This is a genomic window from Bradyrhizobium sp. USDA 4486, assembly GCF_054057995.1.
Genome location: NZ_JBSRZV010000001.1, coordinates 5,316,112 through 5,428,526, shown reverse-complemented (window position 1 = coordinate 5,428,526; position 112,415 = coordinate 5,316,112). Strand labels below are relative to the sequence as shown.

The following is a 112,415-nucleotide window of genomic DNA, read 5'->3' as shown; positions in this document are numbered from 1 at the left end:
GTTCCTTACTCACGGTTCGTTACATATGAATTTTCAAAAATGAAGCTGCGACAACGGATACTTATCGACAGAACGAATCGGTGATGTAGAGTTGCGCGTCCGGATCGAATCCTGAGGTTCAACCCTACCGAGGAGGTTTCGAATGACAATTCAGGCACATCTTGTTGAATTGGAGCGGAAGCACAAACTTCTCGAAAACGAATTGCACGAAGCTCTCGTGCACCTTTCAACAGACGACCTGCAAATTGTTGAGTTGAAGCGCCGGAAGTTGATGGTCAAGGACCAGATCGAGCGTCTGAAGCAAGGCGACACGCTCCACTAGTAACCCCCGTAACAGCGTAGAGTTGATAGCTCCCTTTCATGCAGGGATGAGCGCTGTTGCGCTCGTCCCTGCTGGAAGGTCTGCACCGCGCAAGCAGGGATGTTTGCGCGGCGCTTAGAGTCCTGCGAGCTCGGCGACGTGGTCGGCGATCGCGAGCGACGAGGTCAGTCCCGGCGATTCGATGCCGAACAGATTGATCAGGCCTTCGACGCCGTGATCGCGCGGACCCTGCATCAGGAAATCCTGCGTGGCCACCGCGGGCGGCACGATCTTCGGGCGAATGCCTGAATAGCTCGGCATCAGCGCGCCGTCGGGCAGCGTCGGCCAGTATTTGCGGATCGCCGGATAAAAGCGCTCGGCGCGTGACGGGTCGACCTCGTAGTTGATCGTCTCGATCCATTCGACATCGGGGCCGAAACGCGCTTGCCCTGCCATGTCCAGCGTCAGATGCACGCCTAGTCCGCCGGGTTCGGGCACCGGATAGATCAGGCGCGAGAACGGCGCCTTCGCGTTGCAGCTGAAATAGTTTCCCTTGGCGAGATAGGCCGGCGGAATCCGGTCGATAGGCATGCCGTCGATGTGGCGCGCCACGGCGGTTGCCGAGAGCCCCGCGGCATTGACGAGCAGGCTGCACTGCAAGGTCATCGGCGCTTCGCCGCCGGCGTCGATCGCGATCACGCCGCCGGCCGCCCTGGCGCGGATCAGCGGGGTGTGAAAGGCGAAGGCCGCGCCGGCTTCCTCCGCCTCGCCGCGCAGCGAGAGCATGTAGGCGTGGCTGTCGATGATGCCGGTCGAGGGAGAGAGCAGCGCGGCGTCGCAGGCCAAGGCCGGCTCCAGTGCGCGCGCGGCCTCGCCTGACAGCAGCTGCATGTCGAGCACGCCATTGGCCTCGGCATGCGCCTTGATCGATTGCAGCTTCTCGGTCTCTTTCGGACTGGTCGCGACGATCAGCTTGCCGCAGTTCTTGTGCGGGATGCCGCGCTCGATACAGTAGCGGTAGAGCGCGTGCTTGCCGCTGACGCACATGCGCGCCATCCAGCTGCCGGCGCGGTAGTAGATGCCGGCATGGATGACCTCGCTGTTGCGCGAGGAGGTGACGGTGCCGATCGCCTCGGCCGCCTCCAGCACGATGACCTCGCGCCCGGCCTGGGCGAGCTTTCGAGCCACCGCGAGCCCGACCACGCCGGCTCCGATGACGACACAGTCGACCCTATCCATGGTTGTGCAGCATATCCGCTGGAAGCGTTGGTGGCATCGAACCCGGCTGCAACGGCGCGGGGCCGTTTTCCGTTAAGGAAGCATTTATCATGTCAGGGCAATTGCCGTACTTCACGTCACATTTTTCTGTTGCGCGTACAGGCGTTTACCCGATCCAAACCCGCGAGGCCAGACAATCCGACGTTGAAATCGCGGGTGGCTGATGGCTGAGAAGAACTGGCATGTGGGCAGCACGCTTCCGATTGCTGTGCAGGCGGTGCTGTGCCTAGCCGGCGCGGTGGCGCCCGCGCGCGCCTCTGCCCTCTCGGACAGCTTCGCTCCTCCGAGCTATCTCGGCCAGCTCGATCCCAACGTGGTCTGGGAGGTCCTGATCGCGGGCATCGTGATCTGCGCGTTCCTCGCCGCCATTGTGCTGTGGATCCATTCCTCGCTGCGGCGGACCAGGCGCCTGCAGTTGCGGCGCAATGCCTTCGTCTCCTCCGCCATGAACAATCTCAACCAGGGCGTGGTGATGACCGATGCGCAGCGGCGCATCATCTTCTGCAACGACCGCTATCTCAAGATCTACGGCCTGACCCGGTCGGATCTCCGCGCCGGCATGACCGGCCACGACATCCTCGAGCTCAGGCGCAAGCGCGGGGTGCTCGGCGGCGTCTCCGACCAGGAGTTCTACGAAAAGGCGGCAAGCCCCAACGGCCTGGTCACCGAGCTGCCTGACGGCCGCGCCATCCTGGTCAAATATTTCGTCCTGCCGAACGGCGGGTCGGTGGCGACCCATCTCGACGTCAGCGAACAGCGCAAGCTGTCGCGGCAGCTCGCCTCGACCAAGCAGTTCCTGGAAACCGTGCTCGACAACGTGCCGGCCTGCGTCGCCGCCAAGAACATCGAGGACGGCCGCTACATCTTCGCCAACAGCGCCTATGAGCGATTCTGGGGCTTTTCGCGCGACCACGTCGTCGGCAAGAACGCGCGCGAGCTGTTCACGCCGGCCTCGGCCGCGCGCATCGAGGCGACCGACCGGACCGCGCTGCTGGCGCCGGACGGCCAGTATCGCAACGAGTTCGAGGTCGAGCGCGGCGGCGAGCGCCGCATGGTGGCCTCGATCCGGATCGTGGTCCGCAACGAGAGCAACAAGCCCGAATTCCTGATGCTGGTGTTCGAGGACATCACCGACCGCCGCTCGCTGTCGCAGGAGCTGGAGAGCACCAAGAAGTTCCTGGAGCTCGTGGTCGACAACATCCCGGTGGCGCTGATCGTCGAAGAGGTCAAGGACGGCCGCTATCTGCTCGCCAACCGCAGTGCGGAGACGATCCTCAACCGCAGGCGCGAGGAAGCTACCGGCCTGACCGCGTCCGACATCTTCAATGCCAAGGAAGCCAAGCTGATCATCGCGCGCGACGAGGCCGCGATCAAGAAGCGCGGCATGATCACCGAAGAGCATCCGATCTCCACCAAGGACGGCCTGCGGCTGTTCCTGACCCGCCGCGCCACCGTGCTCAGCGATGCCGGCGAGCCGCAATATCTGATCAAGACCCACGAAGACGTCACCGACCGCCGGCAGACCGAGTCGCGCATGGCGCACATGGCCTATCACGACGGCCTGACGGACCTGCCGAACCGCGCCGCCTTCCTCCAGGCGCTGACTCAGATGATCGAAGCCTGCGAAGGCACCGGCGAGGAGTTTGCCGTCCTCTGCGTCGATCTCGACGGCCTCAAGGAGGTCAACGACGTCTTCGGCCATGCGCTCGGCGACAAGCTCCTGATCGAGGTTGCCCGGCGGCTCCAGGACTCCGCGCGCGGCGGCGTGGTGGCACGCCTGTCCGGCGACGAGTTTGGCCTCATCATCGACGGCAAGCAGCCGGAAGCGGGTCTCGCGCTGGCGCGGCAGATCGGCGAGGCCGTCGCCCAGGAATTCCAGATCGACGGCCGGCCGGTCCGCGCCGGGGTCACCACGGGTATGTCGATCTTCCCGCACAATGGCGCTGACGCCGCTTCGCTGCTCGCCAACGCCGGTGCGGCGCTGTTCCGCGCCAAGCAGAAGTCGCGCGGCACGATCAGCCTCTACCAGCCGGAGATGGACCAGCAGATCCGTGACCGCCGCGTGCTGCACCAGGACCTGTCGATGGCGATCAAGAACGGCGAGCTCTCGCTCGCCTTCCAGCCGCAGGGTGTCGCGCGTCACAGCGTCGCCGAAAGCGACATCATCGGCTTCGAAGCGCTGGCGCGCTGGCAGCATCCGGTGCGTGGCCAGGTCTCACCGGGCGAATTCATCCCGATCGCGGAGGAGAGCGGCCTGATCGTCGAGATGGGCGAGTGGATCCTGCGCGAGGCCTGCCGCGAGGCGGCGTCCTGGCCGAATCCGCTCCAGGTCGCGGTCAATTTGTCGCCGGCGCAGTTCATGCATGGCGACGTGGTCGGCCTCGTCCATTCGATCCTGATCGAGACCGGCCTTGCGCCGGGCCGGCTCGAGCTCGAAATCACCGAGGGCGTGCTGATCGAGGACTTTGACCGCGGCCTGGCGCTGCTGCGCCGGCTGAAGGCGCTCGGCGTGCGCATCTCCATGGACGATTTCGGCAGCGGCTATTCCTCCCTGAGCTACCTCCAGGCGTTCCCGTTCGACAAGATCAAGATCGACCGCGCCTTCATCATCAATCTCGGCCGCAATCCGCAATCAGCCGCGATCGTGCGCGCCGTGATCGATCTCGGCCACGGCCTCGAAATGTCGATCATCGCCGAGGGCGTCGAAACTGTCGAGCAGCTCGCCTTCCTCGCCAAGGAAGGCTGCGACGGCGTGCAGGGCTATCTGCTCGGCAAGCCGCTGCCGATCGGGAAATATGCCGGCCTCGTCGGCCGCGCCGAGGCCATGGAGCTTGCGCTCAAGACAGGCTAGAGGGTTCGAGCGAAGTGGCCGCCGGTTCGCGTCAAGAAAACGCGTAAAAAGCAAAAATCTAGAGCCCCGTTCCGATTTCATCGGAACGGAAATGGCTCTACTGATGGTGAGCTTCGCTCCCACTCGACGGCTTCATGGCGGATTACGACCTTGCGATCATCGGCGGCGGCCTGAATGGTGTCAGCCTCGCCCGCGATGCGGCCGGGCGCGGCCTCCGGGTCATCCTGCTGGAGCAGGGCGATCTCGGTGGCGCGGCCTCGTCGGCGACGCCGCGGCTCATTCACGGCGATCTGTCGGTGCTGGAGCGCCGCGGGTTCTGGCGGGTGCGCCGGGCGCTCGCCGAGCGCCGGACCTGGCTTCGGATTGCGCCGCATCTGGTCCGGCCGATGCGTTTCGTCATTCCCGCCCATTCCGAGGAGCGGCCGCCCTGGCTGCTGCGCGCCGGCCTATATGTTTATGACGGCCTGACGAAGCGAGGCGGCCTGCCGCCGTCAGTGACCCTCGACATCACGCATCATCCGGTCGGCAACGCGCTGAAGCGCCCGTTCGGCATGGCGTTCGAATATTCGGACTGCGTCGTCGACGATTCCCGCCTGGTGGTGCTCACGGCGCTGGACGCAGCCGAACGCGGCGCTGCGGTCCGCACAGGCGCGCGCTGCGTGCGCGCCGACAGGACCGACAGCTGGCGGCTTGCGGTGGTCGATCGCGGCCATCGCCGCACCATCACGTCGCGTGCGCTCGCCAACACCACCGGCGCCTGGACCTCGCTGGTCGCGGACACCGTGCTGCGCCAGCCGCAGCCTGCGATGGCGGCGACGCAAATGAGCCAGATCATCGTGCCCCGGCTGTTCGAGTCCGACAACGTCTACGTCTTCCAGAACAGCGATGGACGGCTGATCTTCGCACAGCCGTTCGAGCGCGACTTCACGCTGATCGGCACGGTCACGCATGACTTCACCGGCGATCCCGCCATCGTTGCGATGCCGGGCGCCGATGTCAGCTATCTCTGCGAGGCGGCGAGCCGCTATTTCCGCGAGCGCGTCGGCCCGACCGACGTGGTCCGGACGGTCTCCGGCGTCAACCTGACGCTGGCGTCCGCACGAGGGCGCGACGGGACGACGCTGTTTCACGCACGTCGGCGCAAGGCGCCGCTGATCACCATGTTCGGCGGCGACGTCACCACCTCGCGCCTGCGCGCCGAGCGCGCGGTGACGCGGCTGACGCCGTTCTATCCGATGTCGCGGCCCTGGACGGCGGGTTCACCGCTGCCCGGCGGCGATTTCGCCTGGGATCGTTTCGACACCGAGGTCGATCTCGCGCGCGACCGCTGGCGGTTCCTTTCGGAGCCGGAGGCCCGGCGGTTGGTTGCGGCCTATGGCTCGCGGCTGCCGGCAGTACTCGGCGAAGCGAAGAACCGCGACGAACTCGGCCCCGCGTTCGGACCCGAGTTGACCGGCGCGGAGGTGCGCTATTTGATCGCCCACGAATGGGCGCGCTTTCCGGAGGACATCCTGTGGCGCCGTTCCAAGCTCGGCCTGACCATGCCTCAGGCGGACCGCGATGCGCTGGCGGCGTTCATGGCGAATGTGATGTGAGGGATCCGCCCCGAACCGGTTGAGCAAAGGCCAATCGGCCGCTAGCGTGCGCGGAATCGGGGTTGGCAGGGATCATGACGGACGAGTTACCCAGAACGAATGCCGCGGCGGCGGGCGGAGATGCGCTTCCAGCGGCGGGCCAGCCGTTGCTGCGCATCGAGGGCATCGTCAAGACCTTTGGAACGTTCCGGGCCGTGGACGGCGTCTCGCTGGAGATCAAAGCGGGCGAATTCTTCGCGCTGCTTGGACCGAGCGGCTGCGGCAAGACCACGCTGCTGCGCATGCTCGCCGGCTTCGAGGCGCCGGACGAGGGGCGCATTTTGCTCGGCGGCAAGGACATCGCGCAGGCGCTGCCGCATGAGCGTCCGATCAACATGATGTTCCAGAATTACGCGCTGTTCCCGCACCTCTCGGTGCGCGACAACATCGCCTTCGGCCTGAAACGCGCCGGCATGGCGCGCGCCGAGATAGCGAGGCGCGTGGGGGAAATGGTCGCGCTGGTGAAGCTCGAAGGCCTGGAGACGCGCAAGCCTGACCAGCTCTCGGGCGGCCAGCGCCAGCGTGTCGCGCTGGCGCGTGCGCTGGCGCGCCGACCGCAGCTCCTGCTGCTCGACGAGCCGCTCGCAGCGCTTGACAAGAAGCTGCGCGAGAGCACGCAAGGCGAGCTGATGGATTTGCAGCGCCGACTCGGCATGACCTTCATCATCGTCACCCACGACCAGGAAGAAGCCATGACGATGGCGAGCCGGATCGGCGTGATGAAATCCGGCAAGCTCGCCCAGGTCGCGCGTCCCCGCGAGCTCTACGAGGCGCCGCGCTCGCGCTGGATCGCGGAGTTCGTCGGCGACATCAATCTGTTCGACGGCGAGACAAAATTGCGCGACGGTCATCGTCTGGTGATCGGCACGCGCGACGCAGGTGCGCTGGTGGTGGCCGAGCCGCGCGAACCGGTCGGCGCGGGAAAATTCTCGGTCGCCGTCCGCCCTGAAAAGGTCAAGCTGTCGCGGCGTGCGCCCGTGAGCGAGGCCGGTCGCGAAACCGCGATCAATGCCCTCGACGGCGTGATCGCCGACGTCTGCTATCTCGGCGGCACCACCACATACAAGGTGAAGCTCGACACGGGCGGGACGATAGAGGCCTCTGTCGCCAACAGCGCGCGCCTCGATGTCGACGCCTTCAGCTTGAACCAGCATGTCATTGCCTGGTTCACGCCTGATGACTGCCTGGTGCTGCCGTCATGAGCACCCGCCGCATCTTCGCAAGGCCCGCGCGCTTCGCCGCCATCGCGCCCTATGTCTGGATGGTGCTGTTCTTCCTGGTGCCGTTCGCCTTCGTGCTGAAGATCGGCCTGTCGCAGACCGCGATCGCGCAGCCGCCTTACGAGCCGGTGTTCGACCTGACGGCGGGATGGGAGGCGCTGAAGGCGGGCCTTGCCGCGCTGTCGATCGACAATTTCAGGCTGATCGGCTCCGACGACATCTACGTCTTTGCCTATGTCCGCAGCCTCACCGTCGCCGTCACGGCGACCGCGCTGTTGCTGCTGATCGGCTATCCCATCGCCTACGGCATGGCGCGCTTGCCGAAGCGCTGGCAGGCGGTGGCGATGGTTCTGGTGATCGTGCCGTTCTGGACCTCGTTCCTGATCCGCATCTATGCCTGGATCAACATCCTCCAGCATGACGGCCTGCTCAACCAGATCCTGCTCGCGCTGCATCTGGTCAGCCAGCCCGTGGTCTGGCTCTCGACCGACAGCGCGATGTATATCGGCATCGTCTATTCCTACCTGCCATTCATGATCCTGCCGCTCTACGCCACGCTCGCCAAGATGGAGCCGGTGCTGGAGGAGGCGGCCTCCGATCTCGGCGCGCCGCCCTGGCAGGTGTTCTGGCTCGTCATCTTCCCGCTGTCGCTGCCCGGTATAGGCGCGGGCGTGCTGCTGTGCTTCATTCCGATCGTCGGCGAGTTCGTCATTCCTGATCTCCTGGCCGGCTCCAATTCGCTGATGATTGGCCAGACCCTGTGGCTCGAATTCTTCACCAACAAGGACTGGCCGGTCGCCTCCGCCGCGGCGATCGTGCTGCTCGTCGTGCTGCTGCTGCCGCTGCTGCTCTACGAACGGCTGCAGAAGCGGCAGCTGGAGCAGGGGCGCTGAGGCGATGCGCAAGGTCTCCCGCCTGTCCCGCTTCAACGTCGTCTCGCTCGCACTCGGGCTGGCGTTCCTTTATTTGCCCATCCTGATCCTCGTCATCTACTCCTTCAACGCCTCGCGGCTGGTGACGGTGTGGGGCGGCTGGTCGCTGCGCTGGTACCGCGAGTTCTTCAATGACCGCGCCATGATCGAGGCGGCCTGGATGAGCCTGCGGGTCGCGGTCGCCTCGGCCACCATCGCTACGCTGCTCGGCACGCTCGCCGCCGTCGCGCTGTCGCGCGGCGAGGGGTTTCGCGGCCGCACGCTGTTCTCCGGCATGCTCTATGCGCCGCTGGTGATGCCGGAGGTGATCACGGGACTGTCGCTGCTGCTGCTGTTCGTGGCGCTGAACGCTGAGCGCGGCTTCTGGACGGTGACGATCGCCCACACCACGCTGACGATGTGCTTCGTCGCGGTGGTGGTGCAGTCCCGCCTCGGCTCGCTCGACCGCTCGCTGGAGGAGGCGGCGATGGACCTCGGCTGCAACCCGGTCCGCGCCTTCGCGTCCGTCACCCTGCCGCTGATCGCGCCCGCGGTCGTCGCGGGCTGGATGCTGGCCTTCACGCTGTCGCTCGACGATCTCGTGATCGCGAGCTTTACCACCGGCCCGGGCTCGGCGACGCTGCCGATCCGGATCTATTCGGAGGTGCGGCTCGGCGTGAAGCCCGAGATCAATGCGATCTGCACGCTGGTGATCGCGTTGATTGCGCTCGTCATCGTGATCGCCTCGCTCGCTTCGAAACTGTCGAGCTCGCAGGGCGAGAGCGCGGCGCCGCTGTAGGAGAAAGCGTCATCCCGGGCGATGCGGAGCATCGAACCCGGAATCTCGAGATTCTCAGGTGCGCAATTGCGCACCATAGTTCGCGCTACGCGCGCCCCGGAATGACAGCCTGTTTACGATTTCACCGCACCTGCGGTAAGCCCGCCCACCATGTAGCGGCGGAAGGCGTAATAGACCGCGGCCGGCGGCAGCGCGTAGATGAAGCCGGTGGTCATCAGCAGCTCCCAGGGCGAGTCGTCGGCGGCGAGGAAGTTGCCGAGCGCCACGGGCAGCGTGATCTCGCGGTCGTTCGACAGCAGTAGGAACGCGTAGAGATATTCGTTCCAGGCCAGCAGCACTGCATAGGTGCCGATCGCGACCAGCGAGGGCATCATCAGCGGGAGGTACACCAGACGGAATATCTGCAGCGTGGTCGCGCCGTCCATCACTGCGGCTTCATCCAGCTCGACCGGCAGCTTGTCGGAGGCCTGCTTGAGCACCCAGATCGCATAGGGGCTGGCGATCGTCACCATGGCGAGGATCAGCGACCAGTGATTGTTGAGCAGGCCGTAATTGCCCATGGTGCGATACATCGGCACGGCGAGGAACGCGGCGGGGATGAAATAGGTGAACAGCGCGAGGTTCAGCACCATGCGCCCCCCCGGCACCTTCAGCCGCGAGATCGAGAACGCCGCGGCCGTTGCGATGAACAGCGTCAGCACGCCGACCGCCGCTGCAATCAGCGTCGAGTTCCAGAACTGCACGTAGAAGTCGCGCAGGAAGTAATGCTGCTGCTTGAACACGATCTCGAAGTTGTGCAGCGTCGGGTGATCCGGCCACAGCTTGCCCGAGAACGCGTCCTCCTTCGGCGAGATCGCGAACAGGAACATGTGATAGATCGGGATCATCGTCCACAGGAAGACGGGAATGCCGATCAGCAGCAGCCGCGCTTCCGTCGCGACGTCACGGAGAGAGGGAAGCTTCATCGCGACAACCGTTTCATCATGAAGTACACGAGCGGCAGGACGAACGGCATCGCGCAGACGATGGAGGCCATCGCGAGCGAGAGCTGGTCGAGCCGGAGATAGCGGATACCCAGGGTCGACAGCACATGCGTGAGGTCGGCCGGACCACCGCCGGTGAGCAGGTAGACGCTGTTGAAGTCGCCGAGCGTCCAGATCATCGAGAGCAGCGTGCAGGTGACGTAGAGCGTCTGCATCGACGGCCAGGTGATGTAGCGGAATTTTTGCCACCAACTCGCGCCGTCGACCTCGGCGGCCTCGAACAGGTCGTGCGAGATCGCAAGGCGTCCGGTGATCAGGATCAGCGTCCAGAACGGCAGCGACTTCCAGATGTGAACGCCGATCGCCATGCTGAGCGCCACGGTCGGATCGTTCAGCCAGTTCGGGCCGTCATCGCCGGTGAAGGCGAAGATGAGGTGGTTGACCATGCCCCATTCGGGATTGAGCATGAAGCGCACCGACAGAATGGTCGGGATCGACGGCACCGCCCAGGGCAGGATGAAGATCACCGAGAGCCATTTGATCCAGGTGCGCTGCATGGCAAAGAAGCCGGACAGGAACAGCGCGATCAGCATCTTGATGTTGATGCCGATGACCAGGAAGACCAGCGTGTTGACTGCGGCACGCGCGAAGATCGGATCGTTGTACAGCGCGACATAGTTCGCCGGAGCGCGCGCCAGCCAAAGCCCGTAGCAGACGGGATAAACGACAAAAGCGAGGAAAACCAGCAGATATGGCGCGAGCAGGATGATGCCCCAGACCTGCGCCGGGGTCAGCCGCGACGACAGGGGTGGGCCGGGGAGGGCCTGATCGCCAGAGAGCGTGATCGCCATTCTTTCGGACTCTTTAAGAGAAGCCGGCCGCAAAACGCGGCCGGTGTTGCTGTTGCACCTCTCCCCGCAAGAACGGGGAGAGGGAAGGATACATTAACCCGCGACCTGCTTGATGCGGGCGATCAGCTCGTCGACGGCCTTGTCGACCGGAACCTTCTCGCTGACGACCCGGTTCATCGCCTTGGCCCAGACGTTCTCGTTGTTCAGAATCGTGAACTTCCAATTCTTGGTGAAGTCGAACGCCGCGGTGCCGCCCTTGAACTGGGCGTAGACGGCCTTGCGGTGCTTGTCAGCCTGCCAGAACGGGCTTTCCTGGCTTTCCTTGGTGACCGGGAACCAGCGGCCGAGCGCGCCCTCGATGTAGGGACGGACGTTCTCTTCCTGGAGCAGGAAGCTGATGAACTGCTTGGCCTCAGGCTTGTTCTTGGCCGCAGTGAAGATCAGTCCGGTCTTGACGTCGGAGCGGTAGCGGATGGTCGAGCCATCCGGCGCCTTCGGGAAGGACGCCGTGATGATGTCCTGCTCATAGGCCTTCTTGCCGGCGTCGCGCTGCTCCTGGGTCAAGGCCTGGTTCTGCGAATCCTCGAACCACTTCGCCGCGATCGAGATCGTGAAGTTATGGGTCATCACGATGGTCTTGTTGTGGAAGGCGACGTTGTTGTCCGGGTCCTTCCAGGTGGTCGAGGAGGGCGGGGTGCAACCCTTGATGTAGGTGTCGGTGTAGTCCTTCATCGCCTTGATCAGGTTCTCGCGCACCTGGGGATCGTCGACGAGGAGCTTGCCGTCGTCATCGACCAGCTTGACGTGGTAGGCGTCCATGAAGGTGTAGAATGACTGGAAGGCGTCGGTCGATTCCACGCCCATCGGCTGGCCGACGGCGTAGATGCGCTGGCCCGTGGCCTTGCGGATCGCCGGCTGCACCTTGTCGCACCAGAACGTCCAATAGCCCGACCAGTCGTTCGGGATGTCCGAGAGCTTGAAGCCGGCCTTCTCCAGCATGTCGTTCCAGATCTGGACGTGCATGCTCTGCTGCTTCAGCGGGAAGCCGTAATAGGCCTTCTTCTTGGTAACGTCGTTGTAGAGGATCGAGGCGTCCAGCGTGTTCTGCACGAACCGGTCCTTGATCGGCTCCATGACGTCGGTGAGGTCCTCGAGCTTGCCCTCATAGGCCCACTTGCCCTGCGCCTGCACATCATAGGAATCGGAATAGGCGACATCGGGCACGGTGCCGGCATCGAGCGCGGCGACCGTCTTGGGAATCATGTCCTGGATCGCGTATTGCGACAATTCGACCTTGATGCCGGACTTGGCTTCGAATTTCTTGATCGTCTCGATCAGCGCGTCGTCTTCGGAGCGGTAGAAGCCCTTGCCCCACCAGACCGTAATCGTCTTCTGCTGCGCAAAGGCAGGTGCAGTGGCGGCAAACAGCCCAGCCGCAGCAACCGCCAGTGACACTGCGCCAATAACCTTGGATCTCACGTTTTTCTCCCTCAAACGGCCGGAGTTTTTAACCGGACGTATAAAACACTAGCGCATGGCGCTGAGCCGATCTAGCGGCATCTTGTCAGACCTAGGTCGTGGGGGCAGCGGGCTCGACGAGATGCTTAATGCGTGCATCGATCCAATCGCCGCATCAATTCGGCCGGATCAATTCGCAGCGGATCGGCCAATGCCGGCCGATCCGTGCTCAATTGGATTTCGCGTTCTCTTTCGTGTTCTCGGCCGTCGGCGAGTCCGACGGCGCGGGGCGCTTGACGCCGGTGATCTTCTCGATGACCGAGCGTACCGTGTCGCCGCTTTTGTCGTCCTTGCCCTTGAGCAGCGGTGCGGCAAACGGCGAGCGGCGGATCAGGACTTCCGAATCGGGGAGGATCAGAGGATCGTCCCAGGGGCCCTGCACCACGAAGGGCAATTGAAAGCCCGACGCCGTGTTGAGGCTCGCGACGCCCTTCATGTCGTATTCGCGCGCCGGCACCGACGCGGTGCCGGTCAGCGTGATCTTCGCCGAAGGTCCCTCGATGCGGATGTCCTCGGCGGTCGCAACACCGTCGGCGAATTTCAGCGCGATGGTGAGGTTGTCGTAAGGCGTCGAGCCGTTGCGGAAATTGCCGCCGCCCGACAGCGGCCGCCGCTCCAGCCGCTTCAGAAGCTGCTCGGCGTTGATGCCGGCGATTGCACCACCGTGCCCGGTCACGGTGGCGGTGCCGTCGAGCGACTGCACGAGGCCGAACGGGCTGGAGCCGGAGGCGACGAGGGAGACGTTGATGTTGCCGCGGCCGGACAGCTTGTTGAGTCCGAACAACTCGGAGGCACAGGCCTGGAGGTCGACATCGGTGAACTGGAATTGCGCCTTGACGTCGGCGACGGTGTCGGAGCGCGCGATCCCGAACGAGCCCTTGGCGATGCCGCCATAGACCTGGGCCTCGCCCACCGAAAGCGCCAACGTGCCGTTGCGCAAATTGGCTCCGATCGCGGTGCGGCCGAGCTTCGATGCGCCGACCGTCAGCCTGGCTGCCGACAGACGCATGTCGAGGTCGGTGGTCGAGAGGCCGTTGAGATCGAACAGCTGCCTGTTCCAGTCGCGCGCGCCGCTCGCGAGCAGGCGGAAGGTGGAGATATAGGGCGTGAAGTCAAGCGCGTCGGCGGCGAGCGTCGCCTGAAGCGTCTGCCGTCCGTTGTTGGCGTAGGTCATGACGCCCTCGGCGGTGTTGCCGTCGAGCTCGACATTGACGTTGGTGAGCGCGATCGATGCGCCGACGACATTGGCGCGCGCCTTCAGCGCGAAGCGGCCGAAGCCGCCGCTGCCGGGCTGCGGCTGGCCGGTCCAGCGCAGCGCATTACGCAAGGACGGGCTGTCGATGGTGAGCGTGCCCTCCATCATCGCGCTGGTGCGGTTGGCGACGCTGCCATCGAAGGCGAGCTTGAGCGGAGCGCTGGCGATCCGCGCCTTCAGGCCCGAGCGGTCGCCGGAGAGGGCGGCGACGAAATCGGAAAAGCTGATCGAGCCGTCGACGCGCTCGCCGCGCCAGTCGAACTGTCCGGTCGCGGCGAAGGAGCGCGAGATCGAGGGCCAAGCCAGCGACAGGTCGATGTCCTCGAGCTTCTCGGTGGCGTGCGTGGCGGCATCCTCGTAATTGAGCACGCCGTCCTGGATCCGGATCTCCGAGAACGAGATCTGGTTGTCGGCGCCCGGCTTCATGGTGCGCGCGATGGTCTGGATGAACGGCGTCCAGTTGCTCTCGCCGTCCGGCTTCAGGCTGACATGGATGCGCGGCCGCAGCAGCGCCAGGTCGGCGATCTCGAACCGCTGCAGCAGCAGCGGCAGCAGCCGCAGATTGGCGGTGAGCACGTCGACATGGAGCGCGGGATCGGTCGTGCCGCCGCCCTTCAGGCCGACGTCATGGAAGGAGATGTAGCTCGCCGGCAGCACCGAGATGTCGATATTGCCCGCGACATTGAGCTCGAGCCCAGTGACGTCGCGGATCTGCGCCTCCACGGCCTTGCGCAGCGCGTCGCGGTTGATCAGCCATGAGGTCGCGATCAGGGTGATCAGCGCGATGCCGAGCAGCGCCGCGATCGGCGTCCCGAGGCGCTTCATTCCTTGGGCCATGGTCAATGGCATGTCCTGGTCGGGTTGGTCGTTGGAGCCGGAAGGGCGGGTCGGGAAACCTGCGTGCCCACGCCCAACCCCCGCAACTTGATGGGTTTTCTTGTCGCTTTCAAGGCCGCGGGCGGGTCTGCCCACGGTGTGGGCAGCTTCTACCACCGGTGACCTGAACGGAGAACCCCGTATCATTGACGGCTTCGGAGGATTTCGCCTAATAATCGCCGCCAATAAGGCGCGACGCCTGCCAGCCCAAGGTTCAGTCGAAGGTTTTTGCATGAACAAGGTCTATCCCGACGCCAAGTCGGCTCTCTCTGGCATTCTCAAAGACAACATGATGATCATGTCGGGCGGCTTCGGCCTCTGCGGCATCGCCGAGGAGCTGTCGGACGCGATCCGCGAGTCCGGCGTCAAGGGCCTGACGGTGGTCTCCAACAATGCCGGCGTCGACGGCATCGGCCTTTCCCGCCTGCTCGAAACCCGCCAGATCAAGAAGATGATCTCGTCCTATGTCGGCGAGAACAAGCTGTTCGCCCAGCAATTCCTCGCCGGCGAGCTGGAACTCGAATTCAACCCGCAGGGCACGCTCGCCGAGCGCATCCGCGCCGGCGGCGCCGGCATCCCGGCCTTCTATACCAAGACCGGCGTCGGCACGCTGATCGCCGAAGGCAAGGAAGTGAAGGAGTTCGACGGCGAGAAATATCTGATGGAGCGCGGCCTGTTCGCCGACCTCGCCATCGTGCACGCCTGGAAGGGCGACACCGCCGGCAACCTCATTTACCGCAAGACCGCGCGCAACTTTAACCCGATGATGGCGACCGCCGCGAAGATCACCGTGGCCGAGGTCGAGCATCTGGTTCCGGCCGGTGAACTCAATCCCGACCACATCCACACGCCCGGTATCTTCGTGAAGCGCATCGTCGAGGTCGGCACGGCCAAGAAGCGCATCGAATTCCGCAACACCCGCCCGCGTACCGCCGCCTAAGCGCAGGAGACTCACATGGCCTGGACCCGTGAACAGATGGCTGCGCGCGCCGCGAAGGAGCTGCGTGACGGCTATTACGTCAATCTCGGTATCGGCATCCCGACGCTGGTCTCGAACTACATCCCCGACGGGATGGACGTCTCGTTGCAGAGTGAGAACGGCATGCTCGGCATGGGCCCGTTCCCCTATGAGGGTGAGGAAGACGCCGACCTCATCAATGCCGGCAAGCAGACCGTCAGCGAGCTGCCCTCGACCTCGTATTTCTCGAGTGCGGATTCCTTCGGCATGATCCGCGGCGGCCACATGGATCTGTCGATCCTCGGCGCCATGCAGGTGGCGCAGAACGGCGATCTCGCCAACTGGATGATCCCCGGCAAGATGGTCAAGGGCATGGGCGGCGCGATGGATCTCGTCGCCGGCGTCAAGCGCGTCGTCGTGGTGATGGAGCATTCCGCCAAGGACGGCCCGAAGCTGCTCAAGAAGTGCAATCTGCCGCTGACCGGGGAGCGCGTGGTCGACATGGTCGTCACCGATCTCGCCGTCTTCACCATCGACAAGCACGGCGACGGCGGTATGGCTCTGATCGAGCTCGCCGACGGCGTCTCGCTCGACGAGGTCAAGGCAAAGACCGAAGCCGAATTCCGCGTCGCGCTGAAGAATACGTAAGGCTGTCGCGAAGGGGCGCGCATGACGATACGGTCTGCGCGTCCCGACGACGCCGGTCTCATCGCATTGATCATCCTGCGATCGATGCGTGGCTACCGCCCGCGCGGCTGGTTCGACGTTGCGCTCGGCTGGCCCGAAGCGGAATGCCTCGATTTCGTCGCGCGCGGTGTCGATGTGGCACGTCTCGCAGTTCTGGATCGCAGAGGTCGATGGCAAGCAGGGCGCGGCGCTTTGCGCCGTGCCGGCGGCAGGCACTGGTCCTGCGGCCTGGCGCGCGATCGAGGAAGTCGCTTCAGCGACCGGGCTCCCCGCTTCCGAGCTCGATGCCATCCGCAGACGCGGTACCTACACGCGCCCCTTGCCCGCCTTCGCGGGCAAGGGCCGCAGCAAGAGTTCCGCTACGACCTCGCCGCCCATACCTTGCCCCAGCGCGCCGACACGCTCGCCACCCACGACTCCTCGCGCACCAGGCGGAAGCCGAGATTGGCGGGCGGCACGCCTTGCGCGCAGCCGCCGGCGCGGGCGTCGCGGATGAAGTCGGTGACGTAGGCGCGGTGCGCACCTTCGGCGACGCGCACGCCGCAGTTGACGGTCGGGCGGCCGGCCCTGCCGGCTTCGTCGATCCGCGCGCGCACGAAGCAGGTCGAGGTCCATTCCCAGACATTGCCGGCGATGTCCTCGATGCCATGCTCGTTCGCGCCAAACTTGCCGAACGGATAGGCGGTGGTGTCGGAGAGGTCGCGCTCGGATTCGCGCTCGTAGCGGCTGAGCCAGCGCTTTGAGGGATCCTCGGCGTCCACCGGCGCGCCGTCGTCCTTGAATCTGGAGCCCGCGGCAAAGGCCCATTCCGCATCGCTCGGCAGGCGATATTTGTGGCCGGTCTTGCGCGACAGCCAGGCGGCATAGGCTTCGGCATCGTGCCAGCTCACCTGCACGACGGGGCGATCGAACGCGATCGCGACGCCGCGATCGAGCGCGCGGCAGCCGCCGTCCTGCACACAAAGCTGATAGTCGGATGACGAGACCTGATTGCGCATGATGTGCAGTGGCCGGTTGAACCGCATCGCGCGCAGCGGCACTTCCGCCTGCTGCCCGCCGCGAGTGAAGTCGCCGGCCTCGCGATAGGCGATATTGCCCGGCGCCACCCTCACGATAGCGGTCTCTTTCGCCGTGCCATGTACGCCAGCCATGTCGGAGACCAGCGGCGCCATCGCGATCGGCCCAGCGAGTCCAGCGGCGCAGGCCAATGCCAACTTCAGCTTGAATGCGATCAACATGGTCATCCCCGAAAGGAACAAGGGGCCGGTGATGACCGGCCCCTCGTCGCCTCTAGTTGGTGTTGGGAGCCGGTATCTCCGTGGGCGCCTTCACCTGGGTCATCAGATCGTCGTTCCACTTGCCTTCGACCTTGAAGTGCGCGGTGGCACCGAGGTCCGCGGCCTCGATGAGGTTATGCGTGACGTAGGCATAGATGCCAGGCTGCAGGAACTTGTACATCGCCGCTCCCGCGGAGCCGCCGCGGATGAACCAGGTCTCGAGCCCGACTTCAGGCGCGTTGGAGAACTTGCCGGTCTCCCAGACATAGTCGCCATGGCCGCCGATCAGATGCGGACGGCTGTCGCGATTGGCCTGCGAATGCACGATCAGCACGTTCTCGCCGACCTTGGCCGTCAGTGCGTTCTTGCCGGTGAGCGCGCCGACCTTGCCGTTGAACACGACGTGGGAGGGGATCAGCTTCTTCATCACCTCCTCGGTCTCGGTGAAGGCCTCGCCCGGCGAGTCGTAGGACTTGAACTTGCCGTTCTCGTCGCGCGGCACATACATATCCTGCTCGCCGATATAGTAGAGTTTGTCGTACCTCAGCGCGTGGCCCTTGCCGTCGTTCAGCCCGTCGCGCGGCAGCACCATCACTGCGCCGTTCATGCCGGAGACGACGTGCCAGGGAATCATCGGACCGCCCGGCGCGCAGTGATAGACGAACACGCCGGTGCGCGTTGCTTTCCAGCGCAGCACGACCTGCTCGCCGGGATTGACCAGCGTGAGCTCGGCGCCGCCGAGCGCGCCGGTCGCGGAGTGGAAGTCGATGTTGTGCGGCATGGAGTTGGTCGGGGGGTTGACCAGCGTCAGCTCGACATAGTCGCCTTCATGCACGACCATCAACGGGCCCGGCATCGAGCCGTTGAAGGTCATGGCCTGGAAGGTCGTGCCCTTGTCGTCGATGACCACCTTCTTCTCCTCGATGGTCATCCTGAATTCCATGATCTTGGGACCCTGCGTCGTCGCCTGTTCGTGCGGGTGCACGAAGGGAGGGGCGACCAGCTCGACCTTCTGCCGCGGCAGCTTGAGATCGCTCGCAGCAAATGCGGGTGTCGCGAGCATCAGGGCGGTCGCGGCGGCGCTGATCAATGCGGCTCTGCGGGTGAACATCGGAAAGCATCCTTCATGTGAAAGGGTTTTGATGACGGATGCAGTGTGCGCCGATCTACGCAGGCGTGTTTGCGCTGCGACAAGCTTTTGCCGGATTCGGCTCCGGTGAATTTCTGCAGAGGTTTGCCGAAGCGACATCGGCGATAGGGGGAGCATGACAACGCATCGCGCGACATCAGCCGCGCCAGCGGCAAGTGGTTCGCATGTTCGGTCACGGTGATGGTGAATGGCTGGATGCGCCGGCTAGAGCAGATGGATCGCAATCCAGACCGTGCCCCAAATCGCAACGGAGAGTGCGGCGAACACCGCCGCCATGACGGCCAGCACGCGCACGAGATGATTTGCGCCGGCAGAGGGCGTGGCCGGCACGGGACGAAAATCGTCGAAGCGCGGAATATGGCCGCGAATGCCGATCAGCCAGAGAACGAGATCGAGGCGAACGACGCCATAGCCTATCTCCAGGAAGCGATCATTAAACGTCATCATCGGCCAAATCCGGCGCTCGGACTTTGAGCAAGCGCAAGGTGGCGCATCCGGAAACGGGTAATTCAATGCCGTCCGTGACCTGCCGCGCCATGGCGCGGCATCGATTTACGAATGGGTAAGACATGAGGACCGATCTCGCAGCGAGCTATGGCGAAGAACGTCTGCCGCGCTACACCAGCTATCCGACCGCGCCGCACTTCTCGGCGGCGATCGGCGCAGACACCTACGCCAGATGGCTGTCCGAGCTGCCTGCGGGCGCCAGCGCATCGCTCTATCTGCACGTGCCGTTCTGCCGCGAGATGTGCTGGTATTGCGGCTGCCATACCCAGATCGTCCGCCGCGACGGGCTGATCGCCGCCTATCAGCGGACGCTGCGCAGCGAGATCGCGGAGGTCGCGAAGACCATCGGCCGCCGCATCAGGGTCGAGCACATCCATTTCGGCGGCGGCACGCCCACGATCATGGCGCCGGACGCCTTTGCCGAACTGATGGCGGCGATGCGCCGTTGGTTCTTCGTGCTGCCCTCGGCCGAGATTGCGGTCGAGATCGATCCGCGCACGCTGACCGCCGAGATGGTCGAGGCGATGCGGCTCTCGGGCGTCAACCGCGCGAGCCTCGGCGTGCAGAGTTTTGATCCGGTCGTGCAACGCGCGATCAACCGCGTGCAGAGTTTTGAGCAGACGGCTGTTGTCGTCGGCATGCTCCAGCGCGCCGGCATCAAGGGGATCAATTTCGACCTGATCTATGGGCTGCCGCACCAGACCGTCGCCTCATGCCTCGATACAGTGCAGCGCTCGCTCGAGCTCGGGCCGGATCGTTTCTCGGTATTCGGCTATGCGCATGTGCCAAGCTTCAAGAAGCACCAGCGGATGATCGATGAGAACCATCTGCCTGACGGCCTTGCCCGTCACGACCAGGCCTGCGCGATCGCCGATGCGCTGAAGCAGACCGGCTATGTCCAGATCGGGCTCGATCATTTCGCGCGTCCCGACGACGCCATGGCGGTCGCCTTCGAGGACCGAACGCTGCGGCGCAACTTTCAGGGTTACACGACCGATCGCGGCGAGGTCCTGCTCGGATTCGGCGCCAGCGCGATCGGCCATCTGCCCCAGGGCTACGTTCAGAACGAGGTGCAGATCGGCGCCTATGCGCAGAGCATCACATCGGGCTGCCTCGCCACCGGCAAAGGCTACGGACTGACCGACGACGACCGGCTGCGCGCCGACATCATCGAGCGCATCATGTGCGAGTTCAGCGCCGATCTCGGCGAGATCTGCGCGCGCCATGGTGCCGAGCCCGAAGCCGTGCTGCAATCGGCTCCGCGCCTCGAGCCGCTGATCTCCGACGGCGTGGTGAGGCTCGACGGCGCCCGTCTCGCGGTCGCAAGCGACTCGCGCTTTCTGGTGCGCAGCGTCGCCGCCGCGTTCGACGCGCATCTCGATCCTGGGAAGCAGCTGCACAGCCGAGCGGTGTAGCCCGTCATTCCGGGGCGTGCGAAGCACGAGCCCGGAAATCCATCATGGAGCGCGTGACGTCGAGGAATGGATTCCGCGCTCGCGCCGAACGGCGCGCCCCGCAATGACGGCGGAGGAACTGGCATCAGCTTGCGCTCCAGCAAAGAAACCCACACCCGCTCCGCTATCGTCACTTCGGAACGGAGTTGTCCATGCCTTTCCGATCCGACGATCTGGTCGATGACATCATGCGCACGGCGCCGCACACGATCCGCGTGTTCCTCGCCTTCAGGATGGCATGTGTCGGCTGTCCGATCGCGACCTTCCACACCGTGGAAGATGCCTGCCGCGAGCACGGCATCGATCAGGACAAATTCCTCGCCGCGCTGTGCCAATGCGTGCCGGCGTGAGGCGGGTTGGAGTTCGCGCGGGTCGCGCGCGGATTCCCGCGTGAGGGCGGTCTTTCGCCGTAAGCGGAGCCGCCCTCACTCCTAATTTCAAGGTCGATGTGGCGTTCACCTCTCCCCGTAAGAACGGCAGGGATATCGCATATGCGGATAATGCTGCAGGTTCGATGTGCCTTGTGAACAGCCGATCGCGCCACAAACTCGTCATGCCCGGGCATAGCCGTCCGCAAGGACGGCGTCGCTTCGCTCGCCTATGTCCCGGCCATGACGATGTGGAAACGGTAGCGCCAAAAATCACACCGTTTTCATATGCGATTGCCCTGGTAAGAACGGGGAGAGGGTGAAGAAGAGTTATTTCACGCCGCACCGCTGTCCGCCGTCCGCTCCGCCAATACGACGATCCGGTGCGGATCGCGCAGGATGATGCGCTGGCGGCCGCTCTCGACGAGGCCCTGGCTCTCCCAGCCGCTCAGGATGCGGCTCACCGTATGCAGCGTCGTGCCGGTCATCTGCGCGATGTCCTGGCGGCTGATCGGGAAGTCGATCTCGATGCCGTGGCTGAGCTTCTTGCCGGATTGCTTGGCGAGCCGCAGCAGCGCATGCGCGACGCGCTGCTCGACCTGTTGGGTCGACATTTCCAGGATGCGGGTGTGGCTCTCCTGCAGCCGCGCCCCGACCGTCTGCAACGTGTTGGCGGCGAGCGAGGGAAATCGCTCGACCAATCGCGGCCAGGCCGAATTCGGCCAGATCAGCACCACGCTGTCGTCGACCGCCATCGCGGTCGCCGGATAGCGCACGGCGCCGATCGCCATCGCGAGCCCAAAAGTCTCGCCCGGCGCGACATAGCGCACCACGATCTGCTCGCCGGTCGGCGTAGTCTTGGCGGCGCGGACATGGCCGTGCAGCAGCAGGAAGAAGGATTGCGCGTCCGCGCCCTGCTCGAAAATGGCGGTATTCTTCGGATAGCGCGCCGAGCGCGCCTCGCGCAGGATCTCCTCGAGGTCCTCCGGCTTGACCCCGGCGAACAGCGGCAAATGCGCAACCAGCGATGTGTCGACCTTGGCCATTCTGCCTCCTTGGCATCAGGGAGTGTGATGGCACCTGCAATCGTTCTGCAGTTTGCGATAGCGCAAAAACGGGCCGGCCGGACGGCAGTATTTTTCCAGGCAAAGTTCCGAATTCACAGGAGTTGCCTCATGGCTGGCGCCCGATCCCGTAATTTTCAGGGCTGGCCGCTGTTTGCGAACAGTTTTCGGCCCTTTTTCCTGCTGGCCGCGATCGAGGCGGGCCTGTCGATCCTGGTCTGGCTGCCGATGTTCTACGGCGAGCTGTCCGTGAGCTCGGCCTTCGCGCCGCGCGACTGGCACGTCCACGAGATGCTCTACGGGTTCCTGCCGGCGGTGGTCACCGGCTTCCTGTTCACGGCGATCCCGAACTGGACCGGGCGGCTGCCGATTCAGGGCACGTCGCTTGGCGCGCTGCTGGTGGTGTGGCTTGCCGGGCGTGCTGCCGTGACCCTGTCTGCCGATATCGGCTGGGGCTTCGCACTCGTCGTCGATGCCGCCTTCCTGGCGCTGGTGGTCGCGGCCGCAACGCGCGAAATCATCGCGGGCGGCAATTGGCGCAACCTTCCGGTGGTGGCCCTGGTGCTCGTGCTGCTCGCGGGCAACGTCGCCTTCCATCTCGAAGCGCACTACGAGGGCGCGGCGGATGTCAGCATTCGAATCGGCATCACTGTGGTGTTGCTGCTGATCGCGCTGATCGGCGGCCGCATCATCCCGAGCTTCACCCGCAACTGGCTGGTCAAGTTCAATCCCGGCCGCCTGCCGGTGCCGTTCGGACGTTTTGACGGCGCTGTGATCGGATTGAGCGCGCTGGCCCTCATCGCGTGGATGGTGACGCCGCTCCACATGATCACTGGCGCCGTGATGGGGCTCGTCGGCGTGCTGCACCTTGTGCGACTTGCGCGCTGGGCCGGAGATCGCACCACGCGCGAGCGGTTGCTGCTGATCCTGCATGTCGGCTACCTCTTCGTGCCACTTGGCTTCATCCTGAATGGGCTGGCCGCCTTCGGCGAACTGCCGCCGAGTGCGGGCATTCATGCCTGGATGGCCGGTGCGGCCGGCACCATGACGCTCGCGGTGATGACGCGTGCGAGCCTCGGCCATACCGGTCAGGCGCTGACGGCCTCGCCCGCGACGCACGGCATCTATCTCGCGATCATCATCGCGGCGCTGGCACGGGTCGCTGCCGTGGTGTTGCCTGCGCACGGCGATGTGCTGCTGCACATTGCCGCGTGCGGCTGGATCGTCGCCTTCCTTGGCTTTGCGGTCGCATTCGGGCCGTTGCTCGCCGGCAGCCCCCGACGCGCACTCGCCATCATGGGCCTGCCGGCGCCTGCACGCTGAGCCAGGCTGCGTTCGCCGACAGCGGCCGCACGCCGCGCCGCCATTCCGTGATGCTGCAGCCGAAGCGACCGCGAAACCAGCGCGCCATCGCGCTCTGCGCGGAGAAGCCGAGCTGGGTGGCGATATCGGACAGCGGCCGGTCGGGATCGTCGATCAGCTGGATCGCGAGATCGGCGCGCTGCGCATCGAGGATGGCGGAGAAGCTGGTGCCGGCTTCGGCCAGATGCCGATGGATAGTGCGGCGGGTGCAGGCGAGGTGCTCGGCCACGCGCTCGACCGTGCAGTCGCCGCTGGGGAGCAGGCTGCGCACGACCTCGTCGACCTTCGCCTCCCAGCTTGCCGGCCGCGTTTCGATCGCCTCGATCCGCTTGCGCAAGTAGCTCGCGATCAGCGGGTGGGCGCTCGGGATCCGCCGCCGCATGTCGTGCGCCGACAGCAGGATCGCATCGTCGTCGGCATTGAAGAGTACACGGCAGCCGAAGAAATCACGGTAGCGCTTGCGGTCGTGCGGCGGCGGATAGTGCAGATGCACCTCCTGCGGGCGCCAGTCGCTGCCGAACAGCGACTGGATGATGCGGTGGATGCTGCCGAGCGCCATGTCGATCGATTGCCGTGGCGCAGTCGGCCGCCGGCCGCGCAGATGCAGGGTGACGGTCACCGTCTGCTTGTCCTTGATGACGTCGAGCTTCATGCCGTCATGATGGACATGAATGAAGCGCGAGAACGCTTCGATGGCCTCGCCGACGGTCGCCTGCTCGCGCACAATCAGGCCGACGGCGCCAAAGTTGGTGAGGCCGCCGCGCTCGGCGAGCCGCAAGCCGAAATCTTCGGCACCCGACGCCTCTGCCGACAATTCGAGCAGCCGGCGCAGGCTCGTCACGGCAATAGGCGTATCAGGCTTGTCCAGCACGGCCAGTGGCAGCCTGACCTTGCGCATCATCTGCTTCGGGTCGAGCCCGACTGACCGGGCGACCTCCGCGTAGTAGCTCAAGCCTGCGCTGCGAATGAGGTCGGTCATGTGAACCGCTCGTGCCAGCCATTCCCGTAGATGTCCCGAAATGTAAAGTTTCTGTCCCGATCCGTCAAATCCGGGAACACGATGGAACGTACATAAGGGAAACCGAAGCACCGGCGCGAATGCCGTGCTCACGACGGCGTGGCAGGGCGATGCGGCCCGCCTCCGGACCCATTTGACCAAGACATTGCTGGATCGGGATTATGCCTGGGAACATGCTTTCCAAGGGTGAGGTATTCGTCATCGACACTGACGCCGCCTCCCGCGAACAACTTGCCAATGCGCTCCAGCAGAGCGCGTATGACGTGATCTGCTTTGCCGATGGCGCATCGCTGCTGTCGGAAGCCAAGGCGCGGATGCCGGCCTGCGTGCTCCTGGAGATGCCGCCGGATCGCTCGGCACTCGATGTGCTCAAGCGGCTGCGCGAGGAAAACTGCATGGCGCCGGTGCTGGTGACTTCGGCCAACGGCAGCATTTCCATGGCGGTCGACGCCATCAAGAGCGGCGCGGCCGATTTCATCGAGAAGCCGTTCCGCACCCACGACATCGTCGGCCGGATCGATGCCGCTATCGACGAGTCCGGCCAGCCAACCTCGAACCGCCAGCGCTGGTTGCCCGGCTGCGAGCCGCTGACCGGGCGTGAAGGCGACGTACTCGAGCATCTCGCCGCCGGCCTCACCAACAAGGAGATCGCCCGGCGCATGCATCTGAGTGCGCGGACGATCGAGGGCTACCGCGCCAGCATCTTGAAGAAGGCCGGCGCCAGGAACGTGACCGATCTGCTTCGTCGCATCTTCGGCCAGGGCTCGCCCACTCAGGGCTAACGGCCTTCCGCTGCGGGACGATTCGTGCCGTGGCCATGGTGCCGCCGCAGCGGTGCCCCATGGAAACCTCAATCGAACCGGTTCCTCCGCTGCCGCGTCCAATCATGTTGGCGAGGCACTTGATCGCGCGTCCGGCTGGCGGCGCGGCGATACCGGCAGAGAGGAATTCATGCGCATCACCGTAAGATGTTTGGCAACGACGAGCCTGGTTCTGGTGACCACGGCGTTCGCGTCGCATTCATGGGCCGCCGATGTGGACGCCACATCGGCCATCGACGCCGTCACCGTTTACCCTGATGGTGCGACCGTCACCCGCGTCATCACGGTCGATTTGCCGTCCGGCGACTCCACGCTCGTGGCCAAGGACTTTCCGCTCGGCCTCGATACGTCCTCTCTCCGCGTCGAGGGTGAAGGCGGCGTCAAGCTCACCATCGGCACGATCGATGCGCGGCCGCCGCGCGCGGCGCCGGTTAACCTGCCTGAGCTCGAAAAACGCATCGAGGCCCTGAACGACCAGCGCGCCGATCTGCAGGGCGCGATCGACGCGGCCAATGCACGGCGCAAATTCGCGGAGCACTTTGCGGAAGCCGCTCCCGTCGGCATCGGCGAGAAGGGCGAGGCGCGGCCGATCGCCGAATGGCGTACGGCGTTCACCGCAGTCGGCGACGAAATTGCGAGCGCCGATACTGCCATCCGTGAGGCCACACGCAAGATGCGGGAGATCGACCGGCAGATCGCCCAGCTCGAGGTCGAGCGCAAGGCCAAGCCGCCGAGCAAGCTGGAGGTCCGCATGGACATCGCGTCGCCCGCGGCGACCAAGGCGACGTTGCGGATCACTTATAATATGCGCAATGCGCGCTGGCTGCCGCTCTATGATGCCCGGCTCGACACCGGCGCCAAGGATCGCAAGCCGCAGCTGGAGCTGGTCCGCCGCGCCGAGATCACGCAGTCGACCGGCGAGGACTGGTCCAATGTCGCGCTCGGTGTTTCCACCGTCCGCATCAGCCGCGGCGGCAGTGCCCCGGAGCTGGGCTCGCTGGTCGCACAATATCCGCAAATTCCCAAGCCGATGGCACTCGGCGCGGCCTCGGACTTGGCGCGGCCCGCCCCCGTGGCGCGGCAGATGCAAAGTCCATCCTTCGCAGCCAAGCTCGCGGAGTCGCCCGAGCCGCGTGAGCGGGCCGACGAACAGCAGGCGATTGCCGAGATCGGCGATTTCCAGGCGACGTTCAAAATTCCCGGCCGCGTCAGTCTCGGCGCCGCCGAGGGCGCCAAGAGCCTGCGCATCGCGTCGATGACGGTGCCTGCCGATCTCGCGGTGCGCGCCGCGCCGGTGGCGGATCCCACCGCCTTCCTCGAAGCCAGCTTCAAGCAGGCCGACGACACGGCGCTTTTGCCGGGCAAGGTCGCGATCTATCGCGACGGCGTCTTCGTCGGCCGCGGCAAGCTCGCGGCTTCGGCCAAGGACGACATCGTGCGGCTCGGCTTCGGTGCCGACGACAAGGTCAAGATCGAGCGCGCCGTGCTCAAGCGCAACGAAGGCTCGGCCGGCGTGCTCGTGACGACGTCGAAGACCGACGAGCGTTCGTTCAAGACGACGATCCGCAACGGTCACGACCTCCCAATTCGCGTGGCGATCGAGGATCAGCTGCCGGTCAGCGAGAACGAGGACATCGTCGTCGAGATGCTGCCCGCGACCACGCCGCCGACCGCCAGCAACATCCGCGACAAGCGCGGCGTGCTGGAATGGTCGTTCGATGCCAAGCCCGGCGAAGTCAAGGATATCAACTTTGTCTGGCGCGTCCGCTGGCCGAAGGATAAGGGCATGGTGATCGTGCCTGCGGGGTAGGGTGCTAGCCGAGAGCGCACCGCCTATGCGGAAACAGGATGGCTAAATTTCGGTCTGAATCGCCCGCATCGACTGCGGCAGCACATACGGCACGCCGTCATCACCCCTATGAACGATGGCGTCGATCTCGAAGATCTCGCGGATCCTCTCGCCCGTGACGATGTCCGCACGCGGGCCGTCGGCGGCAAGCCGGCCGCCGCTCAGGACGACCAGCCGGTCGGCAAAGCGGATCGCGAGGTTGAGGTCGTGCAGGATGGCGATCACGGCGGTGCCGCCAGCCGCGCGGCGGCGCGCCGCTTCGACGAGGTCGATCTGATGACGCAGGTCGAGGCTCGAGGTCGGCTCATCCAGCAGCAGCACGCCCGGCCCGTGCTCGGCCTCGCCGCCGGCGAGCTGCACCAGCACGCGGGCGAAATGGGCGCGCTGCTGCTCGCCGCCGGACAGCGTCGGCAATTGCCGGTCGCGGAAATGCGAAAGGCCCCACCTCGCCCAGCGCCGCGTCGACGAGCTTGCCTGCCTCGCGCGGGCTGCGCTCGCCCGCGCCCATCAGCACGATCTCCTCGACCGTGAAGGGAAAGGTGACGTTGATGTGCTGGGACAGCATCGCGCGGCGCCCGGCAAGCTCGCGCGGCGTGTAGCTGCTGATGTCGCGCTGCTTCAGCCGCACCTCGCCCTCGCTCGGGCGCAGATCGCCGGAGAGCAGCCGCAGCAGGGTCGATTTGCCGGCGCCGTTCGGGCCGATGATCGCGACCGTCTCGCCGGCCGCGACCGTCAGGCCGACGCCGTCGAGCAGCGTCGCGCGACCGGCGCGCTTGCTGAGGGCACGCGCCTCGATCACGGCGCTCATAGCGAGGCGAGCCCGCGCTGCCGCAGCAGGATGCCGAGGAAGACCGGCGCGCCGACCGCCGCGGTCAGGATGCCGATCGGCATCTCCGCGGGCGCCACGATGGTGCGCGCCAGCGTGTCGGCACCGACCGTCAGGATCGCGCCGAGCAGCACTGAAGTGGGCAGCAACAGGCGATGCGCCGGCCCGATCACGAGGCGGAGGAGATGCGGCACCACGATGCCGACGAAGCCGATCACGCCGCTGATCGACACCGCGACACCCGTCATCGCGGAGACCATCACGATCGAGATCTTCTTGAGACGCTCGACGTCGACGCCGCCGTGAAAGGCATCAGCTTCGCCGAGCACCAGCAGATCGAGGCCGCGCGCGATGAACGCGCAGGCGGCAAGCCCGATAACGAGGACCGGCTCAAGCACCGCGGCCTTGGTCCAGGTCGCGCCGCTCATCGAGCCCAGCATCCAGAAGGTGATGTCGCGGAGCTGGCGGTCGTCCGCGATGAATACCAAGAGCCCGATGCCGGCATTGGTGATCGCGGTGATGGCGACGCCGGCGAGCAGGAAGATCGCGATCGAGGTTCTGCCAGCGCGACTGGAGATGCCGTAAAGGATTGCGGTCGTCGCCAGAGATCCCGCGAAGGCCGCGAGCGGCAACAGCTCGGTCTGGAGAAAGCGCAGTGTCTCGCCGAAGCGCGAGTCGGTGAACACGATCGCGCTCGCGGCCGCCAGTGCCCCGCCGCTGGAGACGCCGACCAGCGCGGGATCAGCGAGGGGATTGCGGAACAGGCCCTGCATGATGGCGCCGGCCGCGGCGAGCAGGCCGCCGACCATGGCGGTCGCCGCGATTCGGGGGATGCGGATCGACCACAGCACGAGCTGGTCGCGCGCCGTCATGGCATCGGCGGGCGTGCTGCTTGTAAAGCCGAGCGCCGCAGGCAGACGGGAGAGAGGAATGCCGGCTGCGCCGACCGTCAGCGCAACGATGGCGGTGACCACCAGCACCGCGACAAGGAGAGGGATCGCCACCGATGTGAACCGACGGCCCGCACCAGCTCGTCGCGGGCTCCGCGCCTCGACTCCGACCGCCACGCTCATTGCCGGCAATTAGCCGCCGACAGGGCCGACGTGAACGCGCCGCTCTCGGCCAATGCCGGATAGAGTTTGACGGCGAGATCACGCGCCGCCGCCGCCGTGCGCGGCCCGAAGCCGAGCAGGTAGAGCCCGTCCATGGTGATAAAGCTCTTGTTGGCGGCGACCGGCGTCAGGGCGAAGCCGGGATGGGCATAGACCGCATCGGCCTGCAGCGAATCCTTGCCGCGCTCGATCGAGAGGACAACATCAGGCTTGGCGGCCACGATCGCCTCGTCGCCGATGATCTTGTAGCCGTCGTAATCGTCGACCGCGTTCGCCGCGCCCGCGAGCTGGATGATCTCGTCGGCCGCGGTCTTGTGGCCGGCAACCATGGCGCGCCCGTTCTGGAGCGACATCACGAACATCACGCGCACCGGCTTGGTGACCTTGGCGCGCAGCGTGCGAAGCTGGGCGAGATCGGCGCTGACCGCGGCGCTGAGGCACTCGGCGCGCGCATCGACGCCCATGGCATGGCCGACCAGCTTGATCTTTTTGAGCAGGCCTTCCTCGGAGAAAGTCTCGGGGACCAGCACCAGCGGCACCTTCGCCGTCTCCAGAATGTCCATGGTCTCGCGCGGGCCCGAGCCCTGGATCGCCAGGATCAGGGTAGGATTGAGGCCGAGCACGCCCTCGGCCGAGATCTGGCGCATGTAGCCGACATTGGGTTTGTCGTTCAGCGCTGCCGCCGGATAGAGGCTCGTGGTGTCGACGCCGACCAGCCGGCTCTCGAGCCCGAGCGCATAGAGGATCTCGGTGATGGCGCCGCCGATCGAGACCGTACGCGCGAAGTCGGCAATAGTGACGTCGCGATTGCGGGCGTCATGCACAATGATATCGGTGGCGTGCGCTGCGGAGGCGAGCGCGATCGTGCCTGATAGCAGGAGATTTGCGAGGGTGCGACACAATGTCATTGCGATCTACTTCGTCAGGATCAGCTTGTTCTGCGAGGTCAGGCGCAGGCGATAGCTGTCCTCGCCATGCGCGATGATGATCTCGCGCTCCGCCGCAAACAGCTCGCGGCTGTCGATCCGGCTCCCTCGCATGATGAGGGTTCTCGTTGTTGCAGAAGGGCTTTGCGCCGGCCCTGCCGCATCGCCGCTATGGTCTCCGGACGCTGCCGACATGGTCGTGTGATGCGCTTTCGAGTTCTTGAGTGCTGCCTGTTTGTATAAGCGGCGCGAAGCGCATTCCAACGGCTGCAATTTACAATCGATATAAACTGCAACCCGATGTCATTGACCGCCTGGGTGTTGCCGCGTAACCAATTGTGACAGCGGACAGCAGGTCCGCGACTCGAGAAAATCAGCCAGCCAGTCGTTCGCATGCGAACGCGCGCCAGCCAGACGACTCCAAAAATTGAAGTGAAGTGCAGGCTGGGGCTGATATGGCTGACGGGGCTAGGTATTCGCGCGCCCTGATTTTGGGCGCGTCGGTGGTTTCAATGGCGGCAGTGGTGACGGAGAGCAGCCTTGCGCAGGCCGCTCCGCCGCAAGCCGAAAACGCGTCGTCGGAACGGCCGAAGCAGGTCAGGCGCAAGCCGCCCAAGCCGCAAGTCGCGCAGCAGACAACGCCCGAAGCCTTGAACGCGCGTGCCCAGGCTGGCGGCAGCGCGCCGGTTCAGGTGCTTGATACAATTACGGTCGCCGCAACGAAGACCAAGGAGCGCGCGATCGAGGCGCTCGCGCCGGTCAGCTCGATCTCGCTCGATCAGATCCAGGGGCTTCAGCCGAACCGGCTGTCGAACATCTTCTACGCGGTGCCCGGCGTGTCGTTCCAGGAGCGCGGCGACGATCCGGCGACAGTCATCAACATCCGCGGCTTGCAGGATTTCGGCCGCGTCGCCATCGTCGTCGACGGCGCGCGGCAGAACTTCCAGCGCACCGGCCACAACGCCAACGGCTCGTTCTTCCTCGATCCTGAATTGATCGGCGGAGTCGACGTCGTGCGCGGGCCGACGGCCAACATCTACGGTTCGGGCGCGATCGGCGGCCTGGTCTCGTTCCGCACCAAGGACGTCAACGACGTGCTGCGTCCCGGCGAGCGCTGGGGCATCGATCTCTCCGGATCCTACGGCACGAACAATGCGCGCGGCCTCGGCTCGGTATTCGGCGGCGTGCGCGCCACGCCCGGCGTCGACATCTTCGGCGGCGCAGTCTACCGCACGCAGGGCAATTACAAGGACGGCAACGGCACCGAGATCGGCAACACCGGCAACCAGGTCGAAGCCGGATTGCTGAAGCTCACGGTGCGCCCGGCGCTCGGCCACGAGGTCAAGTTCGGCGCCACTTTCCAGGACTATCAATACAATATCGGCCAGTTCAACACCGGCCCGGTGGCGACCGCGGCCCAGCGCGCGCTCTATCAGGGCTCGTCGGTCTATGCGTCCGACGTCAAGAACTACACCGGCACGTTGACCTGGAACTATTCGCTGCCGAGCGACAATCTGTTCGACACGCACGTGTCGGTCTACGGCAACCGCACCGACCAGGATCAGACCAAGACCTATCACTATTCGACCTCGGGCGCGGCCTATTGCGGCGCCGGCAATTTCGGCAACAACATCTCCGGCTGCATCGGCGATAAGCGCGGCTACACGCTGAACACGGTGGGCTTCGACGCCAACAACACCACGCGCTTCAATGTCGGCGACTGGCGCAACGCCGTGACCTACGGGGTCGATGCGTTCCAGGACGACGTGATCACGACCGACAGCCGCGGCAATTCCAACGTCACGACGCCGAGCGGCATCCGCACTGTGTCGGGCGGCTTCCTGCAGCTCAAGCAGAACTACGGCACGTGGTTCGAGGCCATCAGTGCGATCCGTTACGACCGTTACAATCTGCAGTCGGGCACGACCAATACCGGCGGCGACCGCTTCTCGCCGAAGATCACGCTCGGCGTCACGCCGGTCGCGGGCTTCCAGCCCTATGTCAGCTATGCCGAAGGCTATCGTGCGCCGTCGATCACCGAGACGGTGATCTCCGGCGCACATGCGACCGGCGGCGGACCGGCCTTCTTCGTCTGTCCGAACGGAACCGTCGGTCTGTTCTGCTTCCTGCCTAATGCGAATCTTCGCCCTGAAGTCGGCAAGAACAAGGAAATCGGCATCAACCTGAAATACGACAACATCTTCAGCGCGAACGACTCGTTCCGCGGCAAGATCAACCTGTTCCGCAACGACGTGTCCGACTACATCGATCTCGTCGCCTCGGCGCCGGTCGCGGTGCCGCCGTTCGGCTCGTTCAGCCAGTTCTACCAGTACCAGAACATCGCCAATGCTCGCATCGAGGGCTTCGAGGCGGAGACGATGTACGATGCCGGCGACTGGTTCGTCGGCGTTGCCGGTCACTACATCAAAGGCAAGAACGTCCAGACCAATATCGGGCTCGCCACCATCACCCCGACCAAGGTCGTCACCACAGGCGGCGTCCGCCTGCTCGATCGCAGCCTGGTCCTGTCGGCGCAGTGGGCGTCCTACGGTCCGAACAACGACATCCCTGCCGGCTATGTGCCTTCGACCGGCTACGACCTGATCAACCTCTACATGACGTATGCCGCGACCAAGGACGTCGTGTTCTCGGCCTCGATCGACAATCTCCTGAACCAGTACTACCGGCCCTACGCCATCCCCGGCAGCTCGACCGACGGCACCACGCAGAACGACGTGCTGTGGACGAGCCCGGGGCCGGGCAGAGTCTACAAGGCCGGCCTGAAGATCCACTTTGGAGGTGCGTGAGCCCTGGGGGCCGCAACACCACAAACTTCCGCCGGGCCGCGCTGATGCTCCAGCGCGGCTTCGGCGCGTTTTCGTCTTGAGAAGAAGGAGAGACTCTTATGTTCATCGCCATGAATCGCTTTCAGGTGAAGAAGGGCGCGGAGACTGCGTTCGAGACTGTCTGGGCTACCCGCGAATCCTATCTCGCCAACATGCCGGGCTTCGTCGAGTTTCATCTGCTGAAGGGACCAGAGGCCGAGGACCACACGCTGTATTCGTCGCACACGAGCTAGGGTCGACAAGGCGGCCTTCGAGGCCTGGACGCGCTCGGAGGAATTCCGCCGCGCCCACGCGCGCGCCGACAACAGGACCGGCGAGAGCCTTTACCTCGGCCATCCCAAGTTCGAGGGCTTTGAGGTGATCCAGAGCGAGCGCAAGGCCGCGGCCGCTTAGATGGTGCAGGAGAGGAGCCGCACATGCTGAGCACCGATCTCGCCGAGCTCAAGGCGTATATGGCCGACAACCCCGGCGCGGTGATCGAGGACGTCGCGCGCGAGCGCAAGGTCACGCCGCGTGCGGTGATCGAGGCGCTGCCGTTCACCATGGTCCGCATCGGCAGTGGCGAGCATTTTGCCGCCGCCATGCAGGACATCGCGGAGTGGGGCGAGGTCATGCTGATCGTCCACACCGACGATGCGATCTTCGAGTTCACAGGCAGCGTTCCCGCGGGCGAGATTGGCCGCGGCTACTTCAACCTGATGCAGCCGAAGGGACTACACGGCCATCTCCGCCACGAGCGTTGCGCGGGCGTCGCCTTCGTCGAGCGTCCGTTCATGGGCAAGACCTCTGCCTTCGTCGCCTTCGTCAATGCCGACGGCGGCATCATGTTCAAGGTGTTCGTCGGCCGCGACGAGACCCGGGCGCTGCGCAGCGACCAGCACGCGCGATTCCGGCAGCTTGCAGACCGCATCGCCGCCCGCCACTTTCTATCATCGGAGGATCAGGATGCAGGGCATCTCCAGGCTGCGGCAAATGATCGTCACTATCGCGCTGGCGCTTGCGCCGGCGTCGGCCTACGCGATCGACGAGGCGCTATTGCCGCGCAATCTGTCGCCCTGGGGCATGTTCCTCGGTGCCGACATCGTCGTGAAGACGGTGATGGTGGGCCTCGCCGTCGCTTCGCTGGTGACGTGGACGGTGTGGCTCGCCAAGAGTATCGAGCTGCGCCGCAAGGGCGCGCTGGCCCTGCGGCGCACGCGCGCGCTCGAAGGCAATATCAGGCTGGCGGAGGCGGCAGAGAAGGCCGGCGATGCGCACGATCCGGTGGCCCAGCTCATCCAGTCCTGCGCCAGAGAGGCGGAGCTTTCCGGCGGCGTCCTGGACGACGGTCTTGAGGAGCGCGTGGCCCTGCGGCTGGAGCGGGTCGAGGCGGCGATGTCGAGGCAAATCGCGCGCGGCACCGGCGTGCTCGCGACCATCGGCGCCACCGCGCCGTTCGTTGGGCTGTTCGGTACGGTCTGGGGCATCATGAACTCCTTCATCGGCATCTCCGAGAGCCACACCACCAGCCTTGCGGTGGTTGCGCCCGGCATCGCGGAGGCGCTGCTCGCCACCGCGCTCGGCCTTGTCGCCGCGATCCCGGCGGTCGTGATCTACAATCACCTCGTCCGCTGCATCGCGAACTACCGCGCGTTGCTCGGCGATGCTTCGGCTCAGCTGATGCTGCTGGTCAGCCGCCAGCGCGATCACAGGGACTTCCGTTTGGCGCGGGCGGCGGAGTAGGGCCATGGCTGCGAAGCTCGGCGCCCGCACCGGATCGCCGCTGAGGCGCGGCGACCCCGGCGATCTCGACGTCACCCACGAGATCAACGTCACGCCGTTCATCGACGTGATGCTGGTGCTCTTGATCATCTTCATGGTGGCCGCCCCGCTCGCCACCGTCGACATCGGCGTCGAGCTCCCGGCAACCGCCGCCGAGCCTTCGCCGCGGCCGGACAAGCCGACCTTCGTGACGGTGAAGCCGGATCTCACCGTCGCCGTTGGCGAAGACACCATGGCTCGCGATGGTCTCGCTGCGGCACTCGATGCCGCCACCAAGGGCCGCAAGGATGAGCGCATTTATCTCCGCGCCGACAAGGCGGTGAGCTATGGCGATCTGATGGAGGTGATGAACACCTTGCGCAATGCCGGCTATCTCAAGGTCGCGCTCGTCGGCCTTGACGGACGCAGCTGATGGCTGCCGCGAACGCCTTTGCCCTACACGAGCCGCTTGGCGAGCGCGAAACCGCGCGGTGGGGCGTCGCGGCCGCGGTGATCGTGGCGTTGCATGTCGCCGCTGCGCTGATTGCAATGAACTGGATCAGGTCGCAGCCGGAGCAGGGCGTCGGCCTGCCGGCGATCATGATCGACATGTCGCCGGTCACCACGGCGCCGCAGCCGACACTGGACAACGTCGCGCCAGGTCCGCTGATGCAGGAAGCCGACGCTTCGCCGCCCGAGCCGGTGCAACAGCAGGCTGTCGAGGAGACCATCGCGCCGACCCCGCCGCAGGAAAAGCCTGACGTGGTGGCGCCACCGGAACAGAAGCTTGAGCCGACATCGGCGAGGCCCGCGCCGGCGAGGATCGTGCCGGTCGGAAAGCCGGCGCCCGAGAAGCCCAAGGTGGTTCGCCGCGAGGCGAAGAAACCGTCGGACGCAACACCCGCGCCGCGCACCAGCGCCCCGCCGCGCGCCGAGCGCGAGGCGCCGATGGCATCGGCCATGAGTGCCGGCTCAGTCGCTTCAGCGATCGCGTCCTACAATCAGCGCGTCCGCGCGCATCTGATGCGCTTCCACGCCTATCCGTCCGGCGGCAATGGCCAGCGCGGCGTCGCAAGGCTGAGCTTCACCGTCAGCCGCAGCGGGCAGGTGACATCGAGCCGTCTCGTCGGCTTGTCAGGCGTCGCCGCATTCGATGCCCAGGCGATGTCGATGGTCCGCCAGGCCTCGCCGTTTCCGCCGATCCCCGACGAGATCAAGAACGGCTCGATGAGCTTTTCGATTCCGGTGGAGTTTACGGTGAGGTAGCCCCCGCTGTCATGCCCCGGCTTGACCGGGGCATCCAGTACGCCGAGGCCTCGCGATCTAATCGCTGGCGCCGCGGCGTACTGGATCGCCCGGTCAAGCCGGGCGATGACAGTTGGAAGGAGGCGGGCCTTACCTCGCCTTCAGGAAATCGGCGACTTCGAGCAGCATGAACTCGTCGTCGTCGGCCTTGTTGGGATCGCGGCTGGAGGAGAACGGCAAATTGTTGTCGTTGCCGACAATAATGTGGGTGTCGTCGACGCGATCGACGTTCTCGATGGTGAAGAACGGAAAGGTGTAGACGCCGTCGTTGAGCGGCTTCCTGGCCTTCTTGTCGGGGTCCTGGATCTTCAACAAATCGATATAGCCGATCTTGCGCACGGGCTTGCCGACATTGGCATCCGAGAGCTCGATCTTGTAGATGCGCTTGAACTTGGCGATGTCAGGGAAGCAGTTCTCGCCGCGCTGGCCTTGCGGGCAGGCCTTGTCGGCGGTGCCTTCGCCATTGTCGCGCTCGATGATCAGGCCGGCGGTCGGGTCGATCATGTTGAAATCGCCGATGGCGTTGCCGTTCTGCTCGAACACATACTGCCAGTAACGCCCGGTGAATTTCTCCGCGGCGACGTCGAATTCGAGGATGCGGGAAGCTTCCTTGCCGTCGACCTTCTCCCAATCCTTCTTCTCGGCATCCCACAGCGGGCCCTCGAGCAGGCCGTAGAGGAACTTGCCGTCCTTCGAGGAGGCAAAGCCTTCATAGCCCTTGGAGCGGCGTAGGTTGACGTTGGTGTAGGTCTGGCCCGGCGCGCCCGGCGTTGCCACTGCCCAATTGTCGGGCGAGCGCACCGGCTTGCCGTCGGCAACCGTCTCGAACACGGCGAGGATCTTGCCCGATTTGTCGGCTTTCAGGATGTACGGGCCGAACTCGTCGCCGATCCAGAAGACATCGCCGATGATCTGAAAACCTTCGGTGTCAAAGTCGGAGCCAGTCAGGTAACGCTTCTGGGTGTCCTCGTGCACGATGCGGAAGGGGACCTTCTTGTCGGGATCGTGCAGGAAGACGGTCTCCTGGCGCTCGATCTTGCCGCTGGCCCAATCCATCTTGTAGCGGTTCAGGTACAGCATGGAATCCGGCGAGTTGGCGCGGGCGCCCATGCCGTTGTCGGTGATCACCCAGAAAGTGCCGTCGGGCATGGTCTTGATGCCGGAATGGCCCTGCAGCGGCTGTCCCTTGAACGGCAGCGAGACGCCGGTCGGACGCTCATAGGACTTCCCCATCACGGTGCCCAGCGCGTCGACACGCTTGCCGGTGGTGTACTTGCCCGACGTCTTGAGATCGGCGGGTGCGTCGCTCGGCGCGTCGATGAAGGTGGCGGCCGGCATCACCACGTGGCCGGCGAGCTTGGCCGGGAACTCGCTCTCGTTTTGGGCGAGCGCGGTGCTCGCGGTGAGAATGATCGTTGCGACGGAGGCAAGAAAGGTCGCGCGCATGTGCGTCTCCTGTTGGCGGACGACGCCTTATGCGGATCGCATATTGCAGTTTTGTGAAGCCGGACCAAACGCCGCAGCGCTCTTCGCCTCTCCGCGCTCGCGGGGAGAGGCCGGAATTTGCGCCAGCAAATTCCGGGTGAGGGGCTGCTTCCGCGAGTCCGTCTCTCATTGTATTCGCGGAAACAGCCGCTCACCCCAATCCTCTCCCCGTAGGAACGGGGAGAGGAACGAGAGAACGAGTCTACTCCTTGACCGCACCGGTCAGCGAGGACACGTAATAGTCCACGAACAGCGAATAAAAGATCGCGACCGGTAGCGACCCGAGCAGCGAGCCGGCCATCAGCGCGCCCCATTGGTAGACGTCGCCGGTGACGAGCTCGGTCAGGATCGCGACCGGCACGGTCTTGTTGGCGCCGCTCTGGATGAAGGCGAGCGCGTAGATGAACTCGTTCCAGGACAGCGTGAAGGAAAAGATGCCCGCCGAGATCAGACCGGGCACCGCCAGCGGCAGCGTGATCCGGCGCAGGATCTGCAGCCGCGTCGCGCCGTCGACCAGCGCGCATTCCTCGAGCTCGTAGGGGATCGACTTGAAATAGCCGATCAGCAGCCAGGTGCAGAACGGCACCAGGAAGGTCGGATAGACCAGGATCAGGGCAAGCGGCGAATCGAACAGACCGAACTGCACCACGACCGTCGCAAGCGGGATGAACAGGATCGACGGCGGCACGAGATAGGCGAGATAGATGCCGAGGCCGACATAGGGGCTGCCGCGGAAGCGCAGGCGCTCGATGGCATAGGCGGCGAGCGTGCTCGCGATCAGCGACAGCGTGGTCGAGCCGATCGCGACCAGCATCGTGGTCTTCAGCCAGCGCGGGTAGGCGGTGTTGAACAAGAGGTGCTTGATATGCGCCAGCGTCGGCGAGGAGATCCAGAACGGATTATGATCCTTGTAGTTCATCAGCTCCGCGTTCGGCTTGAACGAGGTGATCGCCATCCAATAGAACGGAAACAGCAGGATCAGCACGAAGCAGCCGAGCGGCAGATAGATCATCATCAGCCGTCGCAGCCCGGAATCCCAGGCCATGGTGTCGGGAGCGGCTTTGGCCACGGCAGAGCCTTGCGCGACGGTATCAGTCATTGCTCTCTCCCTGCTGCCATTTGCGGCGCGCCAGGCCGAAATAGGAGAACACCGTCGCGAACACCAGGAACGGGATCATCGACACCGCGATTGCGGCGCCTTCACCGAGCTCGCCGCCGGCGATGCCGCGCTGGAACGCCAAGGTCGCAAGCAGATGGGTCGAGTTGACGGGCCCGCCGCGGGTGATGGCATAGACCAGCTGGAAGTCGGTGAAGGTGAAGATGATCGAGAAGGTCATGACGATGGCGAGGATCGGCATCATCATCGGGAAGGTGATGTAGCGGAAGCGCTGCCAGGCGCTGGCGCCGTCGAGCATCGCGGCTTCATAGAGCGAGGGCGAGATGGTCTGCAGGCCCGCCAGCAGCGAGATCGCGACGAAGGGAATGCCGCGCCAGATGTTGGCCGCGATCAGCGAGAACCGCGCCGGCCAGGGCGAGCCGAGGAAATCGACATTGCCCGATCGCCAGTGCAGCACGTCGACCAAGAGATAGGAGATGATCGAGAATTGCGGATCGTAGATCCACCAGAACGCCAGTGCCGAGAGCACCGTCGGCACGATCCAGGGCAGCAGCACGATGGCGCGCAAGAGGCTCTTGAATGGAAAATGATTGTTGAGCAGCAGTGCGAGCCAGAAGCCGAGCGCGAACTTCCCGAAGGTCGCGACCGCCGTGTAGAACACGCTGTAGAACACCGCGTTCCACCACAAGGGATCGGTCAGCAGGTACTGGAAATTTTCGACGCCGACGAAGATGCCGCGCCGCCCGATCGTGGTGTCGGTGAAGGCGAGCCAGATGCCGAGGCCAAGCGGATAGGTCAGGAACACGGCGAGCAGCCCGAGCGCCGGAGCAAGACACATCGCGATCAGGAACGGCTTGTAGTCGAACAGCCGCGCGACCCAGTTCGGCTGCCGGGCCACCACGCTGTGCGTTGAAAGAGCGGTTACGGACATCGGATCTTTGTCTTTTCAGGGCGCCACAAGGTCATTCCGGGACGATGCGCAGCATCGAACCCGGAATCTCGAGATTCCAGATGCCCAAATTGCGCACCTGAGGTCTGGTGCTTGCGCACCATCCCGGAATAATGGCCTGTCATTGCTCGCGCAATGATGTCCGTCTTGCTTGTCTCTCACCGGCCCTGCCGCCGGAAGTATCGCTTGCAGCGCTGCTCGGCTTCGGCGGCCGCGGCCTCCGGCGTGGCAGCGCCGGTGGCGACGGAAGCGCACATCTGGACCAGCACGTAATCGGCGCTGACCGCGCCGGTGGCGGTCGAGATCGGGCCCTTGTAGCCGTCATAATAGGTGCTGTTCATGGTGTCCTTGAACAGCTTGACCTTGGGATCCTGCGACCAAACGGCGGCCTCGGCATAGGCGGCCAGCGGCTGGGACCAGTAGCCGCTGTTCGCATTGAGCCACGGTTCGTACTGGTCCTTTTCGAGCATGTATTGCAGGAAGGCTTTTGCGGCGTTGGGGTATGGGCTGTGCTTGAACACCATGGCGTTCAGCGTCAGGCCCGCCATCGGTGATACCTTGGCGAGGCCCTTGGGCAGCAGCTGATGTTCGCTGTCCTCTGCGATCGCCTTGGTGGCCGGGTCGTTCTTCAGCGAGAAGTATAGTGAGACCCCGTTGGCCGTCAGCGAGATCTCCTGCGAGGAATAGGCGCGGTTATTGCTGACGTCGTTCCAGGACGGCGTACCGGCGATGAAGGTCGGGTACAGCTCCTTGACCCAGTTCAGCGCTGCGATCGTCTCCTTGCTGTTGATGGTAACATTGCCCTCTTCGTCAAGCAGGGAGGCGTTGTGCGACCACAGCGCCCAGTTGGCGAAGCCGTTGCCATCGCCCTTGGCATTGCCGAGCGCGAAGCCCGCCGGCTTGCCGGCCTTGTGCAGCTTGCGGCACACGTCGACCACGCCGGCATGATCTTCCGGAACCTTGTCGAAGCCGACCGATTGCAGGACTGACTTGCGGTAGATCAGGGGGCCGGCGGTGGCGCCGAACGGCAGGCCGATCCAGGCGTCGCTCTTGTTCCTCTTGCCGTAGCGCTGCGCCAGCGGCAGCCAGCCGCCATACTTCTTGCCAAGGTACTCGGCGATGTCGGTGAGCTCGATGAGCTTGTCGATGTAGATGTGGGGTGCGTCGGAGAAGCCGATGATGACGTCGGGGCCGGCGCCGGAGTTCGAGGTCACCGCGGTCTGCTGGTTGATGTCTTCCCAGCCGACGAAGTCGACCTTGACCTCGACGCCCGTCTCCTTGGTGAATTTCGCCGCGTTGGCGCGGAACACGTCCTCGTCGGCCTGGACGAAGCGCACCGGGCGCAGCATGCGCAGCGATGCGCCTTTCTCGATCTCGAGCTTGGGTGCCGGAACATCGGCAGCTCTGATATTGGATGTTTGCGCTGCAGCGCCGGTGGCGGCAAGCGTTGCGGCGGATAGGCCCAGCGCCAAGGCGTCACGACGTGTAAGGTCGCTCCTCATCAGTTCCTCCCTGTTGTCGTCCCTTCCCGGCGTTGATCGCCGGTGAAGGGTCTCGTCCGTTTGTGGCGCGTATGCGCGCCGTCCGCCTAACTGTTCGGTCCGCGATCCATGCTGACGGGCTGCCAGCGGCGAAGCGCGGTGTTTTGCAGCACCGACGGGTTGACACAGCTTACTGGCCACATGCCCTGAAGCACCAGTGACAATTCGTAGCCCACGCGGCGCTTGCGCGCCTCGTCAAACCGTGCCGAGGCCGAGGCGACATGGGCGGTCAGGGTCACGTTCTCCATGCCGAGCAGCGGGTTGTTGTGCGAGGGCGGTTCCTTCTCGAGCACGTCGAGGGCGGCATGGGCGATCCAACCCTCTTGCAGCGCCTTGATCAGGCTCTCCTCGTCCACCGTGGCGCCGCGGCCGGTGTTGATGAAGATCGAGCCTTTCTTCATCTGCCGAAAGTGCTTCTCGGTCAGCATGTGATGCACCTCGGGTCGTGCGGGAGCGTGCATCGAGACGAAGTCGGATTGCGACAGCACCTCGTTCAGCGTCGCCGGGATGACGCCGTGGTCGTACATCAGCGTCTCCTGGATGAAGGGATCATAGGCCATCATACGCAGGCCGAAGGGCGCTGCGCGTTTCGCAAAACCGCGCGCGCGACGCGGCCGAACGAGATGAAGCCGAGCGTCTGGCCCATCAGCCGCGGGATCTTCAAGAGCGCTGGTCGACCTTCGGCCCAGCGGCCGTTGCGTACCATGCGATCCTGCTCGACCAGGCGGCGGAAGCCGGCGAGCAGCAGCATCATGGCGTGGTCGGCGACCTCCTCGATGAAAGTGTCGGGGATGTTGGTGACGGGAATGCCGCGGGCGGTCGCGGCCTTGACGTCGACGCTGTCGACGCCGACCGACCCGAGCGTAATGACCTTGCAGCTCTGCAGGCTGTCGATGATGGTCTTGGTGATCGGGATACCCTTGGCATAGATGGCATCGGCATCCTTCGCGGCGGCGATGAACTCGGCCTCGCTCGCGGGGGCTTCGATGATCTCGGCATCGATCGGATCGAGCGCCTCGCGCTCGTAGGAATAATCGCTGCCCGCGACCGTGAAGCTCGCACCCTTCGGCGTCACCACCCTGTATTTCGGCATTCTCTGCTCCCGATTTGGTTTCTTGTTGTGACCCGGCCTTCTCCGGGCCTTTGCGTCTTTTACGCGAAATCGAGGCGGGTGCGTACAATTGCCGGTTGTCCGGACCGATGATTATTCCCGGTTTTGCCGGCATGGTCAGGGCTTCTACGGAGGCACGTAAGTAACTTGCTAAGGGTCCCTCCCTAAAAGTTGATTCAATTTCGATCGATTCACTCGCGTGCCGATAACCTTTTTTTGCCCGGAGCCATCCCGTGAAGTTGAGCAATCTGAAGATCGCCCCCAAGCTTGGCATCCTTGTCGGCGTCACCTTGTTCGGCCTTTGCATCTCCGGAGTTCTCGCCGGCTATCTGATGAAGCGCGAGATGGTGAATGCGCGTATCGACCAGACCAAGGCAATCGTCGAGCTGGCCCGCAACTATGCCGCGACACTGATGAAGCGGGTCAATGCCGGCGAGATAACCAAGGACGCCGCACTTGCGGAGCTGCGTCGCTACGGCAACGCGATGACTTACGACAAGGGCTCCGGCTATCTATTCGGCACCACCTATGACGGCATCACGCAGCTCGCGCCGGATCCGAAGCAGATCGGCCAGAACCGCATGGACGTGGAGACGAACGGCCGCAAGCTGTCCCGTGAGATCATGGACGGCGTCAGGGCCAATGGCGACATCCTTCTGTTCTACGAATATGTGAAGCCCGGTCAGCCGGAGCCCATCCGCAAGCTCGGCTACGCGGTCGCCGTGCCCGGTTTCGACATGTATCTCGGCACGGGCGCCTATCTCGAGGACATCGACCAGAAGATGGGCCCGGTCTACTGGCTGCTTGGCCTTGCCATGCTCGGCATCGTCATCGTCGCAGGCAGCGTCGCCTGGATGATCGGCCGCAGCATCAGCCGTCCGCTGGCATCGCTCGGCGCCCGCATGAAGGATCTCGCCGAGGGCAAGCTCGAGGGCGACATTCCCGGCGTCGGCCGCAGCGACGAGGTCGGCGCGATGGCGTCCACAGTCCAGATCTTCAAGGACAACGCGTTGCGCATCCGCGACCTCGAGAAGACCGAGGCGGATGCCAAGGAGCGCGCCGCGGCGGAACGTCGCAGCGCGATGGAGGACATCGCCAACGACTTCGAACGCAGCGTCAACGGCATCGTCCGCTCGGTCTCCTCCGCCGCGGCCGGCATGCAGTCGACGGCGCAGTCGATGACCGCGACCGCGAGCGACGCCTCCTCGCGTGCGGCCACCGTCGGCGCGGCCTCGCAAAAGGCCTCCGGCAATGTCGGCACGGTTGCCGCCGCCGCCGAGGAGCTGTCGAGCTCGGTTGCGGAAATCTCCCGCCAGGTCACCCGCTCGACCGAGGTGGCGAGCAAGGCCGTCAACGACGCCGAGCGCACCAACGCCACCGTCCAGGTGCTCTCCTCCGGCGCCGAGAAGATCGGCGAGGTCGTCAAGTTGATCCATTCGATCGCGGCACAGACCAACCTCTTGGCGCTCAACGCCACCATCGAAGCGGCGCGTGCCGGTGAATCCGGCCGCGGCTTCGCCGTCGTCGCCTCCGAGGTCAAGGCGCTCGCCAATCAGACCGCGAAGGCGACCGAGGAGATCTCGGCGCAAGTGGCGGCCATGCAGACTTCGACCAGCGACGCGGTCGCGGCCATCGCCGGCATCACGCAGACCATCGCCGAGATGAGCGAGATCACCGCCGGCATCTCCGCCTCGATCGAGCAACAGGGCGAAGCTACGCGCGAGATCGCCCGCAACATTCAGTCGGTCGCGGCCGGCTCGAACGAGATCAACGCCAACATCGGCAGCGTCACCTCGGCCGCGGAAGCGACTGGTGCGGCTGCCACCGACGTGCTCGCCAACGCCCGCGAGCTGGACAGCCAGTCCGGCGCGCTGCGCAGCGCAGTTGACGGCTTCCTCGCCAAGGTGCGTGCGGCGTAACACAGGCCTCGTGCCCCGGACGCATCAGCGCGTTTACGCGCGTCTTCGACGCGCTATGGCAGCGCTTCTTTAGCGGCGCGCCGCAGAGCCGGGGTGCATGCTGCGGCAATCCGGGTCCCGGCTCAGCGTCGCACCGCTTCGCGCTGCGCCGCGTCCGGGACACGAGACCGTTCTACTGCTTCTCGATCCCCGCGTCCCGGATCAGCCGCTCCCACAGCACCAGCTGCTCGTTCACGAACGTGCCGAGCTCCTCGGGCGTGCCGGAGAACGCGTCCATGCCCAGCGTGGCGAGCTGGGCCTTGATCTCCGGCTTCTCGACGATCTTCCGGATCTCGGCATTGAGGCGCGTCACGATCTCCCTGGGCATGCCGGCCGGGCCGAAATAGCCCTGCCAGGACGAGATGTCGAAATCAGGCACGCCGGCCTCCTGCATCGAGGGCAGGCTCGGGATCAGCGGCGTGCGGTCCTTGGTGGTCACGGCGAGCGCGCGCAGCGCGTTGCCCTGGACATGGGGCAGGCCGGTCAGGATGTCCACGAACATCATCGAGACGCGGCCGCCCATGACGTCGTTGAGCGCCGGCGGCGAGCTCTTGTAGGGCACGTGCAACAGGTCGAGCCCGGCCTTGTGCGCAAAAGTCGCACCCGACACGATCGCCGAGGATGAGCCCGAGGCGTAGCTCAGCTTGCCTGGATTGGCCTTGCCGTAGGCGACCAGCTCGGCAACGCTCCTGGCCGGCACATCGGGGTGGATCACCAGCATGAAGGGCAGATCGCCGGTGCGGGCGATCGGGGTGAAGTCCTTGACCGGATCGTAGGTCAGGCTCTTGAGCAGATAGGGATTGGCCGAATGCGTGGTGTTGGTCGTCACCAGCAACGTGTAGCCATCGGGCGCGGCGCGCGCGACATAGGTTGCGGCGATCATGCCGTTGGCGCCGGCCTTGTTCTCGATGACGATGCCGACGCCGAGCGCCTGCGACAGATGCTGCGAGATCAGCCGCGTCGTGGTGTCGGTGCCGCTGCCGGCGGCGAACGGCAGCACCAGCGTGATGTTGCGGCTCGGCCAGGTCTCGGCGTGCGCGGCGCATGCCGCGGCGAGGCAGAGCGCGGCCGCGCCGGCGGTGCGCAGCGTTCGGATCAATGATGTCAGCATGTTCAGACGTTCCCTCTTTTTCGTTGGCGGGGAACCTAGCTTGTCCAGCTAAAAATCAAAAGACGAGAGTAACTCGATCTCGTGCCCCGGACGCCATCAGCGCGTTTACGCGCGTCTTGGACGCGCTATGGCAGCGCTCCCTGGCGATGCGAAGCATCGTCCAGAAGCGGTGCGCTGCAGAGCCGGGGCCCATGCCGCGGCAAGCTGGCTCCCGGTTCAGCAGCGCATCACCGCGTGCTGCGCCCCGCTCGGGACACGAGACTTGTCGTGCGCCCGCGGCGCGGAATTACTTTACCGCAGAGCCCTGCCGCGAGGCGATGATGACGCCGGCGAGCACCAGGGCGTAGCCGATCAGATGAAACGGCTGCAGCTTTTCGCCGAGCAGCAGGATCGCCATCGCGGAGCCGAACACCGGCACCAGATGGAAGAACGGCGCGGCGCGGTTCGGGCCGATCAGCGCGACGCCGCGGTTGAAGAAGAGATAGGCGAGCGTCGAGGGGAAGATCAGGATGTAGCCGAGCGTCATCAGCGTCACGCTGTCGAATTGCAGCGCGCTGCCGCTCCTGGCTTCCCAGATCGCGGTCGGCAGCAGCATCATCGCGCCGCAGCAGGTGGTGAAGGACAGGAACGAGAGCTGATGAACTTTCGGCCGGCGCGGGATGAAGGCGGAGTAGATTCCGAATGCCACCAGCGAGGAGGCGAACATGAGGTCGCCCCTGTTGAAGCTGATGCCGGCGAGCGCGGCGAGATCGCCGCGCAGGATGATGATCAGCACGCCGAGCAGCGAGATCGCGATGCCGGCGAGTTGTGCTCCGGTCAGCCCGACGCCGAACAGCACCAGCGACCACAGCGCCACGAACAGGGGACCTGCCGACTGGATCAGCAGCGCGTTCAGCGCCTCCGTGTATTGCAGCGCCCAGTACGAGATCGCGTTGTTGAAGGCAAAGCCGACCAGCGAGAGGAACAGCATGAGGGGCAGGCTGTTGCGCAGGGCGGGCCAGTCGCGCTTCAGATACGGCCAGGCGAACGGCAGCAGGATCAGGAACACGCCGAACCAGCGGATCGTAGTCACCGTCAGCGGCGGCACATGCGCGCCGACATGGCGCGCGAGCACGATGTTGCCGGCCCAGAACAGCGAGCTCAGGCTGAGCAGCAGATAAGGCTGGTTGTTGAGCCAACTGGCCGGATTGGCGGCCTTTGGCGCGGGCGAAGCGATCGTCATTGGCGTTGGCAACGAGCTTGCGCCGGATCGCCGATATGACACAAGTCACGCCGCCGCAATGCTACAATGCGTGCACCAGCTGCGGAGGTGTCATTGGCGGTTAATATGTTGAACATCGAAGGCCTGACAGTCTCTCCGCGTCTGACAGATCGTTAAGGGTGGGCGAAGGCGCGCTCTTCGCGCGCCGTGCTCGCCATTCTCTCCGTTGCGGCTGGCATGGCGGGCACGCTTCGCGTTGCCCGCCCGACGAGGGCGAATTAACTCGCCTGCTTCCTCGACGCCACGAACACGCCCGACAGCACCAGCGCAAATCCGATAAAGTGGAAGGCCCGCGGGTGCTCGCCCAGGAACGCCATCGCCATGATCGAGCCGAACACCGGCACGACATGGAAGAATGGCGCGGCGCGGTTGGCGCCGATCAGGCGGACGCCGCGATTGAAGCAGAAATAGGCGAGCGTCGAGGGAAACACGGCGACATAGAACAGCGTCAGAAGGTTCGGGCCGTCGAGCTTCATGACCGGGCGCGCCGACAGCTCCCAGATCTCCAGCGGAATCAGACACGCCGCGCCTGCGCCGAAGGTGAAGGCGAGGAACGACAGACCGTGCATCGGCGGCCGCTTCAGGGTCAGCACCGAATACAGCGCGAAGAAGATGAGCGCGACGATGAAGATGAGATCGCCCTTGTTGAACGCGATGTTCGACAGCGCGGTGAAATCGCCTTGCAGCAGGATGGTCAGCACGCCGCACATCGACAGCAGCACGCCGAACGCCTGGCCTGCGGTGAGGCGGACGCCGAGGATGGCGAGCGACCACAGCGCCACCAGGAGCGGCGCGGCCGATTGCAGCAGCAGCGTGTTGAGCGCCTGGGTATGCTCCAGCGCCCAATATTGCAGCGTGTTGAAGGCGCCGATGCCGATGATCGAGAGCGTGATCATCAGGCCGAGCCGACCCCTGATCGCGGGCCAATCCTGGGCGAGGTGCTTCCAGGCGAACGGCAGCACCAGCAGGAAGGCGAAGGTCCAGCGCAGGAACGAAAGCGTCACCGGCGGGATGTGGCCGGCGGCCAGGCGCCCGACGATGGCGTTGCCGGCCCAGCACAGCGCGGTGATGCTGAGCAGCAGATAAGGCTGGTTGGCAATCCAGTTGTGACCGGAGGTCTCGGTGCCCGTGGTCTGCCCGGTGGCGGTCATTGTGGTTGTTATGGCCCCGCGTCATGCGCCGGGGCCCCGACCCGGCGATAGCAGGGCCGGCTGATCGCCCGGCCTGGCCCAAAGACACGGAAATCGCGGTTGCATCAACCTGGGGCGGGTGCATCGCGACCATGCAGCGGCGAAGGCGGCTTCTCACGCTTTGGTCGAAGGTGTGGCGCCGGCCGCCAAGGTTGCGAGATTTTAAGGGGATATCAAAGGCTTGGGCCGGCCTCCGGGGCCCGAAAAAGCCCCGTTCTTGCTTGCCTAGAAGGGCCGCTTCCTTTATCCGGTGGGGCTGCCTCGCGTGCGAACGGCCTTGGGCCGGGAATAGGGCTGGGCGCTAGGCACGATCTTAGGAAAAGTGGGTCCCGGTTTTCCGTTCGGATCGTGCCACCTACAGAGAAATCTTCGAAGGATTACCCGCGAATGGCCAATGTTGTCGTCGTCGGCGCCCAGTGGGGCGACGAAGGGAAGGGCAAGATCGTCGACTGGTTGTCGGAGCAGGCGGACATCGTCGTCCGCTTCCAGGGCGGTCATAACGCCGGCCATACGCTGGTGATCAACGGCAAGACCTATAAGCTCGCGCTGTTGCCCTCGGGCGTGCTGCGCGAGGGCAAGCTCTCCGTGATCGGCAACGGCGTGGTGTTCGATCCCGCCGCCTTCCTCGACGAGGTCACCAAGCTGCGTGCGCAGGGTGTCTCGGTCTCCCCCGACAATCTGCGTGTCGCCGAGAACGTCACCCTGATCCTGCCGCTGCACCGTGAGCTCGATGCGTTGCGCGAATCCGCGAGCGCGGCGACCGCGATCGGCACGACCCGCCGCGGCATCGGCCCGGCTTATGAGGACAAGGTCGGCCGCCGCGCCATCCGCCTGATGGACCTCGCCGACCTCGACACCCTGCCGCACAAGATCGACCGGCTGCTGGCGCATCACAACGCGCTGCGCCGTGGTCTCAACCTGCCGGAGTTCGACGGCAAGGAGATCCTGAAGGAGCTGAGCGCGCTGGCGCCGCAGCTGTTGCCCTATGCGGAAACGGTGTGGCGGCTGCTCGATATCGAGCGGCGCGCCGGCAAGCGCATGCTGTTCGAGGGCGCGCAAGGCGCGTTGCTCGACGTCGACCACGGCACTTACCCCTACGTCACCTCGTCCAACACGGTGGCGGCGCAGGCCGCGACCGGCGCCGGCCTCGGGCCGGGCGCCGTCGGCTACGTGCTCGGCCTGTGCAAGGCCTACACGACCCGTGTCGGCCAGGGCCCGTTCCCGACCGAGCAGGACAATGAGACCGGCCGCAAGATCGGCGAGCGCGGCCGCGAGTTCGGCACCAACACCGGTCGTCCGCGCCGCTGCGGCTGGTTCGACGCCGTGCTGGTCCGCCAGGCGGTCCGCACCTGCGGCATCAATGGCCTGGCGCTGACCAAGCTCGACATCCTCGACGGCTTCGACACGATCGAGGTCTGCACCGGCTACAAGCTCGACGGCAAGGAGATCGACCATTTTCCGGCCGGCGAGGGCGCCCAGGCCCGGGTCGAGCCGATCTACGAGACTATCGAGGGCTGGAAGGAGCCGACCGCCAATGCGCGGTCCTGGGCCGACCTGCCGGCCCAGGCCATCAAATATGTCCGCCGGATCGAGGAATTGGTGGGGTGTCCGGTCGCGCTGCTTTCCACCAGCCCTGAACGTGAAGATACTATCCTGGTGCAAAATCCGTTTGAGGCTTAACGATATCTTACCGGGAGGCGCGTATAGTTGAGTAGAAATGGCTGATTACTATCCGCTGATCGCCCGCGCTATTGCCGCCCTGGACCCCAACGCTCCCGGCGAAAGCCGTCGTGCGCTCTATGAGCGCGCGCGCACGGCGCTGATCGCGCAGCTGCGCAGCGTGCAGCCGCCGCTCTCCGAATCCGAGATCACCCGCGAGCGGCTGTCGCTGGAAGAGGCGGTTCGCAAGGTCGAATCCGAGGCCGCCCAGCGCGCCCGCGAGGCCTCGCGGCCCGGTGGCGGTGGGCGCGGCGGCAGCGGCGATGCCTTCCGGAGAGCCAGCACCCGCGCCGCCGAGGGCAATGCGGCCGGGCCTCAGCCGGGTAGCCCGCCCCGCACCCGTTCGGCCCCGCCGCCGCCGCGGGCCGACCGTCCGTCCTTCAATGCCGATGACCAGGGCGATACCCAGCGTCCGCCCCGGGCGCCGCGTTTCGACGCCCCGCGCCAGCCGGGGCCGCCCGGTCCGCCGATGCCGGAGCCGCCGGCACCTCCGCAGGCTGGGCGCGATCGCGCCGGCGGGCGTCGTCCGCCGGACATCGGACCGCCGCCGCCGCTGCCGCCCGCGCCGGGCGTGCGCGGCTTCCGCGACATCACCGCCGACGCCAACGATCTCGGGGGGGCCGCTGCGCAGGCCAACCGTGCCGCGCGCCGCACCTACGCCAACGTGCCCTCGCCCTCGCCGGAATTCGACCGGCTGGAGCCGAGCCTGGAAAACCGCGCCGGCGAGCAGGACGCGCCCTATTCCTACGACGAGTCGGTGGAGGAGGCCGAGGGCTACACGCCACCGTCGCCGCGTCCGCGCATCGGGCCGGAGCGCGACGCCAAGAAGCGCGCCCGCACCGGCTCGATGTTCCCGTTCAAGAGCGCGATCGCCATCGGCATCGTGTTGATCCTGGTCGGCGCCGGCATCCTCTGGGGCAAGCAGCTGGTCCAGACCGCGACCAATCTGTTCAAGTCCTCGTCGACCCAGGTGGTGGAGGCGCCGAAGGATCAGTCACAGCCGCAGAGCAAGCCGAAGATCCCGGATCGAGTCGGCCAGCCCTCCGCCAGTGACCAGCCGGTCGCGCCGGTGGCGCAGAAGGTCGTCCTGTACGACGAGGATCCGTCCGATCCGAAGGGCAAGCAATATGTCGGCTCGGTGGTGTGGCGGCTCGAGCCGATCAAGGCGTCGGGCAACCAGAAGGCCGACGTCGCCGTGCGCGCCGACATCGAGATCCCCGACCGCAAGTTCAAGATGACGATGTCGTTCCGCCGCAACACCGACTCCTCGCTGCCGGCGAGCCACACCGCGGAATTGACCTTCATCCTGCCGCCGGATTTTTCGGGCGGCAGCGTCTCCAACGTGCCGGGCATCCTGATGAAGTCAAACGAGCAGGCGCGCGGCACGCCGCTCGCCGGCCTCGCAGTCAAGGTCACCGACGGCTTCTTCCTGGTCGGCCTCTCCAATGTCGATGCCGACCGCGCGCGCAACGTCCAGCTCCTGAAGGAGCGCTCATGGTTCGACGTGCCGCTGGTCTACGCCAACCAGCGCCGCGCCATCATCGCCATCGAGAAGGGCGCCCCGGGCGAGCGCGCCTTCAACGACGCCTTCGCGCAGTGGGGCGACTAGCCCAACTACTTCGACGTCGAGCCGATTGGATTTTCCGGCGAGCCAAGGCCCGAGCCGGAGCTGCCGATCGGTTGCCCGTTGGCGGTATGGCCGACGCCGACCCCGGCCGCACCGACGGCACCCGTTGATTGGTCCGCTCCCGGTGCCGTGTTCGAACCGTTGATGGCCGTACTCCTCTGAGCGGACGCCGTCGCGCTCGGGCCAACGAGCGACGGATCGGACGGCACGAAATAGTTCGTCGCCTTCCTCGGCGGCGCGATTGCGCCTGTGGTGCCCGTCGTTCCCCTCGTGCCGCCTGTGGTTCCGCTGGTGCTGCCGGTCGGTCCTAAATTGGTCGCCGGCCTGATGGTGCTGGTCCCGCTGTACGCGCCATAAGTGCCGGCACCATAGGCTCCGTTCCCGTAGGCGCCCGTTGAACCCGCGGCCGCCGCGCCCGCGGAACCGGTGCCGCCCGAGCCGGCGGCAGCTCCGCTTGTGCCTTGCGCAAGGGCCGGCGTGATGATGCCGCCAAGGACGATCGCGACCAGCGTTCCAAATGTCCGTGAAGCCATGATCCGCTCCGATTGCTCGTTCGAAACGGATCAATGTCGGGAACCCGACAATGTTTCCCGTGAGGCCGGACGCGCGGCGAGCGCGCGTTGTCGCACCCGCCGCTGCTCGACGCTGCCGGCCGCCCACTTATTGCGCCGCCGCTTCCCGCTTGCGCGCGGCTGCGGCCGCCGCGTGCTCGCGGTCCATCACGGCGCGGCAGCCGGGGCTGACACGCGACTTGTTCCGGACCATGCAGGCAGTGATCCTGGGGATGTCCGGGATTTCACCAGAGCACAACCGCATCGCGTCGGCGGAGCACATTTGCTGTGCTTCGGACGAGAAGGCAAGGCCGGGTGACGTCTGGAGTGCGATGGCGGCGGTGAAGGCGAATAGCGAAACGATGGTGTGATAGCGTGACATGTAGAATGGTCCCCGAGTTCCCTAGGGCTTGAGCCACTTTGATTTTGGGGCGCCGCACGCGGCTTGATCTGCCGCATGTCACAGCCTTCACGCCGGGAGCTTACTCCCGCATGTGGTCGCTCGATTTCCTGATGTCCGAATCGAAAAGTGCTGCGCCGCCCGATTCGAGTATGCGCCATTGTCACGCAGCTGCAATGGTCAACGAGAAGGAATTCGCAGTTGTTGCGCGCACGTCACGCGGAAGGCAGCAATGCGCGGGTCACATCGGCCGATCCGACGATGCGTCCGCGTCGTCCGCATCATCAGCGCCGAGCGCGGCGGCGTGTTCCTCGAGGGCGCTGACGCCTTTTGGCGTGAGCTCGAACAGATCGCCGTCCTTCATCACATAGCCGCCCGCAATCAGCTCGCCGATCTTGCCGTGCCGATCGTCCGCGAAGGCAACGGATTGGCTGATTTCCCTGAGGATCGAGAGTTGCTCGTCGCGCAGCATGTCTGACATCGCCGATCTCCGCAGGGGCTCGATCCTCACATGCCGTGGCTCTGGAAGACCTTGCTGCAGGCGCGCGACAGCTTGGCGCGGTTGGCTTGCAGGCAGCTTTGCACCGCGCTGTCATTGCCGAGGTCCTTGCGGCAGAGCCGCGAGGCGTCCCGGGAGCACGCGTTCTGCTCCTGCGGCGTGCCCATGTGGCCCTGCGCAAGAGCGGGAGACAGGCCGCTCATGGCAACCAGCGTGATCGTCGCCAAGACAAGTTTGCGGGACATTGGCGGCTCCAATCCGGCAGCAATGATTCAGGTCCTGTCTGAACTCGGCGCCTTGCCACTTGTTCCCCTTGAGGAGGGGCCCGCGCCTGCTGTTCAAGGTTCCCGCGGCGCTGCTATAACGAGGTGGAGTAACGAGGGGTTCGATGAAACGCTATCTGGTGTTTGCGCTGGTCGGTCCGTTCGTCGGCGGGTTTCTCCTGCTGCTGACCACCACCTACCAGTCCGGCTATTGGGCCCAGACCAGCCTCGGCGAGGTCGGCAAGCTGTTCGCGGTGTTCTTCAAGACCCTGCAATACAGCTACCTGTTCGGCTTCCTGCCCTCGCTGATGATCGGGGCGGTCGACGACATCCTGCTCCATGTCAGGCGGATCGGCCCGGTCGTGCGCATGCTGCTGGTCGGCCTGTTCGCCTTCCTCCTTGCCTCGCTGACCTACAGCTCGCGCGGGCCGGATTCCGGCGTGGTTCAGTTCATCCTGTACGGCCTGGTCGGGCTCGTGCCGGCCGTGATTTCATCCTGGCTCGTGCATAGATATATCGAGGAGCCGCAACCGGCAGCGGCCCCGACCTGAGCGCGCGACGTTCGAGCGCGGCAGCAACCTCCGTCACGCCGTTGCGTTCTCCAGAGACCATGACCATGTCCGATGACGACATCCTTGCTCCGCGCAAATCCCGTTCGGGAGGGCGCTCGCGCGCGGGTTTTTCGGACCGCGAGGCGCGCGGGCCGATCATCGACCAGGAGGGGCATGAGATCCGCCCCGAGACGCTGGATCAGGGGTTTCGCGAGTTTCGCTTCGAGTTCGGCAAGGACAATCCGTTCGCCGGCAGCCCGTTCGGCAGTCTCACCCGTGAGCAGCGCATCGCGCGGCTCGAGGCGATCGCCAAACTGCTCGACGTCGCCTTCATCCTGCCCGGCACCAATATCCGCTACGGCATCGACGGGCTAATCGGGCTGATCCCTGTCGTCGGCGACATCATCACCACTGCGATCTCGCTGTGGCTGGTGCGCGAGGCGCGCGCCTTGGGCGCGCCCTGGTACATCACCGCGCGGATGCTCGGCAATGTCGCGGTCGATGGCGTGGTCGGCATGGTGCCGTTCGCCGGCGACGCCTTCGACGTCATGTTCCGCGCCAACATGCGCAACGTGCGCCTGCTCCGCCGCTGGCTCGACAAGCAGCCGCGGATGTAAGGCTGTTTGCCCCCTCTGTCTCCCCTCTTTTTTGTCCCGGACAAGGTGCAGCGCGTAGGCGCTGCGCCGCAGAGCCTGGACCCAGGAAAGCCGCAGGTGACGTTGATGCGCGGGCCCCGGCTCTGCAGCGCACCGCTGAAGGAGCGCTGCACTGCGTCCAGGGCACAAGAGTTCGCCTTGTTTCTGCAAGCGGGGGGAGGGAGAACCAAAACGCAAAAAGCGCGACGACCGTTCGGCCATCGCGCTTCCTGCGCACATCGGAGGCTTGCGAAGAAACTTACGCCGCGTCGGCGTCGGTCTCGGCGGCCTGCGCCGGCTTGGGACGGCGGGGCAGCGGGAAGGCGTCGCTCTCATAGAGCGAACGGATCCCGTTCTGGTCGAAGCGCGCTTCCTCGACTTGGAGATAGGCGCCGTTCAGTGAATCCGTCGGCAACTGCTCCATCGCGAACTGCACGGCCTCGGCCGCGGTGCCGAACCGGCGATAGGTGAAGCCGGCGCGCTTCTTCTTGCGGATCGCGGCGGGGAACAGTTCGGCGGAAGTGTTGAAGTTGAACGGACGCAGTGGACGCATGGTCAAAGACCTCGTGATCTTCTCTGGGGCTTCAAGCGCGTGGGGTTTGGGAGGGCAGGGGCCGCAATCGAGCGAGCCCGCCGCACATGTCATTTTCGCTCTTTAATATAGGCCGATTTGACGGAATTGCGACCCCTGCGGCGGGAAATGATGAATCCATGCATGGCAGCCCCGCAGGCGCGAGAAATCCAGTAATCGCAATGACTTGAATGGTTTACAGTTTGCCAAGAAGCAACAGCACGATCAGCACCACCAGAACGACGCCGCCGATTCCCATGCCGGAATGGCCCATGCCGTAGCCGTAGCCGCCGATCCGGCCGGACCAGCCGCCCAAGAGATAGATGATCACCAGGATGATCAGGATGGTCCCAAGCGTCATGGTATCCTCCCTGGCGGCCGGCGGACTGTGCGCATCGGCCCCACCGCCAGGAGAGAAAAGCACATGAGTGTCATCGGGTTCCACTGGGGAACCCAATGATGCGCAATAATTATTTCGGCTCGAGCTTCAGCGCCGCCGAGTTGATGCAATAGCGCAGGCCGGTCGGACCGGGACCGTCGGGAAAGACATGGCCGAGATGGCCGCTGCACTTGGAGCACAGCACCTCGGTGCGGATCATGCCGTGGCTCAAGTCCCGCTCCTCGTCGATATGGCTCTCGACGGCGGGCTGGGTGAAGCTCGGCCAGCCGCAGCCGGAATCGAACTTGGCATCGGACTTGAACAGTACATTGCCGCAGCCGGCGCAGACATAGGTGCCGGCGCGGTGGTCATGCTCGTACTCGCCCGTGAAGGGACGCTCGGTCGCCTTCTCGCGCAGCACCGCGTACTGCATCGGCGTCAGCTCGCGCCGCCACTGCTCCTCGCTCTTGATGACTTTGTCGTCGGTGGTTTTCGCCTTGGTGTCGGGCATGGGTCTCCCGTTTCTCTTGCGATCTTTCGATCAGTTGGTCGCCTTGCTGGCACTGACCAGCGTCGGCTTCTCGATGTAGTTATCCGCGAACAGCTTTTTCAGGTTCTCGACCTTCGGAAGGTCGTTGTAGGCGATGTAGGGCTGGTTCGGGTGCAGCGTCAAATAATCCTGGTGATAGGCCTCGGCCGGATAGAACGCCTCCAGCGCGCCGACCTTGGTCACGATCGGCCTATTGAACACCTTGGCGCTGTCGAGCTGGGCGATATAGGCCTCCGCCACCTTCTTCTGCTCGTCGGAGGTGGTGAAGATGGCCGAGCGATATTGCGTGCCGGTGTCGGGGCCCTGGCGATTGAGCTGGGTCGGATCGTGCACCACCGAGAAGTAGATCTGGAGAATCTTGCCGTAGGAAATCTTCTTCGGGTCGAACTTGATCTCGACCGACTCGGCGTGGCCGGTCCGGCCGCTCGAGACGCTCTGGTAGTCGGCGGTCGCCTTGGTGCCGCCGGCATAGCCGGAGACAGCGTTGACGACGCCGGCGGTGTGCTGGAAGACGCCCTGCACGCCCCAGAAGCAGCCGCCGGCGACCACGGCGGTCTGGATGCCGGTTGCCGGCGCCGCGTCCATGGCGGGAGCGGGGATCACGACCGCGTCCTCGGCGGCCCGTGACGGCATGGCGAAGGCCAGTGTCGCGGCGGCGGTGGCGGCGAGCAGGGACAACAGGACAGGTCGGCTCATGGCGGATCCTCTTTCGGAAGGCCTGACAGTCTAAGGCGGTTAGCGGCGGGCGAACAGCCTGCCCGGCGATTTCGGACATCGGAGATACGGAACGAGCGGGCGATTGTTACAGAAGGAGAGACACGACTGCGTGAAGAACCCCGAAGCCGTGGCCGGCGTAATAGACCACGGCCCAATCCGCCTTCTGCTGTTCGACATCGTCCGCGACGACGTCTGGGCCGCCACCCGGCACGAGCAGCAGCCGTTCACCTATGGCTCGCCGCCGGGACGCGAGGACTACTATTTGGTGGCGAGGAAGTGAGGCCGCCGGAGCGGCGCCCTCACAGCAGCGAATTGAACCAGTCGAAAGCCGTGGATTGTCCGTTCAGCGTGGTGCTATCGCCATAGAGGCTCGCCAGGAAGGTGATGCGATGGCTGGCGCCGCCGACCGGAACGCCATTCGCGAAACGCCCGCCCGCGGCGACCGCCGGCCTCACCAGGCGCGGGTGCAGCGCCTCGTCCGCCAAACCATAATAGAAGCGGATCGGGGAATCGTAGCCCCAGAGGGTCGCGCCATTGTTGCCGAGCCGGCGCAGCAGCCGGCTGTTGGTCTCCGTGGTGAAGCGCTCGAACAGCCCATCCACCAGGAAATCGGCTGCCGGAGGAACGCTGCTCGCGGTCTCGCCCGCCAAGCTATAGTCCGCCCAGTATTTTTCCGCGAACGCCTGGTATTGCGGCTTGATCGCGGTCTTGAACAGATCGCTCAAGCCGTAATACCGGCGATAGCTTCCGAGCAGCACGATCAGGCAGGGCGTGATCCAGGCCGGAGGCATCGGATAAGACGTCTCGGTGGCTGGAATATAAGAGGCCGGGTTCACCCAGTAATGGAAGCTTTCGGCCAGATTGTTGAAGGGGCTCTGCACGGCGGTCGACGTCACCTTCATGCTGCGGCGCTGCATCTCCTGCTTCAGCCATTGCGTGTTCAGCGCGCCTTGCGACCAGCCGTTCAGAAACAGCGCCGATGGGCGGAGGCCGGCCGTTCGCAGCTCGCGCAACCCGGCACCGAGCACGTCAAGGCAGCATTGCACCGTGGCAGCCTTGACCGCATAGGCCTCGCCGCGACCGTCGCGATAGGGGCCCTTGCCGATGTAATCGGCGGCGATGACGGCATAGCCGTTGCCGGCGAAGCGCTGGATGTTGAACAGCGTCTCCAGCGAGTCGACATTGTCGCGGAGCTGATAGTTCTCATCGCCGAGGCGCAGCAGGTTCGACGGAACCTGGTCGAACGACAGGATCGTGCCATGCTGCCAGGACACGACCGGCAACGCACCTCTGATGCCGACGGGGAGTGCGACGAGCGCGCTCACCTTCACCCGCTCCCCGGTTTCCGGTACGCGCGTGAAGGTGACGATACGGCGCAGCTCGACGTCGTGGCGCGCGGCATGCTTTTCGGAGAAGTCCTTGGGCAGGATGTCGTGTTCGTTGAACACGCCATAGAATTTTGCCGCGAGCGCATTCAGGCGTTCCTTCGAGACCCGGACCGGCTTCTCGGAGTGCTCGATGCGAAGCGGCGCGGACTGCGCGATCGCCGGCGCGGCGAGCGAGGCAGCGAATGTACCAGCCGCGACGCCGGAAGCTTTCAGAACGTCGCGACGGCTCGCGCGGGCCTGATCAAACGTGTTGAGGTAGTCGGGTCTTCCGGTGTTCATGCGCGTGCCCCATGCGGATCGCATGGTGATACACATCAAAGCCTAGCGCATGGTGAATGCATTGCGCGGCGCGTCACCTTAGTCACACCACCACGCTCAACCGCTTCGCCGCCCGCGTGATTCCGGTATAGAGCCACCGTGCCCTGGACTCCTGAAACGCAAAACTCTCGTCGAACAGCACGACGTCGTCCCATTGCGAGCCCTGCGACTTGTGCACGGTCAGCACGTAGCCGTAGTCGAACTCGTCATAGGGCTTGCGCTGCTCCCAGGCGATCTGCTCGATGCCGCCCTCGAAGCAATCGGCGCGCACCGACACCTTCGTCACCTTGTGCCCGAAATCCTCGTCGGGCGAGAGCCGCATCGACAGGATGCGCGATTTCGAGCGCGAGGTATTGCGCGACTTGACGCGCCACAGGCCACCGTTGAACAGGCCCTTCTTGCGGTTGTTGCGCAGGCACACCAGCTTGTCGCCGGCGACGGGAAACTGATCCTCGATGTTCTGCCGCTGGCGCACCCGCATGTTGTACGCGCGCCGCGTGTTGTTGCGGCCGACAAGCACCTGGTCGGCGCCCATGACGCGATCAGGGTCGAGCTCCTTGCGCGACACCACCTCGCTCTCGCCGTAACGGCCGATGTCGAGCTCGCGGCCCTCGCGCACGTCCATCGACATCCGCACGATCGGATCGTCCTGGGCCTGGCGATGCACCTCGGTCAGCATCGCGTCCGGCTCGCAATTGGTGAAGAAGCCGCCGCCCTGGATCGGCGGCAACTGCGCGGGATCGCCCAGCACCAAGAGCGGACATTCGAACGACATCAGGTCGCGGCCGAGTTCGGCATCGACCATGGAGCATTCGTCGATCACGATCAACTTGGCCTTGGACGCCGGCGCGTCGTCCCACAACTCAAAGCTCGGCTGCTCCTCGCCGGATTCGCGGGCGCGGTAGATCAGCGAGTGGATGGTGGAGGCCTGGTCGCAGCCCTTGTTGCGCATCACGAGCGCCGCCTTGCCGGTGAAGGCGGCGAACTTCACCTCGCCGTCGACGCCTTCTGCGATGTGGCGCGCCAGCGTGGTCTTGCCGGTGCCGGCAAAGCCGAACAGGCGGAACACCGGCGGCGTGCCGCCTCGTCCGGGTTTTGCTTTCAGCCAGTCGCCAACGGCCTTGAGCGCGGCGTCCTGATGCGGGGTGAAGGTGGCCATATCTGTCTTGAAAGGGCGAAACGAGGCGATTCGCCGTCCTCCCAAAACTAACCATTCGCCCTGGCGGTTCAAGCGCAGGGCAACCGCATCTCAAGACACGTCCCGTGGCCCATCCTCCGAGACGCCCGCCTTCGGCAGGCCCTCAGGATGAGGACGGCGTGCGCGGCAGCGGTTTCAGAGGGCAAAGATCCCGCTCAGCCTGATCCTGAGGAGGCCGCGAAGCAGCCGTCTCGAAGAACGAGGTGCTTGCTCGGACCTCACCAAGCGCGGACTGCCCTACTGCCAGCCCGGAACGCCGCGCATGTCGGGCAGGTGGTGGGCGATGCCCTTGTGGCAGTCGATACAGGTCTTCTCGCCGGTGAACAGGAAGCGCTGGTGCGCCACCGAGGCCCGCGGCGACTGCTTGGTGATGTCCATGGAATCGGCGCTGTGGCAGTTGCGGCACTCAAGAGAGTCGTTGGCCTTGAAGCGCGCCCATTCATGCGCGGCGAGCTCGAGGCGGTGATCGAGAAACTTCTCTCGCGTGTCGATCGTGCCGAAGATCTTGCCCCAGACCTCCTTGGAGGCCTGCATCTTGCGCGCGATCTTGTCGGTCCAGTTGTGCGGCACGTGACAATCCGGGCAGGTCGCGCGCACGCCGGAGCGGTTGGTGAAATGGATGGTCGACTTTAGCTCGGCGTAGACGTTGTCCTTCATCTCGTGGCAGCCGGTGCAGAATTTCTCGGTATTGGTGAGCTCCAGCGCGGTGTTGAAGCCGCCCCAGAAGATCACGCCGGCTATGAAGCCAGCCAGCACCAGTGTGCCCAATGCAAACACCGTGCTCGGCCGCGTCAGCACGCCCCAGAGCTCGAGCGCGAAGTCCGAACTTCGCGCGATGAAGCCGCGCTTGGCCTTCAGCTCCTGCTCCAGCTTTTCATTGGGCCCGTCAGCAGTCGTCGTCATCGCCGGCCACCGGGGCTTGCGCGCGACAGCAGCGTGTCGATGTCGGTGAAATCGTTGCTGACCGGCGGCGTCGCGGTGTTCTGCGGCACGTGGCATTCGGTGCAGAAGAACCGGCGCGGCGATATCGAGGCCAGGAACTGGCCGTCGCGGTCCATGAAATGCGTGATCGAGACCATCGGCGCCTGCGATTCCGCCGTGCGCGCTCGCGCGTGGCAGGACAGGCATTTGTTGCCGTTGAGGTCGATCTGGTAGCCGTCGATCGTGTGCGGGATGACCGGCGGCTGCTCCGGATAATTGCGCGACTCCCGCTCGGAGGTGTTGCGGTTCGGCAGCATCGGCGGCGCCGGGCCCTCGTCGTTGAGCGGGGTCGCGCCGCGCAGGCCCGACGTCACCGTCTGCGCGGTCAGCGAGCTCGCGCCGGCCGCGATCGCGACCGCGAGCACGGCTATGCCAAATCGTTTCATCATGACAGGTTCACCCGCTCGATACGCACGGCGCATTTCTTGAAGTCGGTTTGCAGCGAGATCGGATCGGTGGCGTCCAGCGTCACCTTGTTGATCAGCTTGGACTCGTCGAACCAGGGCACGAACACGAGACCGCGCGGCGGCCGGTCGCGGCCGCGCGTCTCGACGCGGGCGCGGATGAAGCCGCGGCGCGAGACCACCTTCACCTCGTCGCCCCGGCGCAGCTTCATGTCCTGCGCATCGTCGGGATGCATGAAGCAGACCGCCTCGGGGAATGCCTTGTAGAGCTCGGGCACGCGGCGCGTCATGGTGCCGGAATGCCAGTGCTCCAGCACGCGGCCGGTCGAGAGCCAATAGGGATATTCGTTGTCGGGCGATTCCGCTGGCGGCTCGTAAGGCAGCGCGAAGATGCGCGCCTTGCCGTCCGGATAGCCGTAGAACTGCACGTCGGTGCCCTGCTTGACGTAGGGGTCGCTGCCCTCGCGGAAGCGCCAGCGCGTTTCCTGGCCATTCACCACCGGCCAGCGCAGGCCGCGCTCTTTGTGATAGCTCTCGAACGGCGCGAGGTCGTGGCCGTGGCCGCGGCCGAACTGGGCGTATTCCTCGAACAGGCCCTTCTGCACATAGAAGCCGAACGCCTTGGATTCCTCGTTGGCGTAGCCCTCCTCGATCTCCGCAACAGGAAACTTGTCGACCTGGCCATTCTTGTAGAGCACGTCGAACAGCGTCTTGCCGCGCAGCTCCGGCTTCTTGGCGATCAGCTCCTCCGGCCACACCTCCTCGATCTTGAAGCGCTTGGAAAACTCCATGAGCTGCCAGAGGTCGGATTTGGCCTCGCCCGGCGCATTGACGAGCTGGTGCCAGAACTGCGTGCGCCGCTCGGCATTGCCATAGGCGCCTTCCTTCTCCACCCACATCGCGGTCGGCAGGATCAGGTCGGCGGCAAGCGCCGTCACGGTCGGATAGGCGTCCGAGACCACGATGAAATTGTCGGGGTTGCGGAAGCCCGGATAGGTTTCCTCGTTGGCGTTGGGGCCGGCCTGCAGGTTGTTGTTGACCTGCACCCAATAGGCATTGATCAGCCCGTCCTTCAGCATCCGGCTTTGCAGCACGGCGTGGGCGCCGTTCTTGTCGGGAATGGTGCCTTCGGGCAGCTGCCAGATGTGCTCGGCGTGATCGCGATGGGCCTTGTTGGTCACGACCATGTCGGCGGGCAGGCGGTGCGAGAAGGTGCCGACCTCGCGCGCGGTGCCGCAGGCCGAGGGCTGGCCGGTTAGCGAGAACGGGCTGTTGCCGGGCGAGGAGATCTTTCCGGTCAGAAGATGGATGTTGTAGACGAGGTTGTTGCACCAGACGCCGCGGGTGTGCTGGTTGAAGCCCATGGTCCAGAACGAGACCACCTTCGTCTTGGGATCTGCGTAGAGCTCGGCCAGCGCCTCCAAGCGGTTGAGCGGCACGCCGGACATTTTTGCCGCCTTCTCCAGCGTGTAGTCGGAGACGAACTTGACGAACTCGTCGTAGCTCATCTCGGTGGAGTCGTTGGCCTTGGCCGCGCCCGTGGCCTTCTTCTGCAGCGGATGCTCGGGCCGCAGGCCATAACCGATGTCGGTCTGCCCGCGCCTGAAGATGGTATGGGCGTTGACGAAATCCTTGTTGACCTGTCCGGTCGTGATGATGTGGTTGGCGATGGCGTTGAGGATGTAGAGATCGGTCTGCGGCACGAACACCATGCCGATGTCGGCGAGGTCGAACGAGCGGTGCTCGAAGGTGGAGAGCACGGCGACGCGGACATGCGGCGCGGAGAGCCGGCGGTCGGCGAGGCGCGTCCACAGGATGGGATGCATCTCCGCCATGTTGGAGCCCCACAGCACGAAGGCGTCGGTGGCCTCGATGTCGTCGTAGCAGCCGGCCGGCTCGTCGATGCCGAAGGTGCGCATCATGCCGGCCACCGCCGAGGCCATGCAGTGCCGCGCGTTGGGATCGATGTTGTTGGTGCGGAAGCCGGCCTTGAACAGCTTCGAGGCCGCATAGCCCTCCCAGATCGTCCACTGGCCGGAGCCGAACATGGCGACGCCGTTCGGCCCGCGTTTCTTGATCGCCTCCTTCCACTTCGCCTCCATGATGTCGAAGGCTTCGGTCCAGGACACGGGTGTGAAGTCGCCGTTCTTGTCGTATTTGCCGTTCGTCTTGCGCAGCATCGGCTGCGTCAGGCGGTCGTGGCCGTACATGATCTTGGAGAGGAAGTAGCCCTTGACGCAGTTGAGGCCGCGATTGACCTCGGCCTTGATGTCGCCATGGGTGGCGACGACGCGGTTGTCCTTGGTCGCGACCATCACGGAGCAGCCGGTGCCGCAGAATCGGCAGGCGGCCTTGTCCCATTTCAACTCGCTGTTGTCGCGCTCGGTGACGAGATTGGCGGCAAGCGAGGGCGCGGGCATGCCGGCAGCGGCGGCCGCGATCGCGGCGGCCTCGAGCTTCAGCATCTGGCGGCGGTCGAGCTTCGGCGATGTCATGATGGCTCTCCGGCCCTTAAGTCGTTTCGATGGCGTGGAAGACCAGCGCCGCGGAATAGACGTGGCGCAGCGACTGGATGGTGTTGAGCAGGGTGCCGAGGCTGCCGGTGTCCGGCGCCTCGGTCACGACGACGAGTTTTCCGCGTGGATCCCGTCCATGAATTTCGCAGCCGGGGAGCGCGGCGATCTCGGCTTCCAGCTCGGAAAGACGCTCGGGCCGCGCCTGCACGACGATGCTGGCGATCTCACAGCCAGGCGGGGAGATGACGCCCTCGGTGCTGAGCACCCGGCCGGTGATCAATGCGCGGCGGTTGAGTGTGGCCTTGTTGAGTAAGCCCTGGGCCATGATGGCTGTCTTTCGCTTGTCGGAATCAATGCGGGGAGGGTGGCGGGCCGGGAGGACCGGCGAACATCTGGTAGATCCAGACGCCGAGGCCGTAGGAGCCGACCGTTCCGACCGCGAGGACCGGCATCACGACCGCGGTCAGGAACAGGAAGGCGAAAATCTCCATGCGCCTACGGCGCACGCGCGAGGTCGTGTCGTCAGGGCCCGACATATTCGGTCTCTCTGAAATTCTATGGGAATCGGGACGGCATCCGGGCCGTTGCCTTGCCGCACCTTAGATGCAGCAGGATCGCTAACGCGTTGATCTGGATCAATTCATCGGTTTGCGCGGATGTCGCAGCACCTCGCCGAAAGGCTGCTGATTGCGACCTACAGCCGAAGGATCGGGTCTCCCGCGCGGCGGAATTGCCGCTCCATGGACAGCGCCGCCTCGCCCATTAAGATGCCCGCAACAACAAGCGGGCAAGAAAACTGGGAGAGGCGTCATGAAGTTCGGCATCTTCTACGAGCTGCAGCTGCCGAGGCCCTGGGCCGCGGGGGACGAGCTCGCCCTCTACCAGAACGCGCTCTCGCAGATGGAGCTCGCCGACAAGCTCGGCTACGACCACGCCTGGGTCGTCGAGCATCACTTCCTCGAAGAATACTCCCACTCGCCCTCGCCGGAATCCTTCCTCGCAGCTGCAAGCCAGCGCACGAAAAACATCCGCCTCGGCCACGGCATCCTCCAGCTCACCACCAACCATCCCGCGCGCGTTGCCGAGCGCGTCGCGGTGCTCGATCTGCTCTCCAACGGCCGCTGCGAATTCGGCATGGGCGAGAGCGCCTCGATCACCGAGCTGACGCCGTTCGGCCGTGACATGGAGACCAAGAAGGGAGGTGTTCGAGGAGGCCGTCGCCGCGATCTTCCCGATGTTCAAAGACGCAGGGTCCGAGCATCACGGCAAGTATTTCGACATCCCCTTGCGCAACGTTGTGCCGAAGCCCGTGCAGAAGCCGCATCCGCCATTGTGGATGGCCTGCTCGCAATTGCCGACCATCGAGCGCGCCGGCCGTCACGGCTTTGGCGCGCTCGGCTTCCAGTTCGTCAGCGCCGATGCCGCACACGCCTGGGTGCACGCCTACTACAACGCCGTGACAAAGCGGCTGCACAAGCTTGCCGATTACGAGATCAATCCGAACATGGCGCTGGTCTCGTTCTTCATGTGCGCCAAGACCGACGAAGAAGCGCGCGCCCGCGCCGACGGCGCCACCTTCTTTCAGTTCGCGCTACGCTTCTACGGCGCCTCGCAGAACCGACAGCGTCCCGCGCCCTACACCGTCAACATGTGGGACGAGTACAACAGGTGGAAGCGCGACAACCCGCAAGCGCAGGAGGTGGCGCTGCGCGGCGGCCTGATCGGCTCTCCCGAGACGATCCGAAAGAAACTGAAACGCTTTCAGACCTCGCACATCGATCAGGTCATCCTGCTCAATCAGGCCGGCAAGAACAGCCACGACCACATTTGCGAATCGCTCGAGCTGTTCGGCCGCGAGGTGATGCCGGAATTCCAGAACGATCCGGCGCAGGCTGCGTGGAAGCAGGGCGTGATGAGCGGCGAGATCAAGCTCGAAGAGATCGACACCGAGGCTTTCACGGATCGCTACGGCAAGCTCGCGATCAATGTCGCACCAGCCAAGACGGCGGCGGAATAGGCCGTTCGACAGGTCATGTTGCTGACGCAATCTCTGTCTTAACCGGCGGCAACTTAAAACACTTCGTGGGAACCACTCTGGTTCGCACGACGGTTCCATAGCCAAGGGGTTGGCGCGATTCCGTAAAACACCGGTGCAAGCTTCATGAACGCGCCTGCGTTCGCTTGCCCCGTTTGCGACGTCGGGAACCGACGATCGAAAATCACAGGAGATATGATGCTGTTCCGTTCGAGCGCCGCAATCTGCGGCGCCCTGATCGCGCTTGCCGTTTCCGTTGCCGTTGCCCGGGGTGAAACGCGGGGAGTTCACTCAAACGTCGTCGATGCCGCCTCCGGAAGCACGGTGGTCGGCGCTGCATCCATGTACAATCCGTTCAAGCCCGGCAAGGAGGAGGGCGGTCCGAGGACAGCTTCCGGCGAGCGCTATGATCCCTCTGCCTGGACGGCTGCCATCAAGACGAGCTTGCGCAGGAAATTTGGTGGGGTGCTATTTGGCGAGAGGCCGAAATATGCCCTCGTCGAGGCCGTCGGCAAGAAGGTCATCGTCAAGATCAATGACGTGGGACCGCTCAGGCCCGGCCGGATCATCGACTTCAACGAGCGCACGATGCGCCATTTCGATCCGAGCCTGGAGCGGGGCGTCATCAAGGACGTGAAAGTGAGCCCGCTTTCAGGAGACGATTGGACATTGGGGCCGGTGGGCTGATGCAGCAACGAGGGAGGAGCGCTCCCTCTCTGCTTGCGGGAGAGGGTGTCTGCGCAAGCGAGAACCCCGGTGTGGGCAAGCCAGTCCGCTTTAGCTTCTGCCGTACTGGGCTTGATCGTAGGACTGCAGGATCCGGACAAAATCAGCCATGCTGGATCGATCCCGGTTTTCGGCGATAGCCGCAACCTCGGGATTCGATGTGGATTGGCTCTCTTGCCAAAACCGCATCAGGAGATCTGCGATGTTTCTCATGGCGTACTCTCCGGCCAAGCGTGGCAGCGGACACCAGTTGAGCGGCGACGCGCCGCTAAAGCATGATCCGGAAAAGTGCGAAGCGGTTTTCCGGATAGATCATGCGTAAAATCCAAAAGGTCGAGAAAGGCCGGCGGGCACGACGCCGCCGACCTTGCCCCGCAACTGCCGGCTCGCAAGACCGGTTCCGTTGCTTTTCACTCCGGATTGATTGGTAGCATCAGGCACTCGGATCGCGCCATTGCGCACGGGTATGAAGGGCACATACTTAGGTAGGCGCGGGCTGGTGAACCGGCTCAGTTGATCCCAGCCGCTGCCTACGCCAGCTTCCGGTAGAATTTCCTTGCTGCTATCCTCCGGCAAAAGGCATCTGACGGAGGAAGCGATGCGTTCCCAGGGGGCAGGCTCCGGCTTGGCGGCCGGCGACGTCACGCCCGCAGTGCTCGCCATCGGCCGGTCCGACTTTCCGAAGGTCCTGATCGACACGCTGCGCCGGCAGGCCGGGGTCGGTCACTGCATGGTGTTCGCGCTGAGCCGCGCCGGCGCGGCGAGTTGCCTGCTCGATGCCGGCAACATCCCGATCGGCGGCGATCTCGGCGCCGCCTATGCCGGGCAGTTTCACGAATCCGATCCGAACCGCGATGCGCTGTTCGAGGGCGATGGCGGTGCGCCGATCATGCTGCCGTCGTTCGCGCCGCGCATGTACGGTGCGCGCTATCGGAAAATCTTCTTTCAGGATTCCGGCATCGTCGACAAATGCGCCACCGCGATCTGGAACGGCGACACCTGCTTCTATGTCAATTTCTATCGCATCACGTCCCAGGGCCGCTTCGGCGATGTCGAGCGCGCGCGGCTGCAAACAATCGCGCCGGCGATCGGCGCCAGCGTCGCGCGTCACTTCCAGCAGGCCGCAGCGCCCGACCAGAACCTCGCCGCCCTGTTCGCAACGCGCGCTCCATTGTCCGCGCTGACGCCGCGCGAGCAGGAGGTCTGCCGCCGCATCCTGCTCGGCTTCAGCTCCGAGGCGATCTCGAAAGGACTCGGCATCAGCCTGCATTCGACCCTGACCTACCGCAAGCGCGCCTATCAGCGGCTCGGCATTTCCTCGCAGAACGAACTGTTTGCGATCGTGCTGCGCCTGCTCGCGGGGCCTGATGGTTTGAACTGAGGAGACTCATCGTCCGGGATGTCTGCTTCCGAGGAGCAAAGCGGACATGACTTCTCAACTGGTGCGCTGGCGAGGTTAAAAAAGCAACCGTGCGAGCCTCGCAAGGTTCTTCCTAGGAACCGCCTTTATACTTCTTCGATTAAGTATCGTCGTTTGCGGAGCCGACGATGTGTGAGAAGTGCAGCGAGCTTGACGAGAAGATTGAGCACTACAAGGCGCTGCTGTCCCGCATCACCGACAAGATCACGCTAGACGGCATAGCCGAGCTGATTGCCGAGCTGTTGGCGAAGAAAGCTGAACTCCACCCGGAAGCCAAAGAGTAAGGCCGCCTCAGTTGACGTCCGGTACTGCCCGTATTTGGCCCGCGGCGTCCTGACTCAGGTTTGATTTTGTGCTATTGGGCCTATGGAAGGGAACGCATGGACTGAGCGTCCATTAATGACGTGAGCAGCCAAACAGGGGGTCGCTCATGGGTATCGAGCGTATGCATCCGCCGAAGTACTGGCGGGATCGCGCGGAGGAGTTCCGCACCAAGGCTAATAACTGCGAGCACAAACAGGTCGCGCAATCACTCCGGAATGTGGCCAAGAATTACGAAGATCTAGCCGACAGAGCTGAGCTGATCCGCACCGTCCAAGACGCCGCAGAATAAAGCCGCTTCGTTGGCCCTTCGCTCAGAGGAGCAGCGGCCCCGCCAATACTCTTACATATGGCGAGGTCGACTGCTCGACGGGCTCCGGGGCTAGATGATTCGAGCCCGAAGGCGGTTAGACTGTACGTCTATCCGCCTCGGATGAGGATTGCGCCAAAGGAGCACTCAATTCGAGGTGTCCTAAGTCGCCAGAGCAGGTGGCCTCATTAAGACAGTACCCCACGGGCGGCGCTGGCCGGTTCCGACCACAGTGGCCTGTTTTGTTCTTTAGAGTGGCCTGATTAGGCGTATGCTATCCGGATGGACCTTCGGCTTGTCCGGGCACATCTAGCTCAGGCTGAGCGCCACGTTGCGCTGAGGGACAAGCATATTGCCGCCAGATCGAAATTATTGATGGGCTGGAACGCGCGGGCCGATCGATCGACCTCGCCTTAGACATTCCAACCGCGTACCGGTTGCTCCGGGCTTCGCATGTTGAGCACAGGGATACGACCCGCAGAGCGCTGGGAATGAGAGACAGCTTTCTCGGCCTATCCCAAGCAGCGCAACCCTCCACGCCGGACCGTCGGCCATGCCCGTACCTGCCAAACAGATGGCCAAGCCGCGGAACAAAGCTAACGCAGGTTAATTAATCCGGCACTTAAGCCGGAGGCTGCCATGGACGCCATTTTGGCCGGGCCGACCCGGCGCGATTGACCCCCAACAGACATTCCGCTCAGCATTTGTTTGATTCAGGAATATGCGCCGCGAGCTAGCGCTGTCCGTATTCATCCGACGCCGGCGACTAAGTCTGGGCCGCTCGCCATTCGGATGAGTTCGTGCAGGAACCTTGCCCCTGCCTGGGATGTTGGAGAGCAATTGCAATAACTTAGGAGGAACTCGCATGAGAAATCTGCTATTGGCCGGTGCACTGGCGATCGCTGGTTTCGCGATCGCCACCCCGATCTCCATTGCACCCGCGTCAGCTCAAGTTGCCGTTGATACTCCGCTCGGCGGCGTGAGAGTGGGCCCGGAGCGGCGCTACTATCGAGAGTACGATCGACCCGCTTATCGCGCTTACGGATATGATCGCGGATATCGCGGTGAATGCCGCACCGTCACGATCGAGCGCGACGACGGTTCGGTCCGCAGAATCCGCCGTTGCGACTAGCAATACCGGACTAGAAGATTGATGCCGGGCTCTTCGCAAAAGAGCGCCCGAAAGAATTGGGAGCTATACTAAGGCCGCTTCAGTTGGCGGCCTCTTTCATTTTACGAATGTTGCCTCGCCAGGAGCGCAACCCTGGCGTCAGCTCATTGAGGTGGACGGAAATATTCGGTCGAGTTGCCAATCGGCGATCATGACCGGAAGCGACAGTTTGGACTACGCACAACAGGCCAGTTAGGAACGTGCGCGCTTAGCGCGGATTTCAGTCTTGGTAGTTTCGCGCGGTTTCAGGGACCATCCGCGATGGCGCTCCAGACCCGCCATGGGAATAGGCTTTTGGCGGCGTTGCCCCCAGCCGATTTCAACTTGCTTGCGCCCCACCTTCAGAAAATGTCTTTCGGCTTCGATGATGTGCTGGTGCGAACAGGAGACGAGTTCAAGCAGGTCTATTTTCCCCTCAGCGGCGCCATATCGTTCTTAGTCGAAATGTCGGACGGTCATATTGTCGCGTCCACTCTCATGGGCTCAGAAGGAGCGGTCGGCGCTCTCTCCGTTCTAAGTCCCTTGCGGTCGAGGTCGCCAGTCACGGCAACGTCCTATGTGGCCGGAACCGCGCTCCATGTACATGTTCCGCAATTGCAGCGTGCCTTTGAGCAAAGCGCTGCGATCAGGCGTGTTCTTCGTTTCCATTTTCGCACGCAATTGTTGCAGCTTCAGAACGTAGCAGCCTGCAACGCGGTCCATTCGGTGGAATGCCGTATGGCCCGATGGCTGCTCGACATTCACGACCGAGTTGCGGATAGCCGAATTCAGTTAACGCAGGAGGCGCTAGCACAACTCCTCGGGGTGCGCCGAACGACTGTGACGCTGACGATGCGCAAAGTTCGAGCCGCCGGCGGCATCATTTCAGAACAGCGAGGAATGCTGGAGATCGACCGAGCGCGGCTCGAGACGATTGCATGCGAGTGCTATGGCGTAATGCGAGACAGGGTCAACCGCCTGTATGACGAGGAGCTGCCTGTGGGCTCGCCGAACACTGCACATGCGCAGCACTCGCCTTCCTCATGAAATCTAGTAGTTGGACTGCGCCGGTGGAGCGGAGGTTTCTTGCCGGTATTGCCCTGTTCAGTCCCTGCCGAACGGGTGGTGAACGAGAATCCGAACCGTCACGCTTGGATGACGCTCACCGTCGAGGAGTATACCCTCGAGCTGCGGGAGATTATCAAGAAGCTCCCCCGCAAGCTGTATCAATCCAGCGGTGCTCGGCGTAACGTCCGCAAGAGCCCGTCGCCGGCCAAATATCAAGTGGTGCCCACAACTTTGATGTCGCCGAACAAGAGTCCGGCGTTAACCATAGCGAACGGCTCCCGTCCGAGCGAAATCGCTTCGAAGTTTCTTAAATTTTGCTGGGTACGTCTCTTGGGCATGGTGACCTGGGCAGAGATATGAGTAAGCGGGCGAAGCGTGGAAAGGCAGAGGCCCTCGCGATACCCGTGGCCGCGAGAGTCGCAATTGGCGCCGTAGCCGTCGCCGCATTGGGCTACGGTTTGCTGTCTCGCCCGGCGAGCGTGCAACCGGCACGCAAGCCGTCCGCACAGGAAGCCAAGGCATCCTCAACGCCGGTCTACGTCGCACCGCCAGTTCATGCATCCGCGCCGGCTCCGGCTCCGATTCCGACCCCGGCGCCGCTGGTCGAACCACCAAAAGCCGACACTGACGGTCCCGGAGCATTGGTCCGGCAGGTGGTTGACTATGCCAGCCGCCAGCCCCCAGGCACCGTGATCATCGATACCAAGAACACGTTCCTTTATTTCGTTCTGAGCGACACGCAAGCGATGCGCTACGGCATCGGTGTTGGTCGCGAGGGCTTCGCATGGTCAGGCGAGCAGACTGTGGCTCGTAAGGCAGAATGGCCGGATTGGCGTCCGCCCGCGGAGATGATTGGGCGTCAGCCTTATCTGCCGCGGTTCATGGCAGGCGGTCCCGGCAATCCGCTCGGCGCGCGGGCGATGTATCTCGGCGAAACCGAATTTAGAATTCACGGCACCAACAAGCCCGACACGATCGGCAAGCGGGTGTCGTCCGGCTGCATCCGGCTGACCAATGAGGACGTCGTGGACCTCTATGAGCGGGTGAAAGTCGGAGCGAAGGTGATCGTGCTCCCGGCAACCGTTGCCCGCCGGCCATTCCAGGGCGCGCCGTCCGACGCCGCGTTCCGGTTGCCGGACCCGGCATCGCCATCGAAGCGGCCCTTGGCGGCCAACGCGCAGATGCTGTCATCCGGACCGAGGATCGCCGAGGCCCAGTAGCTCCGCCTGTCCCTGTCGCTAGGGACAGACGCCGGCGCCGCGGCGCGCTAGTCTGACCTGGAGGAAACGAGAATCCAGGGGAGCCAGGCTTGAGCACCGCGCCGCGTATCGACATCGACCCGGCCGCCTTCTGGGCCGACCCTTATCCGATGCTCGCCAAAATGCGCAAGGAGGCGCCGATCGCGTTCGTGCCGCAGCTCGGCTCGACGCTGCTGACGAGCCGCGACGACATCTCGATCTCCGAGAAGCAGATCGACGTATTCTCCTCGCACCAGCCCGCCGGCCTGATGAACCGGCTGATGGGCCACAACATGATGCGCAAGGACGGCGAGGCGCATCAGGCCGAGCGGCGCGCGATGTTTCCGACGATCTCGCCGAAGACGGTGAAGGCGCACTGGACCGCGCTGTTCCAGGCTCATGCCGATCGCATCCTCGATTCGATCGCCCCTGGGCGGATCGACTTCATGCGCGACTTCGCGCTGCCGTTCGCCGGCGAATGCCTGAAGTCGATCACCGGCCTCACCAACATCCGATACCAGGACATGGATGCGTGGTCGCAAGGCATGATCGAGGGCATCGCCAACTATGCCGGCGATCCCGCGGTCGAGGCGCGCTGCCACGCCGCGACATCGGGCATCGATGCGGCGATCGACGACATCCTGCCGGTGATGCGCAAGAAGCCCGACCAGAGCATTCTGGGTGTTCTGCTCGCCTCCGGCATGCCGATGGAGAGCGTACGCGCAAATGTAAAGCTCGCGATCTCGGGCGGCCAGAATGAGCCGCGCAAGGCGATCGCGGGCACGGTGTGGGCGCTCTTGACCCATCCCGAGCAGCTCGATCTTGTCAGGCGCGGTGAAGTGTCCTGGCTCCAGGCCTTCGAGGAATATGCCCGCTGGATCTCGCCGATCGGCATGTCGCCGCGCCGCATCGCCAAGCCGTGGAGCATCCGGGACGTCACGTTCGAGCTGGACGAGCGGGTGTTCCTGATGTTCGGCTCGGCCAATCGCGACGAAGCGCATTTTGAGCGCGCCGATCAGTTCGACGTGCGGCGCGACACGTCCAAGAGCGTCGCCTTCGGCGCCGGCCCGCATTTCTGCGCCGGCGCCTTCGCATCGCGCGCGATGATCGCCGACGTCGCGCTGCCGAGCGTGTTCGCCCGTGCGGCGCGGATCGAGATTGCCGATGACGAGCCGGTACGGATCGGCGGATGGGCGTTTCGGGGCTTGCAGAATTTGCCGATGAGGTGGTTGCACTAGGCCGGCCCCTGCGCACGAACGGTGTCATCGCCCGCGAAGGCGGGCGATCCAGTATCCCAGAGACGGTCGTTGGATCGGAGGCGCCGCGGCGTACTGGATTCCCAGCCTGCGCCGGGAATAACAGCGGTGGTGATGGAGGGAGCTCCGAGCCACGGTGATGCCGACACCGCGATGATGACATTATGCCCCTGTTTTGCCCGACGTGTCAAATATTCTTCGGATAATCGGGAAGCGTTGATTGCGCTCGCCCCAATCTACTGTGCATGGGGTTGTTTTCGCGTTTTTGTTCTGACCGTGAGAGCGTCGGACGAATCCGTGCCGCTCTCACATTCGCGTGCGGAAAAATTCCGTCTGCATCGCTCCGCGCGGTTGAAAGATTATTCATGCGCGCCGCCACGCGCGCAGTGCGCGCATCGCTATTTTTCCCGATGTCTCGACAGCTCCGCCGACCCACACCATCATTCCCGCGTCGCAATGAACGACGGCCAGTGCGGCCTGGAGTGATGAATGCAGCGTCGTGACTTCCTCAAGCTTTCCGTTGGAACGGCCGCCGCCGCCGCGTTCGCATCGCCCGCAATCGCGCAAGGCGCGGTGAAGGAGATTCGTATCGGCTATCAGAAGAACGGCGTGCTGGTCATCACGCGCCAGCAGGCCGCGCTGGAAAAACATTTCTCGGCGCAGGGCATCGAGGTGAAGTGGGTCGAGTTCTCCTCGGGGCCGCCGATGATGGAAGCGATGAATGTCGGCAGCGTCGATTACGGCGCGGTCGGCGATTCCCCGCCGGTGTTCGCCCAGGCCGCAGGCGCCGCGATCGTCTATGCCGCGGGACAGCCGATCACCAACGGCCAGGGCATCCTGGTGCCCAGGGATTCGCCGATCCGCGCCATCGCCGAGTTGAAGGGCAAGCGCATCGGCTTCACCAAGGGCTCGAGCGCCCACAACATCGTGGTGCAGACGCTGGAGAAGGCGGGGCTCACCTATGCCGACATCACGCCGGTCTACCTGACGCCGCCCGACGCCGGCCCCGCTTTCGCCAATGGCAGCATCGAGGTCTGGGCGATCTGGGATCCGTATTTCGCGATCGGCGAGACCAAGCAGAACGGCCGCATCCTGATCAATGCACGGGAGGTCACCAAGACCAACTCCTTCTACATCGCCAACCGCGATTTCGCGAGGAACCACGGCGCGGTCCTGCAGCAGATCGTCGACATCACCACCGCGACCGCGAAATGGGCCGAGCAGCACCGCGACGAGGTCGCCAGATCGCTCGCTGCCGTCACCGGCATTCCGCTTGATATCCAGACCATCGCGGCCAACCGCTCGTCCTTCGTGGTCGGCCCCGTCACCGACGACATCGTCGCGACCCAGCAGGGCGTCGCCGACCGCTTCCACAAGCTCGGCCTGATCCCGAAGCCGATCGTGATCCGCGACATCGTCTGGCGCAACCCGGCCGCCTGACCGTGCCGACCAACCTTCCCACGCACAAGGGTTTGAACATGAGGCGTATCATCCAGCGTCTGATCGCGGCCGTCATGCTGTCGATCGGCATCGTCGCCGCCGCGGTCGGCACCTCCTACGGCCAGGACAAGGTGGTCCGCATCGGCTACCAGAAATATGGCAAGCTGGTGCTGCTCAAGAGCAAGGGCACGCTGGAGCCGAAGCTCGCCGCCGACGGCTACAAGGTGGTGTGGACCGAATTTCCCTCCGGCCCGCCGCTGCTCGAAGCGCTCAATGTCGGCGCGATCGATTTCGGCAACACCGGTGAAGCCCCGCCGATTTTCGCGCAGGCCGCCGGCGCGCCGATCCAGTATGTCGCCTATGAGCCGCCCGCGCCGAAAGGCGAGGCGATCCTGGTGCCGAAGGACAGCCCGCTGAAATCGGTCACTGAGCTCAAGGGCAGGAAGGTCGCGCTCAACAAGGGCTCCAACGTCCACTATCTCCTGGTCAAGGCGCTGGAGAAGGCGGGCGTCAAATATTCCGAGATCGAGCCGATCTTCCTGGCGCCGGCCGATGCCCGCGCCGCCTTCGAGCGCGGCGCGGTCGATGCCTGGGTGATCTGGGATCCGTTCCAGGCTGCCGCGGAAACCGCCACCGGCGCGCGCACGCTGGCCGACGGCACCGGCATCGTCGCCAACTACCAGTTCTACTTCTCCTCGAAGAAATTCCTCGACGCCAATCCGAAGGTCGTCGACGCCGTGCTCGCCGAGCTCAGCGCGGTCGACGACTGGGCCAAGGGCGACATCCACGCGGTCGCCGAGCAGCTTGCGCCGGCGATCGGGCTTTCGGTCCCGGTGGTCGAGGTGGCCTTGAAGCGGCAGGCCTACGGCATCAAGCCGATCACCGATGCCGTCATCGCCGACCAGCAGCAGGTTGCGGACGCGTTCTTCGCGCTGGGCCTGATCCCCAAATCCATCAAGATTTCCGACGTCGCGCGGAAGTCAGGATCATGAGCAAAATCATGAGCAAGCCAAGCAACGCCAACATCCTCTGGTTCCTGCCGACCCATGGCGATGGCCGCTATCTCGGCACCGGCATCGGTGGCCGCGAGGTCAACTTCAACTATCTGCGTCAGATCGCGCAGGCCGCCGATCAGCTCGGCTATTACGGCGTGCTCTTGCCGACCGGGCGTTCCTGCGAGGATTCCTGGATCGTCGCTTCGAGTGTTGCGCCATTCACCGAGCGGCTGCGCTATCTCGTCGCCGTTCGCCCCGGCCTGCAATCGCCGAGCGTTGCCGCGCGCATGACCGCGACGCTGGACCGCATCACAGGCGGCCGGCTGCTCGTCAACGTCGTCACCGGCGGCGATCCCGTCGAGAACAAGGGCGACGGCATCTTCCTCGCTCATGATGAGCGCTACGAGGTCACCCGCGAGTTCCTGGGCGTCTATAGCGACCTGCTCGCCGGCAAGGCGGTGAACGTCGAGGGCAAGCACATCCGCATCGAGGACGGCAAGCTGCTGTTTCCGCCGGTGCAGTCGCCGCGTCCGCCGCTCTATTTCGGCGGCTCGTCGGATGCCGGTATCGATGTCGCGGTGGACACCGTCGACAAATATCTCACCTGGGGCGAGCCGCCGGCGCTGGTCGCCGAGAAGATCGCCAAGGTGAGGGACATCGCGAGCGCACGCGGCCGCGAGCTCTCCTTCGGCATCCGACTTCATGTGATCGTCCGCGAAACCAACGAGGAAGCCTGGCGCGCTGCAAATGATCTGATCAAGCATGTCAGCGACGACACAATCGCACGGGCGCAGAAGAACTTTGCCCGCATGGACTCCGTCGGCCAGCAGCGCATGGCGCAGCTGCACGGCGGCAGGCGCGACAAGCTCGAGATCGCCCCGAACCTGTGGGCCGGTGTCGGCCTGGTGCGCGGCGGCGCCGGCACGGCGCTGGTCGGCGACGCCCAGACGGTGGCGGCGCGCATCAAGGAATATCAGGATCTCGGCATCGATACCTTCATCATGTCGGGCTACCCGCATCTCGAGGAAGCCTATCGCTTCGCCGAGCTGGTGTTCCCGCTGCTCTCGCTGGAGCAGCCGAGCAACGTGACCAAGCTGCACTTCAATGGTGGTCCCTTCGGCGAAACGGTCGGCAGCGACTACCGTCCGCAGCACAGGGTGTCCCAGTCATGAGTCTGATCGACAGCGTTTCACTTCCGCGCGGCGTCCGCCTGCCGCGCGTCGACGGTCTCATCCAGTGGATCGTGCCGCTCGCCATCATCGCGATCTGGCAGGTCGCCAGCGTCACCGGCTTGGTGCCGACGCGCGTGCTGCCGGCACCGAGCGACGTCGTGCTCGCCGGCTGGAAGCTGCTGCTTTCCGGCGAGCTCGGCCGCAACATCTGGGTGTCGTTCTGGCGTGCTTCGATCGGCTTTCTGATCGGCGGCGGCATCGGCTTCGCTTTCGGGCTCGCCAACGGCCTGTCGCAGCTCTCGGCCAAGCTCACCGACACCACGCTGCAGATGGTGCGCAACGTGCCGCATCTGGCGCTGATCCCGCTGGTCATCCTCTGGTTCGGCATCGACGAGAGCGCCAAGCTGTTCCTGGTGGCGCTGGGCGTGTTCTTCCCGATCTACCTCAACACGCTGCACGGCATCCGCACCGTCGATCCGCAGCTGATCGAGATGGGCCGCATCTACGGCATGACCGACGGCGAATTGTTCCGCCGCGTGGTCTTCCCGGGCGCGCTGCCCTCGATCTTCGTCGGCATCCGCTTCGCGCTCGGCATCATGTGGCTGACGCTCATCGTCGCCGAGACCATCGCGGCCTCGTCGGGCCTCGGCTACATGGCGATGCAGGCCCGCGAGTTCATGCTGATCGACGTCGTCGTGCTCTCGATCCTGATCTACGCCCTGCTCGGCAAGCTCGCCGACAGCGCCTCCCGCGTGCTGGAGCGTCTGACGCTCTCCTGGCACCCCGCCTTCCAGAAACGTTGAGCAAGAATACTGGGAATCACATGCAGACAGCGCTTCGTACCTCTCTTCCCGAGACCGAGCTCGCCAGCCGCGCCAGTTTCGCGCCGCACGCCCGCGTGCTGCGCGAGGACCGGCCGGTGCAGGCCAGCGGCCTGCCGCTCAGCATCCGGGGCCTGCGCAAATCCTTCGGCGACAACGAGGTGCTGCGCGGCATCGACCTGTACATCCCTGCCGGCCAGTTCGTCGCCATCGTAGGCAAGAGCGGTTGCGGCAAGAGCACGCTGCTGCGTCTCATCGCCGGCCTCGAAAAGATCGATGCCGGCAGCATCAGCTTTGGCGACGAGGTGCAGGCGGAAGACATTCGCGTGATGTTCCAGGAGCCGCGGCTGTTACCCTGGGCACGCGTGCTCGCCAATGTCGAGGTCGGCCTTGGTCGTGATCGTGCCTCCGCCGATGCGCATGCGCGGGCCGAGAAAGCCCTAGGCGAGGTCGGGCTTGCCGACAAGCGCGACCAGTGGCCCTCGGTGCTGTCGGGCGGCCAGAAGCAGCGCGTCGCGCTCGCTCGCGCGCTGGTGTCGCGCCCGCGCGTGCTCGCCTTCGACGAGCCGCTCGGCGCGCTGGACGCGCTGACCCGGATCTCGATGCAGCGTCTCCTGGAGCGGGTCTGGCGCGACCAGGGCTTTACCGCGATTCTGGTGACCCACGACGTCTCCGAAGCCGTCGCGCTGGCCGACCGGGTGCTGGTGATCGAGGAGGGTCGCATCGCCCATGACGTCACGGTTAACGCCGTGCGGCCGCGCGAACGCGGCTCGGTCGAGCTCGCCGGCCTCGAAGGCTCGATCCTGAGCCATCTTTTGTCGGCGGACGATCGTACCTAGATAAAGAGGAACCCCGCTTCGGGGAGCATGCCATGAATGTAGTGCCCCGCGACCTCATGACCGAAATTCCCGTCTCGCCCGCCGATTTCCGCGGCGCCATGCGCCATCTCACCGGCGGCGTCAGCGTCATCACCGCCGGGCGGGGCAAGGACATCAGCGGCATGACGGTCACATCCGTAACCTCGCTGTCGGTCGAGCCGCCGACGCTGCTGGTCAGCATCAACCGCGATGCCTCCTCTTTCCCGCTGATCAAGCGCCACGGCGCCTTCGGCGTGAGCATCCTCAATGCCGACCAGCTCGATATCGCCGAGCGCTTTGCCGGCAAGGGCGGGCTGAAGGGCGCCGATCGCTTTGCCGGCAGCCACTGGGTGACGGCGGTCTCGGGTGTTCCGCTGCTGGTCGGGGCCTTGTCGGTGTTCGACTGCGAGGTCGAGGAGATCGTCGAGCGCCATTCGCATGGCATCGTCATCGGCCGTGTCAGGGACGTCAGGAACTCGACCCGCAACGCGGCGCTGGCCTATTGGCACGGGCAATATGTGGCGGTCGACCAGGACGAGGACGCGGCAAAGCTCGCCGATGTCAGCGTTCCCTCGCGCGCCCGCCGCGGCGTTTGATCGCCCTCCCCAGGCTGGTCTTTTGCTCCTCATCGCTCTAGAAGCGCCTGAGCCGTTCCGTCGGGACGGCAATGGAGCGGAACGATGAAGCGCGTCGCGACCTTCGCCTTCTACGCCATCGGCGCGCTGGCGATTGCCTATCTCGCGCTCCACGCCTATGCGACGTTCCGCAGTCAGCCGATCATTCCCGGCGACCCCATCCACATCTTCCGCAAGCCCGACGCGCCGAGTTATTCGTGAGGCTCCCTCCTCGTCATCGCCGGGCTTGACCCGGCTTGTTCCCGGGCATGACGACGAGGGTGTGGCTACCCCCGCAAAATCGCCAGCGCCAAGGCCTGCGCGCGCGGCACGATGCTGTCGATCTCGAGATATTCCTCCGGCGTGTGCGCAAGACCGCCGACCGGCCCGAGGCCGCAGATGGTCGGCGTGCCCACGGCAGCGGTGAAGCCGGAATCGGCGCAGCCGCCCGAGAACTCGCCCTGAAGGGTCGTAAGGCCGACCTGCCTTGCCGCCGCCTGATAGCTCTCGAACAGCGCCTTCGACTCCGCGCTCTGCACCACCGGCACGAACTCGCCCTTGATCGTCAGCGTCGCGCTGGTGCCCCGCACGTAAGATGTCGCGACGATCGCCTCGATCGCGCCCATGATCCGCGCGCGATCGGCGGGATCGACATAGCGCAGGTCGATTTGGCCCTCGGCGTAAGGCGCCGTGGTGTTGACCGACTGTCCTCCGGAGACCAGGCCGACATTGAGCGTGATGCCCTTGTCGAGATCGGTCAATGCGTGGATGTGGACGATCTTGTGCGCGAGCTCGCCGATCGCGCTGACGCCGGCGGCAAAGTTGGCGCCGGAATGCGCGGCCTTGCCGGTGATGGCCATGTGCATGAAAATGCCGCCCTTGCGCCCGGTCACGACATTGCCTGTGGGGCGGCCCGGCTCGGAATTGAACACGGCACGCGCCGCGCGTCCCTCGCGCTCGATCACCGGACGGGAGGAGGGCGAGCCGATTTCCTCGTCCGAGGTGATCAGCACCTTGATCGGATGCGGCGCGCCGCCGAATTTGTGGAAGGCGGTCGCCACGAACACGTTCATGACAAGTCCGGACTTCATGTCGGCGACGCCGGGCCCGTAGGCGCGGCCGTCCTTGATCGTGAACGGCCGCCGCCCGGCCTCGCCCTTGCCGAACACGGTGTCGCGATGCCCCATCAACAGCACCGGCTTCTCGTTGCTGCCGGGTTTTGCGACTTCGGCATGAATGGCATCGCCGAACGTGGCATCGCTCTCGCGCCGGCAGGGAATGCCGTGCTCGGCAAAATGCCGCTCGAACCGCGCACCGACCGCATCGACGCCTTCCTTGTCATAGGATCCGGAATCGATGTTCACGACATCGCGCAGCAGGTCGATCATGGCCTGCTTCTGCGACGCCAGCCAGTCCGTGATTTGAGCTTGAGACATTGTCATCCTCGCGTGGTTCTCACGCGAGGTTATAGGACCTTGCGCAGGCGCGACCTAGTCGCCGAATGCGATGCGGCCATGTGTTCGGCGCTTCGAAACGGCAGCCGGCCTAGCGGCTCGGCTGCGCCATCGCCTCCACACCGCGGAGCTGCGTCGCGACGGTCAGCGCGCCGATCTTTCGGCCCATGTCCTTGCCGACTTCAGTCGAGAAGCGGTAGTGAAAGCCGGCCCAGATGCGCGCGTTGGAGACTTCGTCGCTGTAGTCCTGGAGCCGCGACCATTTGCGCGTGACGCCCGGTGCGGTGGGGCTGGTCAGCGAGAACTCGCCAAAATCTCCAACGACAGTTTGCAGCACGGTCGAAATCGCGGCCGAGACGATGCAGTGCGCGCAGGGATATTCCGGATGCATCGGCGTGTCGCCGAGCGGCAGCCAGGACGGATCGCGAGGCGTTGCGGCGTTCGCCGTCAGATCGGCATTGCGGATGGCGGTGATGGGGCGCCAGAAATTGTAAGTGTACTTGGCGTCGAACACGGCGACGATGGCATCATTGCCGGTCATCGACGTCAAGGCGAACAGACGGGCGCAGTCGACGAGATCCATGCCCTTCGCCATCGCAGCCTGCCTCACGATCGGGTTGTAGGTGCGGGCGCCGACAAAGAACCAAAAGCGGCCGATCGTGGTTTGCTCAGGCGTCCGGGTCAGGCTGCCTCGGCCGCCGACCTCGCGGATTTCGTTGACGTCCCTGGTCCAAACCTCTGAATCGAGCGCCGGCGGCGGTCCGGGGCGGAACTGCGATCCCGACGTCATGACCCAGGGCGTCGTCGCGCCAGTGGTCGAGAAGAGCGGGACCGCGGTTGGAACATAGGCGCCCGGCGTGGTCAGCGGTCGGTACGTTTCCACGGCGCTGCTGCCGTCCCTGGCGCGAAGCTCGATGATCCGCAGCGCAGCCTCTTTCCCGAGCGCGATGCCGGCGGTCTTGGAGTCGCTGTCGGCAATCGGTGCCAAAGCATTCGTCAGCGTCGCATCCAGATCGGGCTTGAGGTCTGGGTAGATCGACAGCAGCACGTCGTGGGCTGCAACTGCCGCTGCGGCTTCGCGCGATGTCGAACGGTCGGCGGACAAAGAGAGCTTATAAGGCGCGTAGCGGTGGTCGATCGCGTTGACCGCTTCGAACATCGCGACGTGCATCATGGACAAGGCGCGGCTGTGCGGCGCCGGAAGAATTTGCTTCTCGGCGGCGATCGCGTCGGCCTTGGCGTTCCAGTCCATGATCACGTCAGCGCGCGCAAGCGGCGCCGCGGCTATGATCAGCATTGCAATCAGCGACAGGCGGGAAATCGTCCACGACGAATAGTTCATGGCTTGTCCTTTCGGTTTGAAGGACGTTCGCAAGGTGGATGCGGCACCCGGCGGACATCACGCCGCGCTGCGCCCACACTCTAGCGCTCCCGGCGCATCTGGCTTGTGAACTGCTTCACTTTGCTTGCAGCCGCCGATCGGGTTGGTCCGTCCGGTTCGAGGCCTTCTGATCCGTCACCTGAGGTGCTTCTCAGCGGCCTCGAAGGACGACACCGGCTGCCGCGGTGGCCGTGCATCCGTCGAGGCGCCGCGCCCGATGCGTTGCATCGTGCTTCGCCCTTAGCATCACGGAGCCGGCGCTAGTGCGTGTGGTGAAAACGAAAATGCCCGGGACCAGCCCGGGCATGCGTATCGCTCAACCAGCGTGGGCGCTTTACGCCCCCACCATCGGCATCCGCGGATATTCACCCGGCGTGCCCGCCGGCGGGATCGGGATGCCGCCGTCGGCGTATTCATTCAGCTTGTTTCGCAGGGTGCGAATCGAGATGCCGAGGATGTTGGCAGCGTGGGTGCGGTTGCCGAGGCAGTGCTTCAGCGTCTCCAGGATCAGGTCGCGTTCGACGTCGGCGACGGTGCGTCCCACGAGCGCGCGCGTCACCTGCTCGGCGGCCATGGTGGCGTGCGCCACGGCCGGGGGCGTCTTGGCGAGGTCGAGACGATCGCCGTCCGGGGTGATGATCGCATCGGGGCCGATCTCGTCGCCCTGCGCCATCAGCACCGCGCGATGCATGGTGTTCTCGAGCTCGCGGACGTTGCCCTGCCAGCGGTTGGTGGAGAGCACCCGGCGCGCCTCCGCCGAGATCGGGCGCATCGGCACGCCGTTGGCCTCGGCATATTTCTTCACGAAGTGCTGGGCGAGCTCCATGATGTCGGCGGGACGCTCGCGCAGCGGCGGGATCTTCAGGTTCACGACGTTGAGGCGGAACAGCAGGTCCTCGCGGAACGTGCCCTCGCGCACGGCTTCGGCGAGGTTGCGGTTCGAGGTCGCGATGATGCGGATGTCCACCGGCACCGGTTTGGTGCCCCCGACACGGTCGATCACGCGCTCCTGGATGGCGCGCAAGAGTTTGGATTGCAGGCGGACGTCCATCTCCGAGATTTCGTCCAGCAGCAGGGTGCCCCCGGTCGCCTCCTCGAACTTGCCGATACGGCGGGCGACCGCGCCGGTGAAGGCCCCCTTCTCATGGCCGAACAGCTCGGATTCCAGCAGATGCTCGGGGATCGCAGCGCAGTTGATCGAGATGAACGGGCGCTTGGCGCGCGCCGAGCGGGTGTGGACGTAGCGCGCCAGCACTTCCTTGCCGGTGCCGGATTCGCCGGTAATCATCACCGAGGCATCGGAGCCTGCGATCTGCTGCGCCAGCTTGATCACGCGCGCCATGGCGTCGTCACGATAGACCAACTCGCGGGAATCGTTGGCGACGGCGGCCAGCACCGCGGCGATCAGCTCCGGCTCCGGCGGCAGCGGGATGTATTCCTTGGCGCCGGCATGGATCGCGGCGACCGCGGCGCGGGCATCGTTGGTGATGCCGCAGGCGACGATCGGGGCGTGGATGTGCTCGGCTTCCAGCCGCATCACGAGGTCGCGGATGTCGAGGGCGACGTCGACCAGCAGGAGGTCGGCGCCCTTGCCGCCGCGCAGCACGCGCATCGCCTGCTCGTGATCCTCGGCATGGGTCACGGTGGCGCCGTTCTCCATCGCGATCTTGGTGGCGGTGGTGAGCTGGCCCTTCAATGTGCCAACGATGAGAAGCCGCATGTCAGTCTCCTGTCCGTCTGGTCGCGCTATTGCGCGTTATCACGTGCGCTCGGTCTTGATGATTTCGGTCATGGTCACGCCGAGCTTGTCCTCGACCAGGACGACTTCGCCGCGGGCAACCAGCTTGTTGTTGACGTAGATGTCGATGGCCTCGCCGACGCGGCGGTCGAGCTCGAGCACGGTGCCGGGCCCGAGCTTGAGCAGCTCGCCGACATCCATCTTGGAGCGGCCGAGCACGGCCGAGACCTGCACCGGCACGTCGAACACGGCTTCGAGGTCCGCGGCTGCGCGCGCCGCATATTCGTCCTCGTTGTAGCCGATGTCCGCGCTGGTCGGCGGCAGCGGGCCGTTGAGATCGGGCAGCGGGACCTGTCCGTCGGTGTCGCTCATGGCTTAGCTCCCCCTCCGGGACGCGATATAGCGTCCGACCATTTCGTCGATCTTGGCCGCGATGGCGCCGCGCTCCAGCACGACACCGCCATCGGCCCATTCGATCCGGCAATCGCCGGTGGCAATTTCAGGTTCGGCCAGGATCACCAGCCGGCCCTCGAAGCCGCTCTGCTTGGCGAGCCGCTCGATCTTCTCGCGGGCCGCGTCGTAGAGCGCATCGTTGATGCGGACGACCAGATGCGGCGTCGCGACCAGGTGCGAGAAGCAATCCTTGACCAGCGCCATGATCTCGCCGAGCGGCTCGGCGGCGACGAGGTCGGCGCACAGCTTGCGCGCCACCGCAATCGCGACCTCGACCGCCTCGGTTTCCATCCTGGTTTCGATGTTGCCGAGGCCGGCAGCGACGCCCCGGATGCCGATGTTGATCTCTTCCATGGCCAGGGCGACGCGGCGATCGCTCTCGGCCTTGGCTTCGCGCTGGCCGGCGGCAAAGCCATCCTGATAGGCGCGCGCCTCGGCTTCGGCGACCTTCTGGGCGATCTCGGCCGCGCTCGCGGCCTTCTCGCGCGGCGAGCGCTCGGGCGCCGCGAAGTCGGTATCGAACAGGAATTTTGCCGGGGCGGCCATCAGTACACCAGCTCGTCGTCAGCGCGGTTCTTGGTCAGCATGATCTCGCCCTTGGCGGCGAGGTCCTTGGCGAGATTGACCAGCAGCGCCTGCGCCTCGTCGACGTCGCGCAGGCGAACCGGACCCATCGCCGCCATGTCGTCCTGGAGCATCTTGGCCGCGCGCGAGGACATGTTGCCGAAGAAGAAGTTGCGGACGTCCTCGTTGGCGCTCTTGAGCGCGACGCCGAGCTTGTCCTTGTCGACGTTGCGCATAAGGGTCTGGGCCGAGCCGGAATCGAGCTTCACGAGGTCGTCGAAGGTGAACATCAGTGCCTTGATGCGCTCGGCGGATTCGCGGTTGTCCTCTTCCAGCGAGGTGATGAAGCGGGTTTCGGTCTGGCGGTCGAAATTGTTGAAGATTTCCGCCATCACCTCGTGAGCGTCGCGGCGGCGGGTCTGCGACAGGTTGGACATGAATTCGGTGCGCAGCGTCTTCTCCACGCTCTCGATCACCTCCTTCTGCACGGCTTCCATCTTCAGCATGCGGTTGACGACGTCGAGCGCGAGCTCCTCGGGGAGGATGCCGAGCACGCGGGCGGCGTGCTCCGACTTCAGCTTCGACAGCACCACGGCGATGGTCTGCGGGTATTCGTTCTTGAGGTAGTTGGCGAGCACCTCTTCCTGCACGTTGGAGAGCTTCTCCCACATGTTGCGTCCGGCCGGGCCGCGGATCTCGTCCATGATGCCGTTGACGCGCTCCGGCGGCAGGTACTGCTGCAGCAGGCGCTCGGTCGCATCGAAATTGCCCATCAGCGCGCCCGAGGCCGACATGCGCGAGACGAATTCGAGCAGCATGTCCTCGACGGTGTCGACCTCGACGGTGCCGAGGGTGGACATTTCCAGCGAGAGCTGGCGCACCTCGTCGTCATCGAGCAGGCTCCAGATCTTGCCGCCATATTGCTCGCCGAGCGCCAGCATCAGGATCGCGGCGCGCTTCGGGCCGGACAGCGCCTCGGTCTTGCCGCCGGCACGGTTGCCGGCGCGTTGGCCGAGCGTGGAGATCACGCTGGTGATGTCGTTGGAGTTGGCATTTTGCAGCGAGGCGGCCATGTCAGATCACTTCTTGATTCACTTGGCTAATTACTTGGCTGGCTCAGTGAGCCACTGGCGGATGATGGCGACGGTTTCGTTGGGGTTGCGCTCGGCGAGCTCGCCGACGCGGTGAACGGACTGGGCGTGGACCTGGCCCTGAATGGTGGCGACGTCGATCGCGCTGGCGGCGCCGCCCGGCAGGAGCGGCTGGCCGCCGGCGGCAGGCGCGGCCTCGTCGCTTGCGGCGGGACCTGCGAGGACGCCGGAGATGGCCGCGGCAACCTCATCGGAGGCGAGGATACGCTTCACCAGCGGGCGGATCACCATGAACAGCACGACCAGGCCGAGCAGCATCATCACACCGAGCTCGACGAAGTACATGACGTCGTCCTTGGTGAACTGGAGCATGCCAAGGAAGCCGCCAGGTTCGCCGATCGGGGCGGTGGAGGGCGCATCCGCAAAGCGCAGGTTGACGACCTCGACCTGGTCGCCGCGCTTCTGGTCGAAGCCGATCGCCGAGCGCACCAGCGCGGCGATGCGGTCGAGCTGCTCCTTGGTGCGGTCCTGATAGGCCAGCTCGCCCTTCTCGTTCTTGGAATAAATGCCGTCGACCAGCACCGCGACCGAGATGCGGTTGACCCGGCCCGCTTCCGTCACCTCGGTCTTGGTGGTGCGGGAGATCTCGTAATTGTTGGTCTCTTCCGTCTTCTTGCTCTGGTCCTTGGCCGCAACGCCGTTGTTCTGCTGGTTGCCGGGCAGCTCGTTGTTGACGGTGACCTGGCCGTTGTTGTCGGCGGTCATGCTCTGCTCTTCGCGAGTCTGGCTGGAGCGCAGCACGCGGCCCTCGGGGTCGAACTTGTCCGAGGTCTGGGTGACCTTGTTGAAATCGAAATCGGCCGAGAGCTGGACGCGGGCGCGGCCCGAGCCGACCACGGAGGAGACGATGTCCTCGACCTGCTTGCGCATCCGCTTCTCGAAGGCGATGCGGCGCTCATCGCCGACCGCCTGCTCGGGGTCGGTCGCGGCGCCGTCGGCGAGCAGCTGGCCGGCCTCGTCGACGATCGAGACCCGCTGCGGCTTCAGCCCGTTGACGGCGGAAGCGACGAGATGGCGGATGGCGCGGATCTGCTGCGCCTCCAGCGAGCCGCGGACGCGGACCACGATCGAGGCCGACGGCTCCGGCGCCTCGCGCGCAAACAGCGGGCGCTCGGGCAGCACGAGGTGGACGCGGGCGGCCTGGATGCGGTCGATGGCGCGGATGGTGCGGGCGAGCTCGCCTTCGAGGGCGCGCAGGTGGTTGATGTTTTGGACGAAGGAGGTGGTGCCGAGCGCGTCCGACTTGTCGAACACCTCGTAACCGACGCCGCCGCCCTTGGGCAGGCCGCCCTCGGCGAGCTTCATGCGCAGCCGCGTGACCTTGTCCTTGGGCACCATGATGATGCTGCCCTCATTGCGCAGCTCGAACTGGATGCCCTGGCGTTCCAGGTCCTTGATGATGCTGGAGGAATCTTCGACGCTGAGGTCGGTGAACAGGGTCGTCATCTGCGGCGTGGTGACGCGCATGATGACGAAGGCGAAGAAGCCGATGAGCGCGGCGGTGACCGCGATCATCGCCCCGAACCGGGCGGCACCGATACTTTTTAAGAAATCCGCAAGACCTTGCAAGCAACCGCCCCGACAGCTTCGACCCGCATTCCAAGAGCGGCCGACTGGGCAATTATTGCCTAGGTGATGGTTTCGATATGGTTAACGAAGATTAAGAGGTGGGACAAAAGTCGCGCCAAAAGGAAACATGAAAAAAATCGGCCTCGCAGGGCGAGGCCGATTTTGTTCAAAAGCCGCAGTTTTCCGGATCGCTTACTGGCGATATTGCTGGATGCGGGTGGTGCGAAGACCCGCCAGACCGTGCTGGTCGATGGAAAACTGCCAGGAGAGGAATTCGTCGACCGTCAGGGTATAACGGCTGCAGGCCTCCTCGAGCGAGAGAAGTCCGCCACGCACAGCGGCGACGACTTCGGCCTTGCGGCGGATGACCCAGCGTTTGGTGCCGGGCGCGGGCAGGTCTGCGATCGTCAGCGGACTGCCGTCCGGCCCGATGACGTATTTTACCCTCGGGCGATGGGGTTCTGTCATGGCGTACTCACAAACTCTCAACCACTGAACTCACGCGGTAACCCTACGCCGGGCGGCTTAAAAATCCGCTAAGCCTAAGGCTTCAATACAATTCTCGTTGAATCTTGCGGGAGCCGGGGGGCCGAAAACGCGGTTTCGCCGGGCCGGGCAGGGCAGAAGGTAAATACTTTACTAACAAACAGAGGCCTGAGCGCAGTGCCGCAAGGCTCTCTACCGTCATCACGTGGCGCGCTCCGCGCGAGCCCGGCACCTATAACCCCAGGGAGTAGTTTGGCGAAGACTTGGGGGTTACGACCGCATGCGAAAACGACTTCCTCGGGTCATGAAATTCCGCCTCTGTGCGCAATTGCGCACCAGGCGTGGGGATGACAGCTCGTGTTCGGCGACCGTAGTGGGCGTCAATTGCTGCTGGTCGCGATGATGCTCTTCACCTGGCTCAGCGTGTAGCTGGCGCCGTCGATCGTCAGCAGGGGCGGCGACTGGGTCAGGTCGACGGAGGACACCACGCCCTGGACCTGCGCAGCGATGCCGACATTGTTGTTCGCGACGTCCTTGCCGGTGGCCGAGATCGTGTACTTGCCGTCGGGCCATTGCGTGCCGTCATTGCCCTGGCCGTTCCAGGTGAAGGGAATGTCGGTGCCGGCGGCCGCCGTGTATTTGCCGGTGAACACGGTCTGGCCGCTGGCATTGGCGATGGTGATGTTGACGGTGGAGTCGGTCGGCACGTTGAGGTGCCAGGTCGCTGACGATTTCGTCATGGTCGCGGTCGAGCCGTCGACCAGGGCCGTCTTGCCGACGAAGCCCAGCGCCTGGGTCGCCTGCGTGGTCTGCTGCAACGTGACGAGCTGGGACAGCGAATCGTTGGTCTTGAGCTGCTGCTCGACGCCGGCGAACTGCACCAGTTGCTGAGTGAACTGGTTAGTGTCGAGCGGATCGAGCGGGTTTTGGTTCTGGAGCTGCGTCGTCAGCAGCGTCAAGAAGGTCTGGAAGTTGCCGGCGAGCGTCGAGCCCGTGCTCGAGCTCAGCGACGAGTTCGATGAGGATTTCGGGATATCCGTCGTCCCGGAGACGGGCGTAGGCGCGGTGGTGGCATTCGTGGTGGTCATTGTCGAATACTCCTCACACTCTGATGTCGACGCCGCTGCTCGATCCGAGCATGCGGCCGTAGCTGCGCCCGACCGGCGCGGCGGCAACGCTTTCGTCCTCGCTGATGATCAGCCGGCGGGCGTCGCCGCCATTGTCGTTGTTCTTGCCGGAATTCTGGCCCGATGAATTCTGGTCGCGCAGGCTGAAGGAGAGGCCGTTGCTGCCGGTCTTGAAGCCGGCATCGTCCAGCGCGCGCTGCAATTGCGGCGCGTCCTGCTTCAGCATCGCCAGCGTCTCCGGCTTCTCGACCGTGAGATGCGAGGTGACCTGGCCGTTGCGGTCGACATTGATGCGGACGTCGATGCGGCCGAGCTCGACCGGATCGAGGCTGATGTCGAACCGCGTCTTACCGGCGCGTGCGGCGGCGGCGATCTCGATCGGGACGGCGTTGAGCGCCACGGCGGTATTGGTGGCCGCGGTCGCGGTGAGCGTCGCGGTCGAGGCGGTCGCGGCCGACGTCGTATTGGACACCGGCGCTTGGATGGCGGAGGCGGCCTGCGCGCTGGTGTCGGTCTGCGTCGTGACGGCTTGCGCGCCTGCATGGGCGTGCGTGGTCGTGGCGGCTGGCGTCGCCTCGGTGGCGCCGGCCTTCGCATCGGCCTTGGCGTCGAGAGGGCCAGAATCGGCTTGCGGCTTGGTGCCTTGCGCATGCGCGGCGTTGGCGGTCGTTGCCGCCGCCGGCGCTTGCGTGCTTGCGCTGGCCTTACCGGAGTCCTGGCCGATATTGGAGACGTCGGTCTGGCCTTGCGCGGTAGCGGCGGCCTTGAACGAGGTTTTGGGCGTGCCGAGGTCGGCGACGGCGATCAGCCCGCCGCTGGTCTTGGCGTCGGCCGCGTTGGCATCGGTGGTGGCGGCTGCCGTATCCCCGAGCGTTGCCAAGGTGTCGGCATCGACCCTGGCGCCGGCCGTCTTGGCGCTCTTGTCACCGGGTGTCGCGGTATCGGTCTTGGTGCCCCCGATCTGCGCCGCGGTGGAGGCGCTGGCGGCTAGGCCGGCGGCCGCGATCGTCAGTGGCGAGGCGGTGGCATCGCTGGTCCGGCTCGCGGCTGCGTTGGGGTCGACCGGCACGACGGGTGCGGCAACCATGACGTTCGGATCGGGCACGGCCGCCTGCGTTGCGTCGCTTTGTGCGGCCGCCGCGGCATCGACGGCGGCGGCAAGCCCGTCGGTGGAGTCGGCCTTGTCAGCCTTGGTCTCGTCGGATTTGTCGGCCGGCTTGGCGTCGGAGGTCTCGGACTTGTCCTTGGTCTTGCCGGCCTTGTCCTGACCCTTGTCCGGATCGGTCGTTGTGTCCGTGCTGGCGCTCGTGGACGGATCGGTGTCGTCGCTCGCTTTGCTCCGCGAGGAGGGGTCGGGCGATGACGCCTCGCGCGTACTGCGGTCGGAAGCGGACGAGGATGACGTCGCGGAATCGGTCCGGCGCGGCGCGGTGTCCTGCGTGCCTGCGTTGTTGCTGATCGCCTGGGTGTTGCTGTCGACCAGCGAGCCGAAGTAGTCGGAGGTATCTTTGCTGCCCTGCGACTTGGCAGGCTTTTGCTGCGCGCTCGGAACTTGCACGCTGGCGGCTACATCTGACGTCCGACCGACCACAGGCGACCCCTTGGAAACATCTTCGGCATAGGAGGTAGCAAGGAGTGGGCCAGCGTCCCCAGCATGTATTTTAGATAGCAAAATCAATACGTTGTTGAGTCGTCATCAGCGCCCGCGGCCCCATCCAGCCTCGCCATTTCTGCCGCCCCGGCAAGAATTGCCCTAGGCTGCCGTCCGGCGTGATTGCTTCACCGGAATAGCGCCTATATTAAAGAGGTAGCTCTCAGCCGCTTTCGACCGGGCAAGCCGTGCTCTTCGGGAACCGAAGTTCCCGGGAGCGCCGATGCTCCGGTCAGAAGCAAATTGCGGATCGACGAACGCCGCCGTCACAAGCTTTAAAGTCATGCTCAACAGTCTGGATCTCGAAGGCCGTCCTGAGGATACCAGGGTCGTCGTTGCCATGTCAGGCGGCGTCGATTCCTCGACGACGGCTGCGCTGCTCAAGGCTGAGGGCTATGACGTCGTCGGCATCACGCTCCAGCTTTACGACCATGGTGCGGCGACCCATCGCAAGGGCGCCTGCTGCGCCGGCCAGGACATCCACGATGCCCGCGATGTCGCTGCCAAGCTCGGCATTCCCCATTACGTGCTCGACTACGAGGATCGCTTCCGCGAATCCGTCATCGACAACTTTGCCGACTCTTACGCGCTTGGCGAGACGCCGGTGCCGTGCATTGAGTGCAACCGCTCCGTTAAATTCCGCGACCTGCTGAAGACCGCACGCGAGCTCGGCGCGCAGGCGCTCGCCACCGGCCATTATGTCGCCTCGCGCCGTCAGGGCGACGGCTCGCGCGCGCTGGTCTGCGCCGCAGACGGCGATCGCGACCAGAGCTACTTCCTGTTCGCGACCACGCAGGAACAGCTCGATTTCCTGCGCTTTCCGCTCGGCGACATGACCAAGCCCGAGACGCGCGAGCTCGCGCGCCGCTTTGGCCTTGCTGTCGCCGACAAGCACGACAGCCAGGACATCTGCTTCGTGCCGACGGGCCGCTACACCGATATCATCACGCGCCTGCGCCCGAACGCGATGGACCCCGGCGACATCGTCGATCTCGACGGACGCGTGCTCGGCCGGCACAACGGCATCGCCAATTTCACCGTCGGCCAGCGCCGCGGCCTCGGCATCGCGGCTCACGCGCCGCTGTTCGTGGTGCGGCTCGATGCCCCGGGCCGCCGCGTCGTCGTCGGCCCGCGCGATGCGCTGAAGATGCATCGCATTTCCTTGCGCGACGTCAACTGGATTGGCGGCGGCGACATCGACCGCGCCATCGGCAATGGCCTCGAGATGTTCGTCCGCGTGCGCTCGACCCGCTCGCCGCAGCCGGCCTGGCTGCGCGGCGGAGGCGGTCATTACGAGGTCGAGCTCGTCGCCGGCGAAGAGGGCGTCTCGCCGGGACAAGCCTGCGTGTTCTACCACGCGCCCAGCGGCCAGGCGCGCGTGCTCGGCGGCGGTTTTATCCAGAGCGCGGCCGCGAAGGTGACGGCGAGTTCAGCGAGGCCACTCGCGGAAGCCGTCCGCGGCTAGTAATTTTCCGGGGCAGGGGGCATGGCAGCAGACATCTCGCGGTCCGGGGTCGAGAAGGCCTATGGCCGCTGGGCGCCGGTCTACGATCTCGTGTTCGGCAAGGTTTTTGACGCCGGCCGGCAATCGACCATCGCGGAGGCTGACCGCATCGGCGGCCGCATCCTCGACGTCGGCGTCGGCACCGGTCTGTCGCTGTCGGATTACGCGCGCACCACGAAGATCTGCGGCGTCGACATTTCCGAGCCCATGCTGCGCAAGGCGCAGGCGCGCGTGCGAAGCTTGCGGCTCTCCAACGTCGAAGTGCTCTCGGTGATGGATGCGAAGAATCTCGCCTTCCCCGGAAACTTGTTCGACGCAGTGGTCGCGCAATATGTCATCACCGCTGTGCCCGACCCCGAAGGCACGCTCGACGAGTTCGTGCGCGTGCTCAAGCCCGGCGGCGAATTGATCCTCGTCAACCACATCGGCGCCGAGAAGGGCCTGCGCAAACTCTCCGAGCTCGCCTTCGCGCCGCTCGCCCGTCGCCTCGGCTGGCGCCCGGAATTCCCGTGGGCCCGCCTTGAAGGCTGGGCCGACAGGCACGGCGGCGTCACACTCACCGAGCGCAGGCCGATGCCGCCGATGGGCCATTTCTCGCTGATCCGCTACCGCAAATCGTAATCGCGAACGGCGGCAGTGCACCACCCCCCCTTTCGCTTGCCAAGCGGGAGAGGTGAGCGGAGCGCGTGGCGGCGACCGAAGCTCATCCTGGCATTCGCAAACCCGGATCACATCGCACTCCGGCTGGGAACACCCCGCGAGCCCCGCGCGTTTCCTTCCCATGCGCACGACATCAAACATCATCCTGGCCAGCCTCATGATCGCCGCCTCCGGCAGCGCGATCGCGCAGGCTCCGCCCGCCCCGGCGACGCCGCCGCAACAGACCGCGCCGCCATCCCCGCAACATGCGGCCGGTTGCACACCCCAGGACCGCCCGAACCGCGCTGCGCCCGATGGCACCACCACCGGCCAGTCCCGGGAACCGCTCGGCGACAAACTGGCGAAGTCCGATGGCGTGATCTGCCCGCCCGCGGGCGTCGACCCCGAGATGCACGCCCCGGCGCCCGAAACCGGTGGCAACACCCCGGTTATCCCGCCCCCCGGCAGCCCCGGCGGCGACCCGAATGTAAGGCCGAAATAGGTTCCTTCTCCTTCGCCTCTGCCCGCGCTTGTCCCGGCGAAGGCGGATGCGGGAGAGGCTCAACTGCGCACGGATCGTGATTTCGGGTGAGTGGCTCTCCGCGAGTCTGGTGCACGAAATGGGCGCGTTCGGACCCGAACGGCGTGACTTCGGCTTGAAAAACGGGGTGAATCACCCGTCAATCGCCGCCAGCTTGCTTGACTTCCCGCCGCCCCCTTCCTTATATGCCGCGCGTTCGCGAGATCGGCCTCATTGGCCGCCGCGATCCCTGTGGCGGGGTAGCTCAGCTGGTTAGAGCACGGGAATCATAATCCTGGGGTCGGGGGTTCGAGTCCCTCCCCCGCTACCACCTTTCCCCACACTCCTTTGACTTGGTTGGGATAGGCCTTTTCCCCGAGCAGGGCATTTAGCCGGCCTGCTATCTCCACGGCTACACCACCTGGGCGCGCTGGATCGCGGAACACAGTGACCGTCTCGACTAGGTCTCTGATGGCTTCTGCGGCCTCTCCGTCGCCCGCACTGGCACCTTTTGCTAGTGATTCTTCAAGCCGACCGAGTTGCTCCTCGTATCGTTTGAGGATGGCCGGATGTAGCGCGACTTCCTTCGGGGCGAGCGGTTCGCTCTGCAACTCCTCGGATATCCGCTTTCGTTCCGCATCCAGTGCGGTTGATCTCGGTCCGAGAACAGACGGATCGCCATGTCCTTTTGCGATCGCATCCACCAGCCGGTCGATCTCGCGGTTTAATTGCCCAAGTTGCTGCTCAAGGCGCTGCCGTTTTGCGTTTGATGTAGCTGCGAGGCGCTTCCGCTCCTCTAGATATGTGTGCACGTACTCCGAAAGAACCTTCGGCGCGCGCAATTCGGCCTTTAGCCCGCTGAGGACTGCACTCTCGACGGTGTCTAAATAGAACGTCTTGGCGTCAGGACACGTGCCACTTTCGGTGGCCGCCGAGCAGCGAATCCGAACGCGCCCCGATTTGTCCCGTCCATTCGTTGCCATACCCGAGCCGCATGAACCACAACGGAGTAAGCCAGATAGCATCCGACGGGGCCGACGTTGATGGCTGGGGTGGCCGTGGCTGCGCTCCCCTTTGCGTTGCTGGGCAGCTGTGAACAACTCTGGACTGACAATTGCAAGATGCGGCACTTCAGCAATCTGCCAGTCACTCCTCGGATTCGGTCGTGACAGGCGCTTTCCCGAGTCGGGATCTTTCACCATCCTGACTTTGTTCCAGATAAGGCGCCCCATATAAAGTTCGTTCAGCAGAATGCCGGCGCCCCTCTCATGATTGCCATTGATTGTTGAGGCATTCCAGGCGCGCCCGCGCGGAGGTGATACCCTCTCCTTATTGAGATCATGCGCGATTTCCCGAGGCGTACGACCGTCCACGTATTCCTGAAATATGCGCCGGATCACTTGTGCCTCAGTCTCGACAACCACTCGTTCGCCGCTTCTTCCGGTGACCGCGGCGTACCCGTACGTCAGGCCGCCGCCAGCCAAACCTTGCTTGACCCGCCCCGCTTGGCCGCGACGCACTTTGTGCGCATTGTCCTCACGATAGAGTTGTCCGACCAAACCGCGAAGGCCGACCAGCACGGTGTTAACGACTCCCTCGTGGACCGCCCGGATCTCGATCCCGAGAAATGACAGCCGCTTATGAATGCCAGCGAGATCTTCCATGTCGCGAGACAGGCGATCGAGCGCTTCGACGATTACCACGTCGAAGGATCTCTCTCGCGCCTGGTCCAACATCCGCAGAAGGCCTTCACGGCCCATGACGGACCCGCCTGAACGAGCCCGATCTTCATGGATACTGACAACAGTTAAACCTTCGCGCTCGGCATAGCTTTGACAAAGTGAAAGCTGATCCTCAATCGATCGCTCGTTCTGCAGATCGGTCGAGAATCGAGCATAGATTGTCGCTCTTTTCCTTGTCGTCTCTTCGATTAGCGAGCTCTCTTTCATGATCTTCCCTCGCGGCCACACGAGCAAGTACTCGCGCGAGACGTAAGATCGCCTTGTCTGGATTCCTCTGCAAGAAAAATTTGCGATCAGCTTCCCGCACGATCGAGCCTCTACGCGATCGCGAGGCTCAACGAGGTGCACGCACCTGCGCAGGCGCCAGTCGACAAGTGGTGGTGGGCACTGATCATCTCGAGCATCCTGCTCGGATGATAACTAAGTGCAACGGCCGCTATGAGCTCGTCGTGCAATCGGGTGCTTAAGCGATGAAAAAGAGAGGAGCGAACGGCTTGCTTGTGCCGAATTGATACTGCTCGGAGGGGCATATCGTCTCAATCTAGCGAATACCAGGGTGGAAACTCCGGGCTCCGTCACGGGACTCTGTTCCAGCTATCGATTTCGCCACCAGTTCGCTCTGATTGGACCCGATGGCTCAAATGTCTCTAGCAGGTCTATCCAGGCGAGCGGAAATGGTCTTCCCGGGTCGGGGAACGATCGGCGGACTACTAGGGCCAGGCCTATGAGCCCGGATATTGTGTGAAAACGGGTACCGGAACGAAATTCAGTCTTTGGAGTCGCTTCTTTTTGAAGACCCTCGATATCTCCCGCGTCGCCGCGTGCGCGGCACCCGAAGCTTCTTGTGTTACCTGAGAATCTCGCCGAACTGACGAGCTAAGCGCGTCGGGAACTATATTGTTCGGCGCAGTTACAGCTTACGAACGGCATCTTGGTCTAGGGACCGACCGCACGCGGTAAGCGCGCTTGACACAATCGTCACCGGCGTCGAGAGACAATCTTCAAGTTTGACGAAGTTACCTCGTGGCCCTTCGCCACCAGATAACTTCCTCGATGAAACAGGCGTTCGAACAAGCAAAGCGCACCATAGGTACCGACCTTTGATGGAATCGATGCCCTTCGCTGGCCCAGGACCCTTGTCCATGAGCGAAAGATGCACCGACGAGAGGCGGGAATGGCGAGCCGCAGGATGAGACCCGAAGGTCCGATCAATTGATGTCCTCCTTTGCTTTACATGCGTCTCGGTGACGGCCAAAGGCGGCGACCTACCAAGCTTGTTGTCAAAGGGACTTTGATGCGACTATTCCTACTCCCGTTTGCATTGAGGATTGGGTCTCATCGTGCCGATGAGCTCTGATGCGTCTTCAACACGTCGGCCACCGCGGAGGACGGGTCCACTGTCGCGATGTTCTCGACGGTTTACAACGTAGTGCTATTGCTCACGGCAGCCGTGTGCGCATCGGAATGACCGATATACGATCGACCTCAGCGTCAGATCCCAGAACCCATCACTTGCTTGTCTTAGGTGAGAAGCACCGCGGGCAATCTAGGCTGAGGAGGCACCGTCATCAGCTGTCCATCCGGGCACCCACCGGAGCAGCGGCAAGTTCAACCTGCCCGGGATCAGCGGAGTAAACGCGCATATCTTCAAGTTTGACCAGCAGTTTCTCGATTGCTGTGCATGACCACCAATGCTGGTAGGTCAACCGAGGACGCTCTATCGCTAAAGTGCCACCGGACCCTTAGGCGACGGGCCTCGCGGGAAGGCCGGGTGCCTAACCTTGTGATCCCCCGGGGTTAACTACTGAGCCAGCGGCACGATAGGGAAAGCTCCTTCCTTCCTTCCTCCACTGGGGCCGAGTCATCTCGCCCCTACCTGAGCGAAGCGGATGCGGCAGAGATAGCGCATTTGTCCACCCCCCGGGTGGATATAGGCGCCGAGTCACATCCGCGCTGCTGTCGAATTCGCCAGCTACCAAGCCTCATCAGGCCCATTAGCCGGTAAGCGTCAAAACTAGACTCAATTCGCATTCTGACGAAACGGACACAATCGTCTTCGGTACGAGAACCCAGCGTGGAGCGCGCCCCGGTAAGCGGGCGCGACGTATTCGGGTTCGAAAGCAACTGATGGGCGATCCGAATGGCCAGTCCTGCGGGTCAAAGTGCCGGCACGAGCCGGGGCGTGAGGTCAATCAGTCATAAACGTGCAGTGGATTGGCTGCGCGCTATCCGGCGCAGGCCCGGCGCGGCTGCCGCTGATCGCAAACATGCCGAGTGGCTACTATCCGCGGCGTAAACGTCGATATTGCTCTCGGCGGCAAGCGGCCACATGGGCCGCTTTTGATTATGTAAATTGCTGCGCAGTCTGTCAGCTTTCGGTAAGCCAGCCCCGATAAACAATCGTTGGGTTTAACGGGGGCGTGGCAGGGACAGCGCATGAGCTGAAGGACCACCATGTGCCGAGTTACGCTTCCGTTAAGCTCATTGCACCGCGGATGCTGCAGGGATCGTGCCTCATGATGCCCCGAGGCGCCGAGCCGTGTTCGCACTGCTGCTTGCAGCCGGTTAGCGGGGTTGCAGGGACAGCGCTGCCCCGTGGGGGACGAGCGCCGAGTGCTAAGTTCAATTAGCAATGAGGGCGAGCAGGGACAGCGTCTGCTCCAGCGCAACCAAACGGAGCCGGCCGCCGCATTGCACTGCTTCCGATCAATCATCACCAACCCTCTGGAAGGGAAGGAGGTTGCCTGCGAGGCCCGGCCGCTGTTATCTTGGTGGTGCAATTGTGTCCGCCATGTGTGTGGCGACGCCGACGCCGACTGCGTTGCCGAGTTCTTTAACGCGGTACTCCCTGTCGTGGCTTTCGAGGTCTCGGATAATCTTTCCAAAGGAACTGCTTCTATCGCGCTCCGTCTGGATTTACTCCGTCAACGTTCTCGCGTCTCTCATGCGCATTTGTGTCATTCTTGTTTACGCAAGGCGCACGTGTCTGGGCATGCTGGTGTCTCAATTTCTCCAAGGCGAAGACCCAGCTTAGATTGCCGCCGTGAGGACGGGACCGACCGATTTTGGTAGGTGCCCTTCGGTACTTCTAGAAGATACAAGTTGATAGCCTTGAGGATTTGAGCCTCCCGGGAGCAAAGGTGGCCAGCTCCAGTCTTCGTGACCGGGTTGGCCACCAGCGCTTGCGCGCAGCTACAGGCGAACAAATGCATATACTCGAGCGGGATATCGCATCCTTGCGGTCGCAAGCCCTTGCGGTGCTTGCGGCCAATCAAGCCCGTGCCGCCGATCAGTCTCTGGGACCATCAGATCGCAACGCTGCTACATTTAACATCGACGAAGTTCAGGCGATGCTAGCCATACTCGATTGCATGAAGCCCAACCTGCGGCCGAAGGAAGCACGGCAGATCGCTGCGCGCATACGCGCGCTTCTAGAGGACCACAGGGGGCAGCCGCTTCGAATAGGATGTCTGTGAAACCACAAGATGTGAGTTTTCGGTCGGTTGTCCATCCCTGAACGAGGAAGAAGATGTCCATTAGCGTACTCCCCGTGAGGATCGAACGGATACCCAAAAGAATGCGCCTCTGACGCTGAATGGCGGAGGGGCCATAGTACCAATCGTAATCGTAACGTGGCGTGACGAAGACTGCAGCGGGCTGAACGTTGTGTCCGGGCAACCCTGTAAGCCTTGTTGCCGGCGATCAGCGGCCAATTCGACAAACCTTGGTTTAGTGCTTTGCAGCCGATGCTATATCACCCACTTACCTTTGTAGAGTTGAGCGCCGGTTAGATCGTTTGTACTTTCGATGTCGAACCTGGATCATTCGATTTGCGGTTCAGTGCGAAGTCTGAACTGATGCCTTTGCCAGAAGTCGGCGCGTTCCAATCAGGTGTTGAGACGAACATCTTGTTGCACGCAAAAGGGCAGGAGCTTCCTAGAAGGTGCCACTATCGAGATCCCGATCAGCCCCCGATCAGCGGAATAGTACTCTATTTGAGCGACGAAATTGCAAGCGGAGGATAGGGCATCCTGCGCTCGCGAGCGCCCTTAGAGTAGCCAATAACGCGGCGCTTGTGCTCGGGTCTTTAGTACAGTCGCCGCATTGATGATCATCGCTGGTGTACGTTGCCGGCGAATTTGCATCCCCCCTCTTGAAATGCGAGTCGAGATGGCATTTACCGAGCTTTTCATCAAACGTCCGGTATTGTCTGTCGTCGTTAGTTGCCTGATCTTACTGATCGGCTTTCGTGCGGCCACCGTACTGCCGATCCGGCAATATCCCAAGCTATCTAATACGGTTGTCAATATCACGACTTCCTATCCTGGGGCCTCGGCCGACATGATTCAGGGGTTCATCACCACTCCCCTGGAGCAGGCAGTCGCTTCCGCCGAGGGCGTCGACTACGTTATTTCCTCATCGGTGCTCGGTACCTCCACGATCCAAGTCTACATCAAGCTCAATTTTGATCCCAATGAAGCGCTCACCGAGGTGCTCTCCAAGGTAAACTCAGTCAAATACTTAATCCCGAAGGAATCAAACGATCCGGTCGTCACTAAGTCAACCGGTCAGGCCACCGCTGTCATGTATATCGCCTTCTCCAGCGAAGAACTGGCGGCCAGCGCGATCTCCGACTACCTCTCGCGCGTTGTGCAACCCGTCATGTCAACCGTCGACGGCGTCGCAGCGGCAGACATCCTGGGTGGCCAGAGTTTTGCGATGCGGCTATGGCTCGATACCGCGAAAATGGCAGGGCACGGCGTGTCGCCGGCCGAAGTTTCGGCTGCAATCGCCGCTAACAACTTCCAGGCCGCGGCCGGCCAGACCAAGGGCTATTTCACTATCTCCGATGTCACGGCAAATACGGATCTGCGGAGTGTCGATGACTTCAAGCGCATGATCGTCAAATCCAATGACGGTGGCTTTGTGCGCATAGCGGACATTGCGACAGTCGAGCTTGCCGCACAGACCACTGACACTAGCGTCGCAATGAACGGCGAGCACGCGGTCTTTATCGGCGTCCGGGCAAGCCCGCAAGGCAATCCGCTAAACATAGCGCGAGGCGTTCGGGCTCTGTTTCCAGAAATGGAGCGTAACCTGCCGCCGTCACTGAAGATGAACGTGGCCTACGACTCCACCAAATTCATTCAATCGTCGCTCGATGAAGTGGAGAAGACGCTCATCCAAGCCGTCGTGATCGTGGTGGCGGTAATCTTCCTATTCCTGGCCTCGCTGCGGTCGGTCATCATTCCTGTGGTCACTATACCGCTCTCGCTTGTTGGAATCTGCAGCATGATGTTGGCGCTGGGGTTTTCATTCAATCTCCTGACTTTCCTTGCGATGGTTCTCGCAATCGGTCTCGTGGTCGATGACGCGATCGTTGTGGTGGAGAACATTCATCGCCATTTGGAAGAGGGCGCGCCGCCTCTAGCGGCTGCTATAAGGGGCTCGCACGAGATCGTCGGCCCCGTTGTCTCCATGACGATTACCTTGGCTGCGGTATATGCCCCAATCGGGTTTCTCGGCGGCCTCACCGGCGCGCTGTTCCGCGAGTTTGCGTTTACGCTGGCAGGAGCGGTGATCGTGTCAGGCGTGATTGCTTTGACACTGTCGCCGATGATGTGCTCGGTCTTCCTGAGGCGCGCAGAGGAGGGGCGGTTTGCAACATTTGTGAACCGCGGGTTCAGCACCATGACACGATGGTACGGCCGAAAGCTCGACCGCTCGCTCGACTATCGTCCGATTACCGGCCTGTTTGCGCTGACCATGCTGGGCCTCGTCGGCTTTCTTTATGTGAATACTTCCAAGGAGCTCGCACCCGAGGAGGATCAAGGTATCGTATTCGCTCTAACCAAGGCGCCGAGATACGCCAATATCGACTACCTCGATTATTACGGCACCAAGCTAGAACACGCGCTCCAAAAATTTCCAGAGACCGATTTGAGCTTTGTGCTCAATGGTGTTGGCGGCCAGCAGAGTGGCATGGCCGGCATGTTGCTCAAGGCATGGGACGAGCGCAAGCGCTCATCGATCGTGCTTAAGTCGCTTGTCCAGGCCGAGCTGTCCAAAATTGAAGGCATCAACGCGTTTGCCTTTAGCTTGCCGCCACTTCCGGGCGGTTCGGATGGCCTACCAGTGCAGATGGTGATCAATTCGACGTTTGACTTCCAATCCGTCTACGAGCAGATGTCGAAGCTGAAGGAGGCCGCGCGGAAGAGCGGTCTGTTCATGGTGAGCGACTCCGACCTCGAGTTCAACCAGCCGGTGGTACGAATCAAGGTTGATCGATCCAAGGCCAACGAGCTTGGCATCACCATGCAGACCATCGGAAACGCGCTCGCCACCTTACTTGGCGGAAACTACGTCAACCGCTTCAATTTGCAGGGCCGCTCCTACGAGGTGATCCCGCAGGTGCCCCGCGAAGAACGCCTGGCGCCGCAAGCAATCGGGAGCTATTATGTGAAGACTGCGGCGGGCTCGATGCTTCCGCTGTCGACCGTAGTCTCCATCGAGACTGCAACCGATCCGAACGCGCTCACCCACTACAATCAGCTCAACTGCGCGACCTTTCAGGCTGTGCCGATGCCCGGCGTCACGATCGGTCAGGCTGTGGACTTCCTGGAAGCGGAGGCGAAGAAACTGCCCGCAGGCTTCAGTCACGACTTCCTTGCCGACGCGCGCCAATATGTGCACGAGGGTAACCAACTGGCCATTGCCTTTGCATTTGCACTCATAATCATATTCTTGGTGCTTGCGGCACAGTTCGAAAGTCTGCGCGATCCCCTCATCATCCTGATCAGCGTGCCGATGGCAATCGTCGGCGCCTTGATCCCGCCATTCTTTGGCTGGGCGACGATGAACATCTACACACAGATCGGACTGTTGACACTGGTCGGGTTAATTTCCAAGCACGGCATCCTGATGGTTGAGTTCGCCAATGAGCTGCAGCTCAAGGAGAGACTTGACCGTCGCTCGGCTATAGAGATGGCGGCGCGCGTCCGACTGCGTCCAATCTTGATGACCACTGTGGCGATGGTCACCGGCTTCATACCCCTGATGATCGCAACGGGAGCTGGCGCCGCGAGTCGCTTCTCGATCGGGCTCGTGCTCGTCGCGGGCATGTCTGTCGGCACGCTGTTCACGCTCTTCGTGCTGCCGGCGGTCTATGTCGCGATCGCGTCCGATCATCGTGCCGATGCGAGCTCCGGCCGCGCGAAGATCGCTGCCGATCTCGACCTAACCGGCGCTGCTGATGCCCAGATGGCCAAGCAATGACGATAAAATCAATCCCGGTTCGCTCAGTGTGGATGCCCGAAGGAGCCTGCGATCGATTCACGCTCCCTTACGAATCGAGATCTTCACGCCCCGTTGGCTTTGCGAGGTTTGTAGGCTTTGCGACAAAGCCACAGTGAGCGTTGCGCCTCCGGTTGTCGCAGATCAGCAAAAACTGTCACCCTCTTATGGCCAGCTTAACTCGGGAAGGAATAACCGAAGCACCCTATCCACGGGCTCGACGATCACCGTCCGCTTGCCTAGTGAGGTAGTCCACTAGTGTTTGTGACGGCATTGCATTTGCAGGGATAAAGAATGCCAGCTTGAGGCCATCATGGTCGAAGCGCCGCCTGCAGGCGACGCACGCAGGATGAGGGGCGTCGCGCTCGCGAGCCCGTTCTCTCAGGAGCGCCCGTGATACTGCCTTCTAATTGGTCTGCCGGCCTGCTTGGGACTCGGCTCGCATTTTTTGTGGCCGGATTCGGCCTCGCGGCCTGGGCGCCTTTGGTGCCACTCGCCAAGGAGCGGCTCGCGGTCGGTGACCGCATGCTTGGGTTTTTGTTGCTCTGTCTCGGAACCGGATCCGTTATCGCTATGCTTTTGACTGGCGTATTGAATGCGCGGTACGGCAGCAAGCCCATTATCCTCGGGGGTGGACTTGGACTCGCGATCATGTTGCCGTGCCTCGGAATTGCCAACACACCTGTCAGGCTCGGTGCTACGCTGTTTGCTTTCGGCGTTTCACTCGGCTCGATCGATGTAGCCATGAACATTCACGCGGTTGAATTGGAGCGCGTCACGGGCCGTCCATTGATGTCTGGCTTCCACGCCCAGTACAGCATTGGGGAATTCACCGGCTCTGCCGCAGTGACCTCGCTCCTGTCGCTGCAACTTGGCCCGCTTTTTTCGACGTTGGTCTGTTCGGCGTTGATGACGATCGCGATTGGATCGGCGTGGCCGGGGTTGCTCGCGGCGGGGGCGGGGCGGCAGGGGCCATCGTTTGTCTTGCCCGATCGCAGTGTGTTGCTAATAGCTGTGCTCGCGGCTATCACTTTCCTTGTCGAAGGTTCAATGCTCGATTGGAGCGCTTTGCTTCTCGTTGAACGAGATCTTCTCGCGGAAGCGCGTGGGGGCATTGGTTGTATGCTCTTCTCACTCGCAATGGCCGCAGGCCGTCTCGGCGGAGATGCCGTCGTGGCGCGAATCGGTGACCGTGCCACATTGATGCTCGGGACTCTGCCGATCGTAACAGGGTTCTTGGCTGTGGTGGCCGCGCCCGTTGCGTTAATTGCTATGGCGGGGTTCCTTCTTATTGGATTGGGTATTTCAAATGTTGTACCTGTACTTTGTCGACGCGCCGGCAAACAGAAAATGATGCCCCCAGCCGTTGCGGTCGCGGTCATCACGACAGCCGGCTATGCGGGTATTCTCATTGGGCCCGCCGGCATTGGGCTCGTCGCACACATGTTTGGCTTGGGCGTGGCATTTGGGATGTTGGGCGCGCTCATGTCCATCGTTACGCTGTCAGCGAGGATGATGAGAGACGATCGCTAAGGCGTTGGCCGAGTGGAAAGGGACACCAGCACGCTTCCGACTAATGAACGTCCAGCGGTCGGCACTTAGCGGCTAGAGACGATGAGCTCTCAACTTCATGGTAGCAGGTCTCGATCATGGCGATTCTCCTTTTCCTGCAAGTGGTTGGCTGCGTCGTAGCTAGAATACACCGCGTCACGTGGATTCTTGGCGTCCGACCGAGCCCGGTGACAATGAACGCTTGTCAACTGCGAAGCAAAGAAGGACGTGAGCGGCAAGTCCGCTAGGCTGGACATTCACCGCGGATTGATGTCTAGAATTTGGCCGGTTATTCGCGGAACAGGCAGATCACTTTGGTGCCGTTCATCGCTGTCGGCGCGATACGCCCGGTATGCCAGCTGAATGCCGTCCTCAAGCGAGGTCGTGGCGCGCCAGCCGAGCCCGGACAGACGCCCGACGTCGAGCAGCTTGCGCGGTGTGCCGTCAGGGCGCGACGTGTCGAATCTGATCTCACCGCGATAACCGATGGCGGCCGCGACCATGAGCGCTAACTCGGCGATGCTGATGTCCTCGCCGGTACCGATATTGACCAGTTCCGGCGAGGAATAGGTCTTCATCAGATGGATGCAGGCGTCGGCGAGATCGTCAACGTAGAGAAATTCGCGGCGCGGCGTGCCGGTGCCCCAGACCACCACGCTCTTCGAGCCCGCGAGCTTCGCCTGGTGGAAGCGGCGGACCAGGGCGGCAATCACGTGGCTGTACTCGGGATGATAATTGTCGCCGGGACCGTAGAGATTGGTCGGCATCACGCTGATGAAGTCGCTGCCATACTGGCTGCGATAGGCCTCCGCCATCTTAATACCGGCGAGCTTGGCGATCGCATAGGGCTCGTTGGTCGGCTCCAGCGGGCCGGTCAGCACGGAATCCTCGCGCAGCGGCTGCGCCGCCAGCTTCGGATAGATGCAGGACGAACCCAGAAACATCAGCTTCTCGGCGCCGTTCAGGTAGGCGGCGTGGATCACGTTGGCCGCAATCGCGATGTTGTCGTAGATAAACTCGGCGCGCAGCGTGTTGTTGGCGACGATGCCGCCGACTTTGGCGGCAGCAAGGAAGATCACCTGCGGCCGCACGCGCGCGAACCAGTCGAACACGGCGGCCTGGTTGCAGAGATCGACCTCGCGGCGATCCACCGTGACGAGCCTCGCATCCTCCCTTTCGAGACGGCGCACCAGCGCGGCTCCGACCATGCCACGGTGGCCGGCCACATAGACGCTCTTGCCTTTCAGCTCAAACGCTGTGCTTGCCACGGCCGGCGTCCCGTCTTGCGTCTGCCAGATCGCTCGCCACCATCTCCTCGACGAGCTCTGCGAACGTCCGCTTCGGCTTCCAGCCGAGCACCTGGCGTGCCTTGCTGGCGTCACCGACCAGGAGATCGACCTCGGTCGGGCGGAAATAGGTTGGATCGATTCTCACCACGGTCTTGCCGCTCGTCTCGTCGACGCCGGTCTCGTCGACGCCCTGCCCGCGCCATGCGATGCGGCGGCCGACATGGGCGAAAGCCAGCTCGACCATCTCGCGCACCGAGCGCGTCTCGCCGGTGGCGAGCACGAAATCATCAGGCTTGTCGGCCTGGAGGATCATGTGCATGCCTTCGACGTAGTCCCTGGCATGGCCCCAGTCGCGCTTGGCTTCGAGATTGCCGAGATAGAGCGTATTCTCGAGCCCGACCTCGATCCGCGCCACGCCGCGGGTGATCTTGCGGGTGACGAAGGTCTCGCCGCGGATCGGGCTCTCGTGGTTGAACAGGATGCCGTTGCTTGCGAACATGCCGTAGGCTTCGCGGTAGTTCACAGTGATCCAGTAGCCGTAGAGCTTGGCGACGCCGTAAGGCGAGCGCGGATAGAACGGCGTCGTCTCCTTCTGGGGGACCTCCTGCACGAGGCCATAGAGCTCGGAAGTCGAGGCCTGGTAGAACCGCGTCTCCTTCTCCATGCCGAGGATGCGGATCGCCTCGAGGAGGCGCAGCACGCCGACGGCGTCGGCATTGGCGGTATATTCCGGGCTCTCGAAGCTGACGGCGACGTGGCTCTGGGCGGCGAGATTGTAGATCTCTGTGGGGCGGATCTGCTGCATCAGGCGGATCAGATTGGTCGAATCCGTCATGTCGCCATAGTGCATCAGGAACGGCACATTGCCGACGTGCGGGTCCTGGTAGAGATGGTCAACGCGCGCGGTGTTGAACGAGGACGAGCGGCGCTTGATGCCGTGCACGACATAGCCGAGCGACAGCAAATACTCGGCGAGATATGCGCCGTCCTGCCCGGTCACGCCCGTAATGAGCGCAACGCGCCGCTTTGAGTCCTGAGCCGCCATGGTCTCCCTTAGTGGCGCCGCAAAGAAAAACCATTGCGAAGCCGTTTTTCGAAAAATCTAGATGCGCATGCGCGCTTCACCCGCAATTAAAGGACAGCGTTGGTTAGCTCAGTCATACACGTCATGCAGGAATGCGCACTATATACATTCATTTATATTTGGACTGAAGGATGCCAACACATTCAGATTCAAAAATGAAGCCCAGTACCCCTAGCAGCGCGATGTTCCTAAGCAGGCGAGACGGATGGCAAAACGCCCTTACGCGTGCTCGGGCGCGCTTGCCCGTGGCGATATTTGCAATGAGACAAAAGAGAGAGTCTGTGCTCCTAATCTATCCTCAGGAGCATGAGTTCATTTCGCGTGGTCTCGTCATGGCGCGGGAGATCGACAAGCTGAGGTCGAATTCGTCAATGCATTTGTCGGAATGACGGCACGCAAGTCAGCACACAGCCAAAGCCTGCTCATAGAGCCGCAGTCTACAAAGTGTTGTTAACTTCCAAATAGAATACGCAATCTTGTAGGTCGACGCATCGACCATGATCAGTGCCGTTGCCAATATCCAACTCGTGGCAGGCGGTGAGAGTCGACGCGCAACAAAGTGAGAAAGAGTAGAAAACGTTGGTATAGATCGTCGAACGTTTCGATATCCAGAGCTTACTTTCGTACAATGGAGCTTCGGCGCCGATCCTTTAACCTTGGCTGAGCGTAAGTTGCCTCGGTCCAAGTATGATAAGTCTCCTAAACCCGTGCACGGAAAACGTCTCCAGTAACTGGGACAATTCAAGCTAGAGCTGCTGCGTCGTTTGTACTCGATCGGCAGCCAAAAGCGCAATGTAGCCGGGCGAAGCGATGATGGCTGAAAGAGATCTAACTCACGCTTGTGAATGCGGCGGAGATACAGGCGGCCGCGAAAACCGAACTTGACACCTGTTACCATCGGGCAATCGAATTTCATGACGGGTTCCTGACCCCTTAAACTTGGGCTGCATTGATCGATATGTGTGGAATTGTTGGTATTTTGGGGCGTGGTCCGGTCGTTGGACAGTTGGTCGCCTCGCTCAAGAGATTGGAATATCGTGGGTACGACTCCGCAGGCCTCGCGACTCTCGAAGGTCTCCATATCGAGCGCCGCCGCGCTGAAGGTAAGCTGAGAAACCTTGAGGAGCGGCTGCGCTATTGTCCGCCGTCGGGACACACGGGAATCGGTCATACCCGCTGGGCGACTCATGGAAAGCCGACCGAGAGCAATGCTCACCCGCATGCGACGGAAAATGTCGCGGTCGTTCATAACGGGATCATTGAGAATTTCCGCGAGCTGCGAGCCGAACTGGAGCGGAATGGAGCCAATTTTAACTCAGAGACAGACACAGAGGTTGTGGCGCATCTCGTCGAATCTTATCTCAAGGAGGGTTACTCGCCACAGGATGCGGTACAAGCTTCGCTGCCGCGGCTGCGCGGTGCCTTCGCGTTGGCATTCCTTTTCAAGGCCCACGACGATCTTTTGATCGGCGCGCGTAAGGGGTCGCCCCTTGCGATAGGACATGGTAACGGCGAAATGTATCTCGGATCGGACGCGATCGCGCTCGCGCCTTTGACCGACACCATCACCTATCTTGAAGACGGCGACTGGGCCGTGCTTACGCGCACGATGTACGTGATCTATAGTGCAGACGGATCTGTCGTCGAGCGGGAAACATCAAAGTCTGGCGTATCGTCACTCCTTGTGGATAAAGCGAATTATCGCCACTTCATGGCCAAGGAAATCCACGAACAGCCGACAGTGGCCGGCAAGACATTGGCGCACTATCTCGACACGGCGGCCAAGCGCGTTGCCCTGCCGCTCACATTACCGTTCGACTTTAAATCTATTCAGCGCATCTCAATTACCGCGTGCGGCACTGCAAGCTATGCCGGGCACATCGCCAAATACTGGTTCGAGCGGCTCGCGCGCTTGCCTGTCGAGATCGATGTAGCGTCCGAGTTCCGCTACAGGGAGGCGCCATTACGCCGGGGCGATCTCGCGATCGTCATCTCGCAGTCGGGCGAAACCGCTGACACGCTAGCTGCGTTGCGATACGCCAAGGACCAGGGCGTGCACACGATATCTGTGGTCAATGTCCCGACGTCGACGATTGCGCGGGAGAGCGAATCCGTTCTGCCGACGCTGGCGGGGCCAGAAATCGGCGTCGCCTCCACCAAGGCATTCATCTGCCAGCTGATGGTATTGGCTGCGCTTGCCATAGCAGCAGGCAAAGAGCGCGACAAACTGTCTGAGATCGATGAATCGAAGCTTGTCCTTGCGCTTATCGAAGTGCCGCGGTTGATTGCTGCGGCACTGTTGATTGAGCCGCAGATCGAGAAGCTCGCGCGTTATATCGCCGACACAAGGGACGTGCTCTATCTCGGTCGTGGCACATCGGCCCCCCTGGCGCTGGAGGGCGCACTCAAGCTGAAGGAAATTGCCTATATCCACTCAGAAGGTTATGCCGCCGGCGAGCTCAAGCACGGACCGATCGCACTTATAGATGAGGCAGTGCCTGTGGTGGTGATCGCGCCGTATGACGAGGTCTTCGAGAAGACCGTCTCGAATATGCAAGAAGTTGCGGCTCGGGGCGGCAAGATCATCCTGATCACCGATTCGAAGGGTGCTTTGGAAGCGGCGGTGGACACACTAATGACCATTGTGCTGCCGGAGATGTTCGCAAGCTTTACGCCGATGGTCTACGCCATTCCGGTTCAGCTCTTGGCTTACCATACCGCACTCGTAAGGGGCGCGGACGTGGATCAGCCGCGTAATCTGGCAAAATCGGTGACCGTGGAATGAGGCGGCAGTGCTATATTGGAGCATTGAGGCCATTAATGGAGTGGGCGAGCTCAAGGAGAACGATCCCAGTATCAACAGGTCTCAATCATAGACCGATCCAGCTCGATGAGCAGAGTAAGTCCTGCTTGCGTCATCGTCGTCAACTGACCAACGCCAAAGGGGGTGAGCGTTACGTTCCTGTCGTTCGAGCGGAACGGGCGATAACAAGTGGAAATTACACACAATTGGGAGATCCAAGTCGCCTCTTCGGTCACCCAGCCTACTATCTGCTTTGCAGGGCCAAATCAGCCTGAAGCTCGGTGCACAAAAGTGGCTCTCTAACTCATTCTCCCCCCTTGCCGAAGCCGACGAACAATGCATGCACTTCGAGCCCCGGTGACGATTGCTTAGGATTAGCAGTCCAGTCTGTCGCTTCGGCGCGTAGCAGCGGATCACGCAATCCGGTTGGACCATAGCGCCACCGCGACCCTCCCAGCTGCTACGTGTCGCCAAATGGATTGTTAAGCGCACATTCCCGCGCAAGGTCGAGGACCTAAAACGAAGTGCAGGGGGCGCCAACTTGGGACGCGCCTAGTCGTCGGGCGCGTCCCCTAACCGCAATGCACGGCGCACCCGCAGCGGCTGACATTCATTCCGTGGTTCAGCTGGCTAACCGCGGCGAAGGCGAAGTGGGTAAATGAGCGTTGACGCCGAATGCGCGGTCGCGCTTCCACGAGTCGACATCAGACTACGTTTCTGGCGCAGGCGATATCGTTGCCCAGGATATGAGACGGGCGCGGCGGAAGAACAAAACAGCACCATCCTATTGGCGTCAGCAGGTCAATCGGCGACTAACCAAATTCCTAATGAAAGGAGCTTCCTCAGAGCTGTTCGCGGCCTCTCATCAAAACCTGATGAATGCCAATGGCACGAGCGTGTGCCGCCGTGTCGTTCAGAAAGAAGCGTCAGGACAAGCCAACGTGAGGGCGACCACGTCAGGTCTTGGTAAGCCAGGCTCCCTATCAGCGCCGCTAGGCCCAACAAGCCTAGACTAGATGCGGAAATGTATGTCCGACGGGAGCACCAATCGCAATGTATAATCGGAGCAATGGCGCGTCCTACTTCCAATCGTCAAACTTTGCCGAAACTGATGAGCAAATGGACGCAGACAATTTTGCTGATGAGTTAGCCAATATGCGCTTAGCCGATTCTGGCTCGAGTCGCAGTTCATCTTAGGCAACAAGACCATATTCGCTCGTTTCAAGCCCTCCCATCATAGAGTTCAAAGATCGTCGCTCATTCCGAGAAGCCACGAAGGCCTATCATGGCGACGAAATCAAGTACATCGCCGACAATCCCCAAGAATACTCCGACTTCATGTCCGCCAAGGCAAGGCGAACTGCAGAAGTTGCCGAAGAGTACGGCACAACTCGAGACTCCGAGAATGCGCGATACTTCAGCTACCAATTGGGCAACAAGAGTGTGGGACTGCTAAGAATGGAAGGCGGCGACAGCATGACCGAGTTCGACGTCAAAAGGTGGAAAAAGCTATTTCCTGTACGCGACGGAACGACCTCTACTGTGGATCTTCAAGTCGTTCATCCGCTTGTCGATAACGCTGGCGATATCCTGCTCGAGCACCAGCTTCGCATGGACGGCAAACAGCCGCTGCTCAATTTGCGTCCGGCTAATCCCGAAGCAAGAGCTCGTGCGGCAAAGATGAGATTCGTCGAGGTTGATGCCGACAACATGGTTCTCGACATAGAGAGGTCAGACAAGTGGGTAAGGAATAGCGATGGCGACTGGCAGCGAAAAGGCACTGCTGCGCGGTATCTTGCTAAAGCTGTCGAAAGTGAAAGGTAGTGATACCGAGATCCCAGCGAGCGGCTCAACATACGAATATGAGGATGAGTTTATGTGACCATTGAATCACCGATGATGCCCGATGGAGTAGACTAATCTAGTCTGCTCCGGGCTGCTCTGTGTTTATAGTCCTTTTCGGCTGTGAGTTCCTCTGAGTCGGGCTCAGAAGAGCAGTTGCTGAGTTGTTTGAGCGTTGGAAGTAGGGGCTCACTGCGCAAGCAATTGAGACAACGCTCGCTGCGGCGCGGACATGCATGGAGTGCCGCCACAGTGCACCCGGTCGCCGAGGGGCCGGGCGTGTTGCGCCGAGCACGTTGTACGGCTTGGAGGCAGAAGTCTTCTACCGAGGACGGCTTACGAAGTAGTAAGCGCGTCGCGCCTGCCGTGAGTCGGTCGGCACGGAATGCAACAGCGAAGCGGCGCCCAATGGGCAAGACGGTCGGCATGCGTCAACGGACATAACGACGCCGTGGGCACGAGCATCGTGCAGAGCTATTTCACCAGAAAAGCCTCAACACAACACGCGAGACGGTTGTCCCAGGCGAGGCTCCGTTATCATCGTCCTGCGGTCGGGCTGCGAACAGCCAATCTCTTGCTTTTGTCGAGCGCTCTCGCGCCAGCTCCACTCTGTAATGGAGTATATAGCCTCGATCCAGACGAGTTAAGAAGGGCTTAGGGTCGTCGATTGCTTTGGGTGAGCATTACGTTGAACGTCGACCTGCAGAATGAGTCGAGCTAGCGTGCGCTTCCGGCCCTCGCAGCGATGAGGTTGTTCTGCACCAACGTAGCCGCCCGGCAATAGTCGGTAAAGCATGGACAAGCCGACTAATTTGCCACTCGCTCGCGTTTTAGCCCAAGTAGCGTGTTTCACCGCGGAGAGGTTGATCGGTGGCGAGATCGACGCGCGGGGCGTTTAGATCGGACGTCCGCTCAAGCCGCAGGTTGATTGCATCAGATGCGGTCTCCGCCGTCATACGCGTTCAGTGCGGTGTCGAGGCACTGGATTAACGCTTGGCCGGCAAAGGGTTTGGGGAGGAAGCCAATCGCTCCGGCGCCCAGCGCTGACGCGCGCACGCGGTCGTCGGGGAAAGCCGTAATGAAAATGAATGGTGTGTCGTACCCACGTGTCCGCATCTCTGCCAACAGCTCCAGACCGCTCATAGCCGACATCTGCACATCGGCAATGACACAGGATGTCTCGTCCAATTGCGGGGACCTCAGGAGTTCCTCGGCCGACGCAAATATCCGGGCGATGTAGCCACGCGATTTCAAAAGATTCTCTGTCGCCGCACGGACTGAGGCGTCGTCGTCAACGACGGAAATCAAAGGCGTGGACAAGACGAGCCCTCCTGAAGGGGGAATAGCGGCTGCAAGCATTAGCCACTTTCGGCGAAAAGTGGGCTCGACCGATGAAGTTGTAAAATCATACTTGGGTTTGTTCAGGACGATTAGCGCGAATTCCCAGCGTCTCAGTCATTCTGATCAAGTCGGCCAGCGAGCGTGCACGCATCTTTTTCATTACTTTTCCGCGGTAGATCTTGACAGTGATCTCGGCGAGCCCAAGCTCGGCGGCGACCTGCTTGTTCATCAGGCCGGCAGCGACCAGTTTCATCACCCCCTGCTCCCGGGGGCTTAAGTTCTCAAATAAAGACTGCAGGTTCGCGACCGTCTGCTGAGCCTCCCGTCTTTTGCGATCGCGTTCGGTCGCCGCGACAACGGCATCAAGCAGTTCCTGATCGCGAAACGGTTTGCTGAGAAAATCGACGGCTCCTTCCTTCATGGCTCTGACGGTCATTGGAATGTCGCCATGGCCGGTAATGAAAATGATCGGAATATGTATGTTCAACCTCGCTAGCTCAGTCTGGTAGTCAAGCCCGCTCAAGCCTGGCAGCCGGACATCAAGAACTAGACAGCTAATAACGTCCGGAATTGTGCTCTGCAGCATTTCGCGGGCGGATCCGAATGCAATGACGTCCAACCCTACCGATTTAAAAAGATTCGTAAGCGAGCGACGCATTGAGATATCATCCTCGACGACGAAAACGGTCGCCTTCGTCGAGGCCTCGGGATTGCTGCCTTCATCTGACGCGTCAAATCGTGCTGTCACGAGACGCCCTCCTTATGCAGCGGCAAGGCAAACTGGAACGTCGCGCCCGGTCCATTTTTGTGGACCATTGACAATCGTCCTCCATGAGCTTCCACGATCGACCGGCAGATCGAAAGACCCATTCCAAGGCCAGTCGATTTGGTGGTGAAGAAGGGATCCAAGACGCGGTCCGCGTCGTTCTCGGCGATGCCGACGCCGCAATCGGTCACGGCAAGGTGGACGTGCCCCACATCCTCCTTCGATGATTGAATCAGCAGTTCGCGCTTCCTGTCTGTAACTGCGTCCATGGCTTCGATTCCGTTCATCACCAGATTGATGATCACCT

At 63.6% G+C, this 112,415-nt stretch carries 97 protein-coding genes, 1 tRNA gene and 5 pseudogenes (1 of these 103 running past the window's edge); 50 read left to right on the top strand and 53 right to left on the bottom strand.

Annotation, left to right across the window (positions count from 1 at the left end):
• Positions 1-142 precede the first annotated feature (142 nt).
• Positions 143-322 (top strand): YdcH family protein, encoded by a 180-nt coding sequence (locus tag ACVWY3_RS25705; RefSeq protein WP_025034152.1) that lies wholly within the window; start codon positions 143-145, stop codon positions 320-322.
• Between the two features lie 114 nt (positions 323-436).
• Here the strand turns inward: ACVWY3_RS25705 and ACVWY3_RS25700 are convergent, their stop codons facing one another.
• Positions 437-1,540 carry an NAD(P)/FAD-dependent oxidoreductase gene (locus ACVWY3_RS25700; protein WP_456840957.1) on the bottom strand — a complete coding sequence of 368 codons (1,104 nt, stop codon included), beginning with the start codon at positions 1,538-1,540 and terminating at the stop codon, positions 437-439.
• A 202-nt stretch (positions 1,541-1,742) separates the two neighbouring features.
• Between ACVWY3_RS25700 and ACVWY3_RS25695 the strand changes: the two genes are divergently transcribed.
• The 5 genes from ACVWY3_RS25695 (at position 1,743) to ACVWY3_RS25675 (ending at position 8,994) form a co-directional block, all read left to right on the top strand.
• Entirely contained in the window at positions 1,743-4,430 is a 2,688-nt protein-coding gene (locus ACVWY3_RS25695; protein WP_456840956.1) for a sensor domain-containing protein, read from the top strand.
• A gap of 134 nt (positions 4,431-4,564) precedes the next feature.
• Positions 4,565-6,025: a glycerol-3-phosphate dehydrogenase gene (locus ACVWY3_RS25690; RefSeq protein ID WP_456840955.1), complete on the top strand. Its 1,461-nt coding sequence runs from the start codon at positions 4,565-4,567 to the stop codon at positions 6,023-6,025.
• A 74-nt stretch (positions 6,026-6,099) separates the two neighbouring features.
• Complete coding sequence (locus tag ACVWY3_RS25685) at positions 6,100-7,266, top strand: ABC transporter ATP-binding protein (protein WP_456840954.1); 1,167 nt, start codon at positions 6,100-6,102, stop codon at positions 7,264-7,266.
• A complete protein-coding gene (locus ACVWY3_RS25680; protein ID WP_456840953.1) occupies positions 7,263-8,177 on the top strand; it encodes an ABC transporter permease in 915 nt (304 codons plus the stop codon). The genes ACVWY3_RS25685 and ACVWY3_RS25680 overlap by 4 nt, the downstream gene beginning before the upstream one ends.
• A gap of 4 nt (positions 8,178-8,181) precedes the next feature.
• Positions 8,182-8,994 carry an ABC transporter permease gene (locus tag ACVWY3_RS25675; protein WP_456840952.1) on the top strand — a complete coding sequence of 271 codons (813 nt, stop codon included), beginning with the start codon at positions 8,182-8,184 and terminating at the stop codon, positions 8,992-8,994.
• 113 nt (positions 8,995-9,107) lie between these two features.
• Here the strand turns inward: ACVWY3_RS25675 and ACVWY3_RS25670 are convergent, their stop codons facing one another.
• The 4 genes from ACVWY3_RS25670 to ACVWY3_RS25655 all read right to left on the bottom strand — a co-directional run bounded on the left by ACVWY3_RS25670 (position 9,108) and on the right by ACVWY3_RS25655 (position 14,438).
• Positions 9,108-9,959 carry a carbohydrate ABC transporter permease gene (locus tag ACVWY3_RS25670; RefSeq protein ID WP_018641536.1) on the bottom strand — a complete coding sequence of 284 codons (852 nt, stop codon included), beginning with the start codon at positions 9,957-9,959 and terminating at the stop codon, positions 9,108-9,110.
• A complete protein-coding gene (locus ACVWY3_RS25665; protein ID WP_456840951.1) occupies positions 9,956-10,828 on the bottom strand; it encodes a carbohydrate ABC transporter permease in 873 nt (290 codons plus the stop codon). The genes ACVWY3_RS25670 and ACVWY3_RS25665 overlap by 4 nt, the downstream gene beginning before the upstream one ends.
• A 93-nt stretch (positions 10,829-10,921) precedes the next feature.
• Entirely contained in the window at positions 10,922-12,307 is a 1,386-nt protein-coding gene (locus ACVWY3_RS25660; RefSeq protein ID WP_456840950.1) for an ABC transporter substrate-binding protein, read from the bottom strand.
• 208 nt (positions 12,308-12,515) lie between these two features.
• Complete coding sequence (locus tag ACVWY3_RS25655) at positions 12,516-14,438, bottom strand: AsmA family protein (protein ID WP_456843460.1); 1,923 nt, start codon at positions 14,436-14,438, stop codon at positions 12,516-12,518.
• 271 nt (positions 14,439-14,709) lie between these two features.
• On the opposite strand from ACVWY3_RS25655, the gene ACVWY3_RS25650 reads away from it, so the two are divergent.
• A complete protein-coding gene (locus ACVWY3_RS25650) occupies positions 14,710-15,417 on the top strand; it encodes a CoA transferase subunit A (protein WP_018317833.1) in 708 nt (235 codons plus the stop codon).
• A gap of 15 nt (positions 15,418-15,432) precedes the next feature.
• Entirely contained in the window at positions 15,433-16,083 is a 651-nt protein-coding gene (locus tag ACVWY3_RS25645) for a CoA transferase subunit B (RefSeq protein WP_456840949.1), read from the top strand.
• 398 nt (positions 16,084-16,481) lie between these two features.
• Here ACVWY3_RS25645 and ACVWY3_RS25640 read toward each other — a convergent pair whose 3' ends face one another.
• The 3 genes from ACVWY3_RS25640 to ACVWY3_RS25630 all read right to left on the bottom strand — a co-directional run bounded on the left by ACVWY3_RS25640 (position 16,482) and on the right by ACVWY3_RS25630 (position 18,996).
• Positions 16,482-17,360, bottom strand: coding sequence for an SUMF1/EgtB/PvdO family nonheme iron enzyme (locus tag ACVWY3_RS25640; RefSeq protein WP_456840948.1), 879 nt, complete (start codon positions 17,358-17,360; stop codon positions 16,482-16,484).
• Between the two features lie 52 nt (positions 17,361-17,412).
• On the bottom strand, positions 17,413-18,510 hold the full coding sequence (nirK, locus tag ACVWY3_RS25635; protein ID WP_456840947.1) for a copper-containing nitrite reductase: 1,098 nt from the start codon (positions 18,508-18,510) through the stop codon (positions 17,413-17,415).
• 243 nt (positions 18,511-18,753) lie between these two features.
• Positions 18,754-18,996: a hypothetical protein gene (locus ACVWY3_RS25630; protein ID WP_456840946.1), complete on the bottom strand. Its 243-nt coding sequence runs from the start codon at positions 18,994-18,996 to the stop codon at positions 18,754-18,756.
• A gap of 122 nt (positions 18,997-19,118) precedes the next feature.
• Here ACVWY3_RS25630 and hemN point away from each other — a divergent pair, with 122 nt between their 5' ends.
• Positions 19,119-20,471, top strand: coding sequence for an oxygen-independent coproporphyrinogen III oxidase (gene hemN / locus ACVWY3_RS25625; RefSeq protein ID WP_456840945.1), 1,353 nt, complete (start codon positions 19,119-19,121; stop codon positions 20,469-20,471).
• Positions 20,472-20,662: 191 nt separating this feature from the next.
• Entirely contained in the window at positions 20,663-20,860 is a 198-nt protein-coding gene (locus ACVWY3_RS25620) for a DUF1858 domain-containing protein (RefSeq protein ID WP_456840944.1), read from the top strand.
• Positions 20,861-21,213: 353 nt separating this feature from the next.
• On the opposite strand, the gene ACVWY3_RS25615 is transcribed toward ACVWY3_RS25620, so the two are convergent.
• The gene (locus ACVWY3_RS25615; RefSeq protein ID WP_456840943.1) at positions 21,214-21,924 is read right to left on the bottom strand and encodes a Crp/Fnr family transcriptional regulator; all 711 of its coding nucleotides are present in this window, start codon (positions 21,922-21,924) and stop codon (positions 21,214-21,216) included.
• A 129-nt stretch (positions 21,925-22,053) separates the two neighbouring features.
• Between ACVWY3_RS25615 and ACVWY3_RS25610 the strand changes: the two genes are divergently transcribed.
• On the top strand, positions 22,054-23,265 hold the full coding sequence (locus tag ACVWY3_RS25610; RefSeq protein WP_456840942.1) for an NnrS family protein: 1,212 nt from the start codon (positions 22,054-22,056) through the stop codon (positions 23,263-23,265).
• Here the strand turns inward: ACVWY3_RS25610 and ACVWY3_RS25605 are convergent.
• Positions 23,237-24,283: an AraC family transcriptional regulator gene (locus ACVWY3_RS25605; RefSeq protein WP_456840941.1), complete on the bottom strand. Its 1,047-nt coding sequence runs from the start codon at positions 24,281-24,283 to the stop codon at positions 23,237-23,239. The genes ACVWY3_RS25610 and ACVWY3_RS25605 overlap by 29 nt on opposite strands.
• A gap of 200 nt (positions 24,284-24,483) precedes the next feature.
• On the opposite strand from ACVWY3_RS25605, the gene ACVWY3_RS25600 reads away from it, so the two are divergent.
• Both ACVWY3_RS25600 and ACVWY3_RS25595 read left to right on the top strand, forming a co-directional pair.
• A complete protein-coding gene (locus ACVWY3_RS25600) occupies positions 24,484-25,104 on the top strand; it encodes a response regulator transcription factor (protein ID WP_456840940.1) in 621 nt (206 codons plus the stop codon).
• 169 nt (positions 25,105-25,273) lie between these two features.
• A complete protein-coding gene (locus ACVWY3_RS25595) occupies positions 25,274-26,953 on the top strand; it encodes a mucoidy inhibitor MuiA family protein (protein WP_456840939.1) in 1,680 nt (559 codons plus the stop codon).
• Between the two features lie 42 nt (positions 26,954-26,995).
• Here the strand turns inward: ACVWY3_RS25595 and ACVWY3_RS25590 are convergent.
• The 4 genes and pseudogenes from ACVWY3_RS25590 to ACVWY3_RS25575 all read right to left on the bottom strand — a co-directional run bounded on the left by ACVWY3_RS25590 (position 26,996) and on the right by ACVWY3_RS25575 (position 30,051).
• Positions 26,996-27,800 (bottom strand): annotated as a pseudogene (locus ACVWY3_RS25590) (heme ABC transporter ATP-binding protein).
• Entirely contained in the window at positions 27,797-28,891 is a 1,095-nt protein-coding gene (locus ACVWY3_RS25585; RefSeq protein ID WP_456840938.1) for a FecCD family ABC transporter permease, read from the bottom strand. Before ACVWY3_RS25585 ends, ACVWY3_RS25590 begins: the two are co-directional and overlap by 4 nt.
• Positions 28,888-29,838 (bottom strand): heme/hemin ABC transporter substrate-binding protein, encoded by a 951-nt coding sequence (locus ACVWY3_RS25580; RefSeq protein WP_456840937.1) that lies wholly within the window; start codon positions 29,836-29,838, stop codon positions 28,888-28,890. Before ACVWY3_RS25580 ends, ACVWY3_RS25585 begins: the two co-directional genes overlap by 4 nt.
• A gap of 6 nt (positions 29,839-29,844) precedes the next feature.
• The gene (locus tag ACVWY3_RS25575; RefSeq protein WP_456840936.1) at positions 29,845-30,051 is read right to left on the bottom strand and encodes a hemin uptake protein HemP; all 207 of its coding nucleotides are present in this window, start codon (positions 30,049-30,051) and stop codon (positions 29,845-29,847) included.
• 260 nt (positions 30,052-30,311) lie between these two features.
• Between ACVWY3_RS25575 and ACVWY3_RS25570 the strand changes: the two genes are divergently transcribed.
• From ACVWY3_RS25570 to ACVWY3_RS25545, 6 genes and pseudogenes are all read left to right on the top strand, one after another.
• Positions 30,312-32,663 carry a TonB-dependent hemoglobin/transferrin/lactoferrin family receptor gene (locus tag ACVWY3_RS25570; protein ID WP_456840935.1) on the top strand — a complete coding sequence of 784 codons (2,352 nt, stop codon included), beginning with the start codon at positions 30,312-30,314 and terminating at the stop codon, positions 32,661-32,663.
• A gap of 98 nt (positions 32,664-32,761) precedes the next feature.
• Positions 32,762-33,095 (top strand): annotated as a pseudogene (locus tag ACVWY3_RS25565) (antibiotic biosynthesis monooxygenase family protein).
• Between the two features lie 23 nt (positions 33,096-33,118).
• Positions 33,119-33,619 (top strand): annotated as a pseudogene (gene hutX / locus ACVWY3_RS25560) (heme utilization cystosolic carrier protein HutX); the annotation flags it as partial.
• A 28-nt stretch (positions 33,620-33,647) separates the two neighbouring features.
• Positions 33,648-34,424 (top strand): tonB-system energizer ExbB, encoded by a 777-nt coding sequence (exbB, locus tag ACVWY3_RS25555; RefSeq protein ID WP_456840934.1) that lies wholly within the window; start codon positions 33,648-33,650, stop codon positions 34,422-34,424.
• Positions 34,425-34,428: 4 nt separating this feature from the next.
• Entirely contained in the window at positions 34,429-34,875 is a 447-nt protein-coding gene (gene exbD / locus ACVWY3_RS25550; protein ID WP_456840933.1) for a TonB system transport protein ExbD, read from the top strand.
• Positions 34,875-35,708 carry a TonB family protein gene (locus ACVWY3_RS25545; protein ID WP_456840932.1) on the top strand — a complete coding sequence of 278 codons (834 nt, stop codon included), beginning with the start codon at positions 34,875-34,877 and terminating at the stop codon, positions 35,706-35,708. The genes exbD and ACVWY3_RS25545 overlap by 1 nt, the downstream gene beginning before the upstream one ends.
• Before the next feature lie 129 nt (positions 35,709-35,837).
• Here the strand turns inward: ACVWY3_RS25545 and ACVWY3_RS25540 are convergent, their stop codons facing one another.
• From ACVWY3_RS25540 to ACVWY3_RS25520, 5 genes and pseudogenes are all read right to left on the bottom strand, one after another.
• Positions 35,838-37,193, bottom strand: coding sequence for an esterase-like activity of phytase family protein (locus ACVWY3_RS25540; RefSeq protein ID WP_456840931.1), 1,356 nt, complete (start codon positions 37,191-37,193; stop codon positions 35,838-35,840).
• A 241-nt stretch (positions 37,194-37,434) separates the two neighbouring features.
• Positions 37,435-38,331, bottom strand: a complete 897-nt coding sequence (locus tag ACVWY3_RS25535; protein WP_456840930.1) for a carbohydrate ABC transporter permease — start codon at positions 38,329-38,331, stop codon at positions 37,435-37,437.
• Positions 38,324-39,280, bottom strand: a complete 957-nt coding sequence (locus tag ACVWY3_RS25530) for a carbohydrate ABC transporter permease (RefSeq protein WP_456840929.1) — start codon at positions 39,278-39,280, stop codon at positions 38,324-38,326. Before ACVWY3_RS25530 ends, ACVWY3_RS25535 begins: the two co-directional genes overlap by 8 nt.
• 176 nt (positions 39,281-39,456) lie before the next feature.
• Positions 39,457-40,800, bottom strand: a complete 1,344-nt coding sequence (locus tag ACVWY3_RS25525; RefSeq protein WP_456840928.1) for an ABC transporter substrate-binding protein — start codon at positions 40,798-40,800, stop codon at positions 39,457-39,459.
• 86 nt (positions 40,801-40,886) lie between these two features.
• Positions 40,887-41,932: pseudogene (locus ACVWY3_RS25520) on the bottom strand (C-terminal binding protein).
• Positions 41,933-42,183: 251 nt separating this feature from the next.
• Here ACVWY3_RS25520 and ACVWY3_RS25515 point away from each other — a divergent pair.
• Positions 42,184-43,869 (top strand): methyl-accepting chemotaxis protein, encoded by a 1,686-nt coding sequence (locus tag ACVWY3_RS25515; RefSeq protein WP_456840927.1) that lies wholly within the window; start codon positions 42,184-42,186, stop codon positions 43,867-43,869.
• A 172-nt stretch (positions 43,870-44,041) separates the two neighbouring features.
• Here ACVWY3_RS25515 and ACVWY3_RS25510 read toward each other — a convergent pair whose 3' ends face one another.
• From ACVWY3_RS25510 to ACVWY3_RS25500, 3 genes are all read right to left on the bottom strand, one after another.
• Positions 44,042-45,019, bottom strand: coding sequence for a Bug family tripartite tricarboxylate transporter substrate binding protein (locus ACVWY3_RS25510; RefSeq protein ID WP_456840926.1), 978 nt, complete (start codon positions 45,017-45,019; stop codon positions 44,042-44,044).
• A gap of 286 nt (positions 45,020-45,305) precedes the next feature.
• On the bottom strand, positions 45,306-46,241 hold the full coding sequence (locus tag ACVWY3_RS25505) for a DMT family transporter (RefSeq protein ID WP_456840925.1): 936 nt from the start codon (positions 46,239-46,241) through the stop codon (positions 45,306-45,308).
• A gap of 257 nt (positions 46,242-46,498) precedes the next feature.
• Positions 46,499-47,431 (bottom strand): DMT family transporter, encoded by a 933-nt coding sequence (locus tag ACVWY3_RS25500; protein WP_456840924.1) that lies wholly within the window; start codon positions 47,429-47,431, stop codon positions 46,499-46,501.
• 426 nt (positions 47,432-47,857) lie between these two features.
• Here ACVWY3_RS25500 and ACVWY3_RS25495 point away from each other — a divergent pair, with 426 nt between their 5' ends.
• Both ACVWY3_RS25495 and ACVWY3_RS25490 read left to right on the top strand, forming a co-directional pair.
• Positions 47,858-49,150 (top strand): adenylosuccinate synthase, encoded by a 1,293-nt coding sequence (locus ACVWY3_RS25495; RefSeq protein WP_456840923.1) that lies wholly within the window; start codon positions 47,858-47,860, stop codon positions 49,148-49,150.
• A gap of 37 nt (positions 49,151-49,187) precedes the next feature.
• On the top strand, positions 49,188-50,798 hold the full coding sequence (locus ACVWY3_RS25490) for a hypothetical protein (RefSeq protein ID WP_456840922.1): 1,611 nt from the start codon (positions 49,188-49,190) through the stop codon (positions 50,796-50,798).
• A 5-nt stretch (positions 50,799-50,803) separates the two neighbouring features.
• Here ACVWY3_RS25490 and ACVWY3_RS25485 read toward each other — a convergent pair whose 3' ends face one another.
• From ACVWY3_RS25485 to ACVWY3_RS25470, 4 genes are all read right to left on the bottom strand, one after another.
• On the bottom strand, positions 50,804-51,349 hold the full coding sequence (locus ACVWY3_RS25485) for a hypothetical protein (RefSeq protein WP_456840921.1): 546 nt from the start codon (positions 51,347-51,349) through the stop codon (positions 50,804-50,806).
• Positions 51,350-51,476: 127 nt separating this feature from the next.
• On the bottom strand, positions 51,477-51,749 hold the full coding sequence (locus ACVWY3_RS25480) for a hypothetical protein (protein ID WP_456840920.1): 273 nt from the start codon (positions 51,747-51,749) through the stop codon (positions 51,477-51,479).
• 259 nt (positions 51,750-52,008) lie between these two features.
• A complete protein-coding gene (locus ACVWY3_RS25475; RefSeq protein ID WP_456840919.1) occupies positions 52,009-52,239 on the bottom strand; it encodes a hypothetical protein in 231 nt (76 codons plus the stop codon).
• A gap of 35 nt (positions 52,240-52,274) precedes the next feature.
• On the bottom strand, positions 52,275-52,511 hold the full coding sequence (locus ACVWY3_RS25470; protein WP_456840918.1) for a hypothetical protein: 237 nt from the start codon (positions 52,509-52,511) through the stop codon (positions 52,275-52,277).
• Positions 52,512-52,654: 143 nt separating this feature from the next.
• Between ACVWY3_RS25470 and ACVWY3_RS25465 the strand changes: the two genes are divergently transcribed.
• The gene (locus tag ACVWY3_RS25465) at positions 52,655-53,080 is read left to right on the top strand and encodes a DUF5413 family protein (protein WP_456840917.1); all 426 of its coding nucleotides are present in this window, start codon (positions 52,655-52,657) and stop codon (positions 53,078-53,080) included.
• A gap of 59 nt (positions 53,081-53,139) precedes the next feature.
• Positions 53,140-53,697, top strand: a complete 558-nt coding sequence (locus tag ACVWY3_RS25460; protein WP_456840916.1) for a DUF4112 domain-containing protein — start codon at positions 53,140-53,142, stop codon at positions 53,695-53,697.
• A 277-nt stretch (positions 53,698-53,974) separates the two neighbouring features.
• Here ACVWY3_RS25460 and ACVWY3_RS25455 read toward each other — a convergent pair whose 3' ends face one another.
• The 4 genes from ACVWY3_RS25455 to msrA all read right to left on the bottom strand — a co-directional run bounded on the left by ACVWY3_RS25455 (position 53,975) and on the right by msrA (position 55,911).
• Complete coding sequence (locus tag ACVWY3_RS25455) at positions 53,975-54,268, bottom strand: hypothetical protein (RefSeq protein WP_456840915.1); 294 nt, start codon at positions 54,266-54,268, stop codon at positions 53,975-53,977.
• 214 nt (positions 54,269-54,482) lie between these two features.
• Positions 54,483-54,647, bottom strand: a complete 165-nt coding sequence (locus ACVWY3_RS25450) for a DUF3309 family protein (protein ID WP_235543602.1) — start codon at positions 54,645-54,647, stop codon at positions 54,483-54,485.
• Positions 54,648-54,756: 109 nt separating this feature from the next.
• The gene (gene msrB / locus ACVWY3_RS25445; RefSeq protein ID WP_456840914.1) at positions 54,757-55,176 is read right to left on the bottom strand and encodes a peptide-methionine (R)-S-oxide reductase MsrB; all 420 of its coding nucleotides are present in this window, start codon (positions 55,174-55,176) and stop codon (positions 54,757-54,759) included.
• A 30-nt stretch (positions 55,177-55,206) separates the two neighbouring features.
• Entirely contained in the window at positions 55,207-55,911 is a 705-nt protein-coding gene (gene msrA, locus ACVWY3_RS25440; RefSeq protein WP_456840913.1) for a peptide-methionine (S)-S-oxide reductase MsrA, read from the bottom strand.
• Positions 55,912-56,041: 130 nt separating this feature from the next.
• Between msrA and ACVWY3_RS25435 the strand changes: the two genes are divergently transcribed.
• On the top strand, positions 56,042-56,212 hold the full coding sequence (locus ACVWY3_RS25435) for a hypothetical protein (protein ID WP_456843584.1): 171 nt from the start codon (positions 56,042-56,044) through the stop codon (positions 56,210-56,212).
• A gap of 19 nt (positions 56,213-56,231) precedes the next feature.
• Here the strand turns inward: ACVWY3_RS25435 and ACVWY3_RS25430 are convergent, their stop codons facing one another.
• The 7 genes from ACVWY3_RS25430 to napE all read right to left on the bottom strand — a co-directional run bounded on the left by ACVWY3_RS25430 (position 56,232) and on the right by napE (position 63,273).
• Positions 56,232-57,599: a twin-arginine translocation signal domain-containing protein gene (locus tag ACVWY3_RS25430; RefSeq protein ID WP_456840912.1), complete on the bottom strand. Its 1,368-nt coding sequence runs from the start codon at positions 57,597-57,599 to the stop codon at positions 56,232-56,234.
• Positions 57,600-57,681: 82 nt separating this feature from the next.
• Positions 57,682-58,797, bottom strand: coding sequence for an ATP-dependent DNA helicase (locus ACVWY3_RS25425; RefSeq protein WP_456840911.1), 1,116 nt, complete (start codon positions 58,795-58,797; stop codon positions 57,682-57,684).
• Positions 58,798-59,073: 276 nt separating this feature from the next.
• The gene (locus ACVWY3_RS25420; RefSeq protein ID WP_456840910.1) at positions 59,074-59,739 is read right to left on the bottom strand and encodes a NapC/NirT family cytochrome c; all 666 of its coding nucleotides are present in this window, start codon (positions 59,737-59,739) and stop codon (positions 59,074-59,076) included.
• On the bottom strand, positions 59,736-60,206 hold the full coding sequence (locus tag ACVWY3_RS25415) for a nitrate reductase cytochrome c-type subunit (protein ID WP_456840909.1): 471 nt from the start codon (positions 60,204-60,206) through the stop codon (positions 59,736-59,738). The genes ACVWY3_RS25420 and ACVWY3_RS25415 overlap by 4 nt, the downstream gene beginning before the upstream one ends.
• Positions 60,203-62,716 carry a nitrate reductase catalytic subunit NapA gene (gene napA, locus ACVWY3_RS25410; protein WP_456840908.1) on the bottom strand — a complete coding sequence of 838 codons (2,514 nt, stop codon included), beginning with the start codon at positions 62,714-62,716 and terminating at the stop codon, positions 60,203-60,205. The genes ACVWY3_RS25415 and napA overlap by 4 nt, the downstream gene beginning before the upstream one ends.
• 16 nt (positions 62,717-62,732) lie before the next feature.
• Complete coding sequence (locus ACVWY3_RS25405) at positions 62,733-63,062, bottom strand: chaperone NapD (RefSeq protein WP_456840907.1); 330 nt, start codon at positions 63,060-63,062, stop codon at positions 62,733-62,735.
• A gap of 25 nt (positions 63,063-63,087) precedes the next feature.
• The gene (napE, locus tag ACVWY3_RS25400; RefSeq protein WP_456840906.1) at positions 63,088-63,273 is read right to left on the bottom strand and encodes a periplasmic nitrate reductase, NapE protein; all 186 of its coding nucleotides are present in this window, start codon (positions 63,271-63,273) and stop codon (positions 63,088-63,090) included.
• Positions 63,274-63,547: 274 nt separating this feature from the next.
• Between napE and ACVWY3_RS25395 the strand changes: the two are divergent.
• The 17 genes and pseudogenes from ACVWY3_RS25395 (at position 63,548) to ACVWY3_RS25315 (ending at position 78,382) form a co-directional block, all read left to right on the top strand.
• Positions 63,548-64,754 (top strand): annotated as a pseudogene (locus ACVWY3_RS25395) (LLM class flavin-dependent oxidoreductase).
• Positions 64,755-64,967: 213 nt separating this feature from the next.
• Complete coding sequence (locus tag ACVWY3_RS25390; protein ID WP_456843459.1) at positions 64,968-65,459, top strand: septal ring lytic transglycosylase RlpA family protein; 492 nt, start codon at positions 64,968-64,970, stop codon at positions 65,457-65,459.
• A gap of 637 nt (positions 65,460-66,096) precedes the next feature.
• Positions 66,097-66,879: a helix-turn-helix transcriptional regulator gene (locus ACVWY3_RS25385; protein WP_456840905.1), complete on the top strand. Its 783-nt coding sequence runs from the start codon at positions 66,097-66,099 to the stop codon at positions 66,877-66,879.
• Positions 66,880-67,046: 167 nt separating this feature from the next.
• The gene (locus ACVWY3_RS25380) at positions 67,047-67,202 is read left to right on the top strand and encodes a hypothetical protein (RefSeq protein ID WP_456840904.1); all 156 of its coding nucleotides are present in this window, start codon (positions 67,047-67,049) and stop codon (positions 67,200-67,202) included.
• 146 nt (positions 67,203-67,348) lie between these two features.
• Positions 67,349-67,531 carry a hypothetical protein gene (locus ACVWY3_RS25375; protein WP_456840903.1) on the top strand — a complete coding sequence of 61 codons (183 nt, stop codon included), beginning with the start codon at positions 67,349-67,351 and terminating at the stop codon, positions 67,529-67,531.
• A gap of 883 nt (positions 67,532-68,414) precedes the next feature.
• The gene (locus ACVWY3_RS25370; RefSeq protein ID WP_456840902.1) at positions 68,415-68,681 is read left to right on the top strand and encodes a hypothetical protein; all 267 of its coding nucleotides are present in this window, start codon (positions 68,415-68,417) and stop codon (positions 68,679-68,681) included.
• Between the two features lie 300 nt (positions 68,682-68,981).
• Positions 68,982-69,746 carry a Crp/Fnr family transcriptional regulator gene (locus ACVWY3_RS25365; RefSeq protein WP_456840901.1) on the top strand — a complete coding sequence of 255 codons (765 nt, stop codon included), beginning with the start codon at positions 68,982-68,984 and terminating at the stop codon, positions 69,744-69,746.
• A 39-nt stretch (positions 69,747-69,785) separates the two neighbouring features.
• The gene (locus tag ACVWY3_RS25360) at positions 69,786-70,127 is read left to right on the top strand and encodes a hypothetical protein (RefSeq protein ID WP_456840900.1); all 342 of its coding nucleotides are present in this window, start codon (positions 69,786-69,788) and stop codon (positions 70,125-70,127) included.
• Entirely contained in the window at positions 70,124-70,987 is an 864-nt protein-coding gene (locus tag ACVWY3_RS25355) for a L,D-transpeptidase (protein WP_456843458.1), read from the top strand. Before ACVWY3_RS25360 ends, ACVWY3_RS25355 begins: the two co-directional genes overlap by 4 nt.
• Positions 70,988-71,076: 89 nt before the next feature.
• On the top strand, positions 71,077-72,243 hold the full coding sequence (locus ACVWY3_RS25350; RefSeq protein WP_456840899.1) for a cytochrome P450: 1,167 nt from the start codon (positions 71,077-71,079) through the stop codon (positions 72,241-72,243).
• 507 nt (positions 72,244-72,750) lie between these two features.
• Complete coding sequence (locus ACVWY3_RS25345; RefSeq protein ID WP_456840898.1) at positions 72,751-73,701, top strand: sulfonate ABC transporter substrate-binding protein; 951 nt, start codon at positions 72,751-72,753, stop codon at positions 73,699-73,701.
• A 38-nt stretch (positions 73,702-73,739) separates the two neighbouring features.
• Positions 73,740-74,693: a sulfonate ABC transporter substrate-binding protein gene (locus ACVWY3_RS25340; protein WP_456840897.1), complete on the top strand. Its 954-nt coding sequence runs from the start codon at positions 73,740-73,742 to the stop codon at positions 74,691-74,693.
• Entirely contained in the window at positions 74,690-75,868 is a 1,179-nt protein-coding gene (gene ssuD / locus ACVWY3_RS25335) for an FMNH2-dependent alkanesulfonate monooxygenase (RefSeq protein WP_456840896.1), read from the top strand. The genes ACVWY3_RS25340 and ssuD overlap by 4 nt, the downstream gene beginning before the upstream one ends.
• A complete protein-coding gene (locus ACVWY3_RS25330; protein WP_456840895.1) occupies positions 75,865-76,671 on the top strand; it encodes an ABC transporter permease subunit in 807 nt (268 codons plus the stop codon). The genes ssuD and ACVWY3_RS25330 overlap by 4 nt, the downstream gene beginning before the upstream one ends.
• Before the next feature lie 20 nt (positions 76,672-76,691).
• Positions 76,692-77,528 (top strand): ATP-binding cassette domain-containing protein, encoded by an 837-nt coding sequence (locus tag ACVWY3_RS25325; protein WP_456840894.1) that lies wholly within the window; start codon positions 76,692-76,694, stop codon positions 77,526-77,528.
• 32 nt (positions 77,529-77,560) lie between these two features.
• A complete protein-coding gene (locus ACVWY3_RS25320; protein WP_456840893.1) occupies positions 77,561-78,142 on the top strand; it encodes a flavin reductase family protein in 582 nt (193 codons plus the stop codon).
• Positions 78,143-78,226: 84 nt separating this feature from the next.
• Positions 78,227-78,382, top strand: a complete 156-nt coding sequence (locus ACVWY3_RS25315) for a hypothetical protein (protein ID WP_456840892.1) — start codon at positions 78,227-78,229, stop codon at positions 78,380-78,382.
• A 65-nt stretch (positions 78,383-78,447) separates the two neighbouring features.
• On the opposite strand, the gene ACVWY3_RS25310 is transcribed toward ACVWY3_RS25315, so the two are convergent.
• The 10 genes from ACVWY3_RS25310 to ACVWY3_RS25265 all read right to left on the bottom strand — a co-directional run bounded on the left by ACVWY3_RS25310 (position 78,448) and on the right by ACVWY3_RS25265 (position 89,674).
• On the bottom strand, positions 78,448-79,596 hold the full coding sequence (locus ACVWY3_RS25310; RefSeq protein WP_456840891.1) for a M20 family metallopeptidase: 1,149 nt from the start codon (positions 79,594-79,596) through the stop codon (positions 78,448-78,450).
• A 109-nt stretch (positions 79,597-79,705) separates the two neighbouring features.
• Positions 79,706-80,956, bottom strand: coding sequence for a vanadium-dependent haloperoxidase (locus tag ACVWY3_RS25305; protein WP_456840890.1), 1,251 nt, complete (start codon positions 80,954-80,956; stop codon positions 79,706-79,708).
• A gap of 373 nt (positions 80,957-81,329) precedes the next feature.
• Entirely contained in the window at positions 81,330-82,715 is a 1,386-nt protein-coding gene (gene flbD, locus ACVWY3_RS25300) for a sigma-54-dependent transcriptional regulator FlbD (protein ID WP_456840889.1), read from the bottom strand.
• Between the two features lie 39 nt (positions 82,716-82,754).
• The gene (gene fliN / locus ACVWY3_RS25295; RefSeq protein WP_456840888.1) at positions 82,755-83,105 is read right to left on the bottom strand and encodes a flagellar motor switch protein FliN; all 351 of its coding nucleotides are present in this window, start codon (positions 83,103-83,105) and stop codon (positions 82,755-82,757) included.
• Between the two features lie 3 nt (positions 83,106-83,108).
• Positions 83,109-83,732, bottom strand: coding sequence for a FliH/SctL family protein (locus ACVWY3_RS25290; protein ID WP_456840887.1), 624 nt, complete (start codon positions 83,730-83,732; stop codon positions 83,109-83,111).
• On the bottom strand, positions 83,732-84,823 hold the full coding sequence (gene fliG, locus ACVWY3_RS25285; RefSeq protein ID WP_456840886.1) for a flagellar motor switch protein FliG: 1,092 nt from the start codon (positions 84,821-84,823) through the stop codon (positions 83,732-83,734). Before fliG ends, ACVWY3_RS25290 begins: the two co-directional genes overlap by 1 nt.
• Before the next feature lie 30 nt (positions 84,824-84,853).
• A complete protein-coding gene (fliF, locus tag ACVWY3_RS25280) occupies positions 84,854-86,470 on the bottom strand; it encodes a flagellar basal-body MS-ring/collar protein FliF (RefSeq protein WP_456840885.1) in 1,617 nt (538 codons plus the stop codon).
• A gap of 192 nt (positions 86,471-86,662) precedes the next feature.
• Positions 86,663-86,938 carry a CtrA inhibitor SciP gene (sciP, locus tag ACVWY3_RS25275; protein WP_002714638.1) on the bottom strand — a complete coding sequence of 92 codons (276 nt, stop codon included), beginning with the start codon at positions 86,936-86,938 and terminating at the stop codon, positions 86,663-86,665.
• Positions 86,939-87,336: 398 nt separating this feature from the next.
• Positions 87,337-88,044 (bottom strand): flagellar hook assembly protein FlgD, encoded by a 708-nt coding sequence (locus ACVWY3_RS25270; RefSeq protein ID WP_456840884.1) that lies wholly within the window; start codon positions 88,042-88,044, stop codon positions 87,337-87,339.
• A 13-nt stretch (positions 88,045-88,057) separates the two neighbouring features.
• Positions 88,058-89,674, bottom strand: coding sequence for a flagellar hook-length control protein FliK (locus ACVWY3_RS25265; protein WP_456840883.1), 1,617 nt, complete (start codon positions 89,672-89,674; stop codon positions 88,058-88,060).
• 343 nt (positions 89,675-90,017) lie between these two features.
• On the opposite strand from ACVWY3_RS25265, the gene mnmA reads away from it, so the two are divergent.
• The 4 genes from mnmA to ACVWY3_RS25245 all read left to right on the top strand — a co-directional run bounded on the left by mnmA (position 90,018) and on the right by ACVWY3_RS25245 (position 92,728).
• Positions 90,018-91,199, top strand: coding sequence for a tRNA 2-thiouridine(34) synthase MnmA (mnmA, locus tag ACVWY3_RS25260; protein ID WP_456840882.1), 1,182 nt, complete (start codon positions 90,018-90,020; stop codon positions 91,197-91,199).
• 21 nt (positions 91,200-91,220) lie between these two features.
• Positions 91,221-91,859: a class I SAM-dependent methyltransferase gene (locus ACVWY3_RS25255; RefSeq protein WP_456840881.1), complete on the top strand. Its 639-nt coding sequence runs from the start codon at positions 91,221-91,223 to the stop codon at positions 91,857-91,859.
• Positions 91,860-92,019: 160 nt separating this feature from the next.
• Entirely contained in the window at positions 92,020-92,379 is a 360-nt protein-coding gene (locus ACVWY3_RS25250; RefSeq protein ID WP_456840880.1) for a hypothetical protein, read from the top strand.
• 272 nt (positions 92,380-92,651) lie between these two features.
• Positions 92,652-92,728: transfer RNA gene (locus tag ACVWY3_RS25245), tRNA-Met, on the top strand.
• Here the strand turns inward: ACVWY3_RS25245 and ACVWY3_RS25240 are convergent.
• The gene (locus ACVWY3_RS25240) at positions 92,685-94,346 is read right to left on the bottom strand and encodes a recombinase family protein (protein ID WP_456843457.1); all 1,662 of its coding nucleotides are present in this window, start codon (positions 94,344-94,346) and stop codon (positions 92,685-92,687) included. The genes ACVWY3_RS25245 and ACVWY3_RS25240 overlap by 44 nt on opposite strands.
• A gap of 3,963 nt (positions 94,347-98,309) precedes the next feature.
• On the opposite strand from ACVWY3_RS25240, the gene ACVWY3_RS25235 reads away from it, so the two are divergent.
• Together ACVWY3_RS25235 and ACVWY3_RS25230 are read left to right on the top strand one after the other, a co-directional pair.
• Positions 98,310-101,414 (top strand): efflux RND transporter permease subunit, encoded by a 3,105-nt coding sequence (locus ACVWY3_RS25235; RefSeq protein ID WP_456840879.1) that lies wholly within the window; start codon positions 98,310-98,312, stop codon positions 101,412-101,414.
• Positions 101,415-101,828: 414 nt separating this feature from the next.
• A complete protein-coding gene (locus tag ACVWY3_RS25230; protein ID WP_456843456.1) occupies positions 101,829-102,965 on the top strand; it encodes an MFS transporter in 1,137 nt (378 codons plus the stop codon).
• Positions 102,966-103,240: 275 nt separating this feature from the next.
• On the opposite strand, the gene ACVWY3_RS25225 is transcribed toward ACVWY3_RS25230, so the two are convergent.
• On the bottom strand, positions 103,241-104,251 hold the full coding sequence (locus ACVWY3_RS25225; protein ID WP_456840878.1) for a GDP-L-fucose synthase family protein: 1,011 nt from the start codon (positions 104,249-104,251) through the stop codon (positions 103,241-103,243).
• Positions 104,232-105,317, bottom strand: a complete 1,086-nt coding sequence (gene gmd / locus ACVWY3_RS25220; RefSeq protein ID WP_456840877.1) for a GDP-mannose 4,6-dehydratase — start codon at positions 105,315-105,317, stop codon at positions 104,232-104,234. Before gmd ends, ACVWY3_RS25225 begins: the two co-directional genes overlap by 20 nt.
• 997 nt (positions 105,318-106,314) lie before the next feature.
• On the opposite strand from gmd, the gene glmS reads away from it, so the two are divergent.
• Entirely contained in the window at positions 106,315-108,141 is a 1,827-nt protein-coding gene (glmS, locus tag ACVWY3_RS25215; RefSeq protein WP_456843455.1) for a glutamine--fructose-6-phosphate transaminase (isomerizing), read from the top strand.
• Between the two features lie 1,356 nt (positions 108,142-109,497).
• Entirely contained in the window at positions 109,498-109,983 is a 486-nt protein-coding gene (locus ACVWY3_RS25210) for an effector protein NopP (protein ID WP_456840876.1), read from the top strand.
• Between the two features lie 951 nt (positions 109,984-110,934).
• On the opposite strand, the gene ACVWY3_RS25205 is transcribed toward ACVWY3_RS25210, so the two are convergent.
• The 3 genes in view from ACVWY3_RS25205 to ACVWY3_RS25195 are tightly spaced (at most 46 nt apart) and all read right to left on the bottom strand, a layout consistent with a single transcriptional unit that may run on beyond the window.
• Positions 110,935-111,360, bottom strand: coding sequence for a response regulator transcription factor (locus tag ACVWY3_RS25205; protein ID WP_456840875.1), 426 nt, complete (start codon positions 111,358-111,360; stop codon positions 110,935-110,937).
• Positions 111,361-111,406: 46 nt separating this feature from the next.
• On the bottom strand, positions 111,407-112,090 hold the full coding sequence (locus ACVWY3_RS25200) for a response regulator transcription factor (protein WP_456840874.1): 684 nt from the start codon (positions 112,088-112,090) through the stop codon (positions 111,407-111,409).
• Positions 112,087-112,415, bottom strand: the final stretch of a protein-coding gene (locus tag ACVWY3_RS25195) for a PAS domain S-box protein (protein WP_456840873.1). It continues 2,347 nt past the right edge of the window; the window shows 329 of its 2,676 coding nt (coding positions 2,348-2,676); its start codon lies off the right edge, out of view — the gene reads right to left on this strand; its stop codon occupies positions 112,087-112,089. The genes ACVWY3_RS25200 and ACVWY3_RS25195 overlap by 4 nt, the downstream gene beginning before the upstream one ends.

Excerpts from the sequence above, each read along its gene's own strand:
- mnmA (WP_456840882.1), top strand. The coding sequence starts at position 90,018 with ATGCTCAACAGTCTGGATCTCGAAGGCCGTCCTGAGGATACCAGGGTC.
- ACVWY3_RS25530 (WP_456840929.1), bottom strand. The coding sequence starts at position 39,280 with ATGTCCGTAACCGCTCTTTCAACGCACAGCGTGGTGGCCCGGCAGCCG.
- ACVWY3_RS25355 (WP_456843458.1), top strand. The coding sequence starts at position 70,124 with ATGAGTAAGCGGGCGAAGCGTGGAAAGGCAGAGGCCCTCGCGATACCC.
- ACVWY3_RS25585 (WP_456840938.1), bottom strand. The coding sequence starts at position 28,891 with ATGAGCGTGGCGGTCGGAGTCGAGGCGCGGAGCCCGCGACGAGCTGGT.
- ACVWY3_RS25365 (WP_456840901.1), top strand. The coding sequence starts at position 68,982 with ATGGCGCTCCAGACCCGCCATGGGAATAGGCTTTTGGCGGCGTTGCCC.
- ACVWY3_RS25490 (WP_456840922.1), top strand. The coding sequence starts at position 49,188 with ATGGCTGATTACTATCCGCTGATCGCCCGCGCTATTGCCGCCCTGGAC.
- ACVWY3_RS25420 (WP_456840910.1), bottom strand. The coding sequence starts at position 59,739 with ATGACGACGACTGCTGACGGGCCCAATGAAAAGCTGGAGCAGGAGCTG.
- ACVWY3_RS25580 (WP_456840937.1), bottom strand. The coding sequence starts at position 29,838 with ATGACATTGTGTCGCACCCTCGCAAATCTCCTGCTATCAGGCACGATC.
- ACVWY3_RS25425 (WP_456840911.1), bottom strand. The coding sequence starts at position 58,797 with ATGGCCACCTTCACCCCGCATCAGGACGCCGCGCTCAAGGCCGTTGGC.
- ACVWY3_RS25495 (WP_456840923.1), top strand. The coding sequence starts at position 47,858 with ATGGCCAATGTTGTCGTCGTCGGCGCCCAGTGGGGCGACGAAGGGAAG.
- msrB (WP_456840914.1), bottom strand. The coding sequence starts at position 55,176 with ATGCCCGACACCAAGGCGAAAACCACCGACGACAAAGTCATCAAGAGC.
- ACVWY3_RS25630 (WP_456840946.1), bottom strand. The coding sequence starts at position 18,996 with ATGATGACGTTTAATGATCGCTTCCTGGAGATAGGCTATGGCGTCGTT.
- ACVWY3_RS25340 (WP_456840897.1), top strand. The coding sequence starts at position 73,740 with ATGAGGCGTATCATCCAGCGTCTGATCGCGGCCGTCATGCTGTCGATC.
- ACVWY3_RS25505 (WP_456840925.1), bottom strand. The coding sequence starts at position 46,241 with ATGACGATCGCTTCGCCCGCGCCAAAGGCCGCCAATCCGGCCAGTTGG.
- nirK (WP_456840947.1), bottom strand. The coding sequence starts at position 18,510 with ATGTTCACCCGCAGAGCCGCATTGATCAGCGCCGCCGCGACCGCCCTG.
- ACVWY3_RS25690 (WP_456840955.1), top strand. The coding sequence starts at position 4,565 with ATGGCGGATTACGACCTTGCGATCATCGGCGGCGGCCTGAATGGTGTC.
- ACVWY3_RS25415 (WP_456840909.1), bottom strand. The coding sequence starts at position 60,206 with ATGATGAAACGATTTGGCATAGCCGTGCTCGCGGTCGCGATCGCGGCC.
- ACVWY3_RS25255 (WP_456840881.1), top strand. The coding sequence starts at position 91,221 with ATGGCAGCAGACATCTCGCGGTCCGGGGTCGAGAAGGCCTATGGCCGC.
- fliG (WP_456840886.1), bottom strand. The coding sequence starts at position 84,823 with ATGGCCGCCTCGCTGCAAAATGCCAACTCCAACGACATCACCAGCGTG.
- ACVWY3_RS25330 (WP_456840895.1), top strand. The coding sequence starts at position 75,865 with ATGAGTCTGATCGACAGCGTTTCACTTCCGCGCGGCGTCCGCCTGCCG.
- ACVWY3_RS25235 (WP_456840879.1), top strand. The coding sequence starts at position 98,310 with ATGGCATTTACCGAGCTTTTCATCAAACGTCCGGTATTGTCTGTCGTC.
- sciP (WP_002714638.1), bottom strand. The coding sequence starts at position 86,938 with ATGACAGAACCCCATCGCCCGAGGGTAAAATACGTCATCGGGCCGGAC.
- glmS (WP_456843455.1), top strand. The coding sequence starts at position 106,315 with ATGTGTGGAATTGTTGGTATTTTGGGGCGTGGTCCGGTCGTTGGACAG.
- ACVWY3_RS25240 (WP_456843457.1), bottom strand. The coding sequence starts at position 94,346 with ATGAAAGAGAGCTCGCTAATCGAAGAGACGACAAGGAAAAGAGCGACA.
- ACVWY3_RS25315 (WP_456840892.1), top strand. The coding sequence starts at position 78,227 with ATGAAGCGCGTCGCGACCTTCGCCTTCTACGCCATCGGCGCGCTGGCG.
- napE (WP_456840906.1), bottom strand. The coding sequence starts at position 63,273 with ATGTCGGGCCCTGACGACACGACCTCGCGCGTGCGCCGTAGGCGCATG.
- hemN (WP_456840945.1), top strand. The coding sequence starts at position 19,119 with ATGAGGACCGATCTCGCAGCGAGCTATGGCGAAGAACGTCTGCCGCGC.
- ACVWY3_RS25390 (WP_456843459.1), top strand. The coding sequence starts at position 64,968 with ATGATGCTGTTCCGTTCGAGCGCCGCAATCTGCGGCGCCCTGATCGCG.
- ACVWY3_RS25610 (WP_456840942.1), top strand. The coding sequence starts at position 22,054 with ATGGCTGGCGCCCGATCCCGTAATTTTCAGGGCTGGCCGCTGTTTGCG.
- ACVWY3_RS25665 (WP_456840951.1), bottom strand. The coding sequence starts at position 10,828 with ATGGCGATCACGCTCTCTGGCGATCAGGCCCTCCCCGGCCCACCCCTG.
- ACVWY3_RS25700 (WP_456840957.1), bottom strand. The coding sequence starts at position 1,540 with ATGGATAGGGTCGACTGTGTCGTCATCGGAGCCGGCGTGGTCGGGCTC.
- ACVWY3_RS25250 (WP_456840880.1), top strand. The coding sequence starts at position 92,020 with ATGCGCACGACATCAAACATCATCCTGGCCAGCCTCATGATCGCCGCC.
- ACVWY3_RS25485 (WP_456840921.1), bottom strand. The coding sequence starts at position 51,349 with ATGGCTTCACGGACATTTGGAACGCTGGTCGCGATCGTCCTTGGCGGC.
- ACVWY3_RS25640 (WP_456840948.1), bottom strand. The coding sequence starts at position 17,360 with ATGTTGATCGCATTCAAGCTGAAGTTGGCATTGGCCTGCGCCGCTGGA.
- ACVWY3_RS25460 (WP_456840916.1), top strand. The coding sequence starts at position 53,140 with ATGACCATGTCCGATGACGACATCCTTGCTCCGCGCAAATCCCGTTCG.
- ACVWY3_RS25375 (WP_456840903.1), top strand. The coding sequence starts at position 67,349 with ATGGGTATCGAGCGTATGCATCCGCCGAAGTACTGGCGGGATCGCGCG.
- ACVWY3_RS25655 (WP_456843460.1), bottom strand. The coding sequence starts at position 14,438 with ATGGCCCAAGGAATGAAGCGCCTCGGGACGCCGATCGCGGCGCTGCTC.
- ACVWY3_RS25320 (WP_456840893.1), top strand. The coding sequence starts at position 77,561 with ATGAATGTAGTGCCCCGCGACCTCATGACCGAAATTCCCGTCTCGCCC.
- ACVWY3_RS25310 (WP_456840891.1), bottom strand. The coding sequence starts at position 79,596 with ATGTCTCAAGCTCAAATCACGGACTGGCTGGCGTCGCAGAAGCAGGCC.
- exbB (WP_456840934.1), top strand. The coding sequence starts at position 33,648 with ATGCAGGGCATCTCCAGGCTGCGGCAAATGATCGTCACTATCGCGCTG.
- ACVWY3_RS25535 (WP_456840930.1), bottom strand. The coding sequence starts at position 38,331 with ATGACTGATACCGTCGCGCAAGGCTCTGCCGTGGCCAAAGCCGCTCCC.
- ACVWY3_RS25405 (WP_456840907.1), bottom strand. The coding sequence starts at position 63,062 with ATGGCCCAGGGCTTACTCAACAAGGCCACACTCAACCGCCGCGCATTG.
- ACVWY3_RS25465 (WP_456840917.1), top strand. The coding sequence starts at position 52,655 with ATGAAACGCTATCTGGTGTTTGCGCTGGTCGGTCCGTTCGTCGGCGGG.
- ACVWY3_RS25270 (WP_456840884.1), bottom strand. The coding sequence starts at position 88,044 with ATGACCACCACGAATGCCACCACCGCGCCTACGCCCGTCTCCGGGACG.
- ACVWY3_RS25450 (WP_235543602.1), bottom strand. The coding sequence starts at position 54,647 with ATGACGCTTGGGACCATCCTGATCATCCTGGTGATCATCTATCTCTTG.
- ACVWY3_RS25575 (WP_456840936.1), bottom strand. The coding sequence starts at position 30,051 with ATGTCGGCAGCGTCCGGAGACCATAGCGGCGATGCGGCAGGGCCGGCG.
- ACVWY3_RS25685 (WP_456840954.1), top strand. The coding sequence starts at position 6,100 with ATGACGGACGAGTTACCCAGAACGAATGCCGCGGCGGCGGGCGGAGAT.
- ssuD (WP_456840896.1), top strand. The coding sequence starts at position 74,690 with ATGAGCAAAATCATGAGCAAGCCAAGCAACGCCAACATCCTCTGGTTC.
- ACVWY3_RS25645 (WP_456840949.1), top strand. The coding sequence starts at position 15,433 with ATGGCCTGGACCCGTGAACAGATGGCTGCGCGCGCCGCGAAGGAGCTG.
- ACVWY3_RS25570 (WP_456840935.1), top strand. The coding sequence starts at position 30,312 with ATGGCTGACGGGGCTAGGTATTCGCGCGCCCTGATTTTGGGCGCGTCG.
- ACVWY3_RS25705 (WP_025034152.1), top strand. The coding sequence starts at position 143 with ATGACAATTCAGGCACATCTTGTTGAATTGGAGCGGAAGCACAAACTT.
- ACVWY3_RS25680 (WP_456840953.1), top strand. The coding sequence starts at position 7,263 with ATGAGCACCCGCCGCATCTTCGCAAGGCCCGCGCGCTTCGCCGCCATC.
- ACVWY3_RS25615 (WP_456840943.1), bottom strand. The coding sequence starts at position 21,924 with ATGGCCAAGGTCGACACATCGCTGGTTGCGCATTTGCCGCTGTTCGCC.
- ACVWY3_RS25480 (WP_456840920.1), bottom strand. The coding sequence starts at position 51,749 with ATGTCACGCTATCACACCATCGTTTCGCTATTCGCCTTCACCGCCGCC.
- ACVWY3_RS25290 (WP_456840887.1), bottom strand. The coding sequence starts at position 83,732 with ATGGCCGCCCCGGCAAAATTCCTGTTCGATACCGACTTCGCGGCGCCC.
- ACVWY3_RS25370 (WP_456840902.1), top strand. The coding sequence starts at position 68,415 with ATGAGAAATCTGCTATTGGCCGGTGCACTGGCGATCGCTGGTTTCGCG.
- ACVWY3_RS25385 (WP_456840905.1), top strand. The coding sequence starts at position 66,097 with ATGCGTTCCCAGGGGGCAGGCTCCGGCTTGGCGGCCGGCGACGTCACG.
- ACVWY3_RS25695 (WP_456840956.1), top strand. The coding sequence starts at position 1,743 with ATGGCTGAGAAGAACTGGCATGTGGGCAGCACGCTTCCGATTGCTGTG.
- ACVWY3_RS25455 (WP_456840915.1), bottom strand. The coding sequence starts at position 54,268 with ATGCGTCCACTGCGTCCGTTCAACTTCAACACTTCCGCCGAACTGTTC.
- ACVWY3_RS25380 (WP_456840904.1), top strand. The coding sequence starts at position 67,047 with ATGTGTGAGAAGTGCAGCGAGCTTGACGAGAAGATTGAGCACTACAAG.
- fliN (WP_456840888.1), bottom strand. The coding sequence starts at position 83,105 with ATGAGCGACACCGACGGACAGGTCCCGCTGCCCGATCTCAACGGCCCG.
- ACVWY3_RS25525 (WP_456840928.1), bottom strand. The coding sequence starts at position 40,800 with ATGAGGAGCGACCTTACACGTCGTGACGCCTTGGCGCTGGGCCTATCC.
- ACVWY3_RS25600 (WP_456840940.1), top strand. The coding sequence starts at position 24,484 with ATGCCTGGGAACATGCTTTCCAAGGGTGAGGTATTCGTCATCGACACT.
- napA (WP_456840908.1), bottom strand. The coding sequence starts at position 62,716 with ATGACATCGCCGAAGCTCGACCGCCGCCAGATGCTGAAGCTCGAGGCC.
- ACVWY3_RS25605 (WP_456840941.1), bottom strand. The coding sequence starts at position 24,283 with ATGACCGACCTCATTCGCAGCGCAGGCTTGAGCTACTACGCGGAGGTC.
- ACVWY3_RS25210 (WP_456840876.1), top strand. The coding sequence starts at position 109,498 with ATGTCCGCCAAGGCAAGGCGAACTGCAGAAGTTGCCGAAGAGTACGGC.
- ACVWY3_RS25205 (WP_456840875.1), bottom strand. The coding sequence starts at position 111,360 with ATGCTTGCAGCCGCTATTCCCCCTTCAGGAGGGCTCGTCTTGTCCACG.
- ACVWY3_RS25325 (WP_456840894.1), top strand. The coding sequence starts at position 76,692 with ATGCAGACAGCGCTTCGTACCTCTCTTCCCGAGACCGAGCTCGCCAGC.
- ACVWY3_RS25500 (WP_456840924.1), bottom strand. The coding sequence starts at position 47,431 with ATGACCGCCACCGGGCAGACCACGGGCACCGAGACCTCCGGTCACAAC.
- exbD (WP_456840933.1), top strand. The coding sequence starts at position 34,429 with ATGGCTGCGAAGCTCGGCGCCCGCACCGGATCGCCGCTGAGGCGCGGC.
- ACVWY3_RS25650 (WP_018317833.1), top strand. The coding sequence starts at position 14,710 with ATGAACAAGGTCTATCCCGACGCCAAGTCGGCTCTCTCTGGCATTCTC.
- ACVWY3_RS25595 (WP_456840939.1), top strand. The coding sequence starts at position 25,274 with ATGCGCATCACCGTAAGATGTTTGGCAACGACGAGCCTGGTTCTGGTG.
- ACVWY3_RS25540 (WP_456840931.1), bottom strand. The coding sequence starts at position 37,193 with ATGCGCGCGACCTTTCTTGCCTCCGTCGCAACGATCATTCTCACCGCG.
- msrA (WP_456840913.1), bottom strand. The coding sequence starts at position 55,911 with ATGAGCCGACCTGTCCTGTTGTCCCTGCTCGCCGCCACCGCCGCCGCG.
- ACVWY3_RS25345 (WP_456840898.1), top strand. The coding sequence starts at position 72,751 with ATGCAGCGTCGTGACTTCCTCAAGCTTTCCGTTGGAACGGCCGCCGCC.
- ACVWY3_RS25305 (WP_456840890.1), bottom strand. The coding sequence starts at position 80,956 with ATGAACTATTCGTCGTGGACGATTTCCCGCCTGTCGCTGATTGCAATG.
- ACVWY3_RS25430 (WP_456840912.1), bottom strand. The coding sequence starts at position 57,599 with ATGAACACCGGAAGACCCGACTACCTCAACACGTTTGATCAGGCCCGC.
- flbD (WP_456840889.1), bottom strand. The coding sequence starts at position 82,715 with ATGCGGCTTCTCATCGTTGGCACATTGAAGGGCCAGCTCACCACCGCC.
- ACVWY3_RS25670 (WP_018641536.1), bottom strand. The coding sequence starts at position 9,959 with ATGAAGCTTCCCTCTCTCCGTGACGTCGCGACGGAAGCGCGGCTGCTG.
- ACVWY3_RS25545 (WP_456840932.1), top strand. The coding sequence starts at position 34,875 with ATGGCTGCCGCGAACGCCTTTGCCCTACACGAGCCGCTTGGCGAGCGC.
- ACVWY3_RS25475 (WP_456840919.1), bottom strand. The coding sequence starts at position 52,239 with ATGCTGCGCGACGAGCAACTCTCGATCCTCAGGGAAATCAGCCAATCC.
- ACVWY3_RS25470 (WP_456840918.1), bottom strand. The coding sequence starts at position 52,511 with ATGTCCCGCAAACTTGTCTTGGCGACGATCACGCTGGTTGCCATGAGC.
- ACVWY3_RS25620 (WP_456840944.1), top strand. The coding sequence starts at position 20,663 with ATGCCTTTCCGATCCGACGATCTGGTCGATGACATCATGCGCACGGCG.
- gmd (WP_456840877.1), bottom strand. The coding sequence starts at position 105,317 with ATGGCGGCTCAGGACTCAAAGCGGCGCGTTGCGCTCATTACGGGCGTG.
- ACVWY3_RS25510 (WP_456840926.1), bottom strand. The coding sequence starts at position 45,019 with ATGCTGACATCATTGATCCGAACGCTGCGCACCGCCGGCGCGGCCGCG.
- ACVWY3_RS25675 (WP_456840952.1), top strand. The coding sequence starts at position 8,182 with ATGCGCAAGGTCTCCCGCCTGTCCCGCTTCAACGTCGTCTCGCTCGCA.